General features: G+C 37.4%; 94 protein-coding genes and 3 pseudogenes. 19 read left to right on the plus strand and 78 right to left on the minus strand.

Going from position 1 to position 99,187, the window contains the following annotated elements; translation table 11 throughout:
- The 13 genes and pseudogenes from WAX78_RS23030 to WAX78_RS23090 form a co-directional block, all read right to left on the minus strand.
- Positions 1-387, minus strand: a pseudogene (locus WAX78_RS23030) (RNA-guided endonuclease InsQ/TnpB family protein); the annotation flags it as partial.
- Positions 388-608: 221 nt separating this feature from the next.
- The gene (locus WAX78_RS23035; RefSeq protein WP_336484380.1) at positions 609-872 is read right to left on the minus strand and encodes a hypothetical protein; all 264 of its coding nucleotides are present in this window, start codon (positions 870-872) and stop codon (positions 609-611) included.
- Between the two features lie 72 nt (positions 873-944).
- Positions 945-1,448, minus strand: coding sequence for a DinB family protein (locus WAX78_RS23040; protein WP_336484381.1), 504 nt, complete (start codon positions 1,446-1,448; stop codon positions 945-947).
- Positions 1,449-1,671: 223 nt separating this feature from the next.
- Positions 1,672-2,103: a VOC family protein gene (locus tag WAX78_RS23045; protein WP_336484382.1), complete on the minus strand. Its 432-nt coding sequence runs from the start codon at positions 2,101-2,103 to the stop codon at positions 1,672-1,674.
- A 36-nt stretch (positions 2,104-2,139) separates the two neighbouring features.
- Entirely contained in the window at positions 2,140-2,637 is a 498-nt protein-coding gene (locus tag WAX78_RS23050) for a GNAT family N-acetyltransferase (protein ID WP_336484383.1), read from the minus strand.
- Between the two features lie 26 nt (positions 2,638-2,663).
- A complete protein-coding gene (locus WAX78_RS23055) occupies positions 2,664-3,578 on the minus strand; it encodes a phosphotransferase family protein (RefSeq protein WP_336484384.1) in 915 nt (304 codons plus the stop codon).
- Between the two features lies 1 nt (position 3,579).
- Entirely contained in the window at positions 3,580-5,424 is a 1,845-nt protein-coding gene (locus WAX78_RS23060) for a M3 family oligoendopeptidase (protein WP_336484385.1), read from the minus strand.
- A gap of 183 nt (positions 5,425-5,607) precedes the next feature.
- A complete protein-coding gene (locus WAX78_RS23065; protein WP_336484386.1) occupies positions 5,608-7,221 on the minus strand; it encodes an APC family permease in 1,614 nt (537 codons plus the stop codon).
- Positions 7,222-7,585: 364 nt separating this feature from the next.
- Positions 7,586-9,070: an aldehyde dehydrogenase family protein gene (locus WAX78_RS23070; protein WP_336484387.1), complete on the minus strand. Its 1,485-nt coding sequence runs from the start codon at positions 9,068-9,070 to the stop codon at positions 7,586-7,588.
- 47 nt (positions 9,071-9,117) lie between these two features.
- On the minus strand, positions 9,118-10,014 hold the full coding sequence (gene dapA / locus WAX78_RS23075; protein ID WP_336484388.1) for a 4-hydroxy-tetrahydrodipicolinate synthase: 897 nt from the start codon (positions 10,012-10,014) through the stop codon (positions 9,118-9,120).
- Between the two features lie 82 nt (positions 10,015-10,096).
- Positions 10,097-11,050, minus strand: coding sequence for a proline racemase family protein (locus tag WAX78_RS23080; RefSeq protein WP_336484389.1), 954 nt, complete (start codon positions 11,048-11,050; stop codon positions 10,097-10,099).
- Positions 11,047-12,084 (minus strand): proline racemase family protein, encoded by a 1,038-nt coding sequence (locus WAX78_RS23085; protein WP_336484390.1) that lies wholly within the window; start codon positions 12,082-12,084, stop codon positions 11,047-11,049. The genes WAX78_RS23080 and WAX78_RS23085 overlap by 4 nt, the downstream gene beginning before the upstream one ends.
- Positions 12,081-13,256: an NAD(P)/FAD-dependent oxidoreductase gene (locus WAX78_RS23090; RefSeq protein ID WP_336484391.1), complete on the minus strand. Its 1,176-nt coding sequence runs from the start codon at positions 13,254-13,256 to the stop codon at positions 12,081-12,083. Before WAX78_RS23090 ends, WAX78_RS23085 begins: the two co-directional genes overlap by 4 nt.
- Before the next feature lie 361 nt (positions 13,257-13,617).
- Between WAX78_RS23090 and WAX78_RS23095 the strand changes: the two genes are divergently transcribed.
- From WAX78_RS23095 to WAX78_RS23110, 4 genes are all read left to right on the plus strand, one after another.
- Complete coding sequence (locus tag WAX78_RS23095) at positions 13,618-15,291, plus strand: sigma-54 interaction domain-containing protein (RefSeq protein ID WP_336484464.1); 1,674 nt, start codon at positions 13,618-13,620, stop codon at positions 15,289-15,291.
- Positions 15,292-15,363: 72 nt separating this feature from the next.
- Positions 15,364-15,636 carry a (2Fe-2S)-binding protein gene (locus tag WAX78_RS23100; protein WP_336484392.1) on the plus strand — a complete coding sequence of 91 codons (273 nt, stop codon included), beginning with the start codon at positions 15,364-15,366 and terminating at the stop codon, positions 15,634-15,636.
- Positions 15,633-15,965, plus strand: coding sequence for a (2Fe-2S)-binding protein (locus WAX78_RS23105; protein ID WP_336484393.1), 333 nt, complete (start codon positions 15,633-15,635; stop codon positions 15,963-15,965). Before WAX78_RS23100 ends, WAX78_RS23105 begins: the two co-directional genes overlap by 4 nt.
- A complete protein-coding gene (locus WAX78_RS23110) occupies positions 15,962-17,206 on the plus strand; it encodes an NAD(P)/FAD-dependent oxidoreductase (RefSeq protein WP_336484394.1) in 1,245 nt (414 codons plus the stop codon). Before WAX78_RS23105 ends, WAX78_RS23110 begins: the two co-directional genes overlap by 4 nt.
- 55 nt (positions 17,207-17,261) lie before the next feature.
- Here the strand turns inward: WAX78_RS23110 and WAX78_RS23115 are convergent, their stop codons facing one another.
- Complete coding sequence (locus WAX78_RS23115; protein WP_336484395.1) at positions 17,262-18,383, minus strand: PepSY-associated TM helix domain-containing protein; 1,122 nt, start codon at positions 18,381-18,383, stop codon at positions 17,262-17,264.
- Positions 18,384-18,670: 287 nt separating this feature from the next.
- On the opposite strand from WAX78_RS23115, the gene WAX78_RS23120 reads away from it, so the two are divergent.
- On the plus strand, positions 18,671-19,639 hold the full coding sequence (locus WAX78_RS23120) for an FTR1 family iron permease (protein WP_336484396.1): 969 nt from the start codon (positions 18,671-18,673) through the stop codon (positions 19,637-19,639).
- 200 nt (positions 19,640-19,839) lie between these two features.
- On the opposite strand, the gene WAX78_RS23125 is transcribed toward WAX78_RS23120, so the two are convergent.
- From WAX78_RS23125 to WAX78_RS23195, 15 genes are all read right to left on the minus strand, one after another.
- Positions 19,840-20,415: a histidine phosphatase family protein gene (locus WAX78_RS23125; RefSeq protein WP_336484397.1), complete on the minus strand. Its 576-nt coding sequence runs from the start codon at positions 20,413-20,415 to the stop codon at positions 19,840-19,842.
- A 29-nt stretch (positions 20,416-20,444) separates the two neighbouring features.
- Positions 20,445-20,624, minus strand: a complete 180-nt coding sequence (locus tag WAX78_RS23130) for a hypothetical protein (protein ID WP_336484398.1) — start codon at positions 20,622-20,624, stop codon at positions 20,445-20,447.
- A 22-nt stretch (positions 20,625-20,646) separates the two neighbouring features.
- Complete coding sequence (locus tag WAX78_RS23135) at positions 20,647-20,835, minus strand: hypothetical protein (RefSeq protein WP_336484399.1); 189 nt, start codon at positions 20,833-20,835, stop codon at positions 20,647-20,649.
- A gap of 16 nt (positions 20,836-20,851) precedes the next feature.
- Positions 20,852-21,262: a PH domain-containing protein gene (locus WAX78_RS23140; RefSeq protein WP_336484400.1), complete on the minus strand. Its 411-nt coding sequence runs from the start codon at positions 21,260-21,262 to the stop codon at positions 20,852-20,854.
- A 61-nt stretch (positions 21,263-21,323) separates the two neighbouring features.
- Positions 21,324-21,878, minus strand: coding sequence for a GNAT family N-acetyltransferase (locus tag WAX78_RS23145; protein WP_336484401.1), 555 nt, complete (start codon positions 21,876-21,878; stop codon positions 21,324-21,326).
- A gap of 146 nt (positions 21,879-22,024) precedes the next feature.
- Positions 22,025-22,576 (minus strand): GNAT family N-acetyltransferase, encoded by a 552-nt coding sequence (locus WAX78_RS23150; RefSeq protein WP_336484402.1) that lies wholly within the window; start codon positions 22,574-22,576, stop codon positions 22,025-22,027.
- Positions 22,577-22,817: 241 nt separating this feature from the next.
- Complete coding sequence (murC, locus tag WAX78_RS23155) at positions 22,818-24,131, minus strand: UDP-N-acetylmuramate--L-alanine ligase (protein WP_336484403.1); 1,314 nt, start codon at positions 24,129-24,131, stop codon at positions 22,818-22,820.
- Between the two features lie 312 nt (positions 24,132-24,443).
- Positions 24,444-25,565: a nicotinate phosphoribosyltransferase gene (locus WAX78_RS23160; protein WP_336484404.1), complete on the minus strand. Its 1,122-nt coding sequence runs from the start codon at positions 25,563-25,565 to the stop codon at positions 24,444-24,446.
- A 61-nt stretch (positions 25,566-25,626) separates the two neighbouring features.
- A complete protein-coding gene (locus WAX78_RS23165; protein WP_336484405.1) occupies positions 25,627-29,397 on the minus strand; it encodes a DNA translocase FtsK in 3,771 nt (1,256 codons plus the stop codon).
- Positions 29,398-29,596: 199 nt separating this feature from the next.
- A complete protein-coding gene (locus WAX78_RS23170; RefSeq protein ID WP_336484406.1) occupies positions 29,597-30,448 on the minus strand; it encodes an N-acetylmuramoyl-L-alanine amidase family protein in 852 nt (283 codons plus the stop codon).
- A gap of 143 nt (positions 30,449-30,591) precedes the next feature.
- The gene (gene ytpR, locus WAX78_RS23175) at positions 30,592-31,206 is read right to left on the minus strand and encodes a YtpR family tRNA-binding protein (RefSeq protein WP_336484407.1); all 615 of its coding nucleotides are present in this window, start codon (positions 31,204-31,206) and stop codon (positions 30,592-30,594) included.
- On the minus strand, positions 31,203-32,015 hold the full coding sequence (locus WAX78_RS23180) for a DUF1444 domain-containing protein (RefSeq protein WP_336484408.1): 813 nt from the start codon (positions 32,013-32,015) through the stop codon (positions 31,203-31,205). Before WAX78_RS23180 ends, ytpR begins: the two co-directional genes overlap by 4 nt.
- A 193-nt stretch (positions 32,016-32,208) precedes the next feature.
- Positions 32,209-32,523: a thioredoxin family protein gene (locus WAX78_RS23185; RefSeq protein WP_090918897.1), complete on the minus strand. Its 315-nt coding sequence runs from the start codon at positions 32,521-32,523 to the stop codon at positions 32,209-32,211.
- Between the two features lie 85 nt (positions 32,524-32,608).
- Entirely contained in the window at positions 32,609-33,118 is a 510-nt protein-coding gene (locus tag WAX78_RS23190; RefSeq protein ID WP_336484409.1) for a DUF84 family protein, read from the minus strand.
- A 51-nt stretch (positions 33,119-33,169) separates the two neighbouring features.
- Positions 33,170-34,243, minus strand: coding sequence for a M42 family metallopeptidase (locus tag WAX78_RS23195; RefSeq protein ID WP_098306794.1), 1,074 nt, complete (start codon positions 34,241-34,243; stop codon positions 33,170-33,172).
- A 143-nt stretch (positions 34,244-34,386) separates the two neighbouring features.
- On the opposite strand from WAX78_RS23195, the gene WAX78_RS23200 reads away from it, so the two are divergent.
- Entirely contained in the window at positions 34,387-34,698 is a 312-nt protein-coding gene (locus WAX78_RS23200) for a PepSY domain-containing protein (RefSeq protein WP_336484410.1), read from the plus strand.
- Between the two features lie 86 nt (positions 34,699-34,784).
- On the opposite strand, the gene WAX78_RS23205 is transcribed toward WAX78_RS23200, so the two are convergent.
- From WAX78_RS23205 to WAX78_RS23250, 10 genes are all read right to left on the minus strand, one after another.
- A complete protein-coding gene (locus WAX78_RS23205; protein ID WP_336484411.1) occupies positions 34,785-35,936 on the minus strand; it encodes a thiolase family protein in 1,152 nt (383 codons plus the stop codon).
- The gene (locus WAX78_RS23210) at positions 35,933-36,805 is read right to left on the minus strand and encodes a 3-hydroxyacyl-CoA dehydrogenase family protein (protein WP_336484412.1); all 873 of its coding nucleotides are present in this window, start codon (positions 36,803-36,805) and stop codon (positions 35,933-35,935) included. Before WAX78_RS23210 ends, WAX78_RS23205 begins: the two co-directional genes overlap by 4 nt.
- Positions 36,806-36,833: 28 nt before the next feature.
- Positions 36,834-37,979: an acyl-CoA dehydrogenase family protein gene (locus tag WAX78_RS23215; protein ID WP_336484413.1), complete on the minus strand. Its 1,146-nt coding sequence runs from the start codon at positions 37,977-37,979 to the stop codon at positions 36,834-36,836.
- A 12-nt stretch (positions 37,980-37,991) separates the two neighbouring features.
- Positions 37,992-39,548, minus strand: a complete 1,557-nt coding sequence (locus WAX78_RS23220; protein ID WP_336484414.1) for a fatty acid--CoA ligase — start codon at positions 39,546-39,548, stop codon at positions 37,992-37,994.
- 202 nt (positions 39,549-39,750) lie between these two features.
- Positions 39,751-40,341, minus strand: a complete 591-nt coding sequence (locus tag WAX78_RS23225; protein WP_336484415.1) for a DUF6434 domain-containing protein — start codon at positions 40,339-40,341, stop codon at positions 39,751-39,753.
- A gap of 182 nt (positions 40,342-40,523) precedes the next feature.
- Positions 40,524-41,420, minus strand: coding sequence for a DMT family transporter (locus tag WAX78_RS23230; RefSeq protein ID WP_336484416.1), 897 nt, complete (start codon positions 41,418-41,420; stop codon positions 40,524-40,526).
- Positions 41,421-41,482: 62 nt separating this feature from the next.
- Positions 41,483-42,295 carry a TrmB family transcriptional regulator gene (locus tag WAX78_RS23235; protein ID WP_336484417.1) on the minus strand — a complete coding sequence of 271 codons (813 nt, stop codon included), beginning with the start codon at positions 42,293-42,295 and terminating at the stop codon, positions 41,483-41,485.
- A gap of 127 nt (positions 42,296-42,422) precedes the next feature.
- The gene (locus WAX78_RS23240; RefSeq protein WP_336484418.1) at positions 42,423-43,448 is read right to left on the minus strand and encodes a hypothetical protein; all 1,026 of its coding nucleotides are present in this window, start codon (positions 43,446-43,448) and stop codon (positions 42,423-42,425) included.
- Positions 43,438-44,292, minus strand: coding sequence for an ABC transporter permease subunit (locus tag WAX78_RS23245; RefSeq protein WP_336484419.1), 855 nt, complete (start codon positions 44,290-44,292; stop codon positions 43,438-43,440). The genes WAX78_RS23240 and WAX78_RS23245 overlap by 11 nt, the downstream gene beginning before the upstream one ends.
- 91 nt (positions 44,293-44,383) lie before the next feature.
- A complete protein-coding gene (locus WAX78_RS23250; RefSeq protein WP_336484420.1) occupies positions 44,384-45,247 on the minus strand; it encodes a YtnP family quorum-quenching lactonase in 864 nt (287 codons plus the stop codon).
- A gap of 81 nt (positions 45,248-45,328) precedes the next feature.
- Between WAX78_RS23250 and WAX78_RS23255 the strand changes: the two genes are divergently transcribed.
- Positions 45,329-45,910: a nucleotidyltransferase family protein gene (locus WAX78_RS23255; protein WP_336484421.1), complete on the plus strand. Its 582-nt coding sequence runs from the start codon at positions 45,329-45,331 to the stop codon at positions 45,908-45,910.
- A 59-nt stretch (positions 45,911-45,969) separates the two neighbouring features.
- Here WAX78_RS23255 and WAX78_RS23260 read toward each other — a convergent pair whose 3' ends face one another.
- Together WAX78_RS23260 and WAX78_RS23265 are read right to left on the minus strand one after the other, a co-directional pair.
- The gene (locus WAX78_RS23260; RefSeq protein ID WP_336484422.1) at positions 45,970-46,683 is read right to left on the minus strand and encodes an SDR family oxidoreductase; all 714 of its coding nucleotides are present in this window, start codon (positions 46,681-46,683) and stop codon (positions 45,970-45,972) included.
- Between the two features lie 204 nt (positions 46,684-46,887).
- On the minus strand, positions 46,888-47,226 hold the full coding sequence (locus WAX78_RS23265; RefSeq protein WP_336484423.1) for a winged helix-turn-helix transcriptional regulator: 339 nt from the start codon (positions 47,224-47,226) through the stop codon (positions 46,888-46,890).
- Between the two features lie 167 nt (positions 47,227-47,393).
- Here WAX78_RS23265 and WAX78_RS23270 point away from each other — a divergent pair, with 167 nt between their 5' ends.
- Positions 47,394-48,014, plus strand: coding sequence for an ester cyclase (locus WAX78_RS23270; RefSeq protein WP_413789231.1), 621 nt, complete (start codon positions 47,394-47,396; stop codon positions 48,012-48,014).
- Positions 48,015-48,060: 46 nt separating this feature from the next.
- Complete coding sequence (locus tag WAX78_RS23275) at positions 48,061-48,612, plus strand: NAD(P)H-dependent oxidoreductase (protein ID WP_336484424.1); 552 nt, start codon at positions 48,061-48,063, stop codon at positions 48,610-48,612.
- A gap of 91 nt (positions 48,613-48,703) precedes the next feature.
- Here the strand turns inward: WAX78_RS23275 and WAX78_RS23280 are convergent, their stop codons facing one another.
- The 14 genes and pseudogenes from WAX78_RS23280 to WAX78_RS23345 form a co-directional block, all read right to left on the minus strand.
- Positions 48,704-49,807 (minus strand): Ger(x)C family spore germination protein, encoded by a 1,104-nt coding sequence (locus tag WAX78_RS23280; protein WP_336484425.1) that lies wholly within the window; start codon positions 49,805-49,807, stop codon positions 48,704-48,706.
- Positions 49,804-50,907, minus strand: coding sequence for a GerAB/ArcD/ProY family transporter (locus WAX78_RS23285; protein WP_336484426.1), 1,104 nt, complete (start codon positions 50,905-50,907; stop codon positions 49,804-49,806). Before WAX78_RS23285 ends, WAX78_RS23280 begins: the two co-directional genes overlap by 4 nt.
- Positions 50,908-50,911: 4 nt before the next feature.
- A complete protein-coding gene (locus WAX78_RS23290; RefSeq protein ID WP_336484427.1) occupies positions 50,912-52,459 on the minus strand; it encodes a spore germination protein in 1,548 nt (515 codons plus the stop codon).
- A gap of 198 nt (positions 52,460-52,657) precedes the next feature.
- Positions 52,658-53,098, minus strand: coding sequence for an ester cyclase (locus WAX78_RS23295; RefSeq protein WP_336484466.1), 441 nt, complete (start codon positions 53,096-53,098; stop codon positions 52,658-52,660).
- Positions 53,099-53,396: 298 nt separating this feature from the next.
- Positions 53,397-54,722, minus strand: a complete 1,326-nt coding sequence (locus tag WAX78_RS23300; RefSeq protein ID WP_336484428.1) for an aspartate aminotransferase family protein — start codon at positions 54,720-54,722, stop codon at positions 53,397-53,399.
- Between the two features lie 158 nt (positions 54,723-54,880).
- Entirely contained in the window at positions 54,881-56,305 is a 1,425-nt protein-coding gene (locus tag WAX78_RS23305) for a sodium:solute symporter family protein (protein ID WP_336484429.1), read from the minus strand.
- Positions 56,306-56,325: 20 nt separating this feature from the next.
- Complete coding sequence (gene speB / locus WAX78_RS23310) at positions 56,326-57,285, minus strand: agmatinase (protein WP_336484430.1); 960 nt, start codon at positions 57,283-57,285, stop codon at positions 56,326-56,328.
- A gap of 234 nt (positions 57,286-57,519) precedes the next feature.
- Positions 57,520-58,887 (minus strand): annotated as a pseudogene (locus WAX78_RS23315) (sigma-54 interaction domain-containing protein); the annotation flags it as partial.
- A gap of 283 nt (positions 58,888-59,170) precedes the next feature.
- On the minus strand, positions 59,171-59,551 hold the full coding sequence (locus WAX78_RS23320; RefSeq protein ID WP_413789233.1) for a cell wall hydrolase: 381 nt from the start codon (positions 59,549-59,551) through the stop codon (positions 59,171-59,173).
- Positions 59,552-59,741: 190 nt separating this feature from the next.
- Entirely contained in the window at positions 59,742-62,642 is a 2,901-nt protein-coding gene (locus WAX78_RS23325; RefSeq protein WP_336484433.1) for a Cna B-type domain-containing protein, read from the minus strand.
- Between the two features lie 659 nt (positions 62,643-63,301).
- A complete protein-coding gene (locus WAX78_RS23330) occupies positions 63,302-63,427 on the minus strand; it encodes a hypothetical protein (RefSeq protein WP_336484434.1) in 126 nt (41 codons plus the stop codon).
- Positions 63,428-63,613: 186 nt separating this feature from the next.
- Positions 63,614-65,080 carry a catalase gene (locus tag WAX78_RS23335; protein ID WP_336484435.1) on the minus strand — a complete coding sequence of 489 codons (1,467 nt, stop codon included), beginning with the start codon at positions 65,078-65,080 and terminating at the stop codon, positions 63,614-63,616.
- A 550-nt stretch (positions 65,081-65,630) separates the two neighbouring features.
- Positions 65,631-66,338, minus strand: coding sequence for a response regulator (locus tag WAX78_RS23340; protein ID WP_336484436.1), 708 nt, complete (start codon positions 66,336-66,338; stop codon positions 65,631-65,633).
- On the minus strand, positions 66,335-67,942 hold the full coding sequence (locus WAX78_RS23345; protein ID WP_336484437.1) for a sensor histidine kinase: 1,608 nt from the start codon (positions 67,940-67,942) through the stop codon (positions 66,335-66,337). The genes WAX78_RS23340 and WAX78_RS23345 overlap by 4 nt, the downstream gene beginning before the upstream one ends.
- A gap of 738 nt (positions 67,943-68,680) precedes the next feature.
- Here WAX78_RS23345 and WAX78_RS23350 point away from each other — a divergent pair.
- The 3 genes from WAX78_RS23350 to WAX78_RS23360 are packed head-to-tail and all read left to right on the plus strand — an operon-like array spanning position 68,681 to position 69,954.
- The gene (locus tag WAX78_RS23350) at positions 68,681-68,878 is read left to right on the plus strand and encodes a hypothetical protein (RefSeq protein WP_336484438.1); all 198 of its coding nucleotides are present in this window, start codon (positions 68,681-68,683) and stop codon (positions 68,876-68,878) included.
- A 23-nt stretch (positions 68,879-68,901) separates the two neighbouring features.
- On the plus strand, positions 68,902-69,417 hold the full coding sequence (locus WAX78_RS23355) for a DUF1572 family protein (protein WP_336484439.1): 516 nt from the start codon (positions 68,902-68,904) through the stop codon (positions 69,415-69,417).
- Between the two features lie 24 nt (positions 69,418-69,441).
- Entirely contained in the window at positions 69,442-69,954 is a 513-nt protein-coding gene (locus WAX78_RS23360; RefSeq protein WP_336484440.1) for a GrpB family protein, read from the plus strand.
- Between the two features lie 628 nt (positions 69,955-70,582).
- On the opposite strand, the gene WAX78_RS23365 is transcribed toward WAX78_RS23360, so the two are convergent.
- The gene (locus WAX78_RS23365; protein WP_336484441.1) at positions 70,583-71,566 is read right to left on the minus strand and encodes a S66 family peptidase; all 984 of its coding nucleotides are present in this window, start codon (positions 71,564-71,566) and stop codon (positions 70,583-70,585) included.
- 548 nt (positions 71,567-72,114) lie between these two features.
- Entirely contained in the window at positions 72,115-72,768 is a 654-nt protein-coding gene (gene trmB / locus WAX78_RS23370; RefSeq protein ID WP_336484442.1) for a tRNA (guanosine(46)-N7)-methyltransferase TrmB, read from the minus strand.
- Positions 72,769-72,954: 186 nt separating this feature from the next.
- Here trmB and WAX78_RS23375 point away from each other — a divergent pair, with 186 nt between their 5' ends.
- Entirely contained in the window at positions 72,955-73,233 is a 279-nt protein-coding gene (locus tag WAX78_RS23375) for a YtzH-like family protein (RefSeq protein WP_336484467.1), read from the plus strand.
- Between the two features lies 1 nt (position 73,234).
- Here WAX78_RS23375 and WAX78_RS23380 read toward each other — a convergent pair whose 3' ends face one another.
- The 4 genes from WAX78_RS23380 to pepV all read right to left on the minus strand — a co-directional run bounded on the left by WAX78_RS23380 (position 73,235) and on the right by pepV (position 78,599).
- A complete protein-coding gene (locus tag WAX78_RS23380; RefSeq protein ID WP_336484443.1) occupies positions 73,235-74,032 on the minus strand; it encodes a phosphotransferase family protein in 798 nt (265 codons plus the stop codon).
- Positions 74,033-74,276: 244 nt separating this feature from the next.
- Complete coding sequence (gene pulA, locus WAX78_RS23385; protein WP_336484444.1) at positions 74,277-76,418, minus strand: type I pullulanase; 2,142 nt, start codon at positions 76,416-76,418, stop codon at positions 74,277-74,279.
- 67 nt (positions 76,419-76,485) lie between these two features.
- A complete protein-coding gene (thpR, locus tag WAX78_RS23390) occupies positions 76,486-77,040 on the minus strand; it encodes an RNA 2',3'-cyclic phosphodiesterase (protein ID WP_336484445.1) in 555 nt (184 codons plus the stop codon).
- A 152-nt stretch (positions 77,041-77,192) separates the two neighbouring features.
- The gene (gene pepV, locus WAX78_RS23395; RefSeq protein ID WP_336484446.1) at positions 77,193-78,599 is read right to left on the minus strand and encodes a dipeptidase PepV; all 1,407 of its coding nucleotides are present in this window, start codon (positions 78,597-78,599) and stop codon (positions 77,193-77,195) included.
- 354 nt (positions 78,600-78,953) lie between these two features.
- Here pepV and WAX78_RS23400 point away from each other — a divergent pair, with 354 nt between their 5' ends.
- A complete protein-coding gene (locus tag WAX78_RS23400; RefSeq protein WP_035436379.1) occupies positions 78,954-79,175 on the plus strand; it encodes a DeoR family transcriptional regulator in 222 nt (73 codons plus the stop codon).
- A gap of 91 nt (positions 79,176-79,266) precedes the next feature.
- On the opposite strand, the gene WAX78_RS23405 is transcribed toward WAX78_RS23400, so the two are convergent.
- Positions 79,267-79,995 (minus strand): pseudouridine synthase, encoded by a 729-nt coding sequence (locus WAX78_RS23405; RefSeq protein ID WP_336484447.1) that lies wholly within the window; start codon positions 79,993-79,995, stop codon positions 79,267-79,269.
- Between the two features lie 45 nt (positions 79,996-80,040).
- The gene (locus WAX78_RS23410) at positions 80,041-81,696 is read right to left on the minus strand and encodes a putative polysaccharide biosynthesis protein (protein ID WP_336484448.1); all 1,656 of its coding nucleotides are present in this window, start codon (positions 81,694-81,696) and stop codon (positions 80,041-80,043) included.
- Between the two features lie 150 nt (positions 81,697-81,846).
- Here WAX78_RS23410 and WAX78_RS23415 point away from each other — a divergent pair, with 150 nt between their 5' ends.
- From WAX78_RS23415 to WAX78_RS23425, 3 genes are all read left to right on the plus strand, one after another.
- Positions 81,847-83,112, plus strand: a complete 1,266-nt coding sequence (locus WAX78_RS23415) for a BaiN/RdsA family NAD(P)/FAD-dependent oxidoreductase (protein WP_336484449.1) — start codon at positions 81,847-81,849, stop codon at positions 83,110-83,112.
- A 68-nt stretch (positions 83,113-83,180) separates the two neighbouring features.
- Positions 83,181-84,629, plus strand: a complete 1,449-nt coding sequence (locus WAX78_RS23420) for an MDR family MFS transporter (protein WP_336484450.1) — start codon at positions 83,181-83,183, stop codon at positions 84,627-84,629.
- 174 nt (positions 84,630-84,803) lie between these two features.
- Positions 84,804-85,034: a DUF3973 domain-containing protein gene (locus tag WAX78_RS23425; RefSeq protein ID WP_336484451.1), complete on the plus strand. Its 231-nt coding sequence runs from the start codon at positions 84,804-84,806 to the stop codon at positions 85,032-85,034.
- Between the two features lie 168 nt (positions 85,035-85,202).
- On the opposite strand, the gene WAX78_RS23430 is transcribed toward WAX78_RS23425, so the two are convergent.
- The 11 genes from WAX78_RS23430 to WAX78_RS23480 all read right to left on the minus strand — a co-directional run bounded on the left by WAX78_RS23430 (position 85,203) and on the right by WAX78_RS23480 (position 92,564).
- The gene (locus WAX78_RS23430) at positions 85,203-85,388 is read right to left on the minus strand and encodes a sporulation protein Cse60 (RefSeq protein ID WP_336484452.1); all 186 of its coding nucleotides are present in this window, start codon (positions 85,386-85,388) and stop codon (positions 85,203-85,205) included.
- A gap of 1 nt (position 85,389) precedes the next feature.
- Positions 85,390-85,626 (minus strand): DUF2553 family protein, encoded by a 237-nt coding sequence (locus tag WAX78_RS23435; protein WP_098306719.1) that lies wholly within the window; start codon positions 85,624-85,626, stop codon positions 85,390-85,392.
- A 194-nt stretch (positions 85,627-85,820) separates the two neighbouring features.
- Positions 85,821-86,225 (minus strand): VOC family protein, encoded by a 405-nt coding sequence (locus tag WAX78_RS23440; RefSeq protein ID WP_336484453.1) that lies wholly within the window; start codon positions 86,223-86,225, stop codon positions 85,821-85,823.
- Positions 86,226-86,348: 123 nt separating this feature from the next.
- Positions 86,349-86,648 (minus strand): YjdJ family protein, encoded by a 300-nt coding sequence (locus WAX78_RS23445; RefSeq protein ID WP_336484454.1) that lies wholly within the window; start codon positions 86,646-86,648, stop codon positions 86,349-86,351.
- Between the two features lie 404 nt (positions 86,649-87,052).
- Positions 87,053-87,892, minus strand: a complete 840-nt coding sequence (locus WAX78_RS23450; protein WP_336484455.1) for a DUF2935 domain-containing protein — start codon at positions 87,890-87,892, stop codon at positions 87,053-87,055.
- A gap of 397 nt (positions 87,893-88,289) precedes the next feature.
- Complete coding sequence (locus WAX78_RS23455; protein ID WP_336484468.1) at positions 88,290-88,628, minus strand: YmaF family protein; 339 nt, start codon at positions 88,626-88,628, stop codon at positions 88,290-88,292.
- Positions 88,629-88,831: 203 nt separating this feature from the next.
- Positions 88,832-90,001 carry a nitrate/nitrite transporter gene (locus WAX78_RS23460; RefSeq protein ID WP_336484469.1) on the minus strand — a complete coding sequence of 390 codons (1,170 nt, stop codon included), beginning with the start codon at positions 89,999-90,001 and terminating at the stop codon, positions 88,832-88,834.
- A 91-nt stretch (positions 90,002-90,092) separates the two neighbouring features.
- Positions 90,093-90,326 carry a molybdopterin converting factor subunit 1 gene (gene moaD, locus WAX78_RS23465; protein ID WP_336484456.1) on the minus strand — a complete coding sequence of 78 codons (234 nt, stop codon included), beginning with the start codon at positions 90,324-90,326 and terminating at the stop codon, positions 90,093-90,095.
- Positions 90,323-90,793 carry a molybdenum cofactor biosynthesis protein MoaE gene (locus tag WAX78_RS23470; protein ID WP_336484457.1) on the minus strand — a complete coding sequence of 157 codons (471 nt, stop codon included), beginning with the start codon at positions 90,791-90,793 and terminating at the stop codon, positions 90,323-90,325. Before WAX78_RS23470 ends, moaD begins: the two co-directional genes overlap by 4 nt.
- Complete coding sequence (gene mobB, locus WAX78_RS23475) at positions 90,790-91,305, minus strand: molybdopterin-guanine dinucleotide biosynthesis protein B (RefSeq protein ID WP_336484458.1); 516 nt, start codon at positions 91,303-91,305, stop codon at positions 90,790-90,792. Before mobB ends, WAX78_RS23470 begins: the two co-directional genes overlap by 4 nt.
- Positions 91,275-92,564, minus strand: a complete 1,290-nt coding sequence (locus WAX78_RS23480; RefSeq protein WP_336484459.1) for a molybdopterin molybdotransferase MoeA — start codon at positions 92,562-92,564, stop codon at positions 91,275-91,277. The genes mobB and WAX78_RS23480 overlap by 31 nt, the downstream gene beginning before the upstream one ends.
- Positions 92,565-92,659: 95 nt before the next feature.
- Between WAX78_RS23480 and moaC the strand changes: the two genes are divergently transcribed.
- Positions 92,660-93,142: a cyclic pyranopterin monophosphate synthase MoaC gene (moaC, locus tag WAX78_RS23485; RefSeq protein ID WP_336484460.1), complete on the plus strand. Its 483-nt coding sequence runs from the start codon at positions 92,660-92,662 to the stop codon at positions 93,140-93,142.
- Positions 93,143-93,186: 44 nt separating this feature from the next.
- Here moaC and WAX78_RS23490 read toward each other — a convergent pair whose 3' ends face one another.
- Positions 93,187-94,200 carry a molybdopterin-synthase adenylyltransferase MoeB gene (locus WAX78_RS23490; protein WP_336484461.1) on the minus strand — a complete coding sequence of 338 codons (1,014 nt, stop codon included), beginning with the start codon at positions 94,198-94,200 and terminating at the stop codon, positions 93,187-93,189.
- A gap of 16 nt (positions 94,201-94,216) precedes the next feature.
- Positions 94,217-95,230 carry a GTP 3',8-cyclase MoaA gene (gene moaA / locus WAX78_RS23495; RefSeq protein WP_336484462.1) on the minus strand — a complete coding sequence of 338 codons (1,014 nt, stop codon included), beginning with the start codon at positions 95,228-95,230 and terminating at the stop codon, positions 94,217-94,219.
- A 253-nt stretch (positions 95,231-95,483) separates the two neighbouring features.
- Between moaA and WAX78_RS23500 the strand changes: the two are divergent.
- Positions 95,484-95,753: pseudogene (locus WAX78_RS23500) on the plus strand (respiratory nitrate reductase subunit gamma); the annotation flags it as partial.
- A 176-nt stretch (positions 95,754-95,929) separates the two neighbouring features.
- Here WAX78_RS23500 and WAX78_RS23505 read toward each other — a convergent pair.
- Both WAX78_RS23505 and WAX78_RS23510 read right to left on the minus strand, forming a co-directional pair.
- Positions 95,930-97,174 (minus strand): YHYH domain-containing protein, encoded by a 1,245-nt coding sequence (locus WAX78_RS23505; protein WP_413789232.1) that lies wholly within the window; start codon positions 97,172-97,174, stop codon positions 95,930-95,932.
- A gap of 543 nt (positions 97,175-97,717) precedes the next feature.
- A complete protein-coding gene (locus WAX78_RS23510; protein ID WP_336484463.1) occupies positions 97,718-98,965 on the minus strand; it encodes a YHYH domain-containing protein in 1,248 nt (415 codons plus the stop codon).
- Positions 98,966-99,187: the final 222 nt, after the last annotated feature.

The following is a 99,187-nucleotide window of genomic DNA, read 5'->3' on the forward strand; positions in this document are numbered from 1 at the left end:
AATCATGGCTTTAAATAATGCATCCAGAAAATTATAATCTACATAAGTTTTTTCTGTAGTTGGTTCTGAAAACAAATTACATTTCACTTCTTTTTGTTTTTCTTTTGGTTTTATTTTCTCTTTTTCCAATTTCTTTTGATAGGCAAGAAGTTGTGTATCATTCATCTTCTCAATATTTTTAGAAATTATATCCAAAACTTCTTTTTGTAAAGGTTGCAACTCCTTATCTTGTGTCAAACCTGTATATACTTGTCGTATATAAAAGTTTGTCGTGTTGTACATATTCTTAGCATTTTGGCAAGATTCTCGAAAATAAGAATACATACGATGTCCTTTTTTAATCCAAATCTGAAGAGTTTTATAATTTATTTGATTTTCCGTTGTCATTTTTTCACCTCCTTGTTAAGGATATTATACCAAAACAAGAACGTATGTTTTTGTTATTTTTTGAACATAAAATATTTTTTTCGATTCACCTCACCACCTTCACATATGTTTAGAGGTGGGAGTTCTCTCGAAAGGTATGATAGAAAAGGTGAGCACAGGTTGTTGTGCTCACTTTTGTTTTTAGTTTTTAACATGAGGTTCGTTAGCGGAATTTATATGTATTATAAAAAATCAATATAATCTTTAGACTCACGTAATGATAATCCTAGATCTTTTTGGGCTTTCTTAATCGCTCTAATTTTCTCTCCATCTTTAACCAACTGACGGATTTCTTCATTGCTTACATGCTCTGGAGCACCCACTTGTTTAGCTATTTGCTCTAATTGATTTTCTGTTCGTTTTACTCTTTTATTCATTTGATTGATATGATCTGAAATATAAATGACACCGAAAAAAACAAATGCAGTTATAACCCAAGAATTCATATTTATTTCTCCCTTTCTTCTACATTACAAGCTAAATACAAAATAAAGGTACTCATTTTCCCTAATAGAAGATTACTTCTTATACAAATAAAGGCCATAATCTTGCATAATAGAGGCGTGACCTTGTTGTCGTAACATAGCTGCCATATTACCGCGGTGATAAGATCCATGAGTAACAACGTGTAGTATAGATTCGGAAATAGAGGTTGTAAGTAAACCAGCATATGGATTATCAACTACAATTACTTTTTCCATATCTTCCTGAACACTTAGAAAGGCTTTATACCTCTTCGATAAATCGAAAAATATACTCTCCATTTCCTCGATACTTTTTGACTCTGTTTGCTCTGTGAATTGATTTACAACTGCAAATGCTTCATTCATACTTTTACCAGAAATTACATCTAACCATAAATGATCAGTGAGATAAATATGAGATAATGCTTTTGATATGGAAGGGAAAATACTCTGCATTTCCTTGTTGTAAACATCCTGAGACAGTTCTTTTAATCGGTCAACCATTTTTTGGTTTGCCCATACATGGTAGTCATACATTTCTAATGTGGGATTTATCATATTTTACATCTCCCTTTTCCCTATATTCCAAGCAAAGCATAGAATAGAGGCAATGATTATAGTGACCGTCTGGATTCACATCATTAATTTTTCTTTTTTAATTGAAATACAACAAACTGCCATGCTGTTCTAGAAGGAAAATTTTCACTTTATTCTAAAGCTCTGCTAATCCCTTCTTGAACGAGCCCGATAGTTCAAGAAATTACGTATATGTACGAAATCATTAGAAAGCAATCATAGCCCCTCTTTCATCAAATACAGAATCCGGGTTCCAGGCAATCTCCCAAAGATTATTTTCAGGGTCAGCAAAATAAGCTGTTCTTCCTCCCCAGAAAGCATCATTTGGTTCTCTTAAAATTTTTCCTCCTGCTTTCCGAATTTCTTCAATTGTTGTATCAACTTGTTCAGGATGATCTACGTTAATCGCAAAAGTTACACCACGAAAAGTTTCTACGTCTTGAGTGATTGAAACTCCAGCATCCTTTGCTAATTCCTCAATAGGAAATAGAGAAAGAATAACACCCGCTGTTTTAAAAGCAGCGTAAGTATCTGAACTTATTTCTGTTTCTTCCCATCCTAGACTTTTATAAAATGTACGAAGAACCGGTAAGTTAAACGCACCAATTGTTATTAGGCTTACTCTTTGTAGTACCATGAATATATTCCCTCCATAATGTATACCTTTAAAAATTTAAATACTCCCTCTTGAATGAAACACTTGGATCGGTCCGTCCCAACTTTCTTTCTTAATCTCTCGATACTCGTTATTTGTGTATGCAGAAATAATTTTCCGCCAAAACGCTTGGGCTGGAATATTTTCTTCAATCTCTGCAACTTCCCATTCCCCATGGAACTTACAAAACAATCGAAAAGCCGCTCGTTTTCCTACACCACTTTTACGATACTTTTTCATAACAAAAAATTCCGACATAGAATAATATGTACGATTACTTTCCTCAACCTCTCGAATCAGTGCGAAACCTGCATATTTCCCATCCACTTTTATAAAGAACGGAAAGCGATTTTCTTCTGTAAAATAATGATCTAAATACATATATTCATACAAACCATGCTCATTGACATCTTCAGGATCAAATTCGCTGAAGTCATATTTATATAGTTCCATCAAATTCTTTAAAACTGCTTTATTTTCTACTTTTACTTTTTCAATTTCCAGATTCATATCCATATTTATTTCTCCTCATTCTATTAAACCTATAAAAATGTATATATTTCGTTACTAATTGTCTCAACACGTTCTTTATAGTACAGTCCTTTATCCTTTATTTTGAGCTGAGCAATAAACAGATTAGCCAGCATTACTGCCGTATCAAGCCTATAAAACAAGCAAACAATTGGAGAAAGAGACTCAAAAATATGCTCATTTTTATATCCAGCTTTAAATTCACTCCAATTCACTTCATTCACTTCAGCTATTCTCATAAGCTCGAGCAGGGGATGGCCAATTAAAGCATTATCCCAGTCAACGATTGCTTTAACTTCCCCGCTATAGCCAATTACATTTACTGGCCGAATATCCATATGGAGGAGCCTCTTTACTTGTTCTCCTTCCATTAGAATCGCCTCAATTTCTTCTGCTTTTGGAAATTGAATACGTAAAGAAGTAATTTGATTAAATGATTGTAGTCTTTTAACGAGACGCTCTGCTATATGCTTTTCTGTCGTCTTCCCACCTTCATTTTCATAATTCAAACCTTCAATCGGCATATGATGAAGCTTATTGGCTATTTCCCCAATTTTGTAAGAAGAAATTGGAGTGGCATCAGCAGCTACATAGTCTGAAATTAAAAAATCAAGTTCCTCAGAAAGATGCAGGCCATGAACAGCTGGTACTGGAATCCCTTTAGAATGACAAAACTTAGAAAACTTTGCTTCTTTTTGCAATGAAAGTCGACTGCTAAATGAATTTTCATTTATATTAGCAACTTCGCGCTCCCATGGTACACGGAAAGCGAAAGAACTTGTTTCCGAATCTCCTCGAAAGACAACATTTTGTACGCCGCTCCCTGCTATTTCTAAGCTTTTAACAGCTAACTCTTTATATTCTCTAGTTAATATATTTTGTAGCTTCGTTTTCAATTCCTCTGTTTTTGACGCTACATTCGGCATTTCATTTCCTCCCAACTCGAACATTACAACAAACTAAGTCCAACTTCTCTGTTAAAGCAAGAAAGTCTTTTATATCTTGTAAAACAACATGTATTGCTTTCTCCCAAAATTCTTGTTTTGTTAAATCAAAACCAAGATGATGAAAAGCTAATTGCTCAGCAGTCATTCTGCCAGTATCCCGAAGTAAATGTATATATGTTTTTTCAAATGAAGATCCATCTTGAAGTGCATTTGCATAAATTCCTTGGCTGAATAAGAAGCCAAATGTATAAGGGAAATTATAAAAAGGTTTATCTGTGAAGTAGAAATGTCGATTCCAAATCCATGAAAAATCATTATAAGAAGCAAGCGACTCATTGAACGCATACTTCTGTGCTTCTGCCGTCAGATGGTTCAATTCATCTACTCCTACAACCCGTTTTTTTCGAATTTCATAAAAGTCTTTTTCAAATATAAAACGGCCCTGCACCCCTATTAAATAACTAAGTGCAGATTGTATTTTTGCTTCTAAAAGGAGCAGTTTTTCATGTTCATCTGAAATATCTTTAATCATTGCATTTAAAATGATAGTTTCAGCAAAAGTAGAAGCCGTCTCACTAACAGCCATTGTATATTGCTGTGCAAATGGCGGAACATCATTTGAAATAATTCCTTGATGAAAAGAATGCCCTAATTCATGTGCAAGTATAGCGAGATTATTAGGCGTTCCTTGAAAATTCATGAAGATGCGCGACTGTTTTGTTAGCGGAAATCTAGATGAGAATCCCCTGCTTGCTTTTGTATCTCTGTTTTCAGAATCAATCCAGCCTTCCAGAAATGCTCTTTTTGTATAATCCGCCAATTTAGGGCTAAAAGAGTTGAACTCAGTAAGAATCATTTCAGCAGCCTCTTCATATGTATAAGTCTTAGTCACTTTTCCTATAGGCGTATATATGTCAAACCAATTCATTTTTTCTACTCCTAGTAGGTGGGCCTTTCTCTCTAAATATGAAGTTATTACAGGCTTACTGTGATTGATGGCTTCCCACATAGAATCAAGCGTTGTTTGCGACATTCTATTATAACGAAGTGGTTCTGTTAAGATAGAATCTGAAGCTAACCCCCGATGTTTATATACTTGTAATCGAAAACCAGCGATGTTATTTAAAGCTGCTGCACATGTTTCAGCTACTTTTTCGCCTGCATCATTTAAAGCATTTACTAGATTCGTTCTAGTATGCTGATTTACAGATGAATGTAATATATTATATGCTTGTCCAAAACTCAGGCATTTACTTCGCCCTTCTTCCTCTAGAACAATTTTCGTTTTCCCAGTGACAGAATTATATAAATTGACCCAAGCATGATATCCATTAATAGAAAGATCTTGAATCAACTTTTCCTGTACTATTGGCAATTTTTTCTTCGCCTTTTCTCTTTTTTCATGAAGCGGGTAAGCAATCGGTTTTATTTGTTCCAGCTGCAATAGCTGTTCCCAAATATCATCTGGTATGTGTACCAATGTTTGTTCAAAGTCGTTTATGACTATCTCAAATTGTGTTGAAATACCCCTGACTTTTTCACTTAATATAATAGCCTTCTCATCTTCAACATTTTCTGATTCCAAACATCCAACAAAATGGGTTGCTTCGAGCAAGCGATTAGATAACTCTTGTATTCGATCCATTTGTTCTATCCACCGTTCGAATCCACTTATTGATTTCAGTTCCTTACTCTCTATTGTTGTAGCTATTTCTTTAGAGATATCTTCCTCTAGTTTCATGAGAAAATGTTTAAACTCACTAGACTCACTTCCCCCGTGGAAAATCTCATCCAAACTCCAACGCTGTTTTAAGGTTCCACGCAATTTACCCACCCCTTTTTAGAAGATTACTATTTCTCTTTTCCTAATTAACTTAGTATTTTATAATCGGATTTTTCCACTCCATATTATACCACTAATTATCGGTAAATTCAGAAAAAAAGGAAGAAGCGTTTTTCTATACGTTCCTTCCTTTTCTACGGTTCTATTTTTCGCAAAAACTAGATGTCATTTACTAATTGTAGTATTCTCTACCTGTAAATAATCAGTGCTTTCCACTTCGTCTTCGTCATCCAAATCTACAATAGGTAAAGCAGTATGAACCGCCCAGTAATAGCTAATCAAAGAAACAATACTAACCGCTATCAAATCTGTTGAATTCGTTAAATATCCCTTTCCTTCACCAAACATACCGAAGTATGACACAACCATTATGGCAATGTAGTAAAAAACGAGCCATAACGATGACTTGATTTGCTGGGCAAAAGATACTTGTGAAGTTGGTGCCCATTTTTTGCAACATAGATAAATTACAAACATAATAACTTGTGAAGATAATAACCAAGAAAGTGTTTTCCAACCAGACCAATAAACAATTAATGATGCAATGACAAATGAAAGTGGTCCAATGATTGACATCCCTTTTACCCAAAACGGACGGTTTAGCTCAGGAGCCCGTTTTCTAAGCGCCGCCGTTGTAATCGGTGCGAGAGCATAACTTAATACAAGCGCTGCAGAAACAACATTAATTAATGCTTCCCATGAAGGAAACGGTAATGTCCAGAAAACAGAAAGAACAAATGTAAGCCAAAGTGCAGGTCTTGGTATGCCTGATTTTTCATCAACTTTAGAAAATACTTTAAATAAGGTTCCGCTTTGAGCCCAGCCATATACAACACGAGGGGTAGCGGACATATAAATATTCCCCGTTCCACTCGGTGATATAATGGCATCGGAAACGATAAAATAGACCATCCACCCTAATCCTAACAGAACGGAAATATCTTTAAATGGTAAACTAAATTCATGACTAATTCCCGCCCAACCTTGGCTAAGCATTTCAGTTGGAATACTTCCAATAAAAGCAACTTGTAAAAGAACATAAACAATCAATGAAGAGATCACAGACAAAATAAGAGCAATTGGTATCGTTCTTTGTGGATTTTTCACTTCACTTGCAACTGATACAATAGGTGTCAGTCCTAAATAAGCAAAAATAACACCGCCTGCAGAAATAGCTGCTTGTACACCAGAAAATCCAAACGGCGCAAAACCAGCACTTGAAAAATTATCACCATGTAAATGCATTAACAATACAATGATTGTTAGTGCTGGTACAAAAAATTTAAAGATGGTTATAATTAAATTCGATTTAGCAAATGTTTTTACGCTCCAATAATTTAACAGAAAGAAAATGACGAGCAGCCCAAATTGCATAAGCCATCCACTTATAGTCGGCAAAGTAGAATTTTCTTTCGTCAAGCTCGGCCACCAAGCTGCTGCATATTGCCTAGCCGCTTCTACTTCAATTGCTATTAAACTTGAAAATGCAATAAGGGTAATAAATCCTAATAAATATCCAAGTATAGGACCATGTGAATAAGCAGGATAGCGAACAATTCCTCCAGCCCTTGGAAGTGATGCCCCAAGTTCACAGTATACAAGTCCTAATAAAAAAATAGCGATTCCACCAATTACCCATGAAATAATTCCCGCTGGACCTGCTATTCCTGAAACATGGCTAGCAGCAAACAACCATCCTGATCCAAACATAGATCCAAAACCAATAAAGGCTAAATCCAATAGTGATATTTCTCTTTTAAACTTGCCTTTGTTTGCCATACTTTAATCTCTCCCCTTTCAAACTTATATTTTCTTAATATTCAGTATTTTTAAATTAGACTATTGCCATTATTTCATAATTTTATAGAAGAACAGCATATATGAAGAAAAATTTTCTATAAAAGTTTAATATAAGGAACACTAATGATGTGCTGCTCCCTAAATCATATGTTCCGTTTTTCTTATACATCAAGCTTTCAAACAGTGCGGAAATTTCAAACCTACTGCTGGTTGAAGATTCATCTGATGTAAACGCTTTATTTTTTAGAAATTCCAATAAAATTAATTGAAAAGATGGACAGTTCGATTGGTGAGAGCTTTCCATCAGTGGGGGATGAAGCCCCCCGCTGATGGAAGTTTCACTTTATTTCAAGTTCACCCAAATGCTCTTCACTTCTGTATAGTTGTCGAGTGCATAAGAGCCCATTTCGCGCCCAATGCCCGATTGTTTATAACCACCGAATGGAGCAGCAGCATCTTCTAAGTTGTAATCATTAATCCAAACTGTTCCGGCCTTTAAGCGATTCGCCACTTTGTGTGCCGTTTTAATGTTTTCTGTCCATACACCTGCAGCGAGTCCAAATGGAGTGTTATTTGCTCTTTCGATGACTTCTTCAACTGTATCGAACGGCAGAACTCCAACTACTGGACCAAATATTTCTTCTTTTGCGATTGTCATATCATCTGTAACATCTGCAAAAATGGTTGGCTGAACGAAGTATCCTTTTTCAAATGCCTTCACACCGCCAGCTGCAATTCTTGCTCCTTCTTCTTTTCCTTTTTCAATATAACGTAACACGCGCTCTTGTTGCTTTTTAGAAACAAGCGGTCCCATTTCAGTCCCTTTTTCCATTCCTGCACCGAGCTTTACATTGTTTGCTAGTTTCGCTAGTTCTTCTACGACTTTTTCATAGTGCTTTCTATGGACGAACACTCGAGATCCTGCACTGCAGTTTTGACCATGGTTATACATGATACCGTTAAAAGCACCAGTAATTGCTTCATCTATATTCGCATCTTCTAAAATAATATTTGGTGATTTTCCTCCAAGCTCTAACGTCACATGTTTAATCGTTTCAGCTGCTTGGCGCATAATATACTTGCCAGTGTCTGTGGAACCTGTAAAAGCTACTTTTTCAATATCGTGATGATTCACAATCGCTGCACCTGCTGTTTGGCCGAATCCAGGGACGAAATTCACGACGCCGTCCGGGAAGCCAGCTTCTTTAAAAAGCTGTGCTGTATATAAGAGGGATAACGGCGTTTGCTCAGCAGGTTTTAATACGATTGTACATCCTGTCGCAAGTGCTGCACCCATTTTCCACGCAGCCATGACTAATGGATAGTTCCATGGAATAATTTGGCCGACAACACCAATTGGTTCATGACGTGTATAGTTTAAATAGTCCTTTGAAATCGGAGTCGTCTGACCAAGAATCTTCGTTGCCCAGCCAGCATAATAACGGTAATGTTCCACTGTTGCTGGAATATCGTCTTCTAATGCTACTTGATACGGCTTTCCGTTATCTAGCGCTTCCAATTGAGCTAGTTCTTCTTTATGTTCGTCAATTAAATCAGCCAGCTTGTAAATTAAGTGTGCTCTTTCTGCCGCACTAAGTTCAGGCCATGGCCCTTTTTCAAATGCCCGGCGAGCTGCCTTCACTGCTAAATCAATATCTTCTTCCCCTGCTTCACTTACGAAAGCAAGAACTTCTTCTGTCGCTGGGTTATACGTTTCAAACTTTTTACCACTTATAGCTGGTACAAACTTTCCATCGATAAAAAGCTCAATATTTCCTTCTAAAAAAGCTTTCACTCTCGGCTTTAATTCTATTTCTGCTGTTAACATATTCCACTCCCCTTTTCATTTTTCGATTCGTACAGTGCTATATTTTTTTACACATGTGAAACAGCAGTTAAAGTAGCTAAAATATCTTTCAGCTTTTGATCTTCCTCAGGCGTCAATCCTAAACGAGGATAACGAGAAGGACCTCCTGCCTGTCCATTTAATTCCATTGCACGCTTAACAATTTGCACATATTTCCCTGATCCTTCAAGGAATGTACAAAGCGGTAATATGCTGTCATTGATTGCCCAAGCTTCTTTTAGTTCACCTTCTTGGAAATGATTAAACATTTTCGTAACAAGATTTGGCACAATATTCCCTGCAACAGAAATCCAGCCTGTTGCCCCGACTAAATAAGACTCCATCACTAAATCTTCTGAACCGCAGAAAACTTCAATAGCCCCTTTGCTATATCTGACAAGATCTCTTGCTTTGCGAATATCCCCACTTGATTCTTTAATATGAGTAACTCTTTCACATTCTTTTCCGATTCGCAGCATCAGCTCTGTACTCATATCAACGCCAGATGTAAAAGGATTGTTGTACAGCATAATAGGCACATTCACTGCATTTGACACTTCTTTAAAGTGGAAATAAATTTCTTCCTCTTTCGGTTTACAATAATAAGAATTAATGATCAGCGCACAATCTGCACCATGTGCTTCCGCCTGTTTCGTATATTCAATTGTTTCTTTTGTCGTTTCAGCAGCTGTTCCCACAATAACAGGAATACGGCCGTTCACCTCTTTTAATACTGTTTCAACCATTTGGAACTTTTCTTCTTTTGATAAACTTACAAACTCTCCAGTGCTGCCGTTGATTACAATACCTGCAACCCCTTGATCTACGAAGTAGTTTACATTATTTTTTACACCGCCCCAATCAATCTCCTGCGCCTCATTCATTGGAGTAATTAATACTGGATAAGCTCCTCTAATTGTTGTCATTTCTATTTCCCCCTTAATATTTTTTTAGTTTTTTTGCTATCACTAGCAAGCACAATAACTTTAGTAAACAATTATAATTTAATTATCTTAGTAAAAATCCAGCAGATAAAGGATCTGTCGGATCTAATACAAACATCTGCATTCCTGTAATAAAACCACGGCTTTTCAAAGTAAACTTGTATCCACTCTCTGTTTGTTTCGCTCCTTGTACCGTCAAAGTGCTGCCAAAAATGCTTTCACTTATAAATGGTGGTTCTATACACACCTTCCCTTTAGAAAGTAAGCTTGTATAACACGCCATCGTCGATCCAAAACCAGGAGAACGAACAATATACTGGTCAGCGCGGAACGTAATGGTTTTTATTCGCCCTTCTTCTAAATGAGAGTCATCCATTAAAACAACACCTTTTACTGGCATTTTTGACTCGAGAGCTTGAAGCACTGTTTCTCCCCATCTCTTTAGTTCAGAAAGCTCCTCAACACGAATCTGTGCAGAAATATCACTTTTCTCAAACACTGCGTATAATTGATCAGCTTGCACGAGGGTGAACTGTGTATTGGAATGTGAATAAGACAATGGGATATTTGTTTCGACTATTTGACACGATTCACTTTCTATCACTACTGAAACTACTTCATCATTCCCCATAATCGCGGTAACGGAAATCACACCGCTGACCGTTTCGATTTTATATTCACTTGACGCCCTCGGCTTTAAATGACCGCATTCCAATAAAGCTGTAATCACAGCAACGATGCCCCCATAATGAAGAGGAACCGTTCCTTCATGATTGAAAAATAATACTGCGGCATCAGCTTCTTCATTAATCGTCGGAACAACAAGACAACCATTTAAACCAGCAAACCCACGCGGTTCATTCAACAAAAGATAGATTTCTTCCGCAAACACATGCATAAACTGTTCATTTAACTGTTCCAAGTTTTGATAATGAATAAACGGCACATCTTTAATAACACGAAACGCTTGACCAGCTACGTGTACATCCGTTGTTGAATACGTCTTCTGAATTTTCATTTCACGTCCTCCGTTTCATGTTCCATAGGGGGAATGAGCAGAAATCCTTCTTTAAGCGGATCTTCTTCGTGATAGAAGAAGCGATGCATCCCCATTAACCAAGCTGATCCCGCAATTTTGGTCACCACTGCCTCAATACCTTCCACATCTGTTGTTTCCAATACGCGTCCTCTAAATAAGGAACCGACAATGCTTTCATGAACGAATTCTTCGCCAATTGAAATTTCTTGATTGGCATATAGGACAGCCAATTTTGCAGAAGTACCAGTTCCACATGGGGAACGGTCGATTCCTCCTGGAGGAACAATAACTGTATTTTTCACATCTGCTTCCTCATGGGTTGGTTCAGTAAAAAATTCAACATGAGTTAACCCTTTAATAAACGGATGTTGCGGATGAACGATTTCAACTTTTTCATTAATGGTATTTCTAATGTTGATTGCTGTTTCGATTATGTTAGAAGCATTCTCTGGAATTAAGTCCAATCCAACCGATTTTGCATCAATGATTGCGTAAAAATTCCCACCATACGCAATGTCAGCATCTATACGCCCAATTCCCTCGACATCAACGGAAACACGTTTTAAAAGAAACGCTGGGATATTACAAAAAGACACTTCTTTTGCTTTTCCATTTTCTACTGAAATATCCACTTCAACGAGCCCGGCAGGTGTATCCAATTTTAAGGAAGTGACCGGTTCTTGAATGGGAATCAATCCAGATTCAACTAATGCTGTACACACACCAATCGTGTCATGTCCACACATCGGCAAATATCCGCCCGTCTCTATGTAAATCACACCAATATCTGCTTCTGGATGGCAAGGATCCGTTAACAAAGCACCAGACATGACATCATGGCCGCGCGGTTCATTCATTAACAGTTTGCGAATCCAGTCATATTCCTTTTTCATATGGAGCATTTTTTCTGACATTGTTTCCCCAACTAATTTTGGAAGCCCGCTAATCAGTGTCCTCGTTGGATTCCCGCCTGTATGTGTATCAATTGTTGTAAAGACTCTTTGTGCCCTCATCTGCTCAACACCCTTTCTGTAAATCGGTTAAAGCTAAGCGGGGCAACGGGAATCGATGTTTCTTTTTCATTAATGAGCTCTTCTATTATTTTCCCAGTTACTGCTGCGAGGCTAATTCCGTCCCCTTCATGTCCCGCCGCGATATAATAATTTGGAATTTTATCCACACGTGAAACGATTGGCAAATGATCTTCCGTCCATGGCCTTAATCCTGCATATGAACGAATCACCATCATATCTGCCATTTTCGGATAAAAGCGGATTGCTCGGTTAGCAATACATTTAATGATTTCATTGTTTACTTTCGTATGAAAACCGACAAATTCTCTACTGCTCCCAATTAAAAAATTTTGACTTTCCGTTGGTTCAAAGACAAGAGCTACTCCGTATTTTTCAGTGAGTGGATCAACAAGGCGCTTTCCACCAAACTTTGAAATTAAGTAGCCAAACTCCATTACTTTTCGAGATCCTACATGCTGCTGCCTTGAGGCAACGATGATATGCCCTTTTCTCGGTTCAATTGGTATTGAAAGATCAAGCATCTCTCCTATCCGAGGCGCCCATACTCCTGCCGCATTGACGACATGATCCGCAGTAAAAACTCCGTTTGTCGTTTCTACAGTAAATGAACCACTTTCTTCTTTTTTCATTTGTTTTACTTCGGTATGCTTGAAAGCTTTAGCTCCTAGTTTTTTTGCTTCTTCCAAAAGTGAAAAAGCTAAGAGATAAGGATTAACCGTAGAATCAGTGGCGCATTCTAATCCCCCTAGTAAGTCATCTGCAAAAAAGGGAGACTCCTGCCGAATATCCTGCCGGTCAAGCATTCGAAATGGTAAACCGGCAGCTTTTTGACGATCTACCCATTTCTGTGCCGCTTCCATCTCCTCGTCCGACTCACAAACAAGGATGCTTCCTGGTGCTCGATATTCAAATGGATGCTCCAATTCTTTACTTAATTCATCTACTAAATTCTGACTAAACAACGACATCTGACTATCAAAACCTGGGTCCTTATCAATCGCCAAAATATTGCCGTCACATCGTGAAGACGTGCCACTAACAAATTCCCCTTTTTCAATTATCGTTACATCCCTTCCATACTTAGAAGCATAATAGGCAATCGAACAGCCAATAATTCCCCCGCCAATGACTAACACGTCACAATGTTTCACATCGCATTCCTCCTCTCGATGAAATGGCCTCATTATCTAAAAATGCAATTCGTGTGCCAATTCATGTGAAACTATCACAATGAACTATTACTTCATCCTGGCTGACGGTTTGGTGCAAGTGACGGCGACTCGCATCGAACAGGAAAATTTCAGAAGGAAAAGAAATTACTTTTGTGCTTTCAAATTTTTGTTCCTATCACCGGAATTCATTCCTGATTCAGTTCCTCAACTTCTAAAAGCATCAGTTTTACTCTCATTTAATAGAATGAAATTTCCTGTTTAAATATTTTAAACATTTAGTTAATTGGTGTATAATTTTTTTTACAGTGTTAATCATTTTTTACAGCGCAGGAGGAGGATCATTATATTTTCATTACCGTCAGTAAAAGAAATAATAAAACATCTTCTAATCGATACACCGTTCGATAAACATCAAATTGAACAGAAAAACGGTGAATTTTATTATCGTTCAACAACAGAAATGCCTGATTTCCCATGCAAAATCGTATATGAAGATGATCCATTCTTCACCTTGGTTGAGGCGTTTAATCAGCATTCCGCAGCTATTATTCTTGATATAACAAAAAAACCAATAGGCTGTATAACAGCCTCTCAAATGATCCATTTTCTTCATAACTCTTACAATCAATTAAAAGCATTTTATGAAACTGTCATTCAAACGACCGATTCTTCAGTCACAGTCATTGATGATAACGAGCGTGTTTGTACATGGACCGAAGGCGCAGAAAAAATTTTCTCAGTCAAGCGTCAAGATATAATCGGCCGACCGATTACGGATTTTTTCGACTATAAAAATCTAGAAATCTTGCAATCTCTGCATAAAGGGAAAAATATTGTAGGACAGCATCATCAGCCTCGGTCTGATTTGTTTGTCATAATTAACTCTAATCCCGTTTATTTTGATGGTCAGATTATCGGGGCAGTCGTTTCAGAAACGGATATCACAAATCAAGTCGTACTGAATGAGAAATTATTTAATATGTCCAACGAAGTACACCGTTTAGAACAAGAAGTAGCAAAATATAAGGATTCATCTGATCCATTTCAATCTATTAAAGGAAAAAGTACCGCCCTGCAAAGAACAGTAGATTTAGCTAGAAGAGTATGTTCTGTTAAATCCACTGTTCTCATATTAGGCGAAAGCGGTGTCGGAAAAGAGGTGTTTGCGAAAGCAATTCATGAGGCAAGTGAAAAGCCGAAAGCACCTTTTATTTCAATTAACTGCGGCGCGATACCAGCATCTTTATTTGAAAGTGAGCTATTCGGATATGAACGGGGCGCTTTCTCTGGTGCTGATAGTAAAGGAAAAAAAGGAAAAATAGAACTAGCAAAAGGCGGTACATTGTTTCTTGATGAAGTAGGTGAAATGCCGCTCGAAATGCAGGTAAAACTCCTACGCGTGCTGCAGGAGCGGAAATATTATCGTGTCGGCGGAGAAAAAGAAATCAATATCGACTTCCGTATCATCGCTGCTACAAATCGCGATTTACAAGAATTAATGAGAAAAGGACAATTCCGTGAAGATTTATATTATCGATTGAACGTAGTCAGTTTGCACATTCCTCCTTTAAGAGAGCGGCAAGAAGATATTATCGAATTAACCCATTATTTTTTACATGATTTTTCTTTGAGCTATCAGCGGCCAATTCATGAATTCCCTCCAGAAGTCATGCATGAACTGCTTCGTTATGATTGGCCTGGCAATATTCGCGAACTTCGCAATGTCATAGAACGGCTTATCGTATTCGCAACAGATGGCGTAATAAAAAGAGAGTATTTACCCTTTCATCCAAACAGTATCAGCTTTGAAAACACACCAAAGGCTGTATCTAATGTAATTCAGGAAAGTGACTTCACCATCTTATCGCTGCAAGAAGAAATGGATCAACACGAGAAAAAAGTAATCGAAAGAGCGTTACAGATCTTAGATGGGAATAAATTAGAGTGCGCGAAACAACTTGGTATCACAAGAGCCACTTTATACAATCGTTTGAAGCGGCTCGGCCTACATTAACCCTCTTCCTCCTCTGCATTGGCACATTTTTTGCATAATATTTTTATGAAAGACTGTCGAGGAGGAATTCAAATGGTTAACAAAGAGAGCATTGTAATTTGCCGCTGTGAAGAAGTTACTTACGGACAGCTTCAGAAAACGGCAGATCAACATAAATGCACAGCAAGAGAATTAAAATTAAGAACCCGAGCAGGAATGGGCTTTTGCGGCGGCCGCACATGCAGGCCGACATTAGATAGAATTATTGAAAGTGTTATCCCTAATGTGTCACCTGGTGAAATTCAGTTAAAATATCAGCCCCCAATTCGGCCGGTAACCTTTGGAACAGTAGGTGAAAATCAATGACTAGAATCATGAACCATCCCATTTTAGGGAATTTAGATGATAGAGAACGTATTTCCTTTCAATTTGATGGAATTCAATATGAAGCATATGAAAATGAAACGATCGCTGCTGCTCTTTTGGCAAATGGAATAAGAAAACTGCGCGTTCACGAAGATAGCGGGACACCTAGGGGTATTTATTGCAATATCGGCCATTGCTTAGAATGCCGTGTAACTGTCAATGATCAAGCAAACGTAAGAGCCTGCTTAACGGTTGTAGAAAAGGATATGATTGTTGAAAGCGGCAAACAGCATCCGAATATTGTAAGAAGGATGGTGGAAAAGCGATGATTGATGTCATTGTAATTGGAGGAGGCCCAGCAGGATTAGCAGGAGCTATTACATGTGCAAGCTTTGGTCTCAAAGTCACTGTTATTGATGAATTTATAAAACCAGGCGGGAGATTACTCGGACAACTTCATCAAGAACCTTCCGGTGAATGGTGGAATGGAATAAAAGAATCAGAACGCCTTCATCAAGAAGCAAAAAAATTATCGGTCGATATTCGCTGCGGTGTGTCTGTTTACAATTTAGAAAAAGAAAACCACCTATGGAATGTACATACGAGCTTAGGTACGCTAGAAGCACCATTTGTACTAATTGCTACTGGAGCTGCTGAGTACTCTATCCCATTGCCTGGTTGGACCCTTCCTGGTGTAATGTCCATTGGCGCAGCTCAAGTAATGACAAATGTTCATCGCGTCCAAGTCGGCAAAAAAGGGATCCTTATCGGAGCGAATATTTTAGCATTTGCGATTTTAAATGAATTACAACTAGCTGGCATAACAGTTGATCGAATTATACTCCCTGAAAAAAGTGTCCTTAGTCAAAAAGCTGGTGAGCCTGAAGAGGTTATGAAATCGCTCTTGAACGCAGCTCATCTCGCCCCATCACCGTTATTACGTATCGGGAGCCGTTTCATGAGAAATGACTGGATGCGGAAAGTTGCTTTAAACTTTTATCCGAAAAACGGTATGAAAGTGAACGGTACTCCCCTTCAACTTCGGAAAGCAGCACTCGAAATTATCGGTACAGATCAAGTAGAAGGAGTACGCGTCGCCGATATTGATGTGAATGGCAATATTATTGCGGGGTCTGAAACCATTTACGAAGCGGATTTTGTCTGTATAGCAGGCGGCTTGTACCCGCTGGCAGAGCTTGCCGCTGTTGCTGGATGTCCATTTCAATACATTCCTGAACTTGGCGGTCACGTGCCCCACCATTCAGAGACGATGGAAACTCCTCTTGATGGACTATTTGTAGCCGGGAATATCACCGGGATTGAAAGCGGCAAAATTGCCATGGCTCAAGGAACAACGGCGGGATTGTCAATCGCCAAACATGCAGGAAAAGAATCGAACACAATTGACCAAAAACTACAACAAGCAGTGCAACATGTCCGTACTGTTCGCAGGCAAGCTGCAATCCAGTTCAATCCTGAAATTAATAACGGCAGAAGCAAAATGAACGAGCTGTGGGAACGCCTCTATTCAAATGACAGCACCGGGAAAACTCCCAAACAAATTGTGTAATGAAATAAGAAATCCCGCCAGCCTTTGTTCTGACGGGATTTCTTATTTACATAAGTTATGCTGCAGTTACTGAAGAACGTTTTGGCTTTCGCTTATTCTTTTTCTTGTGCCACCACATGTATGTACCAGTGAACATTAAGAATGATGGTGTAAGACCAGCAATAACATATAAGATTTTTGTAAATAAACCACCAAACGTTCCTGTATGTAGTGGTTTAAGCCATGTCTGATACGTCAGTCCATCATCCACCTTTGGATCTTGTTTAGCCAACACTTTCCCGCTATACTGGTCAACCCATATTTTCACATTCCCATTCCCTGGATCGTATGGACGACTCAAACGAATTTCCACAGCACCTTCTGCTTTTCCTTTTTTCGCTTGCGCTGGCACCCTTACTTGCATAATCTTCCCTTGAGGGACCGCCTTTTCAGCTTCACTTAGCAAGGAATCAAGAGGGAGTTTTCCTCCTGAAAGGGGCTTAGAAATAAGTTTCTCCTTCGATGGCATGACACTAGTTTTCGCTCCAAACCACCCAAAAATTGTCTTATCGTATGTAAAAAGTGCCCCTGTTAATGAAACCACTAATAAAAGTGGCATAGCAATGATTCCAATAACTTTATGTATATCATACTGTTTTACATATGTATTCTTACTGCGCCGTATAATAAAACCGCGTGCCCACTTTTTAATTCCAGGCCACCATAAATACAATCCAGATAAACTAATAAAAAAGAAAATAAATCCAATAATACCGACAATTTCTTTACCGTTAAAATCTTTCAGAAGTAAATGATAATGAATTTCTTTGACTTGATTAAAAAATGCTTTTTCCCCTAAATCTCCATTTATGTTACCAGTCCCTGGATCAACATATACAGATTTCGTCCCTTTTCCTTCTTTCAAATTAAACAAATAAATCCCTTGAGAGTGTGGATCATCTGGCGTATACACACGCTGAATTTCTCCCTTTGGGTATGCGCTTGCTACAGTTTGCAGGGCTTTCTGATACGTAATCGGTTGCCCCTCAGTTATTTTGTATAAATCGGGATAAATCATACGATTTAATTCGTTATCAAAGACAAGCAAACTTCCAGTCAATCCAATGAGCACAATAAATATGCCAGCTATCATGCTAAGGTATAAATGAACTTTTCTAACCATACTGCGAATCTTCATAAAAGTCCCCCTAAATTAAATGAAAAGTCAAATTAATATTAAGAATAATGATTATGATTATCATTGTCAATGTAAAATATATCCATAAAGAACGTTTTGTAAACTAAAAAAACTGTTTGAAATATACTTTCGTAAAACCATGACTTAGCGTAGGAAATATAATGTTTAGACGGTGATATCATGCTGCGAAAATTTTTATTGACAAACAAAAAGTACGAGATTAAGATTAATCTAGTTATTTGAGAAAGATTATCATTATCATTTTAGATATATTAGGGGGAAGTTCATTGCTTAAAAAATTTTTAAATCTCAAAACCATTCTTATATCGTTTTCCTTGTTGGTAGTAATTGGTGTCATAATATGGCAGGGAGTGAATTATCAAGGGAATCCTGATCCTACTGCTAAAGATATAACGCCAGGTGCTGCAATCATAAATACGGCTATCCTTATCTTTCGGGAAGGATTAGAGGCTATTTTAGTATTATCAGCAATTATCTCTGGCTTAGTGCGTAAGAAACAAGATAACTATTGGAAGCCCATTTCTGCTGGAGCAGGGGTATCCTTCTTGGCCACGATTGCTACGTGGTTTATTGTAGTAGGGATTATTTCTTCTGTGAATGCATCGGAGCTTCATATTCAAGCTGCAACAGGAATTCTAGCTGTTATTGTTTTATGTATTATCATGAACTGGTTCTTTCATAAGATTTACTGGCAGGGTTGGATTAACCTACATAATCGTAAAAAACAAAAAATAACTGGAAATAATGGTGAGAGTGTGGCAAAGAGTACATTTTGGTCTCTTTTCCTACTAGGTCTTACATCGGTTTATCGTGAGGGATTTGAAGTCGTTCTTTTCCTTCAAAATTTACGATTAAAAGTGGGGTCCGATGTTATCTTACAAGGAGCACTGATTGGGTTAGCGTTAACGATGATAGTGGGAGTTCTGACCTTTTTAGCTCATCGCCGTCTTCCTTATAAAAAAATGTTGGTATTTACAGGCGGTCTCTTAGTGGTTGTCTTGGCCGTAATGGTGGGCGAAACTGTACAAGAGATGCAACTAGCAGGATGGATTAGTACAACTACCATCAATGTTCATTTCCCTGATTGGATGGGAGTTTGGTTCTGTATATTCCCAACAGTTGAGACATTATTAGCTCAAGTTATAGCTGTAATTTATGTATTAGGTTCTTACTTTGCTGCTCGTTATTTAACAAAACGAAAAGCAATGAAACGACAAACTCAAGCAGTGTCATAGAAACAAATACTCATTTATGAAAAAGACTAAGCAACCATCGAGATTTGATATTCTATCAGAGCTCGGTGGCTGTTTAGTCTTCTTTGGAATTGTTTATCCTGCATTAACGGGCAATTGTTTCAACCAATCAGCAATGTGGAATGAAAAAACCCCCATTGATGGAGGTTTCACTTTAGTAATCTTGAATGAAATATCACACTCTATTCTAAGTGAATTGTACAATTATATAGTTCTGAATCCCAGCCATTCTTTGCTTTTATAAGTTTAGTTAGAGACGTGTTTCTCGGAGATTCTACCATATTCAAATGCGGTACTAATTCCTTTAGAAGATGTCGAATGAATGCACCATGACTAACGATTAATATATTCTTGTTATCATGTTTAGAGGCTATCTCTTCAATTACCGAAAGACCTCTTGTGATTACACTATCAGCACTTTCAATTCCTAAATCTAGCTCTCTCCAATTCTGTCCCCATTTTAAAACTCTCTCTTCTTCCGTTGTCCCTTCAATCTGTCCTCCGCCCGCTTCACGAAGCCTAGGTTCTAAATAAAGGGGGATGTTCGGAATTTTTTCTCCTATAATTTCAGCAGTTTGCTTCGCTCTTAATAGATCACTAGAATATATGAAATCCCAATTCTCCTTACACAAGCGCTCCGCAAGTTTATAAGCCTCTGATAATCCAGCTTGATCAAGGGAAATATCTGAACTCCCCTGTGCTCTCCCTTCTTTATTCCACGGTGTACTTCCGTGACGAATTATACCTATTTTAGTCATATGAAACCTCCAAATTATCAAAAATGAACTTAGTTCGAAGTATCATTCCTCTTCCTAAGCTCATCTCGGATATCTTTTAAATATTCATTTCTTTCTCTCATTCTCTTTAATACAATCGTTACAACATATGCTGTAAAAACTGCGGCCGCAAAAGGGAAAACAAATCCTAATATTGAAAAAATATTAAAAATAACATGTCCTACTCCCATATCCCTGCCCCCTTTAGTCTATCTATTGTTTAAAAGACTGTTTCCCTTCGCTTTTCCTATATCGATAATGAAAATAATAGAGCAGTACAATCGCTAAAATACCTAATCCAATCGAAAAATATAAGGGCCACTCCCAGCGTACATAACCTCTTACACAAACCATAAGTACCGTTAGCATTTCAAAGCAAAATAGTACTTTTATATTTTTCATCAGTTACTCCTTATATTTAATTTTCTATTCTCACATAAGGACTTCCTTGCAAAAGCAGCTCCATGAATTTTTCTTTCTCTTTTGGCATTGTAATCATATGCACTTCAAAATTACTACCGTACGTGATTTCTAAATTATTCTTTTTTCTTCCCACAAATCGTATAGTACGAATGCTTACAGTCGGAATTTTCTTCTTTGTTAACCAATGCCCTGTTATTAATTCTCCATCAACGACTTTATGCTGAAATACAAATATTTCAGAAATAGGAACAATATTTGCAGCTAAAAATAAGATTCCTGCTGCAAGTCCCGTCAGCCAACCTTTCTCGTGCAGCATAAATGATATAATGGGAGAGATTACGACAAGCAGTAGCATAATAACAGTAAGCAGTATCATAATTGGATTTTTTTTCACGTAAAATTCCATCTTTATCACTCCTTATCCATATTATACCATCAATTATTGATAAATTCAGAAAAAAGAAGCGTCATTTCATACGCTTCTCTCTCCATTCTCTTGCTAGCATACTATACACTGCTATGTCCTGAAAATGATCATATAACCATTCTCCCTCACGCATAATTCCATCTAAGTGAAAACCTAACCGCTCTGGAATTGCACGGCTCTTTTGATTGTTTACTCCGCAATGAATTTCAACTTTATTTAATTTTAATTCTTCGAAAGCATAACGAAGCGCAGCCTTTACACTTCGCGTCATAATTCCTTTTCCACTTGCTTCTTCCACAAGATAGTATCCAAGACTTGTTGCTTTCTTCGCCCAATTCACCGGATGAATCCCAATCATCCCAACGAGCCTTCCTTTATAGCGTATACCTGATTCAAAGCCATTTCCATCCGCGAAGTTATGCAGCCACATTGGAAAGATTTCATTGTACCCTTCAGCTGATTTCGTGCGATCCACCCATGGAAGCCATTCTCGTAAATATTCTCGATTGCTATCCACTAACTCGTATAGTTCATCTTTATATTGCATTTCTAACAATTGTAATTCGATTTCATCGTCAACGCGTAGTGTAAACATTTCCCTATCCCCTTATTTTTTCTTATTATTCTAACATTTTAAATCGCAAGTTTTCTAGAAAAAAATAACAACTTAGCAAAAAACTCTTTTTCTACTTTTTATACCATCAATTATTGATAAATTCAGAAAAAAAAAGAAGCGTCTTTCTATACGCTTCTTTCCTTCCATTCTCTCGCTAGCATACTATATACCGCAAGGTCATGGAAATGATTATATAACCATTCTCCCTCACGCATAATTCCATCTAAGTGAAAACCCAATCGTTCTGGAATTGCACGGCTCTTTTTATTTTTTACTCCGCAATGAATTTCCACTTTATTTAGTTTTAATTCTTCGAAAGCGTAACGGAGCGCAGCCTTTACACTTCGCGTCATAATTCCTTTTCCACTTGCTTCTTCCGCAAGATAGTATCCAAGACTTGTCGCCTTCTTCCCAAAATTCACTGGATTAATCCCAACCACCCCAACAAGTTTCCCTTTATACCGTACACCCGCTTCAAAACCATTTCCATCTGCGAAGTTATGCAGCCACATTGGAAAGAGTCCATTGTACGCTTCAGCTGATTTCGTGCTGTCCACCCATGGAAGCCATTCTCGTAAATATTCTCGGTTGCTATCCACTAATTCGTACAGTTCATCTTTATGTTGCTTTTCTAATAATTGCAATGAGATTTCGTCATCAACGCGTAGTGTAAACATTTTCCTATCCCCTTAATTTTTCTTATTATTCCAACATTTAAAATCATGAGTTTTCTAGACAAAAATAACAACTTAACAAAAAACTCTTTTTCTACTTTTTAATACAAACAGCTCTGAGGAACAAAGAACGCCTGCAATTGTATATATCATATTCCCTCTTAATCTTCACTGTTCCACCTTACTTAGAGCTAACTCTAAATAAACAAAAAAAATGACGTGCCAATTGCACGTCATTTCTACCTTACTTCTTCTCTGCCACTTGTACTTCCTTCGCATAAGCAGCTTCAAATTTTTGAATATCGCCAGCGCCCATAAAAATAAGTACGCCGTTTTTATGTTTCTTTAATACTTCTGTTGTCATAACTGTAATAAGCTCTGCACCATCAATGCGTTGCTGCAGGTCTTGAATTGTTAATTCTCCTTTATTTTCACGAGCAGAACCAAAAATATCACATAAATATACTTGATCTGCCTTACGTAAACTCTCTGCAAATTCATCTAAGAATTTTTGTGTTCGAGAGAATGTATGCGGCTGAAATACTGCTACAATTTCACGTTCTGGGTATTTCTGACGAGCAGCTTCAATTGTCGCATTGATTTCTGTTGGATGATGTGCGTAATCATCAATAATGACCTGCTCACCCATTTTCTTTTCATTAAAGCGGCGCTTTACACCACCGAATGTTGTTAACTGATGTTTCACAACTTCGACATCAATGTTTTCATAATCACAAAGAGCAATAACTGCCAATGCATTTAGCACGCTATGATTGCCATAACCTGTAATTTGGAACGTTCCATAATACGTATTACGAACAAAGACATCAAACACTGTACCATCTGTTCTTTTTTGAATGTTACGTGCCTGGAAATCATTATCTTCGCCAAATCCATAGAAAATAACTGGTACTTTCGCATGAATCTTTTGAAGTTCTTCATCATCACCACACGCAATAATACCTTTCTTCACTTGCAGTGCCATCTCTTGGAACGCACTAAATACATCATTAATGTCTGCAAAATAATCTGGATGATCAAAATCAATATTTGTCATAATTGCATAGTCTGGATGATATGACAAGAAATGACGACGATATTCACACGCTTCAAATACAAAATACTTACTATCTTCTACTCCAAGTCCTGTTCCATCACCAATTAAACAAGATGTAGGGCTTGCTCCTTGCATTACGTGAGATAACAAACCTGTCGTTGATGTTTTTCCGTGAGCGCCAGTTACAGCGACACTCGTATACTTACTCATAAATTCGCCTAAAAAATGATGATAACGATAAATAGGTAAATTTAATTCCTTTGCAAATTCAATTTCCTCATGTGTATCTGGGAAGGCATTTCCTGCGATAATCACTTGTCCTTCTTCAACATTATTTTTATCAAAAGGCAGGATAGAAATCCCACGACTTTCCAACGCTGTTTGCGTGAAAAAACGTTTGTCTACATCAGAACCTTGAACAGTATGATTCATATCATGTAAAATTTGTGCTAAAGCACTCATCCCTGTTCCTTTAATTCCTACAAAATGGTAAACTGTCATCTTAAAGAACCTCCAACATTTCGAACTATTCCAACGGTCTATCTATAAGACAGTATATGATTTTCTTTTTATTTTGGTAATCATCTCGAATTCCTTATAATCACGTTCATGCTCTCTTTTAAGTCCACAACAAATTTATTATAGCAAAAAACAATCCGTTATACTATGATAACAGAAAAACTGATAGGGTCAATTCCCTACCAGTTTATCCGTTTATTCCACTATATAAAATCAAATCCCCACCACCTCAACATTCTGCAAAAAACAAAGCAGTTGCATGAGGGATGAACTTCCTAATTATATAGTTTCACTTTATTCCATGTTTTCTTTTTTTTGCAATTGAACACGCTCTAAGCGTGGATTTGGACGATATTTACGTCCTGCTTTCGCTTCCGGTTTTCCGTTCAATTCTACGTTATCACCTGTGAAGCCAATGTTCATTTTTAATAAGCTGCTGCCGACGCCATAAATATCAACTGGAACATTTTGTGCTTCAAATTCACGAATTCGTTTTTCATCAAATCCACCGCTCACTACGATATTCACATGTTGGAATCCTTCATCATCTAATGCTTTTCGGAGCGCAAAGATAAGAGAAGGATTCACACCGCGCGGATCAAATGTGCCAAGCACTTCTGGATGACGAATGAAGTGTTGATCAATCATCGTACGAGATGTATCTACACGTACTCCTTTTAGCTCTGATCCAAATTCATGTGCCACGCGAAGTGCATCTGTAATCACATCGTTATTGTAATCAATGAGTACAACTAACTCATCTTCTGGAAACTTTTTATGGTATGCTTTTGCCGCTTCTACAACATCACCGTTAAACATTTGAATTAAAGCGTGAGGCATTGTTCCCATGCCGCTTTTCCCCCACCATTCATTCATCGCATGCGTTGCTTGCGCGCTCATACCACCGATATAAGCCGCATAACCATCACCAGCTTGTTGCGTATAATGATCATCGCGATCTCCCATGAAAATAACCGGTTTCTCTTTCTCACCGCTGCGCGCAGCTTGTACAACGTTATACACATTTGTCGCAACAGAAGTGCGGCGTGCTAAAATACCATCAATCACACCTTCTAAATAACCGAAATACTCATACGGTCCGCGAATCGTTAATACCGTTTCAAACGGATTAACTTTATCCCCATCTTTTAAAGAATGAATTTCAAGCTCTTCAGGATGCTCTGCAAATGTTTGTAATAAAGCAAGTATTTCATCTGTTCCGCATAATACAGCATGTTCCTTTTGAAAAAATTGCATTGTCACAATGCTTCCTGTTCGAAATTCTTTAATAATATCACGAGTTTTTAAGAAATAAACCGCAGAAAACCATCCTTCGCCAACGCGCTCATCAAACTTGAACGTCTTGTTTGTTAGTCGATTTATTTCACCTTGTAATTTTAATTCGATTTCTTTCATGTCGCTATACTCCCTACTTTACTATCCAACGTTTTCTCTTAGTATACAGCAAAACCATTTCTTATACATGTATATCCTGCATCGCAGCAAATTCATCTTCTGTAATAAGGACATCTCTCGGTTTTGTTCCGCGTGCTTCTGAAATAATCCCTTGCGCTTCCATGTCTTCAATAAGACGAGCTGCACGGTTATACCCAATGCGGAATCTTCTCTGCACAGAAGACGTGGATGCTCCCCCTTGTTCTACAACAAATTGACATGCCTCAAAGAACAACTCATCTTCGGATTCTTGCTGTTCTGTTTTTGCCAATAAGTCTTCTTGATGGAATAAATAATTGGGCTTCATTTGACGCTTCGCATGCGCAACAGACTTTTCAATCTCTTCATCTGAAACGTATACCCCTTGCACACGAACCGGTTTTGACGTTCCATTATCTAAAAATAGCATATCACCACGACCAAGCAATTTCTCAGCTCCGCCAATATCAATGATTGTACGTGAGTCTACTTGTGATGACACTGTAAAAGCAATTCGCGTTGGAATGTTCGATTTAATCAATCCTGTAATAACATCTACAGATGGACGCTGCGTCGCTACTAATAAATGAATTCCGCACGCTCTTGCTTTTTGGGCAATTCGGCAAATCGCTTCTTCTACATCAGCCGGTGCAACCATCATTAAATCAGCCAGCTCATCAATGACAATAACGATATACGGCAACGTCTCGCCTGGAATTTCTTGTTCGTTCATAATTGTATTGTAACGCGTTAAATCACGCGCACCTGCATGCGCAAACAATTCATAACGCCGTTCCATTTCCTCTACTGCCCACTTTAAGGCTGCCGTCGCCGCTTTTACATCCGTAATAACCGGTGCAACAAGGTGTGGTACAGAATTGTACGGCGCCAGTTCAACCATCTTCGGATCAATGAGCATCAGCTTTACTTCGTGTGGCTTCGCTTTATATAAAATACTTGTTAAAATCGCATTAATACATACGCTTTTTCCTGATCCTGTTGCCCCCGCAATTAAACCGTGCGGCATTTTTCGAATATCCGTCACAATTGGTGTACCTGAAATATCAAGACCAAGTGCAACTGTAAGCGGCGATTCGCTTTTCGTAAACACTGGGCTTCTTAAAATTTCACGAAGAAATACTGCTTTGCTCTCTTTATTCGGCACTTCAATTCCAACTGCACTTTTCCCTGGAATTGGCGCCTCAATTCGAATATCACGAGCAGCCAAGTTTAGTTTAATATCGTCACTTAAATTCGTAATTTTGTTTACTTTCACACCAGGTTCTGGCTGCACTTCAAAACGAGTTACAGCTGGACCTTGCGTCACGTTCACCACTTTTGCACCAACATGGAAATTATGAAATGTCGTATTTAACAACTCTTTTTGTTCCTCTAACCACTCAGCATCATTTGTCGCTGGATGACTTGGATTATTTAAAAGTGCTAATGGTGGAAACTCATATGTTGGCGGTGCCTGTAAAACGTTACGAATATCTTGTTCTGTTTCTACAACAACTCGGTGCGTCATCTCTTCTTGCACTGGTTGTTTCACTGCCGGCGGTTCCATATTTTGTTTTTGCTCAGTCACATTATGTGAAGGAGCAGGTTGTGGCGGCATTGCTACACGGCGCTTTTCTTCTAACATCTGTTTATCTTGCTTCAACATCACTACATTAAACGGAACAAAACGTTTCTTCTCACGTTTAGGTTCTTGCATCGAATCTACTTTGCGCTGCTCTGTTTTTACTTTATTTTGCTCAGCAATTGCATTTTGTTTTCCCTCTGTTTCTTCTATTAATACATTTGCAAAGGCTTGTACAGCTTGCTGTGTTTGTTCATCAGTTTTAATCGGTTCTAGACTTTGCTCTTGAACGAAACTTTCAGTTACTACTGCTTCCGCTTCATTAGCTTCAAATACTTCTTCTGTTATTGAAAATACTTCCTTGAACTCTTCAGCTTCAAATATTTCTTCTTCTGTATTGGACTCTTCCATTTCTGAAGATAACTCTACTGCTTCTGTTTCCTTAGCTTCAAGTACTTCTTCCGTTATTGAAAATACTTTCTTGAACTCTTCGGCTTCAAATACTTCTTCTTGTGTATTAGGCTCTTCCATTTCTGAAGATATTTCTATTTCTTCTATTTCCTTAGACTCTTCAACTTCAAATGCTTCTTCTTGTATATCAGACTCTTCCATCTCTGAAGATACTTCTACTTCTTCTATTTCCTCTGGCTCTTCAGCTTCTAGTGTCGCTTCTTGTACATCGGACTCTTCCATCTCTGAAGATAACTCTACTTCTTTTGTTTCTTCAAACTCTTCAACTTCTTTTGTTTCTTCTTGTACATTGGATTCTTCCATCTCTGAAGATAACTCTACTTCTTTTGTTTCTTCAAACTCTTCGACTTCAAATATCTCTTCTTGTACACCAGACTCTTGCATCTCTGAAGATAACTCTACCGCTTCTATTTCCTCAAACGCTTCAGCTTCTAATGTCGCTTCTTGTACATCAGATTCTTCCATTTCTGAAGATAACTCTACTTCTTTTGTTTCTTCAAACTCTTCAACTTCTGGTTTTTCTTCTTGTACATCGGATTCTTCCATCTCTGAAGACAACTCTATTTCTTCTGTTTCTTTAAACTCTTCAACTTCAAATATCTCTTCTTGTACATCAGACTCTTCCATCTCTGAAGATACTTCTACTTCTTCTATTTCCTCTGGCTCTTCAGCTTCTAGTGTCGCTTCTTGTACATCGGATTCTTCCATCTCTGAAGATACTTCTACTTCTTCTGTTTCTTCAAACTCTTCGACTTCTAGTGTCGCTTCTTGTACATCGGACTCTTCCATTTCTGAAGATAACTCTACTTCTTTTGTTTCCTCTGGCTCTTCAACTTCTAGTGTTTCTTCTTGAATAACAGACTCTTCTATTCTCTCAACTTCTTCTTTCATTTCAAATTCTGACTCTACAGCAATAGGTTCATGTAATTCATTTTCACCTTGAGCCGCAACTGCTTCATTTTCAAATGAATGGATTTGCTGACTAGAATCTCCCTTTAACACCACAGCCTCTTCGGACATATTCACTTGTTCTGCCTCACGATTATGTAGCACTGTTTCATCGAATGTTGCATCATTTTGCACAGGTGCAAGTTCTGCTTCATTTTTCTCTAACCATGTATCAACAACAGACTTCTTAACTTCCGCTTCAATTCGTGTAGACTCTACTTGATTTTGTTCTGGTAGAACATCTTGTGATGAATCATAAAACGCATAGCCATTCTTCTCAAACCATACATCAACAACTGCTTTTCCTTCTATTGATATCTCAATATCTTCTCGTTGTTGTTTCTTACTTTCAGTATGTTCTTGTTGCCCTACTTCCGGGCGTTTATACCCAAAAATCGGAGAAACTATTTCTGTTGGACGAAACGGTCTTCGGTGACTTTCTTCTACAGAAGTAGGCTTTGCTTCCGTTACCTCTTGAATAATCGGTTCAATCTGTGTCTCTTTTTGTATTTCTTCTACTCGTCTTGATTGTCGTCTTTCTCGAATTGGTATTTCTTGTATAGCACGCTCCTCTATACGAGGCGATTTCATTGTGTTCTCCTCAAATCCTCCGTCAGGAATTAATGGAAAACGAAAATTCCTGCTCGCATGCGGCTTAGACACTTGCAGCTCATCTTCTCGTTTATTAGAGTAGTAGTTTACACGAGGAGTGTGCGAAGTAACCTTTTTCTCTACAGGAGTCTCTATTTCTCTCAATGCTGTTGCTTCATTTTCTTCCTCTTTTTTAAAAAGCTTTTTCATCCAATCTAGCATGCTTACCACTCTTTCTACTAAATAGTAACACCCTTTATTGTATCAGCATTCGGCAAAAAGTGCAGATGAAATTACTTTCAAATTATTTACAGAAAAATATAAAAAGATTACAAAATGAAAACGGTTTTATATGATATGAATCAAAAAAATTTATCCCGCATTAACTGGCAGTAAGCCCCCCACTGATGGAAGTTTCACTTTATCCCTTACTTACCCGGTAACTCTCAACACTATCTGCGACACTTTGCAGCAAAGGACGTAGATAATTCTCATCCGATAATTTTTTGTCTTCTTCCGGATTCGACATGAAGCCTAACTCTAATAAAACTCCTGGTACTTCCGCCCAGTTAAATCCAGACAAATCATCACGAAATTTAATTCCGTTTACTTGTACGTTACTATTTTCCTTCACTTTATTCACAATGAACTCAGAAGCCGTTAAACTCTCTTGATAAATGTTGTTTGTAAAAGTATTTTCTTTTGACGGTGTTAACACAGCAAAGCCTTTTTGCGCTTCATTTTCCGAACCATCTGCATGAATTCGCAAAAATAAATTTGCATGATGTTCATTGGCGATTGCTGCTCTTTCTTTATTACTTATGTTCACATCATGTGTTGTTCTTGTCATGACCACTTCAATGCCTTTTGCTTCTAACATCTCTTTTAACAGAAAAGAGGCTTCTAAATTCAATTCGTATTCTCGCTTTTTCGTCACAACACCTGTTGTTCCATCTGTTACTTTATATTTTTGTGTCGTTGCGCCTGGACCAATCGGCTCTAACTCTAGGTTCGCTTTTCGCTGGTGGCCAGGATCAATACATACAATAAATTTTGGTTTTTCAGGTGCTGGTGTCGGCTCTTCTTTCACTTGCTGCCCTGTCGTTTCATTGTTTTGTACAGGAGGGGATGAATTCGTTTCATCTACTTTTCTTCCTTCCTGAGGAGATTGCTCAGCTTCTTTTTTAGGTGAAGTTTTTACAGTCTCCTTCGTGCACCCTACCATAGAAAATACAGCTATTATTATAATAGAAACAATTCTTATGTACTTCATACCATTCCCCTTATCATATTTTCCTAGATTTTAACTAATCTGCTTTATAAATACAATTGCTTTCAAAACTTCTCTAAAAAAAATAGCCTCATCATACGATGAGGCTATCTTCTTTCTTAATCCCGCTCTAACGGGTGATATATTTAGAACTTAAACTCTTGTCCAACTTCATAGCTGTCTTCTAGTACAAGAATTCCTTTTTCTTGTGGAGCATCTGGAAGCTCTAATTCACGTGCTGAGCAAATCATACCTGAAGATGGAATACCGCGAAGCTCTGCTGGTTTAATTAACATCCCACTTGGCATTACCGCACCGATTTTTGCAACGACTACTTTTTGACCTGCGTCAACGTTTGGTGCACCGCATACGATTTGTAATGTTTCTGTTCCAACTTCTACTTTACATACATTTAATTTATCCGCATTTGGATGCTTTTCTTTTTCGGCTACGTAACCAACAACAAATTTTGGTGAAAGATCTGCTTCTACTTTTTCTGTAAAATCGTTCTTTGCTAAAATTTCATTGATCTTTTTCACAAGCTCTTTCGTTAATGCAAGATTGCCTGTTTCTGTTACTTCCATATAAGAAGAAGCATTAAAAATGTTGAATCCTGCTGTTACATTGCTTTCACGATCGAAAACGCGCGCTACATCTCCTTTACGCTCAAATGTACGGTTTTCTAATGTAATATCTTGCAGGGCAACAATTAATGTATCCCCAATACCTTCAAGGTTATAAAAAACGTTCACTTTGTTCATCCTTTCTCTTTTTCACTTCGTTCCTTCCGATTTTTCGCCAAAATAAAGATTGGTTCGAAATTACCATCCTCATATACGAATGAAAGTGATGTAATCGGAACATGACCTTCTGCAAAAAACTTCATTGTCATTTGTGCAATAATATCATAACCGATTTTGTCCACGATATCAGCAACAATTAATACATCTTGGTGCGGAACCGCAACAACCATATCACCTGAAATTTGTTTACGCATGTCTCGTAATAACGCATCGTTTAAAATACGGCTCGCATCATATCCGTCATTTGTATTTAAGAAATAAAACGTATTTCCAGCAACTTCATCTCGCTTAAAATCAGCGCGTAAAGAACGAACGTTGAACAATGCCATTTCACGCACTTGTTCTTCTGTCATCCCCAGTTTTTGCAGCAAACGCTGATCAATAAGGCGATATGTTGTATCTGAATCTAATGCATAGTAAATACGTGTTTCCGCTGTATGCTCTGTCATAACAAACGGATTTCCTTCTTCCGCTTTTTTCGGAAAGGACGTTGAACGAATGACCGGCAAAATCTTCGCTGTACTTTTTACTTCTTTATGCATCGCAACAAGCGCTTCTTCTACGTAATATACAACTTCTTCAATTGCCTTCTCTTTCTTTACCTCCCACTTCGCTACGATACCTGGAAGAGAGACAGTAATTCCCTTTTCCGTATCTGTCTGCTCAATGCGAAGTGTCTCCTTTTCACTATCGTACTGAAAGCTCCACTCTGCTCTTTCAAGGCGCTTCATGAGCTCGTCTTTCATCTTTTTACTCGTCATTTTCATATGATGTACCTCCCTTCCGAAAAAAACAACCTCCACATGTGAAGACAGAGGTTGTTTTTCGCATTGTAATTGGCTGGAAACAGCTTACCCCTAAGATCCCTCAAGGAAGATCGAGGAGATAACTGCCCGTAAAATCCCGATTGGGCGGGCTTTCCATCAGTGGGGAAACTCCTCCACTGATGGAAGTTTCACTTTATTTTAACCCTTCAATAAACTCTTCAATTTGCTCTTGTGTTTTACGATCTTTGTTTACGTAACGGCCAATTTCTTCTCCCTTATTGTAAGCGACAAAGCTTGGAATACCAAATACGTCTAATTTGATGCATAGATCGATATATTCATCACGGTCTACATAATAAAAAGAGAACTCGCTATATTTTTCTTCTACTTCCGGCATAAATGGATCAATAAAACGGCAATCTGGGCACCAGTCTGCTGAGAATAAAAAGATCACTTTCTCCTCGTTTTTCAATTCTTGAAATTGTTCCATGCTTTCTAATGATTTCATCTATTTTTCCTCCCTAAAAAAGAAGTGTGTATTTACTATATCTAATCTTCCTTTATACTACCATACATTAAGTGCTGTGCAAGGTTTATGCTTCATTTCTGTCATACATATATTGTCCAACTAATAGCTTCACAACATGCACAAACAAATTCGTTCGATCTACATAATTGTTTGTAAAAATGCCGATTGCTCCTTCATGGCTGCGAATGTCATGCCGCTTTGTATAGTCTTCCATTACTTCGCTTAATTCTTTTCCTTCTTCAAGAGGTTGAATAAACTCATCTGGCAGCTTGATACGTGCTCCGCCTGCGGTAAATAACTTTCCTTCTTTCGTCGCTAAAGCACCCCAGTTACACATAAACAAGCCGTGCTCTGTGTGCATCACACCGCCTTCTAAACCAATTCCAATATCTGCTTTTCCTTCTGCTAGTGCTAATTTTGCCCGGTTACTTGCCCCTTGCAGCGTTTCTTCATCAGAAAATGGCTGCGCTGACACATGAGATGGTACAGACAATGAAATCATTTCAGCATCTGATAACACTTGCTGAACAGCATTTACTTTCGTTTGATTTTTTGATCCGACTGCTACTTTCACTGTTAAACCTCCTAATTTAAAAAGAAAAGGCCGCATTTGGCCTTTTCCATATTAAACATTTTGTTTAATTGTTTCAAATGTTGTTTTATCTGTTGCTTTTACTAAATGAATCAGCAATTCTTTCGCTGCTGCGTAATCATCAATATGTAAAATTGACGCATGTGTATGAATGTAACGAGCACATACACCAATAACAGCTGATGGTACACCAGAGTTACTTGTATGTACGCGTCCTGCATCTGTACCACCTTGCGATACGAAGTACTGATACGGAATGTTATGCGTTTCTGCTGTATCTAAAATAAATTCACGAATTCCGCGATGTGTTACCATAGAACGATCATACAAACGAAGCACAGCACCTTTTCCGATTTGACCAAACTGTGTTTTATCTCCTGATGCATCGTTTGCTGGGCCTGCATCTAACGCGTAAAAAATATCTGGCTGAATCATATTCGCTGCTGTTTGTGCACCGCGAAGACCGACTTCTTCTTGTACAGTTGCACCAGAATATAGCGTGTTTGGTAATTTTTCATCTTTTAACTCTTTTAACAATTCAATCGCAAGACCGCAGCCATAACGGTTATCCCAAGCTTTCGCCATAATTTTCTTTGGATTTGCCATTGGTGTAAACGGACAAATTGGCACAATTTGTTGACCAGGTTTCACGCCAATTTCATGTGCTTCCTCAGGGCTATCTGCACCGATATCAATTAACATATTTTTTATATCCATTGGTCTCGCGCGTTGTTCATCACTTAATAAATGAGGAGGAACAGAACCTACTACACCGATAATTGGTCCATTGTCTGTCATAATTTGTACGCGCTGCGCTAGTAACACTTGACTCCACCAGCCGCCTAATGTTTGAAAGCGAACCATTCCGTTTTTCGTAATTTGCGTTACCATAAAGCCAACTTCATCCATATGACCAGCTACAAGAACGCGCGGTCCATTTTCGTCACCCTTTTTTAAGCCGAAGATACTTCCTAAACGATCTTGTACAATCTCATCTGAGTATTTGCTTAGTTCTTGCTTCATAAAACGACGCACATCATGCTCAAATCCAGAAGCGCCTTGCAGCTCTGTTAACGTACGAAATAGTTCCATTGTCTCTTTATTCATCACGGTATCCTTCCTTCAATCCAATAATAGAATCACTCCTTTCATTGTAACGAAATTTTCGAAATCTTTCTAGTTTCTTCTTTTTTCATGTAAATTGATTTATAATTATGAAGATGAACTTTTTATAGGATAGAGGTGAATACATGAACTGGAAAAGCTTATTAGCGGGTGTTGGTTTAGGATTCGCAGCGGGATATGTTGTTGCAAATAAAGTACAAGAACAAGCCCACATTTCTTCTGAAAAAGCATTAAAAATGGTGAAACAAGCATTAAGTCATAAGGGTGAAATTACAGGTTCTTGGGTACATATGGTACCTGAGACGTTTGAAAAATATGATGTTACTTACGATGTATACCGTGGTGGTATTACAACATTATTACACGATGTACAAGAACGATTTGAATTTTTAGTAGATGCAAAAACAGGTACAATCTTAGAAGTAAAAGTTGCTTAATCAAAAGGGTGCAGAATCATTTCTGCACCCTTTACTTATTACATCCATATATCGTTGAATTTACAATATTCAACATGAATGTACTGTTATATTCTTTCAATAATTGTTGCTGTTGACATCCCGTGCCCAATACAAATCGTAAGTAGTCCATATCTTCCATTTCTTCTTTCCAGTTCATGAAGAAGGGAAGTCATCAATTTCACACCTGTCGCTCCAAGCGGATGCCCTAATGCAATAGCACCGCCATTCACATTTACTTTATGTAAATCTGCTTCCATTTCTTTTTGCCACGCAAGAACAACGGAAGCAAATGCTTCATTAATTTCCACTAAGTCCATATCATGAATCGTTAAGTTTGATTTCTGCAGTACTTTTTTCGTTGCTGGAATAACGCCATCAAGCCCCATTGTAGGATCTGAGCCAACAACAACTTGATTCACAATTCGCGCCCGTGCTTTATATCCTAACTCTTTTGCTTTTTCACTATCCATTAAAAGAATCGCCGCTGCCCCATCACTAATTTGACTTGCATTTCCTGCTGTAATCGATCCGTCCTCCTTGAACACAGTCTTTAAATTTGCCAATGCCTCAGGAGAAGTATTCGCTCTCGGTCCTTCATCATTTGTAACGAGTATTGCATTTCCTTCTTTATCTATCCCATCTACTGGTACAATTTCTCGCTTAAAGTAGCCTGCTTCTATTGCCTTTAGTGCGCGCTGATGACTTTCAAAGGCATAGCTATCTAGCTGTTCTCTTGTAATTCCATATTTTTCAGCAATCATTTCTGCTGATACACCTTGATGTACAATTTCATATTTTTCATGAAGACTATTTGGAATTGTATTTGCATTTCCATCGCTTAAAATTGGCACTTTCGTCATATGCTCAACACCAGCAGCAATGGTAATATCCATATCCCCAGATTTAATTTCTTGCGCTGCAAAATGGATCGCTTGTTGTCCCGAACCGCAAAGACGGTTAATCGTTACAGCAGGAACTGTAATCGGAAAATTCGCTTCTAGCGCGGCAAGTCTACCAATATTAAAACCTTGCTCAGCAATCGGCGTCACACACCCCATTACAATATCTTCTACAATTCCTTTTTCGATATTTGCACGTTTTGTCACTTCATTCAGTGCAACTGCTCCAAGTTGTACTGGATGAAGTTCACGAAAAGCACCATTTCTTTTTCCAACTGGAGTACGTACCGCTTCAACAATAACGACTTCTCGACTCATATTTTCTCTCCCACTTTCCCTTTTTGATAATCATAGAATCCTTTTCCCGTTTTTCGGCCAAGATGACCTGCCTCTACAAGTTTCACAAGTGTTTGCGGAGCGCGAAATCTATCACCAAACGCTTCGCTTAAGCCTTGACTCGCAAATAACAACGTATCTAATCCAACATAATCCGCTAACTCAAACGGACCCATCGGATAGTTCAAGCCGAGTTTAATGGCTTTATCAATTTCTTCTTTACTGCCTACGCCTTCTTCATACATACGCATACACTCTAACAAATGCACCGCAATTGCTCTTGAAGTGACAAATCCTTGCACATCTTTCACAACAACTGTTTCTTTTCCAATCTCTTCTGCTAACTCTTTCACTGCTTGTATTGTACGTTCCTCTGTATCAACCCCTTTCACAATTTCAATAAGTTTCATAACAGGCGCTGGATTAAACCAATGCATCCCGACTACTTTTCCAGAGCGGTTTGTCGCACTTGCAATCGCCGTTACACTTAATTCAGATGTATTTGTTGCAAGAATAGTAGACTGAGAAGCATAGCTATCTAGCTGTTTAAAAATTTCTTTTTTCAATTGCAAATTTTCAGGAGCAGCTTCAATAACAAGTTCTACATCTTTACATGCTTCCTCTAACGTAATCGTAGAAACAATATTAGCAAGAATCTGCTCTTTCTCTTCTTCGCTCATACGCCCGGCTTTCACAAAGCGATGTAAACTTGCGGTAATCGTCTTATATGCTTTTTGTAAGCTTTCTTCCGATACATCATACATTTTCACACACTTTCCGCCCATCGCTAGTGACTGCACAATACCGCTTCCCATAATTCCAGCACCGATTACTGCAATATTTTGAATCATCGTTTCTCCTCCCCTTCTTCTTTCAGCATCACAAACCCATATTTTTCGCAATAATACTTTTCATGATTTCATTTGTCCCGGCATAAATCGCGCTTACTGGAATATCTCGGTATCTCCTTGCAATCTCGTATTCTTCCATATATCCATACCCGCCGTGTAGTTGCATGCACTCTGCCGCGACTTTCTTCGCAAGATCTGTTAACCACCACTTCGCCATCGATACTTTCGTTACAATGTTTTCACCATGCATATGTGCTCTAATACATTCATCAATAAACGTGCGGCCAATTTCAATTTCTGTATACATTTCGGCAAGCCTGAATTGAACAGTCTGAAAATCACTAATACTCTTACCGAATGCTTTTCGCCCTTTTACATATTCCTTTGTTAAACGCAGCATCACTTCTGCTGCAGTTATAGCAGCAATTGCGACAACGAGGCGCTCTTGCTGTAATTTGTCCATTAAATAGTAAAAGCCTTTTCCTTCTTCCCCTAACAAATTAGAGGCGGGAACTTTCACATCTTCAAAAATGAGTTCGGCTGTATCTTGACTATGTAATCCAACCTTTTCTAGCTTTTTCCCTCTCTTAAATCCTTCCATTCCTCTCTCCAAAACGAGTAAACTCATTCCTTTATGCGCTGGCTTTACAGTAGAATCCGTCTTACAAACAACAACAACTAAATCTGCATGAATGCCATTTGTAATAAATGTTTTTTCTCCGTTTACAACATAATGATCCCCTTCTTTACGTGCCGTTGTGCGAATACCAGCTAAATCAGAACCTGCTCCCGGCTCTGTCATCGCAATTGCGGTAATATATTCACCACTCACACATTTTGGAAGCCAGCGTTTCTTTTGTTCTTCTGTTCCATATGCTGTTAAATAAGGAACGACAATATCATTATGAAGACCAATTCCTACTAAACTCGAACCAACCTTTTCTAGCTCTTCATTTATCACAGCCGAATATCCAAAATCTGCTCCAGCTCCGCCGTATTTCTCCTCTACCATCGGACAAAGAAAGCCGTTTTGGCCCATCTTTTTCCACAGAGAGCGCGGAATAATGCCGTCTTTCTCCCATTGGTTGTAGTGCGGATACGCTTCTTTTTCTAAAAATTTACGGAAAGCATCACGGAAAATGTGATGCTCCTCCTCCAAATATGCATGCTTCATCGTATTCTCTCCTTATTTTTTCACCTCTGTACCTTCACTACGTAAAATAAACTTTTGAATTTTCCCGCTCGCATTTCTCGGCAACTGTTGCGTAAATACATATTTGCGCGGGCGTTTATAATCAGCGAGTTTATCACTTTGTTTACAATATTCATCTAGCATTTCTTCTGTAAGAGACTCATCTTTCGAAACGATATACGCAACGACACGCTGCCCCCACAGCTCATCCTTCTCTCCCAGCACCGCAACATCTAAAACACTTTCATGCGTATACAAAAAGTCCTCTACCTCGCGCGGATAAATATTCTCTCCGCCGCTCACGACCATATCATCAACGCGATCCGCTACGTATAAATACCCATCACTATCTACATAACCTAAATCACTTGAATGATACCACCCTTTATATAATGCCTTTTCTGTTGCTTCTTTCTTATTGTGATACCCCGCCATTACACATGGGCCTCTCATAATAATTTCTCCAACTTCGTACGGCGGCAATATATCATCAGGCTCAGACGGTCCATCATCGTTCGGACGAACAATGCGAATTTCATGGTTATATCCAGCCTTTCCTGCCGAGCCTACTTTTGAAAGCTGCTCATACTCACGTAAAAATGCAACAGCCGGTCCCATTTCTGTCATTCCGTAAGCTTGTACTAACGAAACATGTAATTTTTCATCGCAAGCTTTCACAAGTGCAGGTGCCATCGATGCCGCTCCGTATAAACCGTATTGAAGTGAGGATAAATTATACTGAGACAAATCTTCTTGCAGCAACATATTCCACATTGTCGGTGCCGCAAACATAACGGTGACCTTTTCACTTTGAATCGTCTCCAAAACAAGCTTTGCATCAAAATGATGAAGAATAATATTGGTCGCACCGCTATGTACTCTCGGAATAAAGCAGAGATGAAGCTCAGCACAATGAAACATCGGCGCTGTTACAAGGCCACGACTATTTTCCGTGTAATGTAAATAAGCAACACCCATCAAACTTTGATCAATAATTTCCCGGTGACGGTGAAGCACACCTTTTGGATGCCCCGTTGTTCCGCTTGTATACATAATGGAACAAATATCATCTTCTTTTACTTCTACTTTTTCAAAATGCGGCGTGGTACTAGATACTTTTTCTTCATAAGAAATAGAAAACGTTGGCTGATCTTGATCGATGTACCAGAACTGAATGTGAGGAAATTGTGTATGAATGCTTTGTACTTGAGAGGATAATTGCTGTTCAAAAAGTACGATTTTAGGAGAAGCGTCTTCTAATATAAAAGCAAGTTCTTGCGGTTTTAGCCGAAAATTAATTGGATTGAATACAGCTCCAATTTTTGCACAGGCAAAACATGTCGTCGCCAGCGCACTACTATTAAAAAGAAATGTCGAAACGCGGTCACCCTTTCGTATCCCGCTTTGTTGAAGCGCATGGGCAAGTTTGTTTACCTGCTCATTCCACTCTGCATACGTCCAGCGAATCTGTTTTTCGGGCTCAACAATTGCTTCCTTATTTGGATAACTTTCAACCGTTAATTCCAGCAGTTTCCCAATGGTCATATACACGATATATTTCCCCTCCTCATTTGTTAAAACGCTTTCATTTTTTGTTATCTTCTTATCAAAAATGAAATAGCTTAGGGTTATTATAACAATTTTCAGAATGTTTTAAGAGTGAATATTTCGACAAATAGAGACAACTACTATTTGCTTTGATAGTTAAAAAAGCTAAACAAATAGCATTTGACTTGTTCATCAAATGCTTCGCTTAGGAATAATTAGGCTTATATTTGTTACTTCCAGGAAGTTTCTTAATGTTGTTCCAAGATTCAATCGCTTCTTTACGAGTTTTCCCTTTATTGTTTGGATCTGCGAAAAAGTCACGAGTAAATTGATTGTATTCAAATTGAGGAGCAATTTGTTTCTTATATGAGGGATCTTTCTTGCGCTCTTCTTCTTCGCACCAAGCAGCTACAACATCACGATACGTTTTTCCTACATTATTTTTGAAGTAGTTTTGGATATAAGTAGAAAAGTGAAACTTAGGACTAATGACCCCTTTAAAAAAGACTCTTACATCCTGACTACAACGATGGTTTTCTGTAATGACTGTATCAAGACTTAAGTTACTTTGTGCCTGGGGCTTTGTCTTACTTTTTGGCTTTCTCAACGCTTTTTTGATCTCCCCGGTCTGAAGAAACGTTTCAATTCTATCTGCAATCTCTATCTTAGAGCCAGATGCACTTATTCCATTTTCCCTACAAAATAGTTGCAATTCTTCTTTGAGCCAGTAAAAATCTTTAAAATCTTGAATAGAAATATCCTTTGCAAGATTAGGTCTTACTCGTAACACCTCCATATATACTTCTTTTAGAATAAAACATAGGTTCTTAATATACAATTTAACCATAAAATAAAATTGTTCAAACTACTGTTAGTTCTCATTACTATAAGTAACCCTAACAAAAAAGAGCTTGTTTTGAAAAAAGATTCGTTCAAACAAGCTCTAAACGTATTTTATTGGTAAAATGATCCGCACTACTAGTTTAACCGAACAACTTTATCTTCCGCTAATCGTCTTTCTTTTTTGGGAGAATAACTAATTCCTACAAACACTAGCAAAATTCCAATAAGTTGATAGACATCAGGACGGTAATTCAAAATAGTCACATCCAATAGGATTGCGACAATCGGATCAACAAAGACTAGAATAGCAATTGTTTGAGCCTTTAATTCTCGCAAACTACTGAAAAACAAATAAAACACAAATCCTGTATGAATGAATCCTGTAACAAGGATATAAATCCAATTTTCAATGGTGAGATGCATAAACTTTGACCAATCTACGAATGGAATCAATAATAAAACACCGAGACTCGTTTGAATAACAGTTGTTAGCAGCGGGCTAAGTGTTTGAATGCCTTTTCCCGTAATTGAAGTAAGAGCATAAAAGAATGCTGCTGCAAACGCCCATAAAACGCCTGTAGATAAAAATCCAGCAACGGTTGTATGTTGATGAATCCCTCCGACTAACAGTGTTCCTGCAAAACAAATAAGGAAGAATATCAATCCTGTTCCTGTTATTTTTTCTTTAAAGATAAAAGAACCTAATAAAAGCACAATAACAGGCGCTAAATGATAAATTGATATTGCCACAGTAATGGGCATTACTTCAATAGAACGAAAGAAAAAGACCCAGTTTATGATAAGAAACACACCACATAGTAAAGCAAGTAAATACTCCCGGCGCGGAATAAAACTTTTATGCTGCTGTTTTGTTGTTAACGTGCGAAAACCCCATATTGCTCCTAAAAGAATACTTGCACAGAGGCAACGTACAAAAACCAATTCAATCGACGGGAGACCTGTTTTTATCGAAAATAAACCAATTGAACCAAAGATAGCCATAGAGACGGCAAATTTTAGTTTTGCATACATCTAATTCCCCTCCAAAGGCGTTATAATAATAACGACTTTTGTTTTATGATAAAAAAACAGCCCTATACGAAGCTGTTTTTTCCTGTCATGACATGAATTAAATCTTCCCTCGTCTTCCATAGCCCCTCTAGCTTTTCAGGACCGTATGCAGTTGTAATCTCTTCTACCATAATGTCGTGCCGAATGTATTCAGTAGCAATCAGAACGAGGGCTGGGTCAGTTGACTTCACAGCCCACTCTGAACCTCTGTCGCTAAACTTAGCAATTAAGGCTTCTTCCTCATCTCGAATGAGAATGGTCAAATACCCGCCCATACGTTTACTCACAATGTCTGGTGCCATGTAATTATGATGATATGTGTGCCCAAGCGTCTTATCTTCAGCTCCGAATAAAACCGTAAAAATGGGGATCAATCCTTCTTTTTCTCGAACAGCTTTTTCAATGTCTTTTACAATAGGAGACCAAACCGATAACCAAAGTTCTTTTTTTGCAGATCGAATCATCGAAATCATTTCTTGAACAATATGTTCATACTGAACAATTCTAGTCACAACGTCCACTTTCTGATCACTTTCTAACGTTGTGAGAGAAGATTCTAGCACTTCTAATGATGTATTCATCTCTTCTTTCAACCTAGCAAGCAATTGCTTCGGTTCAACAGGTTTATAGACAATCGGATCAGAGGGAACCGTTTGAACAGCTCCTTTATCAAGTAATTTTCCTAATACCTCATAAATCATTGAGCGCGGGACGCCGGAACGCTTACTTAATTCATACCCCGTAATGGCAGGTGATTTCAATAAACCTATGTAGGCCTTACACTCGTATTTTGAAAATCCATGTTTTTGCAATTCGATAATTGCTTTCTCTTCCATAAGTCCTCCCTTATAGTCGTTATTATATTAACTACTATAAAACAGCCGCGCTTAAATGTCTATATTTTCAGACTTCTTATTAAAAACATAAAAAAGCATCAGTCAACAGAGACCGATACTTTTACTCCTACGAACGATCCGTTCCTTTGTACAGCGTCTTCATATTGGCAAATCGAAATTTCTCTACAGGTATCACTGTTTTCTTTTCCTCAACTGCTGAATCTTGTTTTTTATTTGGAATAGGCATAAACCTTGTGTTGAGCTGCTCCTTTATTCCTTGAATCATAAAATTTAAAACAAAAATTGATACTGTAAAAGCTACTAACGGCGCCAATATAATCCATGGTGCTGTTAATAATTCATTTTTATTCAATCCGATTAATCCGGACCACTCATTTGTAAGGGAATGCACAGTGGAACCACTATCTACCCTTCTCCCTCCAATTAATACTTTGAAGAATCCCATATGTATGAGTAGTGTAAATAGCTGAACAGCTTGTTGCAGAAAAAGGATCACAAGAATTTCTTTCAAAAACAGCCAAATGTGCTTACGAAACAAATGCATTTTTCTAGCACCGAGCACAATGGAACTTGTAATATAGTCTTTTTTCATAAAAAGGTTAATCTCTTGGCTAATATAAAGAATGAGATTTGGCAATGTGACGATACAAAGAATAAGAAATTGTTTAATAACAATAGATTCTTTAAAACCTGTCTGTTCACTTTGGATCATTAGTGGCCCCATAAACAAAATAACCAAAACAACTGTTGGAACGTAGAAATATACCTTACATACTTTTTCAATAAGCTTTTGTAATGGAAGTGGTGCATATGCTAATAAACTACCTAATAATGTTCCTAATATGAGCTGAATAAAACAAATTCCAAACACAAATAAAATGGTGAACTTTGCGCCAATAATGAGTTTAAAGAATAAGTTATATCCGCCTCGATCTGAACCAAACGGAGGCATCAACAAAGGATTAAACGGTGCACTTTGCGAAACATTACCGTTACCATCTTTTATTAACAATTGTGTCTGAGAATACAAATCTTTTCCGTACCATGTAAATAAAAAACTAGCTAAAATAAGTCCACAAAAAAAAGTAGTGCCTATCCAAAAACGTTTAGAATAGAACATACTATTTTTCATTTGCAAGCCCTCCTGTCGTACGCTTCACTTGGAAATGAGCAATTGTAAACACGACATAAAATGGAATAAACAATAAAAAGATCCACCGTGCTACGGTTACAGGATTTAAAACAAATGGCTTTAAAATAAATGACATATATCCATTAATATTGAAAGCAGCCTCCACAAGCAGGAGACTTGAAATCATAAATAGAAAAGTAGATTGCAAATGATTGAATAAATGATAGATTACATTTCGAAACAAGTGAACAAATAAAATATATTTTCTACTTAAACCCTTTGCCCGAGCAAATTCTACATACGGCTTATTCTGTTCATCTAATAAAAATAAAACCATAATGCGGAAAAAGTGAAGAGCAGGTACAATACTCATCGTAACGATAGGTAAAAAATATGCTTGTTTACTACCGAATGCGTAGATATTTACAAGATTTAGCCCTGTTTGTTTAAATACCCAGACAAAAAATATTTGTAGCATAAAGATTAATAACAAATCAGGAATCGATTCAATTAATACTAAACATCGCTCAATTGCTTTTTTAATTTTCAAAGAAGAAAGTACATAGCCAAAAGAAAGACAGGTAGCCATTACAACTGTTAAAAAAGTAGATACTAGTAAAATAGTACCAGAATACATATATGGCTCCCAAATTACATCCCAAAAAGAAATTTGGCGCATAGTCATAGGATTTACAGCATCTCCCGGGATAAATAGCTTTTGTAAAAAGGTAGTAAAACTAAGTGTATTGCCCTCTAAAAAAAGAAACGGTACGTAACTAATCACAGCAATCACAATGATGCAAATACAAAATTCCATACATTTCTCAATGAAAAACCCCTTCATTTCGAACCTCCTTGCATCATTATTTATAACATCAAAGAAGTTAAATAGTTGTTAGCCATTAAGCTATCACCTAATGACTAACAATCTTTCATCACACTTCGCTCGTCACTTCTACTTCTTCGCGTTCTAATTTTTCTACCATATGCCCTTCTTCAGCCCACTTCACCGCACGGTAATATGCATCATGGTAGAACGTAAACCACGCTTTTTGCTCTGCGCCGTATTTCATCCACTTTTGTTTATTCTCAATTGATGTCATTGGATAATCATCATACGCCATGACCCACAATACATTTTGATGCGCATGAGTTGGCAGTAAGTCCGCTAAATGAAGTAATGTTTCATTTTGACTTTGTGCAACGACAACCGCATGTCCATCACTATGTCCGCCCGTATGAACCATTCGGATTTCATCTGTAACATTGATTTCCTCCGTGAAGAGATGTACTTGATGTACAATTGGCTCCCAATTTTCTTTCCAATATGTATTACGTGAACGGATATTCGGATTTCTCATTTCGTCCCATTCTGTTTGTGATACATATATTTTTGCATTCGGAAACGTAGGAACAAGCTTTTCCCCTTCCCATTTCGTTAAACCAGATGCGTGATCAAAATGAAGATGCGTCATAAGAATATACTGAATATCTTCCGCTTCCAAACCAAGTTGAGTGAGCGATTGTTCAACAGATGACTCTTCTGTCACCCCTTGATTTCGCTTCATTTTCTCATCCATTTTATTGTTGCCTATCCCTGAATCTATGAGCATATTTCCATCTTTCGTTTGCAGCAGCAATGGATCCGTTCGTAAATAAATTTGATTTTTATCATTATGGCTATATTTGCGTGACCAAAGCGCTTTCGGTACAACGCCAAACATCGCTCCACCATCTAAATGCGTATTTCCTCCCCGCAACCATGTCACTTGTATATCTCCAATTTGTAAATGTTCCATTTTTTGTATGCCCCCTTTCCCTTTCATGTTATCATATAATTCAGAAAAAATAGTCTATCAAAGTAAAAAAGGGGCATTCCTATGAAACTAACAAACGAACAAGACATCATCCAATTAGTAAAAGAAGATCCGTGGATGATGGACATATTACAGACTACTAAACAATTACATTTACCCGATTGGTGGATATGCGCTGGATTTGTCCGTTCAAAAATATGGGACACTCTGCACGGGTTCAAAGAAAGAACGCCCCTTCCAGATGTTGATGTTATTTATTTTGATGCGAAAAATATTGATGAGTTGGAAGAAAAGAAATACGAACAACAACTGCTCAATATGTATCCAAACGTACCATGGTCTGTTAAAAACGAAGCAAGAATGCACATCATTAATAACATGCCTCCTTATTCTTCATCCGTAGATGCCATATCAAAATTTCCAGAAACAGCAACAGCACTAGGCCTAAAGCTAAATGAGGTGGATGAGGTTATATTCGCTGCTCCTTGGGGAATACAAGATGTAATTAACTTAGAACTAAGACCGACTCCTTATTATGAGGAAACGAAGGAATATGCAAACATATATGAGGAACGTGTACTTGCGAAGAAGTGGCAGGAAAAATGGAGTAAAGTGAGGGTTTTTTCTCCTCTAAACTTTATATAGGAGAATGAAAGACGCTATTCTCTCAAAAAGAATAGCGTCTTTCATTCTATAAGCACAAACTAGATTAACGTATGCCCACCTTCAACATGAAGAACCGTTCCCGTAACAAAACCGTTTTGCATCGCATATAGTACAGCTTGTGCTACATCTTCAGCTTGACCTACTCGCCCTGCAGGAAGTTTGTTTCCTAAGTCAGTGTAGAATTTGTTACGCGCTTCTTCTGCCATTTTGCTGCGTGACGGTGTATCAATAATTCCAGGAGAGACAACATTTACGCGAATTGGGGCTAGTTCTAGCGCTAACGTTTGACCAAGGTTAGAAACAGCTGCATTGACTGCACCAAGCGTTGCAGACCCAACCATAGATTTATAAGCCACAACTCCGGAAAATAAAGTGATAGAGCCATTAACTGCAATCTTTGGTGCACCATATTTCGCGGAATAAAATTGTCCCCAAAATTTATTTTCAAACAACTGGTGTGCTGCGGCTGTATCTGTGTCAATAAAAGAGCCCCCTGATGTTTCTGCCGCTGTAACAACTAAATGATCAATTGTACCTACTTGCTCAAAAAAGGACTGAACTTGTTGTTCTTGCGTTGTATCAAGCGCATAGATTGTTACGTTTCCTCCTAACTGATCCTTTGCTCTCTGTAACTTTTCCTCAGAACGACTAGCAATGATAACCTCAGCGTCTTGTAGGAGTGCAAGTCTCGCGGTTTCTAAACCAATACCAGAACTTCCGCCAATAATTACAATTTTTTTATTGCTTAACATGTTCATTCCCCCCAGTTTTTCGTGTTTTGTTTTGCTGAGATTATTGTATTTTTAAAACTTTCTTTTTGGAAGTAGTGATATTTAATTCACATAGTTACATTTTGGAAAGTTTCTTTTTTGACAAGAAGTGTGCGCATAAAAAAAGTGTCTATCATAATAAAAAAAAAAGACCATGGAGGCCTTTTTATTTGCTTTTACATCATTTTATAAAGTTAATCCAAATCTCTTTAATTCAATGAAAATATGTTCTAAACGTTTTCCTTTGTCTGTTAATGTGTATTCTACACGCGGAGGAACTTCTGGATATACCGTTCTTTCTACGATCCCTTGCACTTCAAGTTCTTTTAGACGAAGCGAGAGGGTCTTCGGACTAATTCCATCCATCGATTTTTGCAAATCACTAAATCGCATCGTTCCTTCAATAAGAAGATCTCGAATAATTAAAAAAGTCCATTTTGTCCCGATTACATCTAGTGTTTTCGCAATGGGACAAATTTGTCCTGGTGTTCCTTTTGTTAATTGAATTGACTCCATGTTCTCCATTGAAACACGCTCCTAATAATTTTTTAACTGATTTCCTTTATGCTATCACAATTCTATCCTTACGGTAACTATATGAAATAAATATCACTACTTCCCAAAAGAAACTAACTATATATACAATATCATTAGCGACCAGACGCTATTTCTAAACTAAGGAGGCGATAAAAATGAATCCAGAACACCGAAAAAGTAAACGGCCACTGGCACTGATTTCTCTCTTAATAAGTATCTTCGGGATCACGATTCTGATGACTGCGTGTATTGCGCAAACATCAGAATACAAGACTGCTGCACCAGTAAAGAAAGAGATTCAACTGTTGAAGGATTTTCCTCAACCTAAATCAATGACCATAGATCCTTCATTAGATCAAAAGAAAGCTACAGAGATGGTTCATGCTGCACAGCGCTTTTACGCATTTTGGAACAACGGTAATGAAGCCCTTATCCCGCAAACTGTTATAACAAATTTCGTTGATAACACGTTACCAAAAGGACGCCCTCAAGGGCCAAAAGGCTTAGCATTTGCATCAAACAATTTTCGTAAAGCTGTGCCGGACTTACAATGTAACATCGAGGACTTATTAGTAACTGGGGACAAAGTAACAGCTCGACTATCATTCACTGGAACACATAAAGGGGATTTTGGAGAGAAAAAACCAACTGGTAAAGCTGTTAACTTCTTTGCGATCGATATTTTGCGAATTAAAGATGGAAAGATCATTGAAGATTGGCACTTAGAAGATAATCTAACTCTTATGCAACAACTCGGCGTCATACCTGAAAATTAATCTCTAGAACTCATAACACATTTATAAAATAAAGGGGATAAATAAAATGAAAAATATACTAATTATCAATGGTCATCAAATATACAGATCAGCGGAGGGAAAACTAAATAAAACTTTGACGGACAACATGGTGAATGTTTTGAGTACAAAGAATAATGTGCAAACGACAGTCATTCAAAACGAATATGATATCGAAGAAGAACAAAACAAGTTTTTATGGGCTGATATTGTAATCTACCAAACGCCTATTTATTGGTTCAATGTGCCAGGGTTACTGAAAACATATATGGATGAAGTATATGCTTACGGATTATTTTTCAAAGGATCTGAGCAATACGGAAGAGGCGGTTTATTAACTGACAAACATTATATGTTTTCGACTACGTGGAATGCTCCCGAAAAAGCATTTAACGATCCAGCACAGTTTTTTGGAGGAAAAAGCTTAGAAGACGCACTGAGCCATTTACACCGAACACAGGAATTTATCGGAATGAAACCGTTAAAGAGCTTCGCTTGCTATGATGTAATAAAAAATCCGGATATTGATAAATTTGTATCTGAACTGAATACACACCTAGAAGAAGTATTACCGCTGTAATTCACTTTCACATTAGATAAGCCCCCTTCAGAAGATCTGAGGGGGGCAAATTGTAATCCAGTTTTCATACGTATCCTACGTTGAATTCTTATTACTTAATCGTTCCCATCCCAGCGAGTTTTACATTTACCTTAACATTTACATCTCCCTTTGCAAATGCCTTCCCCCATTGATTTTGGACTTTTTCCCACTCTGGATATGTGTAAGCTCTCGCATATTTACCAAATCCAAAAGGATCGATTTCGGCATCTTGTATTTTCTTTATTAAGTGCTTGAAATCAGCTTCTAGCTTAGTTTCAATAGCTTTTTGCAGCTTCTCTGCGTCCTTTCTTGTATTAAATGAAAAAAGCCGTTCTGTAATGATAACTCTCATCTTTATATCTGTATTAAATATAAAACGACCGTCATACTTTGCCTTTGTCTTTACCTTGATGTTTTGAGCAGAGAAGCTTATCCACTCTTTATTACGATCACCCGGTTTCGGCTTGATTGCAAGTGTAAATGGAAATTCACCTTTATTTTCGTTCTGTAAAATACGTAACAGCATGCTTTCATCCGGTGTTAACGTTAATTTATATCTTCCTTTTGCATCCAACAAGGCTGTTCCTGTCAACCATACTCTCTTCTTTTTTTTCATCTCGGTAATACTTGCTGTCATCCCTTTTTCTTTCGATTGTTCACGCAATTCTTGAAGAGTTGTTCTTACCGTGACATTTCTTATAGAAGCGGTATCAACTAATTTTGCTAAATATAAGGGAAGGCGAGGTTTATCTTTTGGATTATAAAACATTACATCCGAAACAGGTCCATCTACAGCAACAACCCGCGCAGTAACTGTATTTTTTGGATCTCGATAAAATGGGTCAAGGTATTCTTGCCAGTTTTTTCGTTTCAGCAACCGTTTTCCAACTAACATAACCTGGGTTTTACTTCCCGATGTTAGCGCCATAACCGTAGCATCAAATTTCTCTCTAGATTTTCGAACTGTAACAGATTTCACGCCAGTAGTTTCTTCTTTCTGCTTTGCTTCTTTATTAAAAACAGGACTTGACATGGACACCAATAAATTATCATTATCATCTAGATCAATACCAAGTATAAGGGTAAGGGAAACATCTTCAACACTTGTTTGATCAAAGCATCCAGTCATCATGAACGTTAATAACAGAACACAACATAGTACCTTCCTTCTCAACGTATTCCCCCCTGATGATACTTCTCATATACCCAGCTGTATATCCATAAAATAACAGGTGCCATATACGTCAATGCTAATCCGGCATTTGATATTGCCTGTTGCCAAGCCTCTGATTCATTCCAAGTAGGATGCTTCCAAAATATGAAGCCAATAATGAACAATAATAGAACAATAACATCAGAGTTATGGTCTTGTTTTCCACGTAATTGACTAGAACAAAATACAGCGCAGTATATGCAAGGAATCCACGCTTTGGAAACGACCATTAAGTAAATCGCCAATAAAACCATGTCAAAACGTTCTAAAAAACGAAATTCAATTACTTTAAGCAAGTTCAGTACTGGTTGGTTAAATTCTGTAATGCTATCAGGGCTAAAATAGGCAAAGCAAATAAGAGTGGTAAAGAGATAAAATAACGTCGACAAGATATTTGCAATCACAATTCCATGGACTGCGTATTGCTTTTTTTGTAGAAAAGGATACAAAAAGAATGCAATATCAAATCCTAAAAAGGTAAAAACAGTAGTCGGCACAGCCTTTAAGACGGATCCCCACCCGTCTTTCAGTAACGGAAAGAAATGGAGCCAAGTACTACTTTCTCTTAGCGGTATCAAAAAAAACAGTGCAATCCAAAATGTCATATAAAAAACGAGTTCGTTGTATCTTCCTATAATATGAATGCCGTTGCGTGCAACAAAAAAAGTAGGAATTGCGAACAAAAATATAATGATATAGTCAGGCGTTTTCGGCAGAAGCCAGCCTTTCAGATAAAGCATAGCGTTTACAAGAACGATACCGGAATAAAAAATAAAGTATATCGTGTAAATAACGACTATCCCTTTCCCAACTATCTTTCCAAATAACCGTATAAGAATGTCGTAAAGCGTGTCATCGGGGTATCTTTGAGATGTTTTCACTATAAAAATGCCAGCTATTGTAGATAATAATCCTCCAATAAGTATAGCTATCCATCCATCTGTTCCAGCTTTCTCCGCAAGTACTCGGGGGAGAGATAAAACCCCTGTTCCCACCTGCATTCCATTGATTAAAAAAATATATTGCGTAAGAGTGATTTCATTGTAAGCATACTTTTTCATAGCTTCACCTTTTATTCTGATTTTTCCCTTGGCGAATAGATTGAATCGCTCTAGCACCTTTAGGACGACTTCTTATTGTCCATAAAGGAAAACGTATAAAAGCATCCTTCATATCCGTAAAGCGAAAAGGTGCCAACGGAGTACCATAAGGAGTACCTAACGATTCAAGGCTTATTAAATGTGCAACTAATGTCATCCATCCGATAACGATTCCTACAATTCCAAACATGGCAGCTAATAGCATCATAGGAAATCGCAGCATTCTGATTGCTGAACCCATATCATAATTTGGAATAATAAAAGAAGCGATAGCTGTAACAGCAACGACAATAATCATAATATTGCTTACAACTCCCGCCTGAACAGCGGCCTGTCCAATGATAATTCCGCCTACAATTCCAACTGTTTGACCGATAGGAGTAGGTAACCGCAAAGCCGCTTCCCTCATCATTTCCAAGGTCATTTCCATAAGCAGTGCTTCCATAATGGGTGAAAATGGAACCGTCGCCCTGAATTCCGCAATAGATAAAAAAAGTGGCACAGGAATGACTTCAAAATTAAAAGAAATAAAGGCAACATAACTTGCTGGGAAAAATAGAACAACTAGAAAAGCCATGAAACGAAGCAAACGGATAAGCGAAGCGACTAACCAACGTGTGCCGTAATCATCGACACCATGAAAAAAAGATATAAAATTTACCGGAGCAATCACTACATTGGGAGAACGGTCCACAACAGTTACAAATCTTCCTTGGAGGATATGAGATACCGCGAAATCAAGTCTTTCAGTCAGCATAAATTGCGGAAATGGTGAATAAGGATTATCTTCAATGAATTCAATAAGTTCTCCGGCACCACCGACAACATCCACTGTAATATCTTGCATTCTTGTTTCCAGTTCTTTCAGTACGTCTTCAGAAGCTACATCTTTTAAATATAAAATGGAAACCTTTGTTTTTCCTCGAATACCGATTATCATTTCTTTTAACATTAATTCTTCATGAGGAATACATCTCCGAATCAATGCAATATTTTGCCTTCCATCTTCTACAAACGCTTGATGCGCACCTTTTAAAGATATTTCATTCCTAGGATCTTCAATATTTCTTTGCGGCCATCCTTTCGTATCTAATTGATGCGCTGTAGTCTGACCGTGAATAAATAAAATGCTATCTCCTTGCAAAATAGCATTTTCGATTTGTCTCCATGTATCAACGATTTCAACCTGGGCTAATGTAATAGGCAGTTCCGTATTCGGATCACCGGCGCTATGCATCAAAGGACTTAAAACATGATTTTGAATCGATTGCTTGTCTGTTAATCCGGACAAGTATACCAAGGCTGCTTCCAATCCGTCTGCGGTCATTTGAAACCGGCGAATCACCAAATCAGGAGATTGATGAAAGAACTGCTGAAGCTGAACAATATTCTTAGATAAATCAGTTTCGAGGAAGGAATCCTGTATGCTTTTTTCCTGAAAATCAGTATTGTCGCGTATTGGAAAAGAATTTAAATTGCGTCTACCTTTTAACCGGTTCAGAAAATTAACCATGAATTCCAGCCCTTTCTACATACGTTCCATATTATTTTTTAGTATGCATTCTCCAAGGAAAAATATTCTAATAACAATTCTGACTCATTGTTTACGAACTAACAGTCCTTTTAATCAAGTTTCCAAAACAAAAAGCATTTCTTTCTGTATGAATAGAAAGAAATGCTTTTTTGTTTTAGGGATATAAAATAAATATTTTTAACTATTTTCGATTTTTTTCTTTTTATTGCGTTCTAATTGAGCTGTAATACCAGTGCGGTCAATTTGAATCCAATACTCAACAATTTTCCCGTCTTCTACACGATACACAGCGCTCGCTAATTCAATGATAGGAAGACCAGTTGGTTGAAATCCATCAACCTCACCAATATGAGTACCTATTTGCTTCCAACGAACATATACACGATCTTGCTGAGATACTAACAACTCTTGAATTTCTAAAGTAAATGTACCATAAGCATTCAACATCTCTTGTACATGATCCGCATAATCCATAGGAGATCTTTCAACTGTAACTTCATCTTCAGCTTGAACTTGATGAGCCAACACCTTTTCTGCCATGAACTCTGTGACTAAATGTAGATTACGTCCTGAACGTATTTCTTCAAAGAATCTTCTAACTACAATCTCAGGCATCATATAACAGTCGCTTCCTTTCAATATCATTTTCTATGAATATAACAAAAAGCACCTCATTTTGGAAATGAAGTGTTTTTGTATGTTGAATATCATCGAGCGGTCTTTATCCCGCATTAACGGGCAGAAAAGGCTGGAGAAGAGCGAGGAAGAAAACTGCTCGTAAAAGCCCAATCGGTTCAACTAATCATCAGTAGCTTTTTTCTCCCCTACTGATAGAAGTTTCATTTTATTGCATATTCAGCTATTTTTTCTAATTCATAGTATTCTCGTTTTTCAACACCCTCTATTTCATCCACATTTAACTTTTCACGAAAACCTCTAATTCTTCCTCATATTCTGTAAGTGCAGCATCTAAAACAGCTAGTCCATAATCTATTTGCTCTTTGTTTATAGAAAGCGGTGGAATCATTCGAATGACTTCACTTGAATTTCCACAAAAGTAAAAGAGAACACCTTTTTTCAATGCAATGTCTAGTATTTTAAATAACCCTTCACCATTTGGATTACCTGTTTCCGGATGGATGATTTCAATTCCAATCATTAATCCAACCGCTCGAATACTGCCTATAATGGAATGTTTTGGTTTTAAGTCATGTAACTTCTGAACAGCGTAAGCACCCATTTTTTTTGCATTCTCAACTAGTCGTTCTTCTTTCATCACTTCAATTGTTGCTAGTGCAGCCGCACATGCAATGGGATTTCCTCCGAAAGTTGTACCATGCGTTCCTAAAGGCCACTGCTGCATCAATTCTTTCGAGGCAACTGTTGCACTAAGCGGTATACCTGATGCAATTCCTTTTGCTATTGCCATAATATCTGGTGTTACTCCAAATGTTTGCGCTGCGAACCATTCACCAGTACGGCCAAATCCTGTTTGTACTTCATCAAAAATTAATAAAATTCCGTACTGATCGCAAATCTCTCGAATCTTTTTCAACCATCCTGCTGGCGGAACAATATATCCTCCTTCGCCTAACACCGGCTCTACAATTACACATGCAACTTCTTCCGGTGTAACTTGATGGTTAAACAAAGTTTCAAAATCTCTTTCTAATTTTTGAACACAATATTGTTCTACATCAATCCCTGGCGGACACTCTTTTATATTCGCATATGGAATTTGATATGTTAGCCCATTTGGCTGCATAAACTTACGATATTTACTTTTCGAAGTTGTTACACTTAATGAACCCATTGATCTTCCATGAAAACATCCTAAAAAAGAAATAATATACGGTCTTTTTGTTACATATTTAGCTAACTTAATTGCTCCTTCAATTGCTTCTGTCCCACTATTTGCAAAGAAGAAACAATCTAAGTTAGATGGCAATACGTTCCCAAGTTCTTCCGCAAGACGCAAAATTGACTCATACATAATCACTCCAGATGGACCGTGAGTCAGACAATCCGCACTATCCTTAATTGCTTGTACAACTTTCGGATGACGGTGTCCAACATTGGTCGTTGCAATACCAGATGTGAAATCAAGATATTTTTTCCCATCTAATCCAAAGTAGTAACATCCTTCTTCTTTTACAACTGGTAAATTCGGATGATCCTTCGCCATACTAGGGGCTAGTAATTGTGGCATTCTTTCAATTAAATGATTCCAGCTTGTAGTCATTTGAAGTCCTCCCTTTAACTGTAGATGCATTTCCCATTTTATATAAGGTGATATTTCTATCAGTGTTTTTTTATCCCCCACCTAGCTTTTCTCTTGAATTTTGAGATGGGGGGGCTTATCCCCCGCGAATAGCGGAATAAAATCATCGAATTATTTGTTTACACATCCATATCTGCATTTGTATGCTGTTCTTTCCACTCTTCATATTTTTCAAATTCTGGTGATGTGAAATACGAAATTAGGATGATTGATACGATGCTGCATGCCATTCCGTATAAAATTGGTTCTGTAGCAGAAAGACCTTGTACAATTAAGCCACCAACTGTTACGATTGCACTTAAAATAATAGAGTAAAACGCTGCTTTATCTGTTACACGCTTCCAAAACAAACCTAGAATAATCGGAAAGAATACTGATCCAGATAAAATGGCATATGCAACATCTAGCGCTACAATCACATCTTGAATCCAAACAGCACTAACGATTACAAATATTCCGACTATTAAAGTTACAATTCTGGACATCTTAATTACTTCTTTCTCACTCATATTCTTAGATGAAGTACCTTTTATTATGTCATTTACAATTAAAGTGGAAGATGCTAATAATGTCGCAGAAGCTGTTGACATAAGAGCTGAAACAACACTCGCAATGACAATTCCTAATAAACCAGCTGGTAAAATCGTAACTGCCATTGTTACAAATGCACTTTGTGGATCATTTAAATTTGGGAAAACAACAGCCGCACACATCCCAATGATAGCGATTGCAATTGCGTATAATAAGCAATACACTCCAGCACCAATTGTACCTTTTTGGGCAATCCCCACTGTTTTCGCAGTAAAGATACGTTGCCATATGTCTTGTCCGATTAGTACACCTAAACAATATAAAAGGAAGTAAGCAAAAATTTTATCCCCGCCAATACTGGCAATTTCAAAATGATTATGTGGTAATTTCGCCTGAAGTGCAGCCCAGCCGCCAGCTTTCTGTAAACTAAGAGGCAACATAATTACAAAAACTCCAATTGTCATTACAATAAATTGAAATATATCAGTCATTGTTACAGACCACATTCCACCGAGTAATGTGTATAGAACAACAATACTACCGCCTAATAGCATACAAAGTTTAATATCCCAGCCCAGTAATACATTTAATATCGTCCCCATACCAATCACTTGTGTTACAGTAATCATCGTTACATATATAAAAGTAATTAATGACGTGATTACTCTTGTTTGTGAATTAAAACGTAAACCTAATAGTTCACTAATTGTAATGATTTTAAATTTCGATACTTTTTTCACTAAAAATATTCCTAATAGTATAATTCCAATTCCAATCATGAAAACGAGCCATATGCCAGAAATACCAAATTCATATCCTAATCTTGCGGTTCCAATTGTGGATGCTCCGCCAAGAATAACTGCTGATAAACAAGCAAGATACATCATTAAACCTAAATTACGGCCTGCAACCATAAAATCTTCTGATGTTTTCGCTTTTCGTGCTCCTACAAAACCAACGCCCACAATAATCACAAAGTAACCAACCATAAGTAATATATCTACTGTATGCATAATGTCCTCCTCTTTAATGATTATGAATTTAGTTTTACTAAACTACGACGCTTTTGCAGAGCTACAAGAGTAATCATTTCATATGCAATGCTTGATGCCGCAATTGCTGTGATTTCCCCGCTATCGTATGCAGGTAACACTTCTACTAAATCATAGCCAACTATTTGTAATCCATTTAAACCTTGTACGAGTTCAACGGCTTCAATTGTTGTAGGTCCGCCAATTTCAGGTGTTCCTGTTCCCGGTGCGTATGCAGGATCAATAAAATCAATATCGAATGAAACAAATGTTACTGCATTCTTAACTCGTTCATGAATTCTTCGCAACACTTCTGCATATCCAATTTTTCGTACTTCTCTCATTGGAATAACTTCGAAACCTAATTCTCTTGCATCCTCTATATCGTTCGGTCCATATAAAGGACCACGCATTCCGATTTGAATTGAATGATCGACATCAATGAGTCCTTCTTCAACTGCACGGCGAAATGGCGTTCCATGCATATATTTTTCTCCATAATAATGATCCCATGTATCACTATGAGAATCAAAATGAACAAGAGCCACAGGTCCAAATTGTTTTGCAAATGCTCTTAAATTTCCTAATGAAATCGAATGATCCCCGCCTAATATAATAGGTACAATCCCTTTTTCTAATAAAGGTGTTAAACCTTCTACGATGTTGTCGTATGTACGATGAATATTACCAGGCACAACATCTAAATCTCCATAGTCTACACCTGAACAATAATCAAAAATATTAATCTCTTGATCTGGATTATATGGACGTAATAAACTTGAAAAGTTTCGAATATGATTTGGCCCTAACCGTGCTCCTACACGATAAGACTGTGCAGTATCAAAAGGTACTCCTAATACTGCAAAATCTACATTCTCAGTAGTGTTTTTTTGTTCGAGTCTCATAAACGTTTTCACTCCACAAAAGCGCGGTGACATAGCAGAATCCTTAGGTTTATACATCTTCTCACTCCTACAAATTATTTTCTATCTCTTTTGTTTTGCTAAGTATTGAAGTAAATCATATTGATTTGAGAATAGAACAATTACATTTTCTCTTCCCTTGTACTATTTATTAATGCAAATTACGTGCCAAGTTATAAAGTGAAGCTTCCTTCAGTAGGGGGCTTGATCTTCGATAAAAAAGAAAAAGATGGAGCAAAAATAACTCATCCACCTTGTCGCAATTCATCATTTTATTTTATATTTCTTTAGTTTTCTTACTACGGAAGGCTGACTAATTGCTAGCATCTCTGCTATTTTCACAGTAGTCTTATATTTTTTCTTAGCATCTATTAACACCTGTTTTTCTACCATTTCTAGTGTTTCTACAAGAGTTTGAGACGGTTTTGTAACGAAGTCATTATTCGCCTTAGATATGTAGTAATCTGGTATATTTTCAATGGTAATTAACTTTGAACGCGACGTAATAACAAGCCTTTCCATTATATTCATTAATTCTCTTACATTGCCTTCCCACTTTTGTCGTAATAAAATTTGTATGACAGCCTGATCCAATTCCCGCTCTCTCTTATATTGACTACAAAATTTATTCAAAAATAAATACATCAAATTCATAATATCTTTAGGACGTTCACGTAATGGCGGAATCCAAATCGGTACAACATATAGACGAAAATATAAATCTTGTCTAAATTTTTTATTTGCAACAAGCTGTTCTAAATTACGATTTGTCGCAACAATAAGACGGAAATCTGCCTTTTTAGGTTTCGTACCACCTACACGATAAAACTTTCTTTCTTCAATTAACTTAAGAAGTTTCACTTGCTGTTCAAGTGAAAGCTCTCCAACTTCATCGAGAAACAATGTTCCTCCATGAGCTAGTTCTGCAAATCCAAGTTTTCCATTTTTCTTTGCTCCTGTAAAAGAGCCCGCTTCATATCCAAAGAATTCAGCTTCAAATAGTGATTCAGGTATAGCAGCACAATTCACTTCAATAAAAGGGCCATATTTTCTTGGGCTTTTTTCATGAATATAACGGGCAATAGCTGTTTTTCCGACTCCTGATTCACCAAGTAGCACTGTATTTACATCCACTTCAGAAACTTGGTGTACTGTTTCCATTGCTTTATACATAGCAGGATCATCCGCAACTAATCCTACCAATGTAATTTTTTCCCGCAATGCAAATTGTGCTTCCTCTTTCACACGCTCTAATTCATCTTGCATATGATCTAAATACTTCTGAATTTCAATTAAGTCTGAAACGTCATAAGAATAACTTACTACTCGATATACTTCACCTTCCTCATCAAATAAAGGTATACCCGTTACTAGCAATTTATTTCCCGTCTTTGTAAGTTGAACAACTGTAATTTTCTCTTTTTTTTGTATAATTAACGGCGTTACAACTGGCGTAATAATACCCGTTCGTTCCAATTCATAAATAGATGCACCGATTAAATTTTCATACTCAATTCCGTATCGATCAGCTGTAAATTGTGTCGCCTTTAAAATTATTCCACTTACATCGGTTACAATCAAATCATCCATTAAAGACTCTAATATTGTCTCTGTTTCAGAAATATATTCTGTATATAACAAAATCTCACCGCCTTATTTAAAGAAAATTCTGCCTATTTATTAAAGAATAGTGTATTCGATATTGTATAGTGATGTAAAGAATAAAGCTCTTGTTATTGTCTACTATTACTTAATCATACAAAAAAACCCTCCTTTCTACACAGGAGGGATACTGTCACATCATTTATCGTTTCGATTTCTCTTATCTATTTTATCCCGCTACTTTTGGGCAGTATGCGCCCGATTAGTTCAACTAACCATCAGTGAAGGATGAGGAAAAAACCCTACTAATGGAAGTTTCCCTTTATTTTCCACTATATACCTTCGGACATTCATCTCCAGTCGGTTCGTAAAAACAATGATTCTTATATTGTCCTGCATGAGGTTGATCCCACCACGTAGGAGGACAACTGCCAACTGGACGAAAGAACCAAAGAGAATATACACCTGGCCATATACGAGCATAATTCAAACATTTTCTTGCCATTGCCTTGTCGCTCTCTCTTGCCCGTTGATAAAAATACCCTTTCGTCACTGCTTCAAATCCGCCTGGCTGCTGATACACCATTTGTTGAATATTTGTAATCTGTTTAAAATCCAAACAATCGCACATTACACGATTCACACCAACTGTTCCTACCGCCATCATACCTTGTTGCCCTTCGCCTTCTGCTTCTGCTCGCATAAGACGAGCAAGTAAATCGACATCACTTTCTGTATAGGCAATTCTCGTCACTGTTATCCCTCCGTTCTCCCTATAACTATATGCAGCAAGAGGCATTTGTTTAAAAAAGACATGTTCTAAATAACAAATAACCCGAATAGTGACTTTTTAATTTGTCTACTACTCGGGTTACCGTTAATAAATAATCTAATTATTTAACTCTTTGACGAAAGAGTAGGATTCCACCTAAAATGAACAATACCATACCTCCAGCAATTGAAATTATCTCCGCTGGTGTTCCTCCTGTTTTAGGAAGTAATCCTGGTGTCTTATTATCTTCCTTATTAGATCGAACTTCTGAATCGTTCTTAGTATTTGTGTTTGTATCTGTGCTTGTATTTGTGTTTGTATCTGTGCTTGTATTTGTGTTTGTGCTTGTATCTGTGTTTGTGTTTGTGTTTGTATCTGTGTTTGTATTTGTGTTTGTATCTTCTTTAGGAACTTCAACTGTCCATTCCTTAATCTTTGTATTCGTAATGTCATAACCATTTACTTCGGATTGATATCCATCTACTGGTTGTTCTTTTACTTCATACTTGTATACTTTGCCGTCTGCATCATATGCTGCCAAATCTTTAAACGCATATTTCCAATCGTTTGCTTCTGTTACTTCTTGTGTTTTAATTACTTTACCATTTTGCAGTAAGTCTACTTTAATCACGCTCGGACGATCTTTCGCATTGTCGTCTTTCCATGTTTTTGTTCCTTCTACTTTTGTTTGACCTACTTTTGTATTCGTAATGTCATAACCATTTACTTCTGTTTTGTATCCATCTATCAGTTGCTCTTTTACTTCATACTTATACGCTTTGCCGTCTGCATCATATGCTGCTAAATCTTTAAACGCATATTTCCAATCGTTTGCTTCTGTTACTTCTTGTGTTTTAATTACTTTACCATTTTGCAGTAAGTCTACTTTAATCACGCTCGGACGATCTTTCGCATTATCGTCTTTCCATGTTTTTGTTCCTTCTACTGTTACTTTTCCTACTTTTGTATTCGTAATGTCATAACCATGTACGTCGGATTGATATCCTGCTACTGGTTGTTCCTTCACTTCATACTTGTATGCTTTTCCGTTTGCATCGTATGCTGCTAAGTTTGCAAACGTATATTTCCAGCCGTTTGCTGCTGTTACATACTGTGTAAGTAAGACCGTGCCATTTTGTAGTAAGTCTACTTTGATTGTACTTGGGCGATCTATTGCATTGTTATCCTTCCAAGTCTTTGTTCCTTCTACTGTTACTTTTCCTACTTTTGTATTCGTGATGTCATAACCTTTTACTTCTGATTGATATCCTGGTACTGGCTGTTCTTTTACTTCATACTTGTATACTTTGCCGTCTGTATCGTATGCCGCTAAGTCTTTGAATGTATATTTCCAACCGCTTGCTTCTGTTACTTCTTGCGTTGTGATCACTTGGCCATTTTGGAGTAAGTCTACTTTAATTGTTTTCGGACGATCTGTCGCATTATCGTCTTTCCATGTTTTTGTTCCTTCTACTGTTGTTGTTTGGACCACTTTTGTATTTACAATGTCATAACCTTTTACTTCTGATTGATATCCATCTACTGGTTGTTCTTTCACTTCATACTTGTACGCTTTTCCGTTTGCATCGTACGCGGCTAAGTCTTTGAATTCATACTTCCAACCGCTTGCTTCACTTACTTCTTGTGTATTGATGACCTGACCATTTTGTAGTAAGTCTACTTTAATTGTTTTCGGGCGATCTGTCGCATTATCGCCTTTCCATGTTTTTGTTCCTGTAATGGATGTAGATTTCACTTTATTCGAAATCGGCAGTTTAACTCCGTTTACAGTATTTGATTTAACTTCAAAACTTACTTTTGTCTGAGGATCGAAATCAATATAGTCTGGAGCTGAAACCTCTTGCACATAATATTTTCCTGGTTGTAAATTAGGAATTTCGATTATACCTTTTTCATCCGTTACATATACATCTCCAACTTGTTCACCTGACTCTTTATACAACTTAAACGAGACATTCGGTATTACCTTTTCTTCATCGCCCTCAAGATGTTTAACAATCCTTAACGTTCCTTTAGGAGGTAAATCACCTTGAGCACCACCGCCGGATGTTATATTTTTGACTGTGGCACTACCCGACTCAGAAACCGGTTGTTTGTACAGAATTTGATAATCAATCTTATAATCATTCTTAAAAGATTCTTGGCTCTTTCCACTTTCCGTTATAGTAGTTGTATAAAAAACGGTAAAAGACCTAGCACTTCCCATATTCCAGTTAATCACGACTTTAAATGAATGACCGTCGTCATTAAACTGAACATCTCCATAACGTTGATCTTTAAATTGTTGAATTGATAACGTCTCTCTGTCATTAACTGTTATCCGAAAACTATCTTTATTAAGTGTTTGACCTTCCTGCAAACTATCAGACACAACAATATCTCTACTTAAATATTCTTTGTTTAAGTTTATACTCAAGAACCAACGCACTTCATCAGTGTTGTTTGGTTGAATATCACCAACTTTGTAGAAAAACGGTTTAGAGCCTGTACCACCACCACTGGTTGGACCAGCAATCGTCACAGTTTGCTTATCTAAAGTTGTGCCTAAATTTGTTTCAACCTCTTTCTTTTGATCCGTTCCTACATTAGTAGCTTGAACTGTAAAATTAAAGTACCCTCTAATATTGTGAAGTTTCTCAACCATGTCATTAAATGTACATACGACATTACCCGCATTTACTTGACAAGTACCAAAATTCTTACCTTGTTCATCATTTAATGGAATCGTTCCCTTGAATCCTTGTAATTCCGAAGGCAGTGTTAATGTTAGTGTGTCTCCAGACTTCATCTTATTTCCAGATTTATCACTAAAAGTTACACTTATTTTAGTCTGTTCTCCGTATTTTAGATTTGTTTTATCAATCGTAAAACCATCTACAAATCCTGTTGTACTTAACTCTTGTGCATTTGCTATTATAGGCATAAAACCCTTACCTATAGTAAACATAAAAATCATTCCAATTAAAAAAATCGATGTTGCTCTTTTGAAAATTATACCCATGTCATCCTCCTATAAATTATATTTAGATGGCCCTTGGTACAAATATGCTATGACAATGATTCCGTCCTAATATATCATTCAATTATTTAATTTAAATGATTTAGGTGCCTGCTAACATAGTTTTCTCTTTCTTTCTTCTATCATTAGTCGACAACCTTAATTCTTATCGACTATTATGACGCTATGCCAAAAAACGAAAAAAATCTAAAACGTTCTAAAAAAATCATTTTGCAGGCTCGTTGTCTCTTATTTTACTAAGATAAAAATCAATCATGTTTTCTTCGGAATCCATTCGCCAAGAATCGTTAGCTCCCCTAAGATGACACCGATTAACTCAGAACCATATTGATATGCTCAATGCATGATGATAATATTAAAATTATGTATATTACGCTCTTTCATCGTTTTTAGATTAATAATATCAGTATGTTCGAGTTTGATAGTCAATGTTTAACGACTCACAACTTCTGTTGCACCAGAACCTTATGAATCCCCATATAAATCCCTCATATCGTAATTCACAATTTTAAAACTGTTTTGATAATAAAAATAGTTTTTGTAAGTTTTGTAATTAGTTTTGTAATTAAAGAAACCGTATGTTTTTCCCAAAAATAGCTATTGAAAGCATCCCCTATCATATAGCTCCTTTCTATATATACTCAAATACCACCATTTAATCTTTGTGCTAAACACATACCATACTCTCGATATGCCAGATCTTCACTTGAACTTCCAGCATGACAACTTGATTCATAATTGCTTGTAGATGGTTGTTGGTTATGCACAGTACCTCTTCTCTAAATAGAAAAAAACCCGAATAGTGACTTTTTAATTTGTCTACTACTCGGGTTACCGTTAATACATAATCTAATTATTTAATTCTTTGACGAAAGAATAGAATTCCACTTAAAACAAACAATATCAAAACTTAACTGTTTGCTGGGAGTCATAATGTTTACATTCAACTCCCACTATTTCACAGTCCCTCCCATATATGCCGAAATATCAACGTTTAATGCCTGTGCTAAACGCATACCATACTCTCGATCTGCACGGAAAAAGTTACAAATTGCAAGTAATTTTGTTTGTTCATTTACATCTTTTAAATCATTTGCTAAGTTCGCAATTAAGTTATCTTGTTCTTCTTGAGAGAATGAACGATAACGTTCACCAGCTTGTTGGAAATCGTTTGGTTTCTCAATTTTTTCACGAGATACATAACCTGTAAGCTTCATAGTGGAATCTCGATATGCCGGATCTTCACTTGGATTTTCCGCATGGCGACTTGGTTCATAATTGATTGTGGATGGTTGTTGGTTCACTTGCATGAAACCATCACGTTGCTGGTTATGCACAGCTGCATACGGACAGTTTACAGGTATTTGTAAGTAATTTGCCCCTAAGCGATAACGCTGTGTATCCGGATAAGAGAATAAACGTCCTTGTAATAATTTATCCTCAGATGGTTCAATACCAGGCACAGTTGCGCTTGGTGAAAATGCCGCTTGCTCTACTTCTGCAAAGAAATTTTGCGGGTTACGATTTAACGTCATTGTACCTACTTCCATTAATGGAAAACGGTCTTCCGGCCACATTTTTGTTGGATCTAGTGGATCAAACTCTAGAGAATCCATTTCATCTAGTTTCATGACTTGTACATGAAGATCCCATTTTGGATAATTCCCACGCTCAATCGCATCAAATAAATCACGAGTTGCATGGTTAAAATCCTTTCCTTGCACTTGTTCTACTTCTTTTACATTAAAGTTACGTACGCCTTGTTGTGGCTTCCAGTGGTATTTTACGTATACAATCTCTCCATCTGCGTTTACCCATTTAAATGAATGAACACCGAATCCTTCCATTTGGCGGTAGTTTGCAGGTGTACCGTAATCAGAAAATACCCAAGTTAACATATGAGTTGATTCTGGTGTTAGCGTCATAAAATCCCAGTAACGATCTGGTGTTTGAATATTTGTATCAGGCGCTGGTTTTAGAGAATGAACCATATCAGGGAATTTCATTGCATCACGAATGAAGAATACAGGTAAATGGTTACCAACAAGATCATAGTTTCCTTCTTCTGTATAAAACTTCACCGCAAAACCTCTTGGATCACGAGCCGTTTCTGGAGAACCTTGGCCATGAATAACAGTTGAGAAGCGAACAAATACAGGTGTTTCTGTATCTTCTTTCTGTAAAAATGCTGCTTTTGTATATTCTTTCATACTATTTTTTGTTACGAAAATTCCATGAGCACCAGCACCACGCGCATGTACAACACGCTCAGGAATACGTTCACGATCAAAATGAGCTAACTTTTCTACTAAATGATAATCTTCTAATAATACCGGCCCACGGCGACCTGCTGTGCGAGAATTTTGATTATCTCCTACAGGAGCACCTTGGTTTGTTGTTAAACGATTATTAAAATTCATTTTTGAAAGCCTCCTTTTAAATAATAACTACTTATTTAAAATTATTATAATCTAATTATTATTAAAAAGTGCCTCCATTGTCAATTATTTATTTAAAAATTTTTTCACTTTTTTAAAACGATTGCCACCAAATAATTACCCCTTAGTCATCTCGCATATCTACTCTATAGGGTTTTATACGGTATAAAAAAGAAGAAAGAGTAGCAAACATACATGACAATCTCTGGAAGACTGAATTTTCTGTCTTTTCATTTTAAAAGGGGAGGGTTTTAGCTACTCTCTCTTAATAATTATTAGTGTAGCACTAAAAATACAGTACAGCAACAAAAAATCGTCAATTTTCTAATAAATCCGACATTTTTCGCAAACCAACACTAAATATCTATATTCATCAGGACTCGCTAAGAGAAATTAAAGCGATACTTGGAATCATAAAATAAAACTACCATCAGTGGGGGATACTGCCCCATGAATAGCGGGATAAAAAGGTTCATTTCTATTTAAAAAAGCTGTCTCAAAAGGTCGTTATTCAACGGCCTTTTGAGACAGCTTACATATACAACTTTATTTTGTTTTCATCGATACAACGCAGTTTACTTACCGGTCTTCCTACCTGCTGATAAACCATTTCATTTTCTAAAACTCCGATTTCAATTAAAAATAGGACATACTTTCGAATAGATACTCTTGAAATTCCAACTAATTGTGCCATTTCATCTGTTGTAAATTCTTTTCCATAAAGCGATTCTATTTGTTGCCAAACTAACTGCAATGTTTGTTTTGTTAACCCTTTTGGAAGTTCTTTACTTACGGGAGATTCAACTTTTTCTTTTTGTAAAATCAGTGCATCTAGTTCAGATTGATTAATCTTTTGTTGTGCCTTCATAAATCTAAATTTCTCACGATAGGCAGTTAACGCTTCCTTAAAGCGCTCAAACGTAAATGGTTTAATTAAATAGTCGACAACTCCATATTGCAGTGCCTTTTTAATACTTGCCATATCATGTACCGCTGAAATCATCATAACATCAGTTTCTTTTTCTTTATTACGTATATGCATTAACAATTCAAATCCTGTATCACCAGGCATAAAAATATCAAGCAGTATAAAATCTATATGAGATTCTTCTAATATTTGTACTGCTTCGTTTACGGATTTAGCTATATGAACAAGTTCAAATCCTCCAACTTGTTCTAAATAATGCTTATTTAACATAGCTACCATTGGATCATCTTCTACAATTAAAACTTTAATCATCTTCCTATCTCATCCCTACTTTTATATGGTGATTCAACGGTGATTGTCGTTCCCTTTCCTAACACTGAATCAATATGTATATTTCCCTTTAAACGCTCTATACTGTCCTTTACAAGATATAAACCATAACCTCGATTTTCTCCTTTTGTAGAATATCCTTTAGTGAAGACTTTATCTATTTCTTCTTTTTTGATTCCATGTCCTGTATCTGTAACTTTAACAATCAACTTATCATCATATTGAATGGAAAGATGTACTTGCTTAGATTCACAGTTTGCCACCGCATCTAATGCATTATCAATTAAATTCCCTACAATTGTAATGAGTTTATGATTAATGCTCTCGTCAGCTGACTCTGGTAAACAGGAATCTTCGCTTATAATCAGTTCTATCCCCTTTTCTCTCGCATAGCTAAGCTTACCGAGCATAAACCCTGCTAACACAGGATTTTTTATTTTCCGCATCACATCTCCAATTTCATATTGATGCTCTGATACCATGCTACTAATATACGTCTCTAATTGTTCATAATTCTTCATATGTGTTAACCCTAATACGACGTGCATCTTATTCATAAATTCATGAGATTGTGCCCGCAAAGCATCTGCATATAACCGAATCCCCGTTAACTGCTCTGCTAATTGCCTAATCTCTGTTTTATCACGAAAGGTTGCAATTGCACCAACAATTTCTCCTTTTACGTATAAAGGAACGCGGTTCGTAACAATTGTAATCCCATTTAGGCTTTGTTCCTGATGAAATTGCGCTACTCCCGTTTTTAATACCTCTTTTATACCTGAGTTCGGCAGATACTTCCCAATGTCTTGACCAATAAAATTTTCTCTAATCCCACTTGTCTCAAATAACCGCTTCGCTTCGTTATTGATTAAAGTAACCTTTGCATCCTTATCGATAGCAATAATTCCTTCTTTGACAGATTGCAGCATGGCATTCCGCTCTTCTAAAATTTTTGAAATTTCACTTGGTTCGAGGCCAAGCAAAATCTTCTTAATATGTCTAGCTAATAAAATAGCACCTATAATTCCAACTAAAATTCCCACACCGACACCTATGTAAATAATATGTCTACTCTCCTCGATCCTCTCTTCCACATTATCAGCTGAAATTCCGACGGCAACAACCCCTATTTGTTCTTTCGTTTCAGAAAAGATTGGTACAAACACTCGCATAGATTCCCCTAACGTGCCTTTTCCCATTGATACATATTCTTTGCCTTTCAAGGCTATGCCCTCATCGCCTCCAACAAAATGTTGACCGATTTTCCGTGGGTCTGGATGAGATTTTCGTATCCCATTCATATCCATGACTACAATAAAGTGAACACCTGTATTTTTTAAAAGTCTATTCGTGTACGTTTGAATTTCAGATATATCTTTTCTTCCCGCTAAAGCATCAATTACGAGTGGTGAATCTGCCACAATGCGTGCAATCACTTTTGCTTTTTCTGCTTGACTGTCTTCTGTCGTACGCTCGACATTATGACTAATTAAAATGTCTGTTACAAGCAAAGAAAATGCAACAACAGCACATACTAGTACCGTAATCGTTGTACGTAACCCTAACGAAGTTTTTCTTTTCCTCATCCCTCTACTATCTCCCTCTATTCTTCTATATTACACGTGAAACCTATATTACTTATTCTCTTTAATAAAACAATATTTAGTATAATTGAGGTCATCTACATTACTTTACTAGTTCCGATACAAATATACTACAGTTTTGAAAATTCCATATGGATTTCTAGATTCTAGTGCAAAATAAAAAAAGAGCATAAAGTGAAACTTCCAGCAGCTCTTAAATATCACAAACTTATCCATTATAACAGCACTCATCCTTAATTTCGGAATGGTTATTATAACTATCCTATTTTGGTTACAAGATTTCTTTAAACTTAGTACAAATTAAAATTTAAAATATAGATTCAAAAAATACGAAGTAGAAACCTCTATTTCTAAATATTGTATTAGTAGTGTTTTTAAGCATACAAAAAAGTATCTATTATTAACAATAGTAATAATAGATTTCGTAAGTTTTGTAATTAGTTTTGTAATTTTAAAAAGAAGATTGATATAAATCACAATCTTACTTTTTGTACTAGTCATTTTTATTACCTACCTTGATTATGAACGATCTTTTTGTATTATAATTTAAATATTATGAATGATTTTAATTTTGCGATGTGAGTTTATGAAATGAAATTGTATGAATGGAGTGAACACGTTCAAGAAATTTACGGGGACTATCCTGATCAAGATCCAAGTATTGCATCTTTGCTAGAACTCATCAAATATATAAAAAATTAACATAGGAGGTTTTACTTCATGCAGCAATTGAAAAAAGAATATAAAGAACTGGATGAGTATGATCATATCCAAAAACGAAAGGGCAATTCTATCATGAATACGATGGATGCTTTCGCAAAAAGTGCTCCATTATTAGGTGTGCTATTTATCATCCTATGCATACCTTTTTATTTCATAAGAAAAGCCGTTAAAAGGTCTAAAATAAAGTTAAATTAAGGAAATAGAGAGGAGACTTTTTGATGAATCGAGTTGAAGACAAATTTTTATCTACTGTACTTTCTCAATTTACACATATAAAAGAACGTACTGAACAAGCAATTGAACAATTAACTGAACTAGAACTACATTGGCGTCCTAATGAGGAATCCAATAGTATTGCAATCATCGTGAAGCATCTAAGTGGAAATATGCATTCTAGATGGCCCCACTTTTTAACAACTGATGGTGAAAAAGAATATCGGGATCGTGATAATGAATTTGTTGATACAATTCAATCGAAAGAGGAATTAATGCACATTTGGGAAAAAGGATGGTTCCTCTTATTTTCAACCATTCAAGAGCTCAAAACAGATGATCTACTAAAGATTGTGACCATTAGAAAAAATCCCCTAACCGTTTTAGAAGCCATTCAAATTGAAATTGCACATTGCAGCAATCACTTAGGACAAATTCTGTATATCGGTAAGCAAATTAAAGGTTCAGAATGGAAAATATTAAGCATTCCAAGAGGACAATCTAAAAACCTTGTTAAATAAATCTAATAAGAAAAGGAGATGCATATGGACAAACAAGTTGTAATTGAAGAATACACGCCAAATTGGGCATTACAATTTAACAAAGAGCAGAAAATTATTAAAGATATTATAAGTAGTGCAGCGCTTGCTATTGAACATATCGGAAGTACATCCGTCGAAGGATTAAGCGCGAAACCTATACTTGATATAATGGTTGGAGTTCGTGATCTTAGTGAAGTAGACACATTTATTGAACCATTAGAAAAAATCGGATATGAACATGTATTTCATGAAGAATTCCCTAATAGGAGATTCTTTAGAAAAGGATTATGGAGAGCTGGAACGCATCATTTGCACATTTATCAATACGGTAGTGACGAATGGAATAGTAACCTTTTATTTCGAGACTATTTAAGAAATCATCCTGATGTACGTCAGCAATATGGTCAGTTAAAAATAGAATTAGCGAATAAACATCATTTTGATAGAGCTGCATATACAAATGCAAAAGCACCATTCATAACAAGTGTTATCCAAAAAGCGAAATTGTCGAATTAATAGGAAAATTGTCTATTTTTCGTTGATTTATTTTATTTTTAGTGTTACACTTACAATCACAAAGAGAGAGTAACTAAAACCCTCTGTGTTCCAAGAAGTATAAATATTCATTTTTTTGCTCACTTAATCCATTTTCACTTGATTAACATGTATGTGCATTGACCACTCTTTCTTTGTTGTCCTGTCATATCAAACCAAATGCCTTGAACTTTTTAAGGGTATTTGGTTTGATATGTATTTTATCTATTATTTAACTAGATTATTAACATAAAGACTTGTATGTTTTTTGCAATGTAAGGTGAAACTTCCATCAGTGGGGGTTACTGTCCGTTAATGCGAAATAAAAAGTCCCTTTAGATTTTTTTCTGAAGGGACTTTTGTATATTTCTAAATGTATCTAGTTCTAATAAGATTAAAAATACACGTATTTTTCACTTTAGATTGGTTTAACTCTAATCGAGAATGCTATAAAGTAAAACTTCTATCAGCGGGGGGTTCTTCATCCCCCACTGATGGAAAGCTCTCACCAATCGGGCTTTTACAGGCAGTTATCCCCACCTTTCTTCTTCGCTTCTCTCTCCATCTTAAGGTGGGGAATCTTACTGCCCGCGAATAGCGCGATGAGCAATCAAAAGCTCAAAATACGAACTGTTTTCTGCGTTGCATTTAATTCAATCGTTGCTCCAATTGGCATTGTTACGATAGGGTGTGTATGGCAGCAATCAAAATCCGCTAAGATAGGTATATCAAGGTCTCCGATTACTTCGAGTAAAATGTCATATGGTGTTAACCCTGTTCCTTGATCATCAAACTGTTCATGCTTTCCTAAGATTACACCACTAACCTTGTCAAATACTCCATTTATTTTTAGGAAACTAAAATGCTTTTCAACGATCGCTGCTGTTTTTTTGCAGTCTTCAATCATTAAAATATCTCCTCTATTAATAGCGGGCATATAAGGACTTCCCCATATACTTAACATTGTCATTACATTTCCAGCTATTAACCGACCTGTTGCTATACCTTCTTTTACACAGATCCATTCATTGGGATAACTTTTTTTGGAGCGATTTTGTTCCTGCCAATTTAATTGCTCATCTGTCCAAACAGGATATAGCGGATACTCATATGGAAGTGCTTCACTTTTTATTAGCACATCTTCAAATGATGAAAATGTGTTATTCACATACGGAGGAAATTCTCCCAATGACGAAATCAAGGAAGGTCCATAAAATGTTTGAATACCCGTTTTAGCATAAATCCCCAATAAAATTGCTGTAACGTCTGAATATCCAACAAAAATTTTAGGGTATTTTTTTATTGCTTCGTAATCTAAATAGGGAAGTAAAGAATTTGAGTTGCTTCCTCCAACAGACGACATAATACACTTAATTTCTGGATTTCGAATGAGTTCATTCAACTCTTGAACACGATCCATTATACTTCCAGATCGATATCCATCATGTTTTCCAGTAAGACTTCCATCAACGATACGAAATCCTTTACTTTCCAGAAACTGTTTGGAACGTTTAAATCTATTAGGCGATGTATATGTACCTGGTAGTGATGGTGAAAAAATACCTATTTGATCTCCTTTGTTTAACTGAAACAATCCTTTTCACTCCTATGTATTACATGTGATATCCACATTTAATATGACCTAATAATAGTTTAGATGATTCTGATGTAAAGTGAAACTTCCATCAATGTTTTTTCATCCTCCACTGATGAAAAGCCCTCACCAATCGGGCGCATGCCAGCAGTTATCTCCCACCTCTCTTCTTCGGATTCCTCACAATCTTGAGGTGAGGGTCTACTTGCCCACGAATAGCAGGAGTGTAGCGAATATCTAGATATATTAAGTTTTTATAAGTAGACTTATATCAACCTGCTTAAATGTCGAATTATAAAGAAAATTGTCTATTTTTTGTTGATTTATGTTATTTTTAATGATAAACTCATAATCATAAAGAAAGAGTAGAAAAAAAACACCCTATAAGCTTTATATTTTTCTGAAAATTGAGTTTTTTGAACCATTTTACTTTCATTGACATTCTTGTGCTTCTCTAACTCTTTCTTTCTTCCAAGAAGCTGTCACAAAGCTAGTACTTTGTGGCGGCTTCTTTACTTTATTCCCTAAAAAAAGAAAAAACCTGCGCATTATTGCGCAGGTTCCGTACGATATTTTGCTTCAACGCGGTAAATACGATTTCCCTTGCTTGAGAACTTTTCTTCGTATTCCGTCATAATGTTGCCTTCAAAATCACTGTTGTGAAGATCTAAACTAATATACGGCAGCAGCATGCCATATTCCGCCATACTTGTAAGAGAGTATTCGAACAAGGCTTGGTTATCTGTTTTGAAGTGAATTTCTCCGCCCTTTACAAGTACTGTTTCATAATTACGTAAAAACGTTTTATACGTTAAACGACGTTTTTCATGGCGATTTTTTGGCCATGGATCAGAGAAGTTTAAATACACGCGATCAATTTCATTCTCCGCAAAAAATACTGTTAAATCTTCTGCATCTTTATTAATTAATTTTAAATTTGGTACTGCTTCTTCAATTAACTTATCGAGCGCATCTACAATTACACTTGTAAACTTCTCAATTCCAATATAGTTTACATCGGGATTTGCTTTTGCCATTTCGTACATGAAGCGGCCACGGCCTGTTCCAACTTCAATATGGATTGGATTATCGTTACCAAATAACTCTTTCCATTTCCCATTCTGTTCTTCCGGATTTCCAATTACAAACTGTGAATATTCTTGCGTTCGGTCCATTGCATATGGTTTATGTCTTAAGCGCATAGTTCTCTCCCTCTCTGTATTTCAAGATGTGTGTATCAAATAAAAAACCAAGTACGTACGAGCACTCGGTCCGTTTCTTTCAAGTATAAGATTTGCTATTTTGATGGAAACTACAAAGTGTATTCATCAGCGGTTCGTTACGCTCGTTTCATTGTTACGATAACAACTGAAAAGGATGTGTCAAAAATGCCACTTAATCACGAACATCAAATGGCAATCTTAAAAGACATCTTAGTCAATCATCAAAGTGATTGCTGTGGAACGGTTTCCGAGTGTGAACAATTAGAACGTCTTATTCAATCATTGCTCGCAAATGATAGTGTGAGAAATGAAGTGAAAACAATGTTAAACGATGTATATTACTATAGTCAATCGGGTAAATATTCTTCTGATTTAGACGGCCATATTTCTGGTCATCAAGAACAATTGTCACAATGGATTACAGGAATGGATAGTTTTTCTTAAATTATTCTGAAGCGAGTAGTTGCATTAAATATTGAAGCCAATATTCTGCTTCTACTTGCTTATTTTTTGCTGTATACCATTGTACGAAAATCATACATTGCAGCGTAACATACCATTTCATACGGCTCAGCAAAGAATCAGTCAGTTCTAATCCGTAATGCTCAAGCCACTCATGCCATTCATCTCTTGGGATGTACCAATGGAGCAGCATTCCAATATCAAGAGCTGGGTCTGCAATAATTGCCCCATCCCAATCAATCAAGAACAATTCATTATCATCTGTTAATAACCAATTGTTATGATTCACATCGCAATGACAAACAGCAAGATTATCAAATTCTACATTTTGAAGGGACTTTTGTAAATACTGAAGTCCTTTTTGAATGATTTCATTTTGCTTTACATCCTCTTGCAAAGTGAGAAGCGCTTCTTCTAATATATCTTGCGCTTGCAAAGGCTGTTTACCAAGCTTTTGAATCATATGCACTAACGCTTCAGAAGAATGAATTTTTTTCAGCAATGCTGCAACTCGCTTAGATTTCATATCTTCTGGCTCTAATCTTTGCCCTGGTAGCCACTTTTGTGCCGAAATGACATCACCATTTGTTAATCTCCTTGTCCAAAGTAGCTTCGGAACAATCCCTTCTGCTGACAATACCGCAAGAAAGGGCGATGAATTGCGCTTTAAAAATAGTTTATGTTGTTCATTATGCGCAATGTAGGCATCTCCTGTCGCCCCTCCGGCTGGTATAACTTTCCATTCTTCTCCTAACAATTGTTCCAACCATTCCATGTTCATTACCCGTTAACAATTCCTTATCTTTTATAGTTATGAAAAGAAACACCGCGACATATTTCAAAACATGTTGAGGGTTTCCATCCATTCTGTTTCACTGTATGCAAATGTAAGAAAAAAGAAACAGACAAGCTGTTCAATCTTTTACTTTATTTTACAAAAACAATAATATATATGGCAACTTATATGAATAGTCACCTTTGTCAATTCTACATTTATTATATTCGCATCGTCAAGGGTCGATTCGTCACATTTTCGCCAATATATAGGTACTAATCGGAGCAATCACAAATGTATCTCCATTAAATGAAGAAATTGGAATCTCTGCTGCCTTTATATCATTTGCAAGTACATGCCATACACCGCTATTTGGCAATGAAACGGTTTTCTCTTCTGTTCCGTTATGAAAGAGCACAACAATTTCTTTCCACGTTCCAAACTGCTGCACATCTTGTAAATAATAGGAAATAACAGAAGGATCTGCATGAAAAAAAGAAATATGCCGCTTAATGAGCTCCGACGTTCCAAAACGAAATGCTCCGTGTGATTTTCGAATACGAATGATTCCTTTTATATAGGAAACATTTTCTTCTTCCCGCTCTTTTTGATCCCAGTCCATCTGATTGATGCAATCCGGCGCATTATAACTGTTTTCATTTCCTTGTTTTGTACGGTAAAATTCTTGCCCAGCATGTAAGAACGGAATACCTTGTGCTAATAATGTCATTGTTGTTGCGAGGCGATGACGACGTTTTTGCAATTGTTCCTCTTCTTTACTGCTACTTACAATCTTATCCCACATTGTCATGTTATCGTGACATTCTACATAATTAATGCTTTGCACAGGCTCTTGAAATAAACTAGGCGACTTTAAATAAGGGATACTTCCTGTAAGTAAATATTGGATATGCTCTTTATTTGCTGTTTCACCAAGAGCGTAACCGCTTTTCTGCACATCAAATGTACTTCCCTTGATTCCATCTCGAAATTGATCATTAAACTGAGCAATACATGGTATTTTGATGGCATTTTGCAGTGTTGCTTTCTTATCAGCAGCAAGCGGTGTTTGCAAATCCCATCCTTCCCCTAGCAATACTACATGTTCTTTCACTGCATTTGTTTTTTCACGAATTTCGTTCATCGTATCAACATCTAAAATACCCATTAAGTCAAAACGAAACCCGTCCACATTGTATTCTATTAACCAATATAATACCGAATCGACAATAAATTTCCGTACCATATTACGCTCTGACGCAATATCATTTCCAACCCCCGTCCCATTTGAAGGCATCCCATTTTCATCGTGCCGAAAATAATATCCTGGTACAAGCTTTTCAAAAGAAGATGTTTCTCTTTCATACACATGATTATAAACAACATCTATAATAACGCGTAGACCGTGTCGATGAAGTGCTTGAATCATTTGTTTACATTCCACAATTCGGTTGTACGGATCAATCGGATTTGTTGCGTAGCTGCCATTTGGAACGTTGTAATATAACGGATTATATCCCCAGTTATACGTTGTGAACGGCTGCTTCTCATCTACTCCGGCATAATGATGAATAGGCAATAGCTCGATATGTGTAACTCCCAATTCCTTTATATAAGAAAGAGCTGTTAACGTCCCAAGTTTTCCTACTGTTCCTTCTTCCGTTAAACCGAGGTACTTTCCTTTATTCCTTGCACCGCTATTAGGATGAACCGTTATATCACGAATGTGTGCCTCATAAATAACGGCATCCGTCATAGAAGTCATTGGCGGTAATGGTTCATGTTCTTGTACATATGTTTTCGCAATATTTACGACGATTCCATATGTGCCGTTTAAAGAAACTGATTTTGCATATGGATCAACGGCCTCTCGCCAAATGAGATTGACACAGACAAGAAATGTATATTGCGCACCATCCCAGTCTCCTGCCAACTCATAACACCAAACGCCTTTTTCTTGTCCATTCATTTCATAATCTGTATACACATCGGCGCTTTCATAAATACGAACTTTTGCTTTAGTGGCTGTTGGTGCCCACACTTTAAACTTAGTTTGCTCCTTTGTATAAGAAGCTCCTAAATCGTTTCCTTCATACATATATAACTCATCAAACTTCGCTGTTCGAATGACAGCACCCATCTGCAAATCCGTTTCTACGCCGCGCTCATCACATATGATATAACACTGATTCAGTGTAATGAATTCATTCACTTTACATTCATATTTTATTGCATGTGGAAGAGAGGTGACACGTTCGATCGAGAGCTCCCATTCATTTGCACCTTGTTTTAAATGGAAGATGCTGCTTTTTCCGTACGCATGCGGAAGTAAAATTGTGATTTTATCCATTTCATCTAAATATGCTTCAAACGTACGTTGTATGTTTAACATATGTACTCACATCCTCCCGAGAAACATTCCATTTTCTATAGTATATTCAAAAAATCGGAAAACGTTTTCAAGCTTGTGTCTTCTGTAAAGATATTTCATAGATTGCCTCATACTTCGGCATCCGGTCTACATGAATTTCGTATAAGGTTACTGTTTCGACTTCAAATGTACGCCGTGGCACTACTGAAGGCTGCTTTTCATCAAATTTCTCCTCATCTTTCCATTTACGAGCTATCGTAATGTGAGGATGATATGGGCGTGTTTCTAATTGAAAACCATTCTGTTCACATATCGTATACACTTGTTTTTGTAAGTCAAACAAAGCTCTTTCTTCTTCTACTCCCACCCAAAAAACACGCGGCTGTTCTTTTCTTCCAAACGTATGACACCCTTGCAATGTAAGTAAAAAACGTGAAGTTTTGGCTAGCTGCTGCAAGTCTTGTTTCAGTTTTTCAAGCTGCGTTTCCTCAGCACTTCCTAAAAACGACAGTGTAATATGATAGTCCTCTTTATGCACCCAAGAACGAAACAGGGCGGTTTCTTCCATCGTTTCTTTCCACTCTGCCAACACGTTCTTTATCTCATTTGGTAATTTCACTGCAATAAAATAATGTCTCGCCATCTTTTCTATCTCCTTTTCCCAGCATGAAGCTGTCCAACAAAATACATCCAAGCAGGACTTTTCACTATTATTAGTGTGAAACGTCTTCTTATTCTCCATACATACAAAAGAAGCCGCTCTCCTTGTAGAGAGCGGTTCATGTATTGCTGCTGCTATTTCGCTAATTCATAAATAGCATGCGCATAGATAGCTGTCGCTTTTAATAAATCCTCAATTTCAATATACTCATCTTTTTGATGCGCTAATTCTTCTTTTCCCGGGAATAGAGGACCAAACGCAACGCCAGCTTCCAATGAACGTGCATATGTACCGCCGCCGATTGCTAATAACTCTGCTTTTTCTCCTGTTTGCTCTTCGTATACACGCTGAAGTGTACGAATTAGCACATGATCTTTATCTACGTGATGCGGACGAGAGTCTGACACATTTGTTATAGCAAAGTCCTGTGCACTCACATAATTCGTTAATGTTTGCAGCGTTCCTTCTAAGTTTGTTGTAACTGGATAACGAATATTTAATCCCAGTTTACCGCCTTCTTCTTTCGTGTAAGAAAGAAGACCAACGTTTACTGTTAATGGCCCGGTAATCTCATCTGCATAAGCAATGCCAGCTTTTTTTCCAAGCGTATCATTTGTGAATGTTTCCGCCCCTAGGCTCACAAATGCTGCACCTTGCTCATCTAAAGAGATTGTCGTTAAAAAGTTCGTAAGTGTTAATCCTGCATTTTCTCCTTGTTCAGGCGTAGAGCCATGTGCAGAAATGCCTTTTACTTGCAGTGTAACTGTATTTCCTTCTACAATTGCTTTTCCATTTTTCTTTGCTTCTTCCACATATTGTTCATACTGACTTGCAAGTTCTGCTGCTTTTTCGCTCGTTACAACAGCTTCTGCAAAATCAGGAACCATATTTAAACGACGTCCAGATGAAAATGATACTAATACATTCTCTCCTGCTGCATGTTCTTTTTTATTTTGAACAACATATAAATCGCAAATTCCTTTTTCAGCATTAATAATCGGGAAATCTGCATCCGGTGCAAATCCCATCGTTGGCATTTCTTCATGTTTGAAGTAATGATCCACACACTTCCAATTACTTTCTTCATCTGTTCCTAAAATCATACGAACACGCTTAGAAAGCGGCAATCCTAATTCTTTTACAATTTTCATTGCATAGTAAGCAGCCATCGTTGGCCCTTTATCGTCAATTGCACCGCGTGCAAAAATTTTACCATCGCGAATATCCGCACTATATGCAGGAGTTGTCCAGCCATCTCCTTCTGGTACAACATCAACATGACATAAAATACCAAGAAGTTCTTCTCCTTGTCCCATCTCTAAATGACCTGCATATCCTTCTAAATTTTTAGAAAGAAATCCGTCAGCTTCTCCCTTATCTAGCATGAAAGATAAGGCCTTTGCTACACCCTCGCCAAACGGTGCACCTTCTTTTGCCGTATCTTCTTCCCATACACTTTTAATTTGTAAAAATTGCTGCACATCGTGAATAAGAGCATCTTTTCGTTTCTCTACTTCTTGCATCCAATTTATATTTGTCATACCTTCACCTTCTTCTCTAATCTCTCTTTCATCATAGCAAACGATTTCTTATTATGCTAGCAAGGAAAGGGGGGAATACCGAACAATTTAAATATTTCAGATAATTAAACTTAGTTTTTTCTTATTTTTGTCAAAATATTTTGCAGGAATTTGACGTTTTCCGTAGAAATTTATAAGATAGTTGATAAAGAGAAACAGAATATCAACAACTTTCTTTCTACAAACTCTATTACATGTTAAAATTTTGTAAAATTTGAGCAAGTTAGAGCATGATTTTTTTCATATGGAGTACAATGGAAGTAAAGACCTTCTTTCCTGAATGGGTCAAAAAACTTGTAGAGGAGTGGTTTTTTGATAAAACCTACAACTACTCGTATGCTAACACGCATTAAATCTATCTATATGTACATTAATGAGAAAGGCACCGTAACGACGCAAGACCTTGTAGATGAGTTCGGGATCACACCGCGAACGATACAGCGCGATCTGAATGTGTTGCAATTTAATGAACTCGTGTATAGCCCTTGCCGCGGCAAGTGGACAACAACAGGAAAGAAAGTGAGAATGACCTCGTGACAAATATAACTTGATTTACAATATATATCCCCTTCCTATACAGAGAAAGGGGATTCTTTTTCGTTTTTGGAATCGGTCTCAAGGTAATATATTAACCCTCTGTTTGTGAATGATATGACTTCAGCATTTCTACTTCTTCATCTGTTAACTCACGGTATTGTCCAAGCTCTAATTCTTCATCTAATACTAAAGGCCCCATTTCTGTACGTTTTAAGTACACAACCTTTTTTCCCACTGCTTCAAACATACGCTTTACTTGATGAAACTTACCTTCTGTAATAACAAGTTCAATTTCAGAGACATCATCGCTTGTTAGAATTGTAAGCTCCCCTGGCTTCGTTTCATATCCGTCATCTAAAATAACACCTTTTTTGAACGCAGCAATATCCTCTTCTGTAACTTTCCCAGCTACTCTCGCAAAATATTTTTTAGGCACGTGCTTTTTCGGAGAAAGCAATTGATGCGATAACTTTCCGTCATTCGTTAATAATAGAAAACCTTCTGTATCGATATCAAGTCTTCCGACTGGAAATGGATCAAAAATAGCATCTTCTAGTTCTAATAAATCAACAACTGTTTCATGGTTATCATCTTCTGTTGCAGAAATAACACCTTGAGGTTTATGCATCATTAAATACACAAATTCTTTATACTCCACTACTTCACCGTGAATCATAACCTCTTGTTCTTCCACATTCACATGATATTTCGCATCTTTTACCGGTACGCCATCTATTTTTACAACGCCGTCTTTTAATAACTTCTTCACTTCTTTGCGGCTACCATAGCCCATGTTTGCTAATAATTTATCTAATCTCATTGTTTCACACCTTCTTTTTATACTCAGAAAAAGAGAGGCGCACGATTACGCCCCTTTCGTTTTCACTTTAATCTTGAATCTATTACCAAGTTTACGCTGAATCTTCTCTAAAAATTCACCGCCAAGTACTCGTTCGATTACGCCTGTACGAAGTGCTAAATAGCCATATACAGCCGCTCCTCCCAATGCGCAAATGCCTACTGTAACCAATGCCGCAAAACGGCTTGTCTCATATGGAAGCATAAAGGATAGAATCCATAATAACAGCTTTACAACAATCACCATCACAGTTGTTAATACTGCAATTTGGAACGTTCGTTTATATACAAGTCCAAATGAGAAATGGGCATATTTTCGAATTTGTTTATTTGTATACCAAATGGATGCGAAGAACCCTACACCTGTTGCTACGACGGCACCGATTGTTCCAAAATAACGAATAAACAGCACATTACATAAAAATTTTAAAATAATCCCAATGCCAAGTGCAATGATCGCATGCTTTTGTTGATTAATTCCTTGCAAGATGGCTGCTGTCACTGTGAATAATGCAAATAATAATGCGACTGGTGCATACCACATTAATACTTTCCCGCCAAGCGGATCAGCTTCGTAAAATGCTGTATAAATCGGATAAGCTAAAGCGGAAATTCCAACTACAGCTGGCAATGTTAAAAACATATTCACTTGAAACGTTTGTGTAATTTGCTGTTTTAAATAACGGAACTGCCCTTCTGTAAACGACTTTGTAATCGCTGGTACAAGCGTTAAACTGAACGCCGTTGCAAGCGATACTGGAATCATAATCAACTTATGTGTCCACATCGTAAAAATACCAAGAGCACGCTCTGCAATATCCCCCTGTCCAATTGCTTGCATAATTGAGTTAAATGTTAACGCGTCAATTTGCTGATAAAGCGGAATCGTTAATCCAACTACAACGTAAGGAATCGCATAAGCAAACAGTTCTTTAAATAGGTCAAATGTACGAACTGTTGATTCTGGCACTGTTTGATTCATAATATATTGATCTAAATGATGCTTTCGTTTCATCCAATACCAAATGAGCACAGCTAATGCTCCAACTGCGGAAACAAACGCTGCAAACGTCGCCACACCAACTGCTTTTGCGACTGAACCCTTTAATACTTTTATTACGATAAAACTACCTGCAAGTAAAAATACGATACGAATAATTTGTTCAATAATTTGTGATACTGTCGTAGGCCCCATCGATTGATGACCTTGAAAATAACCGCGAATTAAGCTCGCTGCCGGTACGACAATAAGTGCAAAGCTGACTAGGCGAATAATCATTGTTACATCTGCTAAGTTGTTATGTAAACTCTTTTTCCCTAGCATTGCCTCAGCAAATAACGGCGCTGACATATACAATACTAAAAAGGAAAGAATTCCGCTCACAATCATCATGATCATACCTGAGCGAAACATTCTTCGGCTCGTTTTATAATCTCCGAGCGCATTATACTTCGAAACAAACTTTGAAACTGCAAGCGGCACTCCCGCTGTTGCGATACTTAAAAAAATTGTATATGGAATATATCCATACGTATATAGCGTCCCGCCTTCTGTACCAACTAACGCATGAAACGGAAAGACGTAAATCATACCGAGGAACTTTACTAAAAATGTCCCAAGCGTCACAATAAGCGTTCCGCGTACAAATTTTGAATCGGACATAAAAATCCTCCTCCATTATTCAAAACGCTGAACTCAACTTTTGTATTGTACCACAATTTCTCATGTAAACAGTACCTTCCCTCATTTTTCTTTTCTATGAAAACGTGATATTCTTGAATGCAGCAAAATAAGAAAATGAGGTCGATTTATATGCATTATGATGTAATTGTCATCGGAGGAGGCCCTTCCGGATTAATGGCAGCAATCGGAGCTGCCGAAGAAGGTGCGCGCGTCTTACTTCTTGATAAAGGTGATAAATTAGGAAGAAAACTTGCGATTTCTGGCGGAGGGCGCTGCAATGTGACAAACCGTCTCCCGCTTGATGAAATTGTAAAACATATCCCTGGAAATGGTCGTTTCTTATATAGCGCATTTTCTATTTTTAATAATGAAGATATTATTCAGTTTTTCGAAAACCTTGGCGTGAAATTAAAAGAGGAAGATCACGGCCGCATGTTCCCAGTATCGAATAAAGCACAGTCAGTAGTCGATGCTTTGTTAACACGCTTAAAGGAACTGCGTGTTACGATTCGTACCAATCTTCCTGTTAAAACAGTAGAGTATGAAAATGGGCAAACGAAAGCGGTTATTCTGCAAAATGGAGAAGTTCTTGAAACAAATCATGTTGTAATCGCTGTTGGCGGTAAATCCGTACCGCATACCGGCTCAACTGGTGATGGTTATGCTTGGGCTGAAAAAGCAGGGCATACCATTACAGAACTATTCCCAACTGAAGTACCGATCCTTTCTAATGAACCATTTATTCGTGATCGTACATTACAAGGCTTAGCACTACGTGATGTAGAACTAAGTGTGTTAAACCCAAAAGGAAAAGCTGTTATCTCTCATAAAATGGACATGCTCTTTACCCACTTTGGTGTTTCTGGACCAGCTGCCCTTCGCTGCAGTCAGTTTGTTGTGAAAACGATGAAAAAGTTCAAGACAAATACAGTAACAATGAGCATTGATGCATTGCCAGGCGAAAACAGCGAACAACTCTTCCAGCGCATGATGAAACAAATAAAAGAAGAGCCAAAAAAAGGATTAAAAAATGTACTGAAAGGTTATGTGCCTGAACGTTATTTCTTATTCCTATTAGAAAAAAATGAAATTGACGGCAGTCAGCAATGCGGACAAATTTCTCATGAAAAAATCCGGGCTCTTGCTGCAGACTTCAAAGGATTTACCTTTACCGTAAATGGAACGCAGCCTCTTGAAAAAGCATTTGTAACAGGCGGCGGTGTTTCTGTAAAAGAAATTAATCCGAAAGAAATGTCATCAAAACTCATGAACGGCTTATATTTCTGCGGAGAAGTTCTTGATATTCACGGCTATACAGGCGGATATAATATTACTTCTGCACTTATTACAGGCCGAATTGCTGGAATGACTGCGGGGCAAAATGCTAACATGTAATAGTAAAAAATGTCGGATATTGTAAAATAACCGATATATCAGTATTAAAGAAACAAAGGGGAAAACAGATGAGAAAAAAAGTAATGATATCTTTAATGTTAATGACGTTTCTTTCCGCTGTTGAAGGAACGATTGTTAGCACAGCTGTACCTCGCATTACAAGTGAACTGTCAGGTGTGGAACTTGTAAGCTGGGTATATGCGATTTATATGTTAGCAACCGCTGTATCAACACCCATCTACGGAAAGCTAGCAGACTTGTTTGGACGTAAAAAAGTACTATTAATTGGGGCAACCATCTTTTTAATCGGCTCTACATTATGCGGTCTTGCAGCGACAATGGGACAATTAATTCTTTTCCGTGCTCTGCAAGGGTTAGGTGCAGGAGCTGTCATGCCAATTACAATGACAATTATTGGTGACTTATACAGCGAAGCAAAAGACAGAGCAAAAGCACAAGGCTGGCTGAGTGCTGTTTGGGGTGTATCTGGTGTTGTTGGACCGTTAGTTGGCGGTTTTTTAGTCGATTCACTATCTTGGCGCTATATCTTTTTCTTAAACATTCCATTCGGAATCTTTGCTTGTGCGATGATTGCGATTTCTTATAAAGAATCCATCAAACCTGCAAAACATCATATCGATTATCCAGGTGCTGTTATCTTCTCACTTAGTACGATTGCCTTACTTTATGCACTATTAACAGGAAGTCAGCATCAAAACTGGGGCGATATCACAATTATTGGCCTGCTGTTATTTGCAGTTTTCGCATTTATACTCTTCTTATTTGTAGAAAAGAAATCAACAGAACCATTAATTCCGTTAGATCTTTTCTCTAACCGGGCTGTATCTATTGTGAACGCATTAACGTTAATTGCTGGTGGTATGATTATTAGTATTACAATGTACCTCCCAATTTGGACCCAAGGCGTATTAGGGAAAAATGCAACAGAAGCCGGTTTGATTCTCATGCCAATTCCAGTCCTTTGGACAGTTGGTGCCATGCTATCTGGTAACTTAGTTGGGCGGTTACAAACAAAACAAATTATTTTACTTGGCGGCAGCATTATATCCATTTCTACATTCCTGTTGTTCACATTGTCTACTCACTCGCACCCAGCTCTCATTTACATCGCAATGGGTCTGTTTGGTTTAGGAATGGGACTTGTGACACCAATCTATATGGTTACAATTCAAGCTTCTGTCCCTGCAAATAAACGCGGAACAGCGGTCGGTTTAAATACATTTATTAATACATTTAGCCAAACGCTGGGAGCAGCTGTATTTGGAACGATCTTCAATACAATGATTCACGGTGCAGGTGAGGGAAATGTAAACTTAGTGACCTCAGAACACGGAAGTACCGTATCAGGATCGCAAGAAGTATTAGCTTCAAGTGTTCATATGATCTTTAGTGGAACATTTATATTAGCTGTTATGAGTTTACTCATTTCATGGCTGTTCTTACAATCAGCGAAACCCGAAACATCTGCCCCTGCGCAAAAGAAAGCAAGTAATTAAATCGTGACTTTTTATAAAGTGAGTCACACTGTAGAAAAAGTGTTGAGAAATTCTCAACACTTTTTTCATTAGACAAGCACTTCTCTCAACATTTCCTCATACACTGCTCACATAAGAAATCAAAAATCAATTTAGTCTTACAAAAAAATGAGAAACATAAAGGAGATGGGTGAAATGTACTATTGCATCAGCTGTTCTGAAATTCATTACAAAAGAAATGCAACAGACAAAGTTTTCGAAAATGGTTTTTATATCGATCCATTTGGAGGCAGACGACTTCATTTAGGAATGTGTCAATCGGCATTAAAACATGAAGTACCGATTCCTCATGAACTCGAAGTAGAAATACCCGATGCACACACAACCTTAAACGATTTTCCCCTCACTCATGTAACACCACTGTAATCGTTCCTTTTCAGGTGGAAGAAGCATCCTCATTTTCGCCATAACCTCCACTACAATTGACAAGAAAATAAATACAGAATCTTTTCACATGCTTAGATAATGAGAACACTTTCGAAAATATGTTTAAAAACAACATGAAAAAAGAGCCGGGAATGCTCCAGCTCTTTTTCATGTTGTTTTATAAATAATCATTGCCGAAAAACAATAAATCTGACTCTCTTCATCATTGTTCGAAACCGATACTTGGTACTTAATATCTACAATTTGCTCTTCATCCATTTTCTTCAAAAAGACATTGATTGCCTCTTCTAAATCCTTTTCATGACTTTCATCAAATATCTTCACGCGAATCACATTAACACCATCCTAAGTCACAGCCTTCTACTGCTGAACTGTTATCTCGGCGCGTATCAATGATGCGATAAAACTTACCATCTTCATACAAATAACCATCTTCTAATACATATTGCTTCTCTTCAGTATAGACATAAAATTTACCAATCATAAATTTATTAGAGTATAATTCCAAATAATCTGTCTTAAATTTCGCAACTACCTTGTCTGTAATATCGATTTTAATTGTGCGACTCATCCCCCACCCCTCCTTTCGAAAAAGAACGGATTTGGTTTATTGTATTAAAGATTTTTTATTTTATGAATGAAATTTAAGGGGATATGCTAAGGAGAAAAGAAGAAACTTGAGGTAAACCTATAAACTATAAACAAAATAATCGCTCTTCATTTTACTAATAATAAAATCTATGCTCCGTTAATGAGCTTGCATCTTTAATCGCGGGAGCGCAGTCCCTCTGTATTCATGAGTACTATTCTCCATCCATCAGGGTCTTCTATTGTAATTCCTTTTTCTTTCCAATAAGGATTCTCTGGCTCAACTTCATCATATCCCATTGTATTTAGTCTATGATGTATTTTTTCGATTTCATTTTTATCAGGAAAATAAAATACAAGTAAGTTATCTTTTGTTGGAGCAGGACATGGGCTTCCATTCTTATGCCTTGTAAACTCTAAATGATACTCTACACCGGGTAATCCAAACATTACCCCATCATAGTCTTCATGATTGTGAAACTCGCCTATACGTTTTAACCCCAATCCTTCTTCATAAAACTTAATTACTTCTTCAAGTTTATCTGTCGGTCTTGCTATTCTAAACTGAACCCATTTTTTCATATGAATTCCTCCCTCTACGAATTCAAAATCACCCTCATCTACTATTATAAAATAGCTATATGCTTCTTAAAATCACCCATTAGAGTTAGAATGAGGTACGAAAAAAGGAGTATGAAACAATCTTTAAGAAATCCGGCTTCTTTTCAAAACAATATACACACTCAAAAACAACATATATCCAAAACTAGCAACCATAATCATTACCGGTATAGGGTAAAATTTAGCTGCATATACAAAAAAATCGATTTGCATAATGTCATGGGAATCTGAAACCGACCCTTTGAAATAATTCGTAAACTTAGCTGAATACTTCCAGTCAAATGAATCCTCAATTAAATTACTTCCTTCGTACCAACTGATAATTGCTGAAACGATGAAGAATATAAAAACTACTCCGAATTGAACCATGTATCTTATTTTCACAGAACTCTCCTCTTTCTATGTATTGAAACGATAAGTGTTGTTGCAATGTAAATAACAGTACTAGCTATTGCAAGAATAGAACCTTTATATTTTTGACATACAAATCCACCTTAACATAAAAAATACATAATATCCCATATATTTATAATAGAGGTTGATAGGGTGTGGTTCAATATCCCATTTTATAATGGCGTAACACCACATGCCCATCAAGCTAACATCGATGATTTGAAATTTCATAAAGTGAAACTTCCATCAGTGGGGGATCTTACTGCTCGCGAATAGCGGGATAAAAAAAAGAGCTTACAGTAATATAAGCTCTTTTTTTGTATTTAATTCTATTAGGTTGATAGCAATACGATACTACCTCATAATTTTAAGATAGAAGTCCGAGATCCCTTCTATTATTGCCTAGGTTGTGATTTAACGCTTGTAAGATGAGCATCAAACATATCAATTATTTCAAGGAATCTATCAGCTTCACGGAAAACATGGTCTGCTAATAGTGGGTGAATGATACTTTTTATTTTACATTGCTGAATTAAATCACGTGCCGTTTTCTTAAAATCCCGAAGAGATGTGACTGACACACGATTTTGATCCAGGAATTGATCTAAAAGAGGAACTGTTTGAGATTGTGGTTTCATAGATTCTAAGTCAATTGCCTGATACATCAATTGATCAAAATCATTGCTGAAATTCCGAGCCATATCTACAAGCTTTCTTTCCGATGGATCAAGAAGATGACCAATAAATTTAGCATGGTCCGCCATAATCCTTAAAAAGAAAACATTTTCTTTAATAATAGCATCAGGAAGAGCATCCAATTTACCTTCATTTAATTCAATTAAACGATTTCTAAAATAATTTGCTTCCCTACTTGTATGATCAACTAACAGTGGAAAATTATTTTGCCCTGGCAATTTGCATGTGAGAATTAATCCTAGAATTTTTCGTTTAAATCCAAAAATATTAGTTGCAGCTTGTTGTACTTCTGAATTAAATCTTTTTATTTGCTCAGGATCTGTTTGATTTGTATAGGAATGTGCAATTTGTTCAATCTGTTCAAACAATCGGTAAAATTGATTAGCCTCTTGGATTAGTTGAGTATCCTCACATCTAAACCCCAATCGAAGAAATAAAGAATGCTCTTTCATGATTCTAGACCAAAAACGAATTTCATTTAATGATCGTTCAACAAACATTCCAGATGTAACACCCGTATCAGGATGTATCCTATTCATTTTCAATCCCTCCAGTAAATACTATGGTTCTATTCTCATGAATAGATATATATAAATACCATCAATAAAAGTTCAGTCTGGCTATGAAAATAATCTTATTTCTTCTATTCATCACAACATAAATAATAATTCTAATTTATTTACCAAACAGACGACTCCAAAGTGATTTCTTCTGTTCTGAAGCTGCTATTAGGCGCTTACGTTTTAATTATTAAAAACAAACACAAGACAAAAAAACTACTATTTAACAGCAAGAGGGGGTTTTCGTATTAACTTTATCCCGCTCTAACAAGCAGTAAGCAAAGATGGGAATTGCGAGAAGAGGAACTGCTTGTAAGAACCCGATTGGTTCAACTAATCATTCGGAGAAAAAGCATCTCCGAACGGAAGTTTCACTTTATTTATCACCCGGGGCAGGCTGATCTACGCCCTTAATGCGATGTTTATGTCCATTGTCTTCCGTCGTATAAAAGTCGTAATAATGAACATGCATCCCATTTCCAACTGGAATTGCTGGTCCTGAGTGGGCCTTATAATAGTGTGTATGTCCATCTTCGAACAAAACATATCCTTCTGTATAATGTATATGCCCGCCCTCTTGTGTCTTAATAGGCGGAGATGTTACATCTAGACATTGATGTACATGTCCTCCCACAACAGATGTATAATCCACTGACCCATGGTTATGATGTGGTACAAATCCAGAAACAAAATCATTTTTCCCCACCCTATTCATTCCGTTCATGATCCTCATTCCCCTTATACATAAAGATAAGCTCTATAAACTAGTATGCTTATACTATCGAGATAATTCCTCTCACATGTATCCTGCTACTTTTGGGAAAGTAGAGCCCGATTGGTGACAGCTTCCATGAACAATCCTCTTTAAAAATCAAAAAGGTGTCTCCAAAATCACGACTTAGGAGACACCCTCTTTTACTATCTATGCTGTAACATTGCAAGTAACTTTTCTTGACTATACATCCACACTGTAATAATTAAACAAGCAAGCGCTACTTCTGATAACGCCATAAATCCAATTGCATAGTGTCCTGTTAATTGGAATAGTAACGTTAAAATTAATGGTGGGAAGAAACCGCCAAGTCCCCCAAGTGCCGATACAAGACCGTTTACGATACCAGCTTGTTTCGAGAAATACATTGGTACAAGTTTAAAGATCGTTCCATTTCCAATCCCAGCGCAAAATGCCACTAATAAACAGCCAAATGTATATACGTGCATGCTTGGCATAAAGGATAAAATAATGCCTGATAATGTTAATCCAATAAACACAAAGATTAAAATTTTAAATGGATTAAATTTGTCACCAAGCCAGCCACCAATTGGACGCATGATTGTTGCTAGCACGATAAAACCTGCTGTGCGTAATCCAGCATCTACTTTAGCTAAGCCAAAGTGAGATACAAGAAAGTTCGGTAAATATACTGTAAATGCAACGAACGAACCGAAAGTTAAGAAATAGAAAATACATAAGAACCAAAGTTTTTCATTTTTATATACACCTTTAATTTGTTCCATTAATGGTGTGTTTACCTTTTTCTCGTTACGATCCCCTAACAGGAAATTGAGCAGTGCAAATGCAGCGAGTAAAATTAGGTACATTTGTACAGTTGTTCTCCAGCCAAATGAAGTTGCAAGTACTGGTGCAAGAAACGATGTAACCGCTGTTCCTGCATTTCCTACTCCATAAATTCCGTTTACAAAACCATGCTTTTCTTTCGGATAATATTTTGGCAGAGCTGTTACCCCAACAGAGAATATAGCACCGCCAACTCCGGCAAATAAACCGCCAATAATTAAATCTAGCATCGATGTTGCTTTACTAATATAGAAAACAGGGAATAATAGAATAATAAAACTAATAAAGAATAATTTTCTTGCTCCGAAACGATTTGTCCAGTAACCAATTGGAATGCGAAGAATAGATCCTAAAATAACCGGTACTGCTGTGACAAGAGAAATCTGTCCTGCTGTTAACGCAATGTCTGCTTGAATAAATGGCATTAAAGAAGATAAAATAACCCATACCATAAAGCCCATTACAAGATTTGAAGTTTGTGATCCTAACTGAAAATTCTGATTTTTTATCAGTCTCTCCTCCAATTTTGTTCAATGTTTCACAATTTCCATTGCTTCCCTCCTGCCTAATCACGCTCTATCATGATTAGGCAGGAAAGAATCACCCGCCGCTAACTGGCGGAATCAATGCGACAACGTCACCATCTTGAATGATATCATCTTCATTTGCATATTCTTCATTAATTGCTACCATTGTGTGCTGTGAAAGGGATACATTGTAGTCTTTCGTCACAAGTTCCTTCAATTCTGATACGGCAAGATTTTGTACATCAATTTGTAATTGATGCGCTCCAGCTTCTTCTTGTAAATGAGAAAATAATAATACTGTAATCATTTCATACTCTCCTTTCCTGGTTCTCCCTTTGGATACGACGTTTGTTCTAATTGATCGCCAATCCATTTCTCACCGTCTTCCCAAAACTCTTTCTTCCAAATAGGCACAATTTGTTTAATGCGCTCCATAATGTACTCATTTGCTTCGTACGCTGCTTTTCGGTGCGGCGTTGATACCGCGACAACTACCGCAATATCAGAAATTTGCAGCGTGCCAATGCGATGCGTAATCGCCACATGTGTTCCTGGCCACTTTTCTTTTGTTTCCTCACCAATTTTGGCAAGCATCTTTTCGGCCATCGAACGATACGCAGCATATTCTAAGTAAAGTGTACGGCGTCCTTTCGTAAATTCACGCACTGTACCAATGAATGTCGTCACAGCGCCGCATTCACGGCGAATGACTTTCTGCGCTACTTCTTCAATGGAAATGGGTGTATCCACTACTTCAAAATACGTATTTATCATTTTGCATCCCTCATTCTTTGTACAAACCAATTTATATACTCTGCCTCTTCTGTTATATGAAAAACTTTATAGTTCTCGTGCCATGTTTTTGGTGCCTCATTCCATGTAATAACGGCGATCACATTTTCTACACTTTCTAATAAAGAGGCATCTTCCTCTGACCTAAGTAAAACCACTTTCGGGTATGGTTCTTTTTTATACCCTTCAACGATAATGACCTCCGCTTCAAAACATGTATACAAACGAATGATTTCTTCTAAAGACCAATGGCGCTTAGCAGATAAAGACAATAATCCGTCACCTTCTACTGCACTAACGATCGCTCCAGCTTGGCGATGGCGTTCGCTATCTTTTTGCAGCGGCAGCTCTGGATATCCTCCGTGCCCATGATGCTTAATCGTTCCTACTCGCATGCCTTCATTCGTTAAAGCTCTAATCAGTTTTTCTGCCAATGTCGTCTTCCCGCTATTTTGATACCCTACTATTTGTAAGACTGGAACGGCTCTTTCCATGGCCACTCACTTCCTTGCTCTGCTTCTAATAAAAGGACAGTAACCGTCATACCTTCTTCAAAACCGCGCGTACCACCTGGTAGGACAATAAACGCATTCGCATCGGCGAGTGAAGACACAGCACTTGATTTATCAAGTCCAACTGGCACTGCTTGCAGTTGTCCGTTTACTATTTCTACTTTCCCGCGGACAAAACGTGTAAATGGATTTGCTTTCGGAAACCCCTTCATTAAAATGGCATCACCTCGGTACATATGAGGCTGCTTCCTATGTAGAAATGTCTGAACAATAGGACGCACAAACAATTCAAATCCAACATAGCAAGCAGACGGATTACCTGATAATCCAAATAATAATTTTCCGTTTACTTCCGCTACCGTCGTTACACTTCCTGGCCGCATCGCTACTTTATTGAACAGTACATGAGCTCCAAGCTTCTCATAAATAGCCGGTAAATAATCATAATCTCCAACTGACACGCCGCCTGTTGTAATGAGAATATCGACTTCTTCCATTGTTTTTTTTACCATCTCGTAGCAAGTATCAAAGTCATCTGCGAATTGTCCATAATACCGAACCGTGCCGCCAGCTCGCATAATTTGCGCAGCAATCATATACGAGTTACTGTTACGAATTTTCCCTGGTTCAAGCGGCTCATGAACTTCTAACAGTTCACTTCCTGTTGTTACAATTCCAATAACAGGACGCCTTGCAACAGCTACTGTACTATAGCCAAACGTTGCAAGAAGTGCTGCCACTCCTGGATTAATCACTGTTCCCTTTTCCACAAGTACATCATGTTGCTTTACATCTTCACCTTTAAATGAAATATTATCGCCTAATTGAAACGGACGCTTCAACTTCATATATGTTTTCTCGTCTTTTTGAAATCCTTCTGTAAGCTCGAGCATCACAACCGCATCACAACCAGTTGGAATCGCTGCACCGGTCATAATGCGCACAGCTTGAAATGCCTTCACTTCTTCTGTAAAAACAGAACCAGCACCAATTTCTCCAACCACTTCAAATTGGGCTGGATGCTCCTGACTTGCCTTTTTTGTATCTTCTGCACGAATTGCGAAACCGTCGTACGGAGAGCGATCGAAATGAGGGACATCATGATCCGCTACTACGTCCTCGCCAAGAATTCGCCCATAACTTTCTGTAAGCGGTACTCGCTCTACTTCTCCATGTTTTGCATATTTCATCACATGTGCTACTGCATCACCAACTGCAATTGGTATTCGTTTTTCTAGCATCATTTTCACCCCACGTTTGCAAAATATCACATCTTCATTACAATTTTTATTGTACAATGCTAATCATAATAGTAATTACTTCAAGGAGGAATTCCATGTCTTCATTTACTCATTTTAACGAACAAGGCCGCGCAAAAATGGTCGATATTAGCGATAAGAAGATTACCGTGCGAACAGCTATCGCTCGTTCTAGCATCATTGTGACGAAAGAAATTTATGATAAAATCACTCATAATGAAATCGGAAAAGGTGATGTCCTAGCCGTTGCACAAATCGCTGGTATTATGGCAGCAAAGCGTACTTCTGATATTATTCCGATGTGTCATCCGCTGCTTCTAAAAGGTGTCGATATTTCCTTTGACTGGAATATTGCAGATGAACAATATCGTTTGCTTATTGAAGTAAAAGTGAAAACAGAGGGCAGCACCGGCGTTGAAATGGAAGCTTTAACTGCAGCCTCCGCTACTGCTCTTACCGTATATGACATGTGCAAAGCTGTCGATAAAGGCATGATCATCGGTGAAACATACTTGTTTGAGAAAACAGGCGGTAAAAGCGGCGATTATACAAGAAATTAGTCTTAAACCCCTTCACCGAATCCAAAGGGGTCTCCCCTTTGGATTCACCCTATATAACGAGCGTATAATCGCTTTGCCACTTGTATATCATTTGTACCATGAACAAATGCTCGCCCATCTTGGAATATAACGAAGCGATATTCATCGACATGAAATGATAATAAGTATGGTGTCCTCTGTACAGATAAACTTCTTTGTAAGCGCTTTTCTAATTCTTCTAAGTTAAGAAGCTGATTTATACCTGGGCGAATCTGAACTGTATTTCGGCCGCACAGCACTTCTGTTTTCATTTGCGCCTCAAATGTTAAGCTTGGATATGTCCGCAATTTACCGCAAGATGAGCAATTCTCTTTTTTCTGCCTGTTTACTTTAAATGCCATATACTGATTGTTCCAAAGATCGAATGTTACCATCGTTTCTCGCAATGCTTCAAAATCTCCAACTAGTATTTTTAAAGCTTCTGCGACCTGATAAGCAACAACCATTTGCACAGCTGGTTGAATAATCCCCGCTGTATCACACGTTTCTCCGCTCGTTGGATGCTCCATCAAACATCGAAAACATGGTGTTTTCCCTGGGATAATCGTATACGTTACACCATAACTGCCCACACAACCACCGTATATCCACGGAACGTTATACTTCTGTGAAATATCGTTAATAAGAAGACGCGTATCGAAATTATCTGTTGCATCTATTATTACATCCACGTTCTTAACAAGCTGTTCCATTTCTTGCACCGTTACATCCGTTACAGCTGGCTCGATATCCACTTCAGAGTTAATTCGCTTTAAATGCTGCGCCGCTGCAACTGCTTTCGGTACATAACACTTCGCATCTTCTTCTGTATATAATTGCTGCCTTTGTAAATTGCTCCACTCGACATAATCACGATCCGCAATCGTCAACTTGCCAACTCCCGCCCGGACAAGCGCCTCGGCATTTGCCGCGCCAAGTGCACCAGCGCCAATGATTAATACGTGTTTTTCACCTAGATTTCGCTGGCCATTTTCACCAATTTCTGAAAATAGTATTTGCCGTGAGTACCGCTCTTGCATCTTGACCCCTTCTTTCTTATCCGCCAATATATGACATTTCAATTTTCGGGCGGTTATTTGCACTTTCTTCCGTTCGTTCATCTGAATAACGATCACTGCGCTTCGTCCACACATCTTGCACGACTTGGAATAATTCTTCATCATCTATACCCCTGCGTAGAAGCGTTCGTAAATCCGTTCCTGTTGTTGCAAATAAACATGTGTAAAACTTACCTTCTGCTGATATGCGCACTCTCGTACAAGAAGAGCAAAATGATTCAGAAACAGATGTGATAAAGCCGACTTCTGCCTCAGTTCCAACATATCGATAACGCTTTGCCACTTCACCAAAATAATGCGGATCTACTGGCTCAATTGGATATACACGTCCAATCATATCGATTAACTCTTTTTTCGTGATTACTTGTTTAAAGTTCCAGCCGTTCGTACTCCCAACATCCATAAATTCGATAAAGCGAAGAGGGATACACTGCTCTTTACAATAAGCGGCCATCTTCAAAATTTGGTTATCGTTCATTCCCTTTTTCACGACCATATTGATTTTTACTTCTAACCCGACGGATCTTGCTGCTTCAATTCCTCGTAATATAGGCTTCGTGCTTACATTACGGCCGTTAATGCTTCGAAATACATCATCATCTAGTGCATCCAAACTGACGTTTACTCGTTGTAAACCAGCTTCTTTTAAAGCTTTCGCTTGCTTCGTTAAATGAATACCGTTCGTCGTTAGACCAATATCTGTTAGACCTTCTAATTTCACAAGACGTTCTATGAGCTTTGGTAAATCTTTACGAAGTAACGGTTCGCCGCCAGTTAATCGAATTTTCTTGACACCCATGCGAACAAAAAGTTTAGCTACTCGCTCAATCTCATCAAATGTGAGCAAAAACTCATCTTTTAAAAACGCATAATCTGGTCCAAACACTTCAGCCGGCATACAATATGTGCATCGAAAATTACAACGATCAATAACAGAAATGCGTAAATCTTGAAGCGGACGCTGCCATGCATCTAAAACCTTCTCAGTCATCTTCACCCCTCCTTCTTGCTGCATGTATATCTATTTTTATTCTATTATAATATATTTTTAAACGGGGTGTTTTTACCCAAAACTCTTTATCTTTTTTAACTGCCTTTCATTTGCCTTTATCATAAAAAAAGAACAGCAATTTGCGTTGTGATATTTCTCACATTACTTTCTTCATTCAAAAATTCTTCACAATTCTGTTCAAAAACTGTTCACAATTATTTAAATGAAAAAACTGCTTGCATTTGCACTATAGCTTGCAGGACTTTCTTCTACATTTTTAAATATTGATTCAAACGCTTTTGATTATCGAACAACGATTGGCCCATGGTTCCGCAGCCTCTTTATTTTCCAGCCTAAAGCTGAGTATATGGCAGAAGTACCAATTTGGTTTAAAATTCACATCGCTTCTGCTATGGGACTGTTTGCAACATGGCCATTCACAAGACTCGTTCATGTCTTTAGCGTTCCCGTGAAATATTTACGACGCAGCTATGTTATTTATCGAAAAAGAAAACCGATATAATCTAACGAAATGAAATTTTAATCAGCAACAGTTTTACGCGATAAAGTGAAACTTCCATCAGTGGGGTTTTCTTCATTCCTCACTGATGGAAAGCTGCCCAAAAATAGCTGGATAAAAAATAGCACCTATCTCATTTTCCATGATTAGGTGCTACTTCATCTTTCATTTTCAATTCATTATTTCGTAATGCTTTCTTCTTCCGAGTCATAATGATACGTTAAAGTATACTGACCTGACGGGAGCCCCCATGTACTACTGTCTCCTGAGTTTATTGAAATATTTAAGTATACTTTATTATCTTTTAATGTAATTTCAACCTTACCAGAATGTCCCCATCCATCATTCTCAAAATTCAAGACTGCTTTATTATTTTGGAATGTTACAGTATCATAAGCTAAAGCAAAGTGTGCAGCTCCTTGTGACATGTAACCTACTCCAACTTCTGCCTCGTTTCCAGATGTAAAATTAATTACTGCACTTAGATTCGTTGGAATTTTCTTCAAATCCTCAATATCTGCTGGCAGTTCAATATTACTCCAACTCCCACGATACTCGGTAAGACCATCTACATACACAGCATTCGGATCCCAAATACCGTCACTTGCTAAGTAGTACCACTTACCGTTATCTTGAATCCAACCTGTTCGCATTGCTCCGCTTCCGTTGAAGTAATACCATGCGCCTCTTACTTGTTGCCAACCCGTTTGCATTGCTCCACTTCCATTGAAGTAATACCATGCGCCTCCTACTTGTTGCCAACCCGTTTGCATTGCTCCACTTCCGTTGAAGTAATACCATGCGCCTCCTACTTGTTGCCAGCCTGTTTGCATTGCTCCGCTTCCGCTGAAGTAATACCATGCACCTCCTACTTGTTGCCAGCCTGTTTGCATTGCTCCGCTTCCGCTGAAGTAATACCATGCGCCTCCTACTTGTTGCCAACCCGTTTGCATTGCTCCGTTTCCGTTGAAGTAATACCACACGCCGCCTATTTGTTTCCAGCCTGTTTGTTTCACGCCGTTTTCATTGTAGTAATTCCATACAGAACCGTTTTGTTTCCAACCCGTTTGTACCGTTTGAGCTTGTTGCATGGCACCGTTTGCCCCAAGTGTATAACCGTCAATCGTTGTATTAGCTGCCATTTGGCCATTACTATAAAAATAGTACCAAGTACCATTAATAGCCTTCCAGCCTTTCGCTTTTGTGCCATCCTTGTCATAGAAATACCATTTTCCATTATCATCTTTCTTCCAATTGTTATGATAATGGTATTCTCCTGTTTCAAGTCCATATTTCGCACAGTTTGTATGACACGTATGACCTCCGTTTGCATCTAATCCACCAGGGCTTGCATATACAGATGTCGTTGATCCAACAATAGTTAGTCCAAATGCCATAGCTAACGCTTTCATGCTTTTTTTCATCTATTTCCTTCCCCCTTCTATTTTTCTATGTACCAATCATCATTATATTACATCCATATAATAGCAACAAAGGTTTATTTTACAACAAAATAGTATCCTAATAAAAAGAATAATAGATTTCTCATTGATCCGTCGGAACTTGTATACACAAATATTATGATTAACCATACTTCGCATACCTGTCTCATTCTCATCCATCTATAATAAAGTGAAACTTCCGTCAGCGGCGAGGTTCTTCCTCCTTCCCTGATGGAAAGCCCGCCCAATCGAGCTTTTACGAGCCGTTATCCCCCACCTATCTTCTGTAGAAAAGCGGAAGCGGCTCGTCCAGAATCGCAGGACGCCCTCGTCCGAGGGGGCGAAACGACCTGTGATTCTAGCCGCTAGAGCTGGACAACACTTTTCTCTGAATCTTGAGGTGGGGGTCTTATTGCCCGCGAATAGCGAGATAAAGTCTAATGAAATGAAATTTTGATTAAAAGAAAAAACACCTCCTTAATTCGCATACTAAATGTGAATTAAGTGGAGGTGTTTTTTCTTTTATTATTTCGCAACAGCTTCTTCTCCCAAGCCATAATGATACGTTAATGTATATTGACCTGCTGGGAGACCCCATGTACTGCTGCCTCCTGGATTTAGTGAAATATTTAAGTATACTTTGTTGTTTTTTAATGTAATTTCAACCTTACCAGAATGCCACCAACCATCTTCGTCAAAGTACAAAACCGCTTTATTATTTTGAAATGTTACAATGCCGCCAGCCTCAGCATGGTGGACAAATCCTTTTGATGCGAAAGCTACTTCAACTGATGCTCTATTTCCAGAAGTAAAATCAATAACTGCACTCATATACGTTGGCAATTGCGTTAAATCATCAGTTTTTGGCAGTTCAACATTACTCCAGTATCCTTCATATTGCGAAAGAATGTTATATATAGCATTTGGATTCCAAACGCCGTTATTTTCTAAATAGTACCACTTACCATTATCTTGAATCCAGCCTGTTTGCATTACTCCGCTTCCATCGAAGTAGTACCATGCACTTCCTACTTGTTTCCAGTTTGTTTGCATCGCCCCGCTTCCGCTGAAATAATACCATACACCGCCTATTTGTTTCCAGCCTGTCTGCATTGCTCCGCTTCCGCTGAAGTAGTACCATACGCCATTGCCTTGAATCCAGCCTGTTTGCATTGCTCCGCTTCCGCTGAAGTAGTACCATACGCCATTGCCTTGAATCCAGCCTGTTTGCATTGCTCCGCTTCCGCTAAAGTAATACCATGCTCCATTAATTGACTGCCAGCCCGTTTGCATTGCCCCGTGTCCATTGAAGTAGTACCACACACCGCTTATTTGTTTCCAGCCTGTTTGTTTCACACCGTTTGCATTGTAGTAATTCCATACAGATCCGTTTTGTTTCCAACCTGTTTGAACCGTTTGAGCTGTTTGAGCTTGTTGCATCGCACCGTTAGCACCAAGTACATAACCATCAATCGTTGTATTGGCTGCCATTTGACCATTACTATAAAAATAGTACAAAGTACCATTAATATCCTTCCAGCCTTTCACTTTTGTGCCATCTTTGTCATAGAAATACCATTTTCCATTTTCATCTTTCTTCCAATTGTTATGATAATGGTATTCTCCTGTCTCAAGTCCCCATTTTGCACAATTTGTATGACACGTATGACCTCCGTTTGCATCTAATCCACCAGGGCTTGCATATACAGATGTTGTTGATCCCATAATAGCTAGTCCAAGTGCCATAGCTAACATTTTCATGTTTTTTTTCATCTATTCTATTCCCTTCCCCTTCTATTTTTCTATGTATCAATAATCATTATATTACGTCCAAATAATAGTAATAAATATTTATTTTACCATCAATAAACATCCGAATAAGAGGAATAATAGATTTTTTATTCTATCATACCTTTCGAGAGGACTCCCACCTCTAAACATATGTGAAGGTGGTGAGGTGAATCGAAAAAATATTTTATGTTCAAAAAATAACAG

This window comes from Bacillus yunxiaonensis, from assembly GCF_037104695.1.
GTDB classification, from domain to species: Bacteria; Bacillota; Bacilli; order Bacillales; family Bacillaceae_G; genus Bacillus_A; species Bacillus_A yunxiaonensis.

What these genes read in the sequence shown, in the direction of transcription:
- WAX78_RS23415 (WP_336484449.1), top strand. Translation starts at nt 81,847, where the DNA reads ATGCATTATGATGTAATTGTCATCGGAGGAGGCCCTTCCGGATTAATG.
- thpR (WP_336484445.1), bottom strand. Translation starts at nt 77,040, where the DNA reads ATGGCGAGACATTATTTTATTGCAGTGAAATTACCAAATGAGATAAAG.
- WAX78_RS23200 (WP_336484410.1), top strand. Translation starts at nt 34,387, where the DNA reads ATGAACTGGAAAAGCTTATTAGCGGGTGTTGGTTTAGGATTCGCAGCG.
- WAX78_RS23490 (WP_336484461.1), bottom strand. Translation starts at nt 94,200, where the DNA reads ATGCAAGAGCGGTACTCACGGCAAATACTATTTTCAGAAATTGGTGAA.
- WAX78_RS23205 (WP_336484411.1), bottom strand. Translation starts at nt 35,936, where the DNA reads ATGAGTCGAGAAGTCGTTATTGTTGAAGCGGTACGTACTCCAGTTGGA.
- WAX78_RS23115 (WP_336484395.1), bottom strand. Translation starts at nt 18,383, where the DNA reads ATGAAGATTCGCAGTATGGTTAGAAAAGTTCATTTATACCTTAGCATG.
- trmB (WP_336484442.1), bottom strand. Translation starts at nt 72,768, where the DNA reads ATGCGCTTAAGACATAAACCATATGCAATGGACCGAACGCAAGAATAT.
- WAX78_RS23225 (WP_336484415.1), bottom strand. Translation starts at nt 40,341, where the DNA reads ATGGAGGTGTTACGAGTAAGACCTAATCTTGCAAAGGATATTTCTATT.
- WAX78_RS23135 (WP_336484399.1), bottom strand. Translation starts at nt 20,835, where the DNA reads ATGAAAAATATAAAAGTACTATTTTGCTTTGAAATGCTAACGGTACTT.
- WAX78_RS23380 (WP_336484443.1), bottom strand. Translation starts at nt 74,032, where the DNA reads ATGAACATGGAATGGTTGGAACAATTGTTAGGAGAAGAATGGAAAGTT.
- WAX78_RS23345 (WP_336484437.1), bottom strand. Translation starts at nt 67,942, where the DNA reads ATGAGGAAAAGAAAAACTTCGTTAGGGTTACGTACAACGATTACGGTA.
- WAX78_RS23295 (WP_336484466.1), bottom strand. Translation starts at nt 53,098, where the DNA reads ATGATGCCTGAGATTGTAGTTAGAAGATTCTTTGAAGAAATACGTTCA.
- WAX78_RS23130 (WP_336484398.1), bottom strand. Translation starts at nt 20,624, where the DNA reads ATGGGAGTAGGACATGTTATTTTTAATATTTTTTCAATATTAGGATTT.
- WAX78_RS23070 (WP_336484387.1), bottom strand. Translation starts at nt 9,070, where the DNA reads ATGTTAACAGCAGAAATAGAATTAAAGCCGAGAGTGAAAGCTTTTTTA.
- murC (WP_336484403.1), bottom strand. Translation starts at nt 24,131, where the DNA reads ATGACAGTTTACCATTTTGTAGGAATTAAAGGAACAGGGATGAGTGCT.
- WAX78_RS23480 (WP_336484459.1), bottom strand. Translation starts at nt 92,564, where the DNA reads ATGCTAGAAAAACGAATACCAATTGCAGTTGGTGATGCAGTAGCACAT.
- WAX78_RS23105 (WP_336484393.1), top strand. Translation starts at nt 15,633, where the DNA reads ATGACTAGAATCATGAACCATCCCATTTTAGGGAATTTAGATGATAGA.
- WAX78_RS23505 (WP_413789232.1), bottom strand. Translation starts at nt 97,174, where the DNA reads ATGAAAAAAAGCATGAAAGCGTTAGCTATGGCATTTGGACTAACTATT.
- WAX78_RS23265 (WP_336484423.1), bottom strand. Translation starts at nt 47,226, where the DNA reads ATGGAGAACATGGAGTCAATTCAATTAACAAAAGGAACACCAGGACAA.
- WAX78_RS23215 (WP_336484413.1), bottom strand. Translation starts at nt 37,979, where the DNA reads ATGAAGCATGCATATTTGGAGGAGGAGCATCACATTTTCCGTGATGCT.
- WAX78_RS23335 (WP_336484435.1), bottom strand. Translation starts at nt 65,080, where the DNA reads ATGAATTTTAATAATCGTTTAACAACAAACCAAGGTGCTCCTGTAGGA.
- WAX78_RS23325 (WP_336484433.1), bottom strand. Translation starts at nt 62,642, where the DNA reads ATGGGTATAATTTTCAAAAGAGCAACATCGATTTTTTTAATTGGAATG.
- WAX78_RS23440 (WP_336484453.1), bottom strand. Translation starts at nt 86,225, where the DNA reads ATGAAAAAATGGGTTCAGTTTAGAATAGCAAGACCGACAGATAAACTT.
- WAX78_RS23035 (WP_336484380.1), bottom strand. Translation starts at nt 872, where the DNA reads ATGAATTCTTGGGTTATAACTGCATTTGTTTTTTTCGGTGTCATTTAT.
- WAX78_RS23275 (WP_336484424.1), top strand. Translation starts at nt 48,061, where the DNA reads ATGAAAAATATACTAATTATCAATGGTCATCAAATATACAGATCAGCG.
- WAX78_RS23195 (WP_098306794.1), bottom strand. Translation starts at nt 34,243, where the DNA reads ATGAATAAAGAGACAATGGAACTATTTCGTACGTTAACAGAGCTGCAA.
- WAX78_RS23405 (WP_336484447.1), bottom strand. Translation starts at nt 79,995, where the DNA reads ATGAGATTAGATAAATTATTAGCAAACATGGGCTATGGTAGCCGCAAA.
- WAX78_RS23455 (WP_336484468.1), bottom strand. Translation starts at nt 88,628, where the DNA reads ATGAATAGGGTGGGGAAAAATGATTTTGTTTCTGGATTTGTACCACAT.
- WAX78_RS23260 (WP_336484422.1), bottom strand. Translation starts at nt 46,683, where the DNA reads ATGTTAAGCAATAAAAAAATTGTAATTATTGGCGGAAGTTCTGGTATT.
- WAX78_RS23245 (WP_336484419.1), bottom strand. Translation starts at nt 44,292, where the DNA reads ATGAAGGGGTTTTTCATTGAGAAATGTATGGAATTTTGTATTTGCATC.
- WAX78_RS23375 (WP_336484467.1), top strand. Translation starts at nt 72,955, where the DNA reads ATGCCACTTAATCACGAACATCAAATGGCAATCTTAAAAGACATCTTA.
- moaD (WP_336484456.1), bottom strand. Translation starts at nt 90,326, where the DNA reads ATGATTACAGTATTATTATTTTCTCATTTACAAGAAGAAGCTGGAGCG.
- WAX78_RS23240 (WP_336484418.1), bottom strand. Translation starts at nt 43,448, where the DNA reads ATGAAAAATAGTATGTTCTATTCTAAACGTTTTTGGATAGGCACTACT.
- WAX78_RS23085 (WP_336484390.1), bottom strand. Translation starts at nt 12,084, where the DNA reads ATGAGGGCACAAAGAGTCTTTACAACAATTGATACACATACAGGCGGG.
- WAX78_RS23065 (WP_336484386.1), bottom strand. Translation starts at nt 7,221, where the DNA reads ATGGCAAACAAAGGCAAGTTTAAAAGAGAAATATCACTATTGGATTTA.
- WAX78_RS23410 (WP_336484448.1), bottom strand. Translation starts at nt 81,696, where the DNA reads ATGTCCGATTCAAAATTTGTACGCGGAACGCTTATTGTGACGCTTGGG.
- WAX78_RS23270 (WP_413789231.1), top strand. Translation starts at nt 47,394, where the DNA reads ATGAATCCAGAACACCGAAAAAGTAAACGGCCACTGGCACTGATTTCT.
- WAX78_RS23350 (WP_336484438.1), top strand. Translation starts at nt 68,681, where the DNA reads ATGCAGCAATTGAAAAAAGAATATAAAGAACTGGATGAGTATGATCAT.
- WAX78_RS23320 (WP_413789233.1), bottom strand. Translation starts at nt 59,551, where the DNA reads ATGCGAGCAGAAGCAGAAGGCGAAGGGCAACAAGGTATGATGGCGGTA.
- WAX78_RS23250 (WP_336484420.1), bottom strand. Translation starts at nt 45,247, where the DNA reads ATGGAACATTTACAAATTGGAGATATACAAGTGACATGGTTGCGGGGA.
- WAX78_RS23235 (WP_336484417.1), bottom strand. Translation starts at nt 42,295, where the DNA reads ATGGAAGAGAAAGCAATTATCGAATTGCAAAAACATGGATTTTCAAAA.
- WAX78_RS23145 (WP_336484401.1), bottom strand. Translation starts at nt 21,878, where the DNA reads ATGTTTACACTACGCGTTGACGATGAAATCGAATTACAATTGTTAGAA.
- WAX78_RS23420 (WP_336484450.1), top strand. Translation starts at nt 83,181, where the DNA reads ATGAGAAAAAAAGTAATGATATCTTTAATGTTAATGACGTTTCTTTCC.
- mobB (WP_336484458.1), bottom strand. Translation starts at nt 91,305, where the DNA reads ATGGAAAGAGCCGTTCCAGTCTTACAAATAGTAGGGTATCAAAATAGC.
- dapA (WP_336484388.1), bottom strand. Translation starts at nt 10,014, where the DNA reads ATGACAACAATTAGAGGAGCTTATCCAGTATTAATTACTCCAATGAAT.
- WAX78_RS23210 (WP_336484412.1), bottom strand. Translation starts at nt 36,805, where the DNA reads ATGATTCAAAATATTGCAGTAATCGGTGCTGGAATTATGGGAAGCGGT.
- WAX78_RS23180 (WP_336484408.1), bottom strand. Translation starts at nt 32,015, where the DNA reads ATGAAAATGACGAGTAAAAAGATGAAAGACGAGCTCATGAAGCGCCTT.
- WAX78_RS23045 (WP_336484382.1), bottom strand. Translation starts at nt 2,103, where the DNA reads ATGGTACTACAAAGAGTAAGCCTAATAACAATTGGTGCGTTTAACTTA.
- WAX78_RS23435 (WP_098306719.1), bottom strand. Translation starts at nt 85,626, where the DNA reads ATGAGTCGCACAATTAAAATCGATATTACAGACAAGGTAGTTGCGAAA.
- WAX78_RS23255 (WP_336484421.1), top strand. Translation starts at nt 45,329, where the DNA reads ATGAAACTAACAAACGAACAAGACATCATCCAATTAGTAAAAGAAGAT.
- WAX78_RS23360 (WP_336484440.1), top strand. Translation starts at nt 69,442, where the DNA reads ATGGACAAACAAGTTGTAATTGAAGAATACACGCCAAATTGGGCATTA.
- WAX78_RS23510 (WP_336484463.1), bottom strand. Translation starts at nt 98,965, where the DNA reads ATGAAAAAAAACATGAAAATGTTAGCTATGGCACTTGGACTAGCTATT.
- pepV (WP_336484446.1), bottom strand. Translation starts at nt 78,599, where the DNA reads ATGACAAATATAAATTGGATGCAAGAAGTAGAGAAACGAAAAGATGCT.
- WAX78_RS23050 (WP_336484383.1), bottom strand. Translation starts at nt 2,637, where the DNA reads ATGGATATGAATCTGGAAATTGAAAAAGTAAAAGTAGAAAATAAAGCA.
- WAX78_RS23285 (WP_336484426.1), bottom strand. Translation starts at nt 50,907, where the DNA reads ATGAAAAAGTATGCTTACAATGAAATCACTCTTACGCAATATATTTTT.
- WAX78_RS23100 (WP_336484392.1), top strand. Translation starts at nt 15,364, where the DNA reads ATGGTTAACAAAGAGAGCATTGTAATTTGCCGCTGTGAAGAAGTTACT.
- WAX78_RS23170 (WP_336484406.1), bottom strand. Translation starts at nt 30,448, where the DNA reads ATGAAGTACATAAGAATTGTTTCTATTATAATAATAGCTGTATTTTCT.
- WAX78_RS23470 (WP_336484457.1), bottom strand. Translation starts at nt 90,793, where the DNA reads ATGATAAATACGTATTTTGAAGTAGTGGATACACCCATTTCCATTGAA.
- speB (WP_336484430.1), bottom strand. Translation starts at nt 57,285, where the DNA reads ATGTATAAACCTAAGGATTCTGCTATGTCACCGCGCTTTTGTGGAGTG.
- WAX78_RS23450 (WP_336484455.1), bottom strand. Translation starts at nt 87,892, where the DNA reads ATGAATAGGATACATCCTGATACGGGTGTTACATCTGGAATGTTTGTT.
- WAX78_RS23080 (WP_336484389.1), bottom strand. Translation starts at nt 11,050, where the DNA reads ATGAAAATTCAGAAGACGTATTCAACAACGGATGTACACGTAGCTGGT.
- WAX78_RS23305 (WP_336484429.1), bottom strand. Translation starts at nt 56,305, where the DNA reads ATGCATACAGTAGATATATTACTTATGGTTGGTTACTTTGTGATTATT.
- moaC (WP_336484460.1), top strand. Translation starts at nt 92,660, where the DNA reads ATGTCTTCATTTACTCATTTTAACGAACAAGGCCGCGCAAAAATGGTC.
- WAX78_RS23040 (WP_336484381.1), bottom strand. Translation starts at nt 1,448, where the DNA reads ATGATAAATCCCACATTAGAAATGTATGACTACCATGTATGGGCAAAC.
- WAX78_RS23140 (WP_336484400.1), bottom strand. Translation starts at nt 21,262, where the DNA reads ATGGAATTTTACGTGAAAAAAAATCCAATTATGATACTGCTTACTGTT.
- WAX78_RS23185 (WP_090918897.1), bottom strand. Translation starts at nt 32,523, where the DNA reads ATGAAATCATTAGAAAGCATGGAACAATTTCAAGAATTGAAAAACGAG.
- WAX78_RS23110 (WP_336484394.1), top strand. Translation starts at nt 15,962, where the DNA reads ATGATTGATGTCATTGTAATTGGAGGAGGCCCAGCAGGATTAGCAGGA.
- WAX78_RS23165 (WP_336484405.1), bottom strand. Translation starts at nt 29,397, where the DNA reads ATGCTAGATTGGATGAAAAAGCTTTTTAAAAAAGAGGAAGAAAATGAA.
- WAX78_RS23425 (WP_336484451.1), top strand. Translation starts at nt 84,804, where the DNA reads ATGTACTATTGCATCAGCTGTTCTGAAATTCATTACAAAAGAAATGCA.
- WAX78_RS23150 (WP_336484402.1), bottom strand. Translation starts at nt 22,576, where the DNA reads ATGTTTACACTACGCGTTGATGACGAAATCTCATTGCAATTATTAGAA.
- WAX78_RS23230 (WP_336484416.1), bottom strand. Translation starts at nt 41,420, where the DNA reads ATGTATGCAAAACTAAAATTTGCCGTCTCTATGGCTATCTTTGGTTCA.
- WAX78_RS23355 (WP_336484439.1), top strand. Translation starts at nt 68,902, where the DNA reads ATGAATCGAGTTGAAGACAAATTTTTATCTACTGTACTTTCTCAATTT.
- moaA (WP_336484462.1), bottom strand. Translation starts at nt 95,230, where the DNA reads ATGACTGAGAAGGTTTTAGATGCATGGCAGCGTCCGCTTCAAGATTTA.
- ytpR (WP_336484407.1), bottom strand. Translation starts at nt 31,206, where the DNA reads ATGAACAAAGTGAACGTTTTTTATAACCTTGAAGGTATTGGGGATACA.
- WAX78_RS23125 (WP_336484397.1), bottom strand. Translation starts at nt 20,415, where the DNA reads ATGACTAAAATAGGTATAATTCGTCACGGAAGTACACCGTGGAATAAA.
- WAX78_RS23290 (WP_336484427.1), bottom strand. Translation starts at nt 52,459, where the DNA reads ATGGTTAATTTTCTGAACCGGTTAAAAGGTAGACGCAATTTAAATTCT.
- WAX78_RS23055 (WP_336484384.1), bottom strand. Translation starts at nt 3,578, where the DNA reads ATGCCGAATGTAGCGTCAAAAACAGAGGAATTGAAAACGAAGCTACAA.
- pulA (WP_336484444.1), bottom strand. Translation starts at nt 76,418, where the DNA reads ATGTTAAACATACAACGTACGTTTGAAGCATATTTAGATGAAATGGAT.
- WAX78_RS23300 (WP_336484428.1), bottom strand. Translation starts at nt 54,722, where the DNA reads ATGACTACAAGCTGGAATCATTTAATTGAAAGAATGCCACAATTACTA.
- WAX78_RS23160 (WP_336484404.1), bottom strand. Translation starts at nt 25,565, where the DNA reads ATGAAAGAAATCGAATTAAAATTACAAGGTGAAATAAATCGACTAACA.
- WAX78_RS23340 (WP_336484436.1), bottom strand. Translation starts at nt 66,338, where the DNA reads ATGATTAAAGTTTTAATTGTAGAAGATGATCCAATGGTAGCTATGTTA.